The sequence below is a fragment of the Methanosarcina sp. DH1 genome (assembly GCF_020804205.1).
GTDB lineage: Archaea > Halobacteriota > Methanosarcinia > Methanosarcinales > Methanosarcinaceae > Methanosarcina > Methanosarcina vacuolata.
Window position 1 is genome coordinate 1 of sequence record NZ_WJBJ01000016.1, and the last position, 89,481, is coordinate 89,481.

At 39.8% G+C, this 89,481-nt stretch carries 78 protein-coding genes and 2 pseudogenes; 34 read left to right on the top strand and 46 right to left on the bottom strand.

Annotation, left to right across the window (positions count from 1 at the left end; translation table 11 throughout):
• Positions 1 to 344: 344 nt before the first annotated feature.
• Together FXW07_RS07430 and FXW07_RS07435 are read left to right on the top strand one after the other, a co-directional pair.
• Complete coding sequence (locus FXW07_RS07430; RefSeq protein WP_255678927.1) at positions 345 to 611, top strand: hypothetical protein; 267 nt, start codon at positions 345 to 347, stop codon at positions 609 to 611.
• A 592-nt stretch (positions 612 to 1,203) separates the two neighbouring features.
• Positions 1,204 to 1,827: a 30S ribosomal protein S3ae gene (locus FXW07_RS07435; protein ID WP_048121615.1), complete on the top strand. Its 624-nt coding sequence runs from the start codon at positions 1,204 to 1,206 to the stop codon at positions 1,825 to 1,827.
• A 114-nt stretch (positions 1,828 to 1,941) separates the two neighbouring features.
• On the opposite strand, the gene FXW07_RS07440 is transcribed toward FXW07_RS07435, so the two are convergent.
• The gene (locus tag FXW07_RS07440) at positions 1,942 to 4,548 is read right to left on the bottom strand and encodes a DNA topoisomerase (protein ID WP_229394896.1); all 2,607 of its coding nucleotides are present in this window, start codon (positions 4,546 to 4,548) and stop codon (positions 1,942 to 1,944) included.
• 720 nt (positions 4,549 to 5,268) lie between these two features.
• Here FXW07_RS07440 and thiC point away from each other — a divergent pair.
• The 6 genes from thiC (at position 5,269) to FXW07_RS07470 (ending at position 9,983) form a co-directional block, all read left to right on the top strand.
• A complete protein-coding gene (gene thiC, locus FXW07_RS07445; protein ID WP_229394897.1) occupies positions 5,269 to 6,555 on the top strand; it encodes a phosphomethylpyrimidine synthase in 1,287 nt (428 codons plus the stop codon).
• 780 nt (positions 6,556 to 7,335) lie between these two features.
• The gene (locus FXW07_RS07450) at positions 7,336 to 7,575 is read left to right on the top strand and encodes a hypothetical protein (protein ID WP_229394898.1); all 240 of its coding nucleotides are present in this window, start codon (positions 7,336 to 7,338) and stop codon (positions 7,573 to 7,575) included.
• Entirely contained in the window at positions 7,544 to 7,828 is a 285-nt protein-coding gene (locus FXW07_RS07455; RefSeq protein WP_229394899.1) for a UPF0228 family protein, read from the top strand. The genes FXW07_RS07450 and FXW07_RS07455 overlap by 32 nt, the downstream gene beginning before the upstream one ends.
• Positions 7,829 to 8,158: 330 nt before the next feature.
• The gene (locus tag FXW07_RS07460; protein WP_229394900.1) at positions 8,159 to 8,749 is read left to right on the top strand and encodes a UPF0228 family protein; all 591 of its coding nucleotides are present in this window, start codon (positions 8,159 to 8,161) and stop codon (positions 8,747 to 8,749) included.
• Between the two features lie 358 nt (positions 8,750 to 9,107).
• Positions 9,108 to 9,515, top strand: a complete 408-nt coding sequence (locus FXW07_RS07465) for a hypothetical protein (protein WP_229394901.1) — start codon at positions 9,108 to 9,110, stop codon at positions 9,513 to 9,515.
• Between the two features lie 72 nt (positions 9,516 to 9,587).
• Positions 9,588 to 9,983, top strand: a complete 396-nt coding sequence (locus FXW07_RS07470) for a hypothetical protein (protein WP_229394902.1) — start codon at positions 9,588 to 9,590, stop codon at positions 9,981 to 9,983.
• Positions 9,984 to 10,450: 467 nt separating this feature from the next.
• On the opposite strand, the gene FXW07_RS07475 is transcribed toward FXW07_RS07470, so the two are convergent.
• The 5 genes from FXW07_RS07475 to FXW07_RS07495 form a co-directional block, all read right to left on the bottom strand.
• Positions 10,451 to 12,157, bottom strand: a complete 1,707-nt coding sequence (locus tag FXW07_RS07475; protein WP_229394903.1) for an ATP-dependent DNA ligase — start codon at positions 12,155 to 12,157, stop codon at positions 10,451 to 10,453.
• A gap of 192 nt (positions 12,158 to 12,349) precedes the next feature.
• A complete protein-coding gene (locus tag FXW07_RS07480) occupies positions 12,350 to 13,345 on the bottom strand; it encodes a homoserine dehydrogenase (protein WP_229394904.1) in 996 nt (331 codons plus the stop codon).
• A gap of 26 nt (positions 13,346 to 13,371) precedes the next feature.
• Positions 13,372 to 13,875, bottom strand: a complete 504-nt coding sequence (locus FXW07_RS07485; RefSeq protein WP_048121629.1) for an amino acid-binding protein — start codon at positions 13,873 to 13,875, stop codon at positions 13,372 to 13,374.
• A gap of 113 nt (positions 13,876 to 13,988) precedes the next feature.
• Positions 13,989 to 14,150, bottom strand: coding sequence for a hypothetical protein (locus tag FXW07_RS07490; RefSeq protein ID WP_229394905.1), 162 nt, complete (start codon positions 14,148 to 14,150; stop codon positions 13,989 to 13,991).
• Positions 14,151 to 14,283: 133 nt separating this feature from the next.
• Positions 14,284 to 15,300 (bottom strand): MarR family transcriptional regulator, encoded by a 1,017-nt coding sequence (locus FXW07_RS07495; RefSeq protein ID WP_229394906.1) that lies wholly within the window; start codon positions 15,298 to 15,300, stop codon positions 14,284 to 14,286.
• A 265-nt stretch (positions 15,301 to 15,565) separates the two neighbouring features.
• Between FXW07_RS07495 and FXW07_RS07500 the strand changes: the two genes are divergently transcribed.
• The gene (locus tag FXW07_RS07500; RefSeq protein ID WP_229394907.1) at positions 15,566 to 16,585 is read left to right on the top strand and encodes a chromosome segregation ATPase; all 1,020 of its coding nucleotides are present in this window, start codon (positions 15,566 to 15,568) and stop codon (positions 16,583 to 16,585) included.
• 477 nt (positions 16,586 to 17,062) lie between these two features.
• The gene (locus FXW07_RS07505; protein ID WP_048121635.1) at positions 17,063 to 17,329 is read left to right on the top strand and encodes a hypothetical protein; all 267 of its coding nucleotides are present in this window, start codon (positions 17,063 to 17,065) and stop codon (positions 17,327 to 17,329) included.
• A 41-nt stretch (positions 17,330 to 17,370) separates the two neighbouring features.
• Here FXW07_RS07505 and FXW07_RS07510 read toward each other — a convergent pair whose 3' ends face one another.
• On the bottom strand, positions 17,371 to 17,700 hold the full coding sequence (locus FXW07_RS07510; protein WP_048121637.1) for a phasin family protein: 330 nt from the start codon (positions 17,698 to 17,700) through the stop codon (positions 17,371 to 17,373).
• Between the two features lie 608 nt (positions 17,701 to 18,308).
• On the opposite strand from FXW07_RS07510, the gene FXW07_RS07515 reads away from it, so the two are divergent.
• Positions 18,309 to 18,608 (top strand): CS domain-containing protein, encoded by a 300-nt coding sequence (locus FXW07_RS07515; RefSeq protein ID WP_048156961.1) that lies wholly within the window; start codon positions 18,309 to 18,311, stop codon positions 18,606 to 18,608.
• 159 nt (positions 18,609 to 18,767) lie between these two features.
• Entirely contained in the window at positions 18,768 to 19,316 is a 549-nt protein-coding gene (locus tag FXW07_RS07520) for a rubrerythrin family protein (protein WP_229394908.1), read from the top strand.
• Between the two features lie 336 nt (positions 19,317 to 19,652).
• Here FXW07_RS07520 and FXW07_RS07525 read toward each other — a convergent pair whose 3' ends face one another.
• From FXW07_RS07525 to FXW07_RS07550, 6 genes are all read right to left on the bottom strand, one after another.
• Positions 19,653 to 19,913, bottom strand: coding sequence for a hypothetical protein (locus FXW07_RS07525; RefSeq protein ID WP_229394909.1), 261 nt, complete (start codon positions 19,911 to 19,913; stop codon positions 19,653 to 19,655).
• A gap of 77 nt (positions 19,914 to 19,990) precedes the next feature.
• A complete protein-coding gene (locus tag FXW07_RS07530) occupies positions 19,991 to 22,858 on the bottom strand; it encodes a heavy metal translocating P-type ATPase (RefSeq protein ID WP_229394910.1) in 2,868 nt (955 codons plus the stop codon).
• A gap of 94 nt (positions 22,859 to 22,952) precedes the next feature.
• The gene (locus FXW07_RS07535) at positions 22,953 to 23,069 is read right to left on the bottom strand and encodes a hypothetical protein (RefSeq protein ID WP_346655638.1); all 117 of its coding nucleotides are present in this window, start codon (positions 23,067 to 23,069) and stop codon (positions 22,953 to 22,955) included.
• A gap of 210 nt (positions 23,070 to 23,279) precedes the next feature.
• On the bottom strand, positions 23,280 to 23,486 hold the full coding sequence (locus FXW07_RS07540; RefSeq protein WP_048156949.1) for a copper ion binding protein: 207 nt from the start codon (positions 23,484 to 23,486) through the stop codon (positions 23,280 to 23,282).
• Between the two features lie 619 nt (positions 23,487 to 24,105).
• Positions 24,106 to 24,750: a flavin reductase family protein gene (locus FXW07_RS07545; RefSeq protein WP_229394911.1), complete on the bottom strand. Its 645-nt coding sequence runs from the start codon at positions 24,748 to 24,750 to the stop codon at positions 24,106 to 24,108.
• A 40-nt stretch (positions 24,751 to 24,790) separates the two neighbouring features.
• Positions 24,791 to 25,555, bottom strand: coding sequence for a P-loop NTPase (locus tag FXW07_RS07550; protein ID WP_229394912.1), 765 nt, complete (start codon positions 25,553 to 25,555; stop codon positions 24,791 to 24,793).
• A 123-nt stretch (positions 25,556 to 25,678) separates the two neighbouring features.
• Here FXW07_RS07550 and FXW07_RS07555 point away from each other — a divergent pair, with 123 nt between their 5' ends.
• Complete coding sequence (locus FXW07_RS07555; RefSeq protein ID WP_048121655.1) at positions 25,679 to 26,035, top strand: helix-turn-helix domain-containing protein; 357 nt, start codon at positions 25,679 to 25,681, stop codon at positions 26,033 to 26,035.
• 596 nt (positions 26,036 to 26,631) lie between these two features.
• On the opposite strand, the gene FXW07_RS07560 is transcribed toward FXW07_RS07555, so the two are convergent.
• The 4 genes from FXW07_RS07560 to FXW07_RS07575 form a co-directional block, all read right to left on the bottom strand.
• On the bottom strand, positions 26,632 to 26,880 hold the full coding sequence (locus FXW07_RS07560; protein ID WP_082091139.1) for a heavy-metal-associated domain-containing protein: 249 nt from the start codon (positions 26,878 to 26,880) through the stop codon (positions 26,632 to 26,634).
• Between the two features lie 100 nt (positions 26,881 to 26,980).
• Positions 26,981 to 27,187 (bottom strand): cation transporter, encoded by a 207-nt coding sequence (locus FXW07_RS07565; protein WP_048121657.1) that lies wholly within the window; start codon positions 27,185 to 27,187, stop codon positions 26,981 to 26,983.
• A 414-nt stretch (positions 27,188 to 27,601) separates the two neighbouring features.
• Positions 27,602 to 27,844, bottom strand: a complete 243-nt coding sequence (locus tag FXW07_RS07570) for an SHOCT domain-containing protein (protein ID WP_229394913.1) — start codon at positions 27,842 to 27,844, stop codon at positions 27,602 to 27,604.
• 103 nt (positions 27,845 to 27,947) lie between these two features.
• Positions 27,948 to 28,781, bottom strand: a complete 834-nt coding sequence (locus FXW07_RS07575; protein WP_229394914.1) for a peptidase M4 — start codon at positions 28,779 to 28,781, stop codon at positions 27,948 to 27,950.
• Between the two features lie 745 nt (positions 28,782 to 29,526).
• Between FXW07_RS07575 and FXW07_RS07580 the strand changes: the two genes are divergently transcribed.
• Positions 29,527 to 30,258 carry a sulfite exporter TauE/SafE family protein gene (locus FXW07_RS07580; RefSeq protein WP_229394915.1) on the top strand — a complete coding sequence of 244 codons (732 nt, stop codon included), beginning with the start codon at positions 29,527 to 29,529 and terminating at the stop codon, positions 30,256 to 30,258.
• Positions 30,259 to 30,449: 191 nt separating this feature from the next.
• Here FXW07_RS07580 and FXW07_RS07585 read toward each other — a convergent pair whose 3' ends face one another.
• On the bottom strand, positions 30,450 to 32,105 hold the full coding sequence (locus tag FXW07_RS07585) for an AarF/ABC1/UbiB kinase family protein (RefSeq protein ID WP_229394916.1): 1,656 nt from the start codon (positions 32,103 to 32,105) through the stop codon (positions 30,450 to 30,452).
• Positions 32,106 to 32,791: 686 nt separating this feature from the next.
• Between FXW07_RS07585 and FXW07_RS07590 the strand changes: the two genes are divergently transcribed.
• The 7 genes from FXW07_RS07590 (at position 32,792) to FXW07_RS07620 (ending at position 41,308) form a co-directional block, all read left to right on the top strand.
• Positions 32,792 to 33,124, top strand: a complete 333-nt coding sequence (locus FXW07_RS07590; RefSeq protein ID WP_048156998.1) for a helix-turn-helix domain-containing protein — start codon at positions 32,792 to 32,794, stop codon at positions 33,122 to 33,124.
• Between the two features lie 196 nt (positions 33,125 to 33,320).
• On the top strand, positions 33,321 to 34,397 hold the full coding sequence (locus FXW07_RS07595; protein ID WP_229394917.1) for a hypothetical protein: 1,077 nt from the start codon (positions 33,321 to 33,323) through the stop codon (positions 34,395 to 34,397).
• A gap of 85 nt (positions 34,398 to 34,482) precedes the next feature.
• Positions 34,483 to 35,850 carry a hypothetical protein gene (locus FXW07_RS07600; protein ID WP_229394918.1) on the top strand — a complete coding sequence of 456 codons (1,368 nt, stop codon included), beginning with the start codon at positions 34,483 to 34,485 and terminating at the stop codon, positions 35,848 to 35,850.
• Between the two features lie 938 nt (positions 35,851 to 36,788).
• Entirely contained in the window at positions 36,789 to 37,124 is a 336-nt protein-coding gene (locus FXW07_RS07605; protein ID WP_229394919.1) for a hypothetical protein, read from the top strand.
• A 622-nt stretch (positions 37,125 to 37,746) separates the two neighbouring features.
• Positions 37,747 to 38,697: a winged helix DNA-binding protein gene (locus tag FXW07_RS07610; protein WP_229394920.1), complete on the top strand. Its 951-nt coding sequence runs from the start codon at positions 37,747 to 37,749 to the stop codon at positions 38,695 to 38,697.
• Between the two features lie 590 nt (positions 38,698 to 39,287).
• Complete coding sequence (locus FXW07_RS07615) at positions 39,288 to 39,449, top strand: symporter small accessory protein (RefSeq protein WP_229394921.1); 162 nt, start codon at positions 39,288 to 39,290, stop codon at positions 39,447 to 39,449.
• 197 nt (positions 39,450 to 39,646) lie between these two features.
• The gene (locus FXW07_RS07620) at positions 39,647 to 41,308 is read left to right on the top strand and encodes a sodium:solute symporter family protein (protein WP_229394922.1); all 1,662 of its coding nucleotides are present in this window, start codon (positions 39,647 to 39,649) and stop codon (positions 41,306 to 41,308) included.
• A 66-nt stretch (positions 41,309 to 41,374) separates the two neighbouring features.
• On the opposite strand, the gene larA (FXW07_RS07625) is transcribed toward FXW07_RS07620, so the two are convergent.
• Together larA (FXW07_RS07625) and larA (FXW07_RS07630) are read right to left on the bottom strand one after the other, a co-directional pair.
• Positions 41,375 to 42,634, bottom strand: coding sequence for a nickel-dependent lactate racemase (larA, locus tag FXW07_RS07625; RefSeq protein ID WP_229394923.1), 1,260 nt, complete (start codon positions 42,632 to 42,634; stop codon positions 41,375 to 41,377).
• Positions 42,635 to 42,859: 225 nt separating this feature from the next.
• Positions 42,860 to 44,122, bottom strand: coding sequence for a nickel-dependent lactate racemase (gene larA / locus FXW07_RS07630; protein WP_229394924.1), 1,263 nt, complete (start codon positions 44,120 to 44,122; stop codon positions 42,860 to 42,862).
• A 159-nt stretch (positions 44,123 to 44,281) separates the two neighbouring features.
• On the opposite strand from larA (FXW07_RS07630), the gene FXW07_RS19245 reads away from it, so the two are divergent.
• Positions 44,282 to 44,410 (top strand): hypothetical protein, encoded by a 129-nt coding sequence (locus FXW07_RS19245; protein WP_255678938.1) that lies wholly within the window; start codon positions 44,282 to 44,284, stop codon positions 44,408 to 44,410.
• Positions 44,411 to 44,440: 30 nt separating this feature from the next.
• On the opposite strand, the gene larA (FXW07_RS07635) is transcribed toward FXW07_RS19245, so the two are convergent.
• Positions 44,441 to 45,703 (bottom strand): nickel-dependent lactate racemase, encoded by a 1,263-nt coding sequence (gene larA, locus FXW07_RS07635; RefSeq protein ID WP_229394925.1) that lies wholly within the window; start codon positions 45,701 to 45,703, stop codon positions 44,441 to 44,443.
• Positions 45,704 to 46,601: 898 nt separating this feature from the next.
• Between larA (FXW07_RS07635) and cooS the strand changes: the two genes are divergently transcribed.
• Positions 46,602 to 48,506 carry an anaerobic carbon-monoxide dehydrogenase catalytic subunit gene (gene cooS / locus FXW07_RS07640; RefSeq protein ID WP_229394926.1) on the top strand — a complete coding sequence of 635 codons (1,905 nt, stop codon included), beginning with the start codon at positions 46,602 to 46,604 and terminating at the stop codon, positions 48,504 to 48,506.
• Between the two features lie 190 nt (positions 48,507 to 48,696).
• On the opposite strand, the gene FXW07_RS07645 is transcribed toward cooS, so the two are convergent.
• Entirely contained in the window at positions 48,697 to 49,389 is a 693-nt protein-coding gene (locus FXW07_RS07645; RefSeq protein WP_229394927.1) for a metal-dependent hydrolase, read from the bottom strand.
• 379 nt (positions 49,390 to 49,768) lie between these two features.
• On the opposite strand from FXW07_RS07645, the gene FXW07_RS07650 reads away from it, so the two are divergent.
• Positions 49,769 to 50,953 (top strand): DUF2117 domain-containing protein, encoded by a 1,185-nt coding sequence (locus FXW07_RS07650; RefSeq protein ID WP_229394928.1) that lies wholly within the window; start codon positions 49,769 to 49,771, stop codon positions 50,951 to 50,953.
• A gap of 8 nt (positions 50,954 to 50,961) precedes the next feature.
• On the opposite strand, the gene FXW07_RS19250 is transcribed toward FXW07_RS07650, so the two are convergent.
• The 5 genes from FXW07_RS19250 to FXW07_RS07670 form a co-directional block, all read right to left on the bottom strand.
• Positions 50,962 to 51,084 carry a hypothetical protein gene (locus tag FXW07_RS19250; protein WP_255678939.1) on the bottom strand — a complete coding sequence of 41 codons (123 nt, stop codon included), beginning with the start codon at positions 51,082 to 51,084 and terminating at the stop codon, positions 50,962 to 50,964.
• 57 nt (positions 51,085 to 51,141) lie between these two features.
• Complete coding sequence (locus FXW07_RS07655; protein WP_229394929.1) at positions 51,142 to 51,282, bottom strand: hypothetical protein; 141 nt, start codon at positions 51,280 to 51,282, stop codon at positions 51,142 to 51,144.
• The gene (locus FXW07_RS07660) at positions 51,257 to 51,898 is read right to left on the bottom strand and encodes a PIN domain-containing protein (protein ID WP_229394930.1); all 642 of its coding nucleotides are present in this window, start codon (positions 51,896 to 51,898) and stop codon (positions 51,257 to 51,259) included. Before FXW07_RS07660 ends, FXW07_RS07655 begins: the two co-directional genes overlap by 26 nt.
• On the bottom strand, positions 51,891 to 52,262 hold the full coding sequence (locus FXW07_RS07665; RefSeq protein WP_229394931.1) for an STAS-like domain-containing protein: 372 nt from the start codon (positions 52,260 to 52,262) through the stop codon (positions 51,891 to 51,893). The genes FXW07_RS07660 and FXW07_RS07665 overlap by 8 nt, the downstream gene beginning before the upstream one ends.
• A gap of 101 nt (positions 52,263 to 52,363) precedes the next feature.
• Entirely contained in the window at positions 52,364 to 52,819 is a 456-nt protein-coding gene (locus FXW07_RS07670) for a DNA polymerase ligase N-terminal domain-containing protein (protein WP_229394932.1), read from the bottom strand.
• A 770-nt stretch (positions 52,820 to 53,589) separates the two neighbouring features.
• On the opposite strand from FXW07_RS07670, the gene FXW07_RS07675 reads away from it, so the two are divergent.
• Entirely contained in the window at positions 53,590 to 55,824 is a 2,235-nt protein-coding gene (locus FXW07_RS07675) for a lectin like domain-containing protein (RefSeq protein WP_229394933.1), read from the top strand.
• A gap of 453 nt (positions 55,825 to 56,277) precedes the next feature.
• On the opposite strand, the gene FXW07_RS07680 is transcribed toward FXW07_RS07675, so the two are convergent.
• Both FXW07_RS07680 and FXW07_RS07685 read right to left on the bottom strand, forming a co-directional pair.
• A complete protein-coding gene (locus FXW07_RS07680) occupies positions 56,278 to 57,891 on the bottom strand; it encodes a glycine zipper domain-containing protein (protein ID WP_229394934.1) in 1,614 nt (537 codons plus the stop codon).
• A 499-nt stretch (positions 57,892 to 58,390) separates the two neighbouring features.
• The gene (locus tag FXW07_RS07685) at positions 58,391 to 59,233 is read right to left on the bottom strand and encodes a S8 family serine peptidase (RefSeq protein WP_229394935.1); all 843 of its coding nucleotides are present in this window, start codon (positions 59,231 to 59,233) and stop codon (positions 58,391 to 58,393) included.
• A gap of 1,533 nt (positions 59,234 to 60,766) precedes the next feature.
• Between FXW07_RS07685 and FXW07_RS07690 the strand changes: the two genes are divergently transcribed.
• Positions 60,767 to 61,270 carry a hypothetical protein gene (locus FXW07_RS07690; protein ID WP_229394936.1) on the top strand — a complete coding sequence of 168 codons (504 nt, stop codon included), beginning with the start codon at positions 60,767 to 60,769 and terminating at the stop codon, positions 61,268 to 61,270.
• Positions 61,271 to 62,073: 803 nt separating this feature from the next.
• On the opposite strand, the gene FXW07_RS07695 is transcribed toward FXW07_RS07690, so the two are convergent.
• A complete protein-coding gene (locus FXW07_RS07695; protein WP_229394937.1) occupies positions 62,074 to 62,988 on the bottom strand; it encodes a phosphatidylglycerol lysyltransferase domain-containing protein in 915 nt (304 codons plus the stop codon).
• A gap of 288 nt (positions 62,989 to 63,276) precedes the next feature.
• On the opposite strand from FXW07_RS07695, the gene FXW07_RS07700 reads away from it, so the two are divergent.
• A complete protein-coding gene (locus tag FXW07_RS07700) occupies positions 63,277 to 63,813 on the top strand; it encodes a GNAT family N-acetyltransferase (RefSeq protein ID WP_229394938.1) in 537 nt (178 codons plus the stop codon).
• Between the two features lie 165 nt (positions 63,814 to 63,978).
• Here the strand turns inward: FXW07_RS07700 and FXW07_RS07705 are convergent, their stop codons facing one another.
• The 5 genes and pseudogenes from FXW07_RS07705 to FXW07_RS07725 all read right to left on the bottom strand — a co-directional run bounded on the left by FXW07_RS07705 (position 63,979) and on the right by FXW07_RS07725 (position 69,351).
• The gene (locus FXW07_RS07705; RefSeq protein WP_229394939.1) at positions 63,979 to 64,389 is read right to left on the bottom strand and encodes a DUF3303 family protein; all 411 of its coding nucleotides are present in this window, start codon (positions 64,387 to 64,389) and stop codon (positions 63,979 to 63,981) included.
• Positions 64,390 to 64,734: 345 nt separating this feature from the next.
• A pseudogene (locus tag FXW07_RS07710) lies at positions 64,735 to 64,917 on the bottom strand (DUF1232 domain-containing protein); the annotation flags it as partial.
• A 779-nt stretch (positions 64,918 to 65,696) separates the two neighbouring features.
• Complete coding sequence (locus tag FXW07_RS07715) at positions 65,697 to 66,866, bottom strand: ABC transporter permease (RefSeq protein ID WP_229394940.1); 1,170 nt, start codon at positions 66,864 to 66,866, stop codon at positions 65,697 to 65,699.
• A 141-nt stretch (positions 66,867 to 67,007) separates the two neighbouring features.
• On the bottom strand, positions 67,008 to 68,177 hold the full coding sequence (locus FXW07_RS07720) for an ABC transporter permease (protein WP_229394941.1): 1,170 nt from the start codon (positions 68,175 to 68,177) through the stop codon (positions 67,008 to 67,010).
• Between the two features lie 25 nt (positions 68,178 to 68,202).
• The gene (locus tag FXW07_RS07725; protein WP_229394942.1) at positions 68,203 to 69,351 is read right to left on the bottom strand and encodes a hypothetical protein; all 1,149 of its coding nucleotides are present in this window, start codon (positions 69,349 to 69,351) and stop codon (positions 68,203 to 68,205) included.
• A 285-nt stretch (positions 69,352 to 69,636) separates the two neighbouring features.
• Here FXW07_RS07725 and FXW07_RS07730 point away from each other — a divergent pair, with 285 nt between their 5' ends.
• Positions 69,637 to 70,275, top strand: a complete 639-nt coding sequence (locus FXW07_RS07730) for a TetR/AcrR family transcriptional regulator (RefSeq protein ID WP_229394943.1) — start codon at positions 69,637 to 69,639, stop codon at positions 70,273 to 70,275.
• A gap of 253 nt (positions 70,276 to 70,528) precedes the next feature.
• Entirely contained in the window at positions 70,529 to 71,107 is a 579-nt protein-coding gene (locus tag FXW07_RS07735; RefSeq protein WP_229394944.1) for a TetR/AcrR family transcriptional regulator, read from the top strand.
• A gap of 735 nt (positions 71,108 to 71,842) precedes the next feature.
• On the opposite strand, the gene FXW07_RS07740 is transcribed toward FXW07_RS07735, so the two are convergent.
• From FXW07_RS07740 to FXW07_RS07760, 5 genes are all read right to left on the bottom strand, one after another.
• Positions 71,843 to 72,817, bottom strand: coding sequence for an NAD(P)-dependent alcohol dehydrogenase (locus FXW07_RS07740; RefSeq protein ID WP_229394945.1), 975 nt, complete (start codon positions 72,815 to 72,817; stop codon positions 71,843 to 71,845).
• Positions 72,818 to 73,190: 373 nt separating this feature from the next.
• The gene (locus FXW07_RS07745; RefSeq protein WP_229394946.1) at positions 73,191 to 73,874 is read right to left on the bottom strand and encodes an ABC transporter ATP-binding protein; all 684 of its coding nucleotides are present in this window, start codon (positions 73,872 to 73,874) and stop codon (positions 73,191 to 73,193) included.
• Positions 73,875 to 74,139: 265 nt separating this feature from the next.
• Positions 74,140 to 75,309: an ABC transporter permease gene (locus FXW07_RS07750; RefSeq protein WP_229394947.1), complete on the bottom strand. Its 1,170-nt coding sequence runs from the start codon at positions 75,307 to 75,309 to the stop codon at positions 74,140 to 74,142.
• A gap of 219 nt (positions 75,310 to 75,528) precedes the next feature.
• Entirely contained in the window at positions 75,529 to 76,698 is a 1,170-nt protein-coding gene (locus FXW07_RS07755) for an ABC transporter permease (RefSeq protein ID WP_229394948.1), read from the bottom strand.
• 5 nt (positions 76,699 to 76,703) lie between these two features.
• Complete coding sequence (locus tag FXW07_RS07760; RefSeq protein ID WP_229394949.1) at positions 76,704 to 77,873, bottom strand: hypothetical protein; 1,170 nt, start codon at positions 77,871 to 77,873, stop codon at positions 76,704 to 76,706.
• A gap of 520 nt (positions 77,874 to 78,393) precedes the next feature.
• Here FXW07_RS07760 and FXW07_RS07765 point away from each other — a divergent pair.
• Positions 78,394 to 79,488: a hypothetical protein gene (locus FXW07_RS07765; protein WP_229394950.1), complete on the top strand. Its 1,095-nt coding sequence runs from the start codon at positions 78,394 to 78,396 to the stop codon at positions 79,486 to 79,488.
• Positions 79,489 to 80,006: 518 nt separating this feature from the next.
• Here the strand turns inward: FXW07_RS07765 and FXW07_RS07770 are convergent.
• From FXW07_RS07770 to FXW07_RS07785, 4 genes are all read right to left on the bottom strand, one after another.
• Positions 80,007 to 80,690 carry a DUF5591 domain-containing protein gene (locus FXW07_RS07770; RefSeq protein WP_229394951.1) on the bottom strand — a complete coding sequence of 228 codons (684 nt, stop codon included), beginning with the start codon at positions 80,688 to 80,690 and terminating at the stop codon, positions 80,007 to 80,009.
• Between the two features lie 355 nt (positions 80,691 to 81,045).
• Positions 81,046 to 82,227 carry an aminotransferase class I/II-fold pyridoxal phosphate-dependent enzyme gene (locus FXW07_RS07775; protein ID WP_229394952.1) on the bottom strand — a complete coding sequence of 394 codons (1,182 nt, stop codon included), beginning with the start codon at positions 82,225 to 82,227 and terminating at the stop codon, positions 81,046 to 81,048.
• 80 nt (positions 82,228 to 82,307) lie between these two features.
• Positions 82,308 to 82,799, bottom strand: coding sequence for an Lrp/AsnC family transcriptional regulator (locus FXW07_RS07780; RefSeq protein WP_048157085.1), 492 nt, complete (start codon positions 82,797 to 82,799; stop codon positions 82,308 to 82,310).
• Positions 82,800 to 82,869: 70 nt separating this feature from the next.
• Positions 82,870 to 83,247 carry a 30S ribosomal protein S8e gene (locus FXW07_RS07785; RefSeq protein ID WP_048157087.1) on the bottom strand — a complete coding sequence of 126 codons (378 nt, stop codon included), beginning with the start codon at positions 83,245 to 83,247 and terminating at the stop codon, positions 82,870 to 82,872.
• Between the two features lie 616 nt (positions 83,248 to 83,863).
• Between FXW07_RS07785 and FXW07_RS07790 the strand changes: the two genes are divergently transcribed.
• Positions 83,864 to 84,190 (top strand): hypothetical protein, encoded by a 327-nt coding sequence (locus FXW07_RS07790; RefSeq protein ID WP_048121738.1) that lies wholly within the window; start codon positions 83,864 to 83,866, stop codon positions 84,188 to 84,190.
• Positions 84,191 to 84,407: 217 nt separating this feature from the next.
• Here the strand turns inward: FXW07_RS07790 and FXW07_RS07795 are convergent, their stop codons facing one another.
• On the bottom strand, positions 84,408 to 84,818 hold the full coding sequence (locus FXW07_RS07795) for a PaaI family thioesterase (protein ID WP_229394953.1): 411 nt from the start codon (positions 84,816 to 84,818) through the stop codon (positions 84,408 to 84,410).
• A 216-nt stretch (positions 84,819 to 85,034) separates the two neighbouring features.
• On the opposite strand from FXW07_RS07795, the gene FXW07_RS19515 reads away from it, so the two are divergent.
• The 3 genes from FXW07_RS19515 to FXW07_RS07810 all read left to right on the top strand — a co-directional run bounded on the left by FXW07_RS19515 (position 85,035) and on the right by FXW07_RS07810 (position 88,288).
• Complete coding sequence (locus FXW07_RS19515; protein WP_229394954.1) at positions 85,035 to 85,736, top strand: isoprenylcysteine carboxylmethyltransferase family protein; 702 nt, start codon at positions 85,035 to 85,037, stop codon at positions 85,734 to 85,736.
• A 344-nt stretch (positions 85,737 to 86,080) separates the two neighbouring features.
• Positions 86,081 to 87,139, top strand: coding sequence for a hypothetical protein (locus FXW07_RS07805; RefSeq protein WP_229394955.1), 1,059 nt, complete (start codon positions 86,081 to 86,083; stop codon positions 87,137 to 87,139).
• A gap of 390 nt (positions 87,140 to 87,529) precedes the next feature.
• Complete coding sequence (locus FXW07_RS07810; RefSeq protein ID WP_229394956.1) at positions 87,530 to 88,288, top strand: ion transporter; 759 nt, start codon at positions 87,530 to 87,532, stop codon at positions 88,286 to 88,288.
• A gap of 518 nt (positions 88,289 to 88,806) precedes the next feature.
• Here the strand turns inward: FXW07_RS07810 and FXW07_RS07815 are convergent.
• Positions 88,807 to 89,481 (bottom strand): annotated as a pseudogene (locus tag FXW07_RS07815) (ISNCY family transposase); the annotation flags it as partial.

Consider the following 89,481-nt stretch of genomic DNA (forward strand, 5'->3'; position numbering starts at 1 on the left):
TTGATATGTACAGCAGTTAACTTAAGGAAAATATGGATTTACTCAAATAAAAACGAGATCATTAGAGAGGTAAATGGAATAAATGGAACTTTTCACTTTAAGACTTGAGTAATAAGGAATAGAAAAAAAATCTAATAAGGAAGTTCCAATTTACAGCAGACGATATTATTTCATTACTGACAGTAATTGTCGGACAGCCTCCAAGCTAGCGGGATATTCGACTGAAATAAACACTCCATGAAACTCACTGTCCTTGTTGATAACAACACCCTTATTGACAGGTATTTCTTTGCCGAGCCCGGTTTGTCTTTTCTGCTGGAGGATTCAGACATCTGGGTTCTTTTTTGATACCGGTGTTCGGATATCTTCCTTATAAATGCCCGGAAATGGGGCTTTCACTTCTGGATCTTGATTACCTGGTCCTCTCCCATCCCAAAGGCTTCAATGTGAAACTTCAGTCCGGAGAAGAACTCTTGTCTGGCTGTTCCGGAGTCGGGCTTGAAAGATGGGCTGCGGTCTTCCTTGCGCAGAAAGGGCTTGACCCTGCAAATTGGCCTGAGGAGTTCAGAAAGAGAGTAGGCAAAATGCCAAAAGGCATCCGTTTCCTTTAAATTTTTCTTCAAACTTTTTTCCCTAAATGTTTCTTCAAACTTTTCTTCAAACTTTTTTCCCTAAATGTTTCTTCAAACTTTTTTCCTAAACTTTCTTCAAACTTTTCTTTACACTTTTTCTTCAAACTTTTTTATTTTCTCTTTTTAGCAGATAGGCAGAAAGTGTTTCTAACCGATTTGTTTATATACTGATATGATATGTATAGTGAGCCATTAACTAGTTAGATGCCGCTAATTTCTGAGATCTTCTGGCGATTTTCCGGATCATATTTTTTGATTATCAGGAGCCTGTAGTTGCCGGAATATAGGGGACGGGTCCAGGTTCGGAAGCCTATTGAAGCTCGGAAGTTTCATCTTGAAAGGGAAACGCTAGTGCAAAAAGCACCACAAACTGCGCCTGGCAGCGCAAAGTCTGTGCAAAAGCGCTGAAGGTCATTCATGCTCATTGATTAAGGAAAAAGCTCACCCGAGCATCCGGAATAAGAAACTGAAAGGCTTGAGGGCCGCAGGATAAACCAGCAGCATAGAAAATTCAACTAAGTACTAGAAATAATACAAAATCATAAAAGGAATATTACTTCGGAGGAATCACTTGGCAAGAAAGAAAGTACAGAGAAAGCTTGACGGATGGAAGTCCAAGGAATGGTACAATATTGAAGCTCCTGCTTACTTAAACAGAGCTATTGTCGGTAACACTATGGCAGGAGATCCTTCTCTTCTTGTAGGACGCAATATTGAAACCACTGTTGGGGAACTTACCAACGATATGACCAAGAATAACACTAAGGTCATCCTCAGGATCAACAATGTCGTAGGAGACGTTGCAACTACTGACCTCATGGGCCACGAACTTACAACCGACTATATTCGCTCAATCGTGAAGAGGCAGACCTCCAGGATTGACGCAAATATCGATGTTAAAACCAAAGACGGCTATGTCATCCGTGTAAAGCCTACCTGCTTCACCATCAAAAGGGCACGTTCAAGCCAGATCAAAGCCATCAGAGAAATGATGGTCGAAATCGTCAAAAAGCGTGCATCAGAAGCCGATTTCGAGACCTTTATGCAGGAAGCAATCCTTGGCAGGCTCTCAGCAGCCATTTACAGGCAGGCCAAGTTTATCTACCCGCTCCGCAGGGTCGAAATCCGCAAAACCCAGGTTGAAGCAGCACCTGCACCTGCTACATCCGCTGCACCCGAACCTGCAGCAGCGTAATTTCGTTCTGGTTCAATATCAAGAAGCAGGGGAAAATCCGAAAGGATTTTCTTATCTATTTTCTTATCTATTTTCTTAGTTTCTTTAGTATACGAGTTTCTCGCTCTTACTGTTTTACTTACTCTTTTTCAGGCCCGCAGCCGATACTTTTGAAGTTTTTTCTGTTATTGGGCTTGATGGCAAGCTTGTTGACAGGCTTGCTGCTGAACTTGTCTCTAAACTCGCTGACGGTTTTGCTGCTGAACTTGTCTCTGAACTTGCTACCGGTTTTGCTGCTGAACTTGCTGCAGGACGGCGTACAGAAGCCTTTTCCCTGATCCTTGTTTCGGCTCCTTTGCCTGGTTTTTTCCAGTATTTTCTGCCTTCCGGACAGCGCCGGTTTACACAGAAATCTTCCTCAGGGCTGTCGTCTTCTTCTTTCAACCTGAACAGCTTCCAGCCGCAAGTTTCACAGGTCCTGTCGAGAAGAGTCAATTTTCCGGTTTTCGGGACTGAATGAGTGTATCCGCAGCGTTTCGTGCAGCCCAGGAATCGGGTGTCTTTAAAGGTGATCAGAAACATATTTCCGTCACATTCAGGGCAGGGACCGACCGTTTCTGGGGGATAGCATTCTTTTTCAAGGTCGCAGGTAAAGCAGGGGCCTATGCCCACAGCCCAGTTATACTTATTTCCTACTTTCAGGACAGCTACTCCTTCCTTTTTACATTCCTTGCTCCTGAGTACGGTCAAAGCCCCGGCTTTTGGCAGAGGATAAGAATTTCTGCAATCGGGATAACCTGTGCAGCCCACAAAGCGGCCTGAGTCAGTCTGCACAATCCTGAGTACGTGTCCGCAAACTTTACAGGTTCCGATGTAGTTTTTCTTGTCTTCAAGTGCAGCTTCATCCTTAATCGTGCCTGCTATGCTTGAAGTCAGCTCCTTTTTGTTTGCCTCAAGCTGGGCGTACATCTCCTTGATCAGGGCTGTGCCTTCGTCAAGGGCAGTTTCAAACTCTTTTTTTCCGTCTTCTACTTCCTGAATAAGAGCCTCGATCTTTGCCCTTATTTCCGGCTTTACTAGAATAGGAACAGTCAGAGAGAGACCATCCATAAGGGTAAAGCCTGTATCCAGAATAGAGATGGTTTTTCCTTTTGTCTCAAGATACCCTCGCTTCTTGTTTGTTTCAATATGGGTGGGAGCTGTGGCCTTTGTCCCGATTCCGTTTTTGTCCATAAGGGTCAGAAGTTCGGCTTCGGTCAGTTTCTTTGGCGGGCTGGTTTTGGACTTTGTATTGCTGAGCTTTTTTATGCCCACTTTCTGGCCTTCTTCTACAAACGGGAGAAGTTTATCCTTTTTATTTTCGAAAGGATAGGCTTCGAGCCAGCCTGAATCCTTGAGCACGGTTCCTGATGAATCAAAAGGTTCCTCATGTATGAGCAAATGGAGATGCGTTTTTTCGAAAACGGCTGCAGGCATAAGGTTTGCCAGGAAATGCCTTGCTATAAGGTCATAGACTTCAGGTGCCTGAGGGATATTTACTGCAGAGCTAACCTCTCCTCTTGAAGCCGCTCTTATCGGGTGAATAGGAGGGTGGTCGTGTGCATCTTTTTCCCCGTTTTTCGGGACAATTGGGGCTATAAGGATAGACTCTGCAAAAGGTCTGTATTCCTTCTGGCGTGCAAAATCAAAGACAAGGGACTTGAAATCAAAGTCGTCTTCGTATTTGTTTGTCTCGGTCCTGGGGTAGCTGGTAAAACCTGCAAGGTAAAGCTGTTCTGCAACCTCAAGGGCAATTTCCGGGCTTATCCCGAGGAACTTGGAAGCCCTTTTGAGGAATTCTGTAGTATTTAAGGGATTCGGAGGGCTGGTTTTTGTTTCTTTTACTGTCTTTTTTGCAACTAACCCTTCCTTTGCCCCTTTCAGCCGTTTGAAGATTTCAACAGCTTTTTCTTTGTCATGAATATTTCCTGCCCTGTGAGTGCCTTCGAAGTCTCCTCCTTCTTTTCCCCCTTCTTTTCCCCCTTCTTTTTCTCTTTCTTTTCCACTTTCTGCCGAGAAAATCGCTGTTATCTTCCAGAAGTCCTTTGCCTGAAAAGCCCGGATTATCTTTTCCCTTTCGTATACAAACCCGCAGGTAGGTGTCTGGCAGGGGCCGATAGAAAGTATGTCCTTTGTTCTTGCTCTTTCCCTGACCGAAAGCGTGACAAAGCGGGTGAAAGCTGCCCCCATTTTAAGGTCCAGAATCTGTCTGGCTTCTGCAGCCATTGCCATGTTGTAGTCCGGGTCTATCAGGCTTTCAAAAGCTTTTTTTACCTCCTTTGGGGAGAGAGACGAAAAACGTGCCCTTTCAACCGGTACATTTGTCACTTCTTCTGCAAGTGTTTTGGCTTCAAATCCTATGTTTTCTCCTTCCCTGTCATAGTCGCAGGCAAGGACGATCTTGTTTGCTCTTTTTGCCAGATTTTTTACTGCAGCAGCGTACTCAGCTCGCGTTACAAGTTTTTGCGGGTCGACTCCAAGAAGCACACCCGGGTTGACTTCATTCCATTTGTTATACTGCTCCGGAAAGTCATAATTCATAATATGCCCGGAAAGTCCCATTACCAGCCACTCTTCACCTTTCCACTTGAATTCATATACTGGCAGCCCTTCAACTGTTATCCTCTCAACTTCCCCCTCGCCCAGGATGCTGGCAATCTGGGATGCTGCCTTATTCTTTTCTGCAAATGCGACAACTGTCATATAAAATACCCTGATTCCGTTCTTGAGATTATATTGGGATCTAAAATAGTATTAATAAGAAATGTGTGTACGGAAACGCATAATGAAGCTAATTGAAACACATAATGAAGTGAATTAGGAAATGCACCTGAAAGATTTCTCTTCTTTTTTCTCGTTTATTTTATGTGCATCGGCTTAATCTTACTGGTCAGATTCAATTATTTTACTGGTCAGATTCAATTATTTTACTGGTCAGATTCAATTATTTTACTGGTCAGATTCAATTATTTTACTGGTCGGACTCAATAATTTTACTGGTCAGATTCAATTCTTTTACTGGTCGAATTCAATTATTTTACTTATTATATTCAATTATTTTACTGGTCAGATTCAATTATACCGGTAAGCTGTAAAAGCCTTTACTTTAAAAACAGTTTCCGTGGTTTTCTTTCTGCGCATGCTCTGAATAATATACACACATTATTTATATATTTGACTGCTTATACATATTATATGACTTGCCAGACATGAAAAGATATATATGAGTTGTCTGTTCTAGTCTGCAAGATATAAGTACCGGATTTATCTTTATCCTAATTATTCTGGTCAACCTTATAATATGCTTATGAAATGTCGGTTAGTTGCAGTCAATGATATTGCTGTTATTTGACATGTTTTCATCGAGATCTGTTAATTAATATAATATTATAATTTTTCATTAACCCGCAGTCTGGAGTAACAATGACACTGATGGAAGATGCGAAGAAGGGAATCATCACACCCTCTATAGAAGCCGTGGCAAAAGCTGAAGGAATTGACCCTGAGACTGTCCGCTCCTGCGTGGCAAAAGGGCTAATCACTATCCCTGTAAATAACAGGCGAGAGACCCTTCCTATAGGTATTGGCAAGTATATGAGCACAAAGATCAATGCCAATATCGGGACATCGAGAGACTATATAGACATTGATGCCGAAATCGAAAAAGCAAAGGCCGCAGAAACTTTCGGCGCTCATGCCGTAATGGACCTTTCTACAGGCGGAAATCTGGACGAAATTCGCACTCGAATCCTGAAATCTGTTAACATTCCAGTCGGGACGGTCCCAATCTACCAGGCTGCAGCTTCCAGGAAAGTTGTTGTGGAAATGACTTCGGATGATATGTTCAACGCCGTCCGGAAACATGCCGAACAGGGAGTTGACTTTGTGACCGTGCACGCCGGGGTTAACTTAAACTCACTTGAACGGCTGCGCCAGAGCGACAGGATCATGAATGTCGTGAGCCGCGGAGGCTCTTTTACCCTTGCCTGGATGCTGCATAACGGAGAAGACAACCCCTTCTATGCCGAATTTGATTATCTCCTTGAAATCGCAAAAGAATATGATATGACCCTGAGCCTTGGAGACGGCATGCGTCCAGGCTGTATTGCCGATGCCTCCGACCGCCCGAAGTTTATGGAGTTTATCACGCTCGGTGAACTCGTAAAGCGGGCAAGAGCTGTCGATGTCCAGACTTTTGTGGAAGGCCCTGGACATGTGCCTTTGAACGAAATCGAACTCAGCGTTAGGGGTATGAAGGAACTCTGTAATGGTGCTCCTCTCTATCTTCTGGGCCCGCTCGTGACTGATATTGCTCCCGGCTTTGACCACATTACAGGTGCAATAGGAGGCGCAGTTGCAGGGATGTACGGTACGGATTTCCTCTGCATGGTAACTCCCTCGGAACACCTTGCTCTTCCAGCCCTTGAAGATATAAAAGAAGGCCTTCTCGTAACAAAGGTTGCAGCCCACACTATTGACCTTATAAAAGAAGGCCCGAGAGAACGCGCCTGGGAAAAAGATCTGGCAATGGCATATGCCCGCAGGGACCTTGACTGGGAAAAACAGTTCGAACTGGCAATCGATGGCAACAGGGCCCGCAAAATCCGGGATGCCAGAAAAACTGAAAGCGATACCTGCTCGATGTGTGGGAATCTCTGTGCCTTGAAAATTGTAAAAGAGGCTTTTGAGAAAAAGAAAATGGAAGAATGAATTTTTTCCATTTTCCAATTCTTTTCTCATTTAACTCTTTTTTTGTATCTTCTTCAAATTAAGTGGAGATCTCTCACTTTCAATTTTCACTCAACGAACTTTTTTTCTAATGAGTTGATTTACTGATTAGTTTAGCGATGGTTTGAAAAACCAAAATTAGGACAATCTTACTACAGGGTAATGACGAAATCGATAGTCAAAAAGGGTAAGGTGAAAAGTACTTTCATTTCTTTGTGCCTGTGATTAGAAGATGATTCGAAGAATTTCATGTGCGTTTTGGTAGAAAACAACTGATCAAACTTTATGGATAAATGAAGAACTTTAGAATTTTAAAGATATCCTATTTCTTTTATCAGCGGAGTGGGAATTCCCTCTATATAATGCGTAGACCCGAATATTTGAATTTGTTGACTGTTCCTACTATTCCAAAAGAGTCAACTATTCCTGCGAGTTATACATAATACATCAAATAACTGTTAATATTAAGTAATACTATGCTAAAAGGAAATCATAAATTAAACATATAGTTTGATAGTTTAATAGTTTAATAATCTGGTTAAAACCTTTACAATTTATATAATTTGTTTTACTAGTAATTAATGGAGTTCAAATTTACTCTACAGGACCCATTTTAACTATATATGCCCGGGAGGTATAGGTGGCAAATTTTTCATGATGAAAAAATCTATTTATAAAATATTGTTTATTGTCGTTATTATTGTTTCTCTGATTATCGTAGTACCCTCAGTACTGTTTACGCCTGCACACGTCAAGTCGAATATGTCAATGGATAATAAAACACCTGTTAAAGAACAACAGATAGCTGGCTTATTTATTGAATTTGAAAATGGAACTACTGAGCAGGAAGTTAAAACTATTCTTGAAAATTCCAATATACCTGTAAACTATAGTATAGATTACAATACTGACATTAGCGCAGGAAGGAACTATGCAAAAGTAGAAAAAGACAAAAAAATGGCTGTAGTAGATGAATTTAAGAAAGGAGAAAAAAATTCCTGAACCCGGGTTTCCTCCTGATATCAAAAAAGGGGATTATTACATAATTGTATCCTCAATAGGTTTTGAAGACGAAAATTTTCTTAATGTGATGAAAAAAAATAATCTTCAGGTGAAAATGACAACTATGTGTTATGTTTCTTTTGGAAATGAACCAAAAAATTGGATTCCAGAGAGTGACGCAATCAGGATAAGAAATGAGCTTGAAGCAAATGAAAAAGTCTTTATTGTAAATTTTGACGGTGTTGCATATTAAGAGAAGTAATGATTTGACTTTTAGAAAAACTAAAGCGCTGGACTAAGGATGACCTCTTTCTTTCCTGTAGTAACGCTGTAGATTAGAATAGACAATTAATAACTATAAAGCTGTTACTGAAATTAATAACTATAGACCTTTCATGAGTGGGACTCCTACACATGCTAGAGTTTGTCGAGGATACAAACAAGTTGACTCAGCACAATATTTGCGTATCTGCGATCCGTCTCCTACGTCGTTAGGTATGGCTTACTGGGAAGCACTTGGTTCTGAAAGTGATCGTATATATATGGGGAGTTAAAAACTCTCATCTTTTTTGGGATGAAGTATATGAGCAAAATAAATAATAAAATTGCTGCTTTTATCTTTTTTCTGACTTTAGCAGTATTATTTGGATTGGCTATAAAAACTTCATTTGACATGGTAAAAGAAACTCAAACCCCTAAAATATCTGGTTTTCTGATCCAGTTTGAAAATGGAACAACTGAGCAAGAAGTTGAAACCATTCTCGGAAATTACAATATGACATTGAACTATAGCATAGATTGCAATGCAGATAATGGAGGTTACAAATACTACATAAAGGTGAACAAAGATGAAGTGCAGGAGATAGAAGAGAATGGATTAAGGAAAGACGAAAATTGGACTGATTCTGGTTTTCTAGTCATTACGAAAGGAGATTATATTATATATCCAGTAACAGAGCAAGCCATCCATGATAAAAATTTTCTTGCACTAATGGAAACAAATAATCTTCAGGTGAAAACGTTCGTTTGGTGTTTAGTTAGTTATAGAGGTAATTCTAGGGATGATATTCTGGGAACAAATTGTATTACTCAGAAAGATGCAGTTAGAATTAAAAATGAACTCGGAATGAGTGAAAAAGTTTGGATCGTGATGCCTGAATATATAGAATGGTGATAGTAAGGGGAAAATTACTGGATTCCATAAGCATAGTCTTTCCCAAAATTTCTATATTTTGCCCTTGGGTTACCAGACCTCACCCAAATTCCCTCCAAAATTCCCTGGAAAATGAATTATGTTTATGCTCAACAGAGTACGAGCTCATCCCAAAACTTGAAATTCGCTTCTTGAGCCTCGAATTTTGAATAAGCAATCAAGTTTCTGATCATGAAAACAACTTTGAAAATTCCCAAGGATTAAGAATAAAGTGACTTTTGGGATAGGCTCTACAAATATCTGGTATACTTCCTGTCGGAACACTGTAAATTATGGGATAGATAATTAATAATTTTAAGCAAAGAAATTAGGTGGAAACATGGAAGAAGTCAATAAAAAACTTCGCCATTTAGGAATAGCCCTTCTGATTTTAGCAGGATTTTTAATAATCTTACCATATCTTTTCATGGGTCCCCCTACATCTTTTTTTTATGTAGAGAATGGAGATGAAACTAATCACACAGTACTTATTAAAATAGTTGATTCAAATAGCAAACCAATATTTGAAGAGAATTATAAACTGTCTCCTCACGAAAAAACAGAAGAATCTAAAAGTTTATGGTTATTACTCAAGATGTCTTTTCCATTAAGTAAAAATAATTATACGATAAAGGCAACTTTGGAAAATAATATAAGCACGGAGGAAAGCGTATCGTTGAATCCCTGGACTAGCTTGTATATCTCAGTAATAGACGAGTCTGTTTTTATTGACAGTCTTCAAGTTTAACCGAAATACAAAAGTATTGGCTTTGTAGAAATCCTTAATTTGAGCCCAAAACAAGTTTAGAATATTTTATTTATGTTGCACATTGACAGTTTAATTGTTATTTCATTGTCGCTTGAAGAGGGTTGTATGAAATCAACGACAATAGCTCTAATGATTATTTCTTTTGGAATCCTTGCACTATTGCTGGTTTTCTTTTTAGTGATTTATCAGCCTGGTGCAGGTATGTATGTTCGCGCAGATAAACTTCAGAACCCGCCAGAGAAATATGTGGAATTCAGTTTAGTAGATATCGAAAAATATCCCTATGTCGAAGAAGCAGTAAAAAATCCAGGAAAAGAAATTAAGCTCCCTTTCGATAACGACAACGGAAATATGACAGAGTTTGCTAATATTATGTATAATAACCAGACTGAATATATAAAAATTAATAATGAGTATTATGATATGCATTATGAATCCGCTGACTAATCAGTAAATACAGAATATAAGATTTTGATGTTTTTCTTAAATTAATGGGGGCTATAACTTTATAGCTGTCTTTCCGCAGATGTCTTATCAATTTCCACAATTTTTTCTGATATCGTTTTTTCTGAAAAACTCCCTGATTACTTAAACATGAATTTTTGAAGTTTTCCGAAATTTTTGGCCTTTTGCCTTCATTGAAAACTTCCAGCAGCCATTTCCTTAAGCTTCAGTTTGGATAATAACTGCAAATTTTCTAATAATTCTCCAAAAACGATAGCAGAAAAAATGTTCTTTTTTTGAAGACATCTGCGGAAGGTCAGATGTCTTATATTAGCAGTGCATATTTCCCGGGTATATTATTAGATAAAATTTTAATTCTTAAATCATTGCAATAGAAAAATATTAAAAGATCCTATGATTGCCGCAAAAAGAAAAACGGCAGCCATATTATCTATTACAGCCACCACCTTTTACAGCCTTTTCAACTGCTGGCTATATACCTTTCCAATTCTCTGTATCGTATCGGCTTCTTCGGGGTCTTTATCATCCCGGATGCGGATAAAGCGAGGGAAACGCAGCGCAAAACCGGAATCATAATTGGGGCTTTTCTGGATTTCCTCAAAAGCGATTTCCAGGACTACTTTTGGCCGGATTGCAAATACCCCACCTGCCTCTCCGCCTTCCATAAGCCCGGAAAGTATCTCTGTGAGCTCCTTTAGCTGGTCATCGGTCAGGCCTGTACCCACTTTACCGATCTGAAGATACCTCAGAGTTTCTGGGTCATAACAGGCAAGTGTGTAAGAGCCTATGAGATTTGCACGCCTTCCAAAGCCCCATTCGGCGCCTACGATTACAAGGTCAAGAGTTTCCATAAGAGGCTTTTTCTTAAGCCAGTTTTTGCCGCGCTTACCAGGAGAATAAAACGAATTCGGGTTTTTGACCATAACTCCCTCATGTCCGGCATCTAAGGCTTCCCTATAGATTTTCTCTATAAGCTCAAGGTCTCCTGTTATTACTTGTTTGTCCACGCAGATGGATTTTGAATCCTCAACCGAGCTTTCCACGCAGGACTCAAGCGCTTTTCGCCGCTCAATAAGAGGCAGGTCTATCAGCGTTTTTCCGTTTAAGTACATTATGTCAAAAAGGTTGAGCTGAATAGGGATGCCAAGGGCTTTTTCTTCCACATCGTACTTGCGCCGGAAGCGTTTAAGGATCTCCTGAAATGCCCTGGGTTTACCATTCTCGTCCACTGCGACGGCTTCTCCGTCAAGGATGGCAGATTCGGCTTTTACATGCTTGCGCACGATATCCACAAGATCAGGGAGAGAATTTGTAACATTTTCAAGCTTTCGTGAGAAAAGCGCAACTGAATTTCCATCCTTATGGACCTGGATTCTTGCCCCATCGAATTTCCATTCGATCGCAGCCTCCTTCATTTCTTTGATATCGTCAATTATATCAGGGCTGATCTGCGAGAGCATCATCTTAATCGGGCGGTTGATTTCAATTCCCAGGTGTTCAAGGGCTTCCACCCCGCCTTCCTTGGCAGTTGCAGCAACTATCCCCAGGTCATTCGTAACCATAAAGGCGTGCTCAACAACACCCGCAGGCACGGAAAAAGCTTTTGCAATTGCGTCTCTTACAACGCCTTCTCCGACACCTATGCGGAGTTCCTCAAGCGCAAGCCTGGAAATATACTTTGCTTCCCTTGGGGTCGAGGAATTGAAGAGAAACTGAAGGTTCTTTATCTTAATGTCCTGTGAGCCTTTTCCTGAGGCTTCGGAGGCAATTTTAAAACGGTTATAAACTTCGGTTATTGAGAGTTCGGGCTGTTCTTCGAAGAAAGAGGAAAAAGTAACCTGATTTTTCCTTTTCTCCTTGAGGATAAGAAGGGCTGTGTCCCCTATATCCCCGGTAGTCCGAATAAGAGATTCTATACTTTTTACTGGCATTCCGGACGCTTTGGATAAGGAAACATACAGCAGGCTCGTGCCAATTCCTAATTGTTCTCCACTCCAGGCAGGAAAAACCTCACTCATTATAAAATGAGTTGCAATGGGCAACTCTTCAACATCAACCATTTTAAGAAGGTCAGCAACCCTACTTGTAGTATCAATTGTACTCGAGATTTTTTCAATCGCCTGGCAGGTTTCTGCAAATTCCCTGAAACTTGTCATGATCAACGCAGCTTTTTAATTTTATTTTTTCCGAATTCGGGACAAAACCTGAATTCTTAACCTGAATTCTTAACCTGAATTTTTAGCCTGATTCTTAACCTGAATTTTTAGCCTGAATTTTTAGCCTGAATTCTTAGCCTGAATTCTTAGCCTGAATTCTTAGCCTGAATTCTTAGCCTGAATTCTAACCTATCAATTTCCATAAATTGCGATCAGATCGCTGAGAATCGCACTTGCAGTTTCAATTGGGCCTGCGCCCTTACCAGTAACCGTAATTTCTCCTGCAAGTTCAGTTTCTACCGACGCCACATTCAGCGTCCCTCCGACTGCAAGGGGATGGTTGATAGGTACGAGTCTGGGGGCTACATGAATTCTTTCCCTGCTGACTTCCCCTATAAGCTTGATCACATGCCCTCTTTCATAAGCCATCTCAAGGGCTTCAGGTGTAACTTTCGTGATTCCCGTAACCTCAACGTCGCTATATATAGCATCAAGTCCGAAAATTGCATTGGCAAGAATGACAAGTTTGCAGGCCGTGTCAATTCCTTCCACATCGTATGTAGGGTCGGTTTCAGCAATACCGAGCTGCATGGATTCGGCAAGAATGTCATTGTAGCTTGCCCTTTCCTCCAGCATTCTTGTCAGGATATAATTACAGGTCCCATTTAGAATTCCTTTGATACTTTTAACCTTATTGCCTGCAAGTACCTCGTTTGACAGGTTGATAATAGGCATTGACCCACCAACGGTAGCTTCGAACCTGAAATGAGAGCCTGCTGCCTTTGCGGCTTCCATGAGTGCTCTGTACTTAAGGGTAAGAGGCCCTTTATTGGAAGTAATAACATCTTTTCCGGTCTTGAAGGCCGCAAACATATTCTGCAAACCTGCCCCGCCAGTTAGTATATTCGTCGGGGTAGTCTCGATTACAAGATCATGAGCTACGGATTGGATAACCTCGACTCCAGAGATATTCTCAAGAGCTACCGTCCCGTCTGTCCTCTTCCTGGAAATGCAGTCGGCAAGATCTACCCCCTCAGGATTAACAGTTGCGCCCTTAGAGTCCACAACAGCAACTACTTTCACTTCCAGCCCGATACTTTCCAGATACTCTTTTTTCATAAGGAGTACTTCAGCCACGCCCTGTCCGATTGCACCAAACCCGAGAATGGAACAGCACACTGTTTTCATGTTTTCAAATCTCCTAAAACTATTTTTCAGGCCTGGATATCAATTGGAAGAACCATAAGCAGGTCTTTTTTTGCCGAGACTTCTTTGAGAATGGCGAGTGCCTTATGCAAGTCCTCTTTACCGACAGCATCGATTCTCATGAGGGCTGAAGAAAGCATATTGATACCGGGCATAGAAAGGGAAAGGTCTGCAACCTCAGCAAACCCTGTCCTGTCAATTTCATCAATCGTATCCTGGATCCCTGTATGGACCACGTGCCCTATGAGCACTACATTTATGCTTTCCCTGAAACGGTGTTCACCGACTCTTACAACTCGAATTCCATTTTCTTCAAGTTTAGCCTTTATTGTCTCAATGCTTTCAGGCCTGGTTTCAAGTACAAGCTGTACAGGTACTGTTTTTCGTGGGGTTCTCTTCTGATGGTGATGTACTACTGTTATCAGGTTAGCCTTACATTCCGAAAGGGGCTGGAGGGCTAAAAGCATCTGCCCGGGTACATCTTTTAATTCAATGTCCATGGAAACTCGCATGTTGTCCCTCGTGCATTTTTTAATAATCCCTTGTGCGATTTAAATAATCATGATTTAAATAATAATTTTACCAGTATACAATGTTCATTCACGCATTATTAAACAGCTTACTGTCAGGGTTGAGGTGGTATATCAGGATATCCGGCTTTAATCAAGCCATCTAGCCTCTTGAATTTGAATTTCATAACCTGAGTTTCAAATCCATTCCCGCGGAGCAGGGCCTTATTACTCAGGTTTGCGATCAGGACATTTATATTGGTAAGCAAGTTTAGCATAAGAGATCAAAAAGGGTGCTCAAATATACCGCATACTCTATTGTTAACCTTTTCTGTTGCTTAGTCAATGAATTCAGTTATATAGTTTACTGTTTTATGAGCCTACAAAAAAACTTTAGGGTACAGCATCTGCTTATTCCTTCTTGCTGTCATGTTTGGTCTGCTTGGAGATATGCACATCCGGGATACGGATTATATTTCCTCTTCCTCTTTTGAATTTCTCAATTAGCCCGCGTTCCTCAAGGTCAGAGAGCATAAGACTGACTTTTGACTCCGAATAGGGGGATTTTCTTCGTAGTTCTCTCTGGGTGATTCGGTTTCCACTAGCTCGGACCATCTCCAGAAGTTCCTTGAGATCCTCAGGAAGATTGAGCTTTGAATGTTCCTTAGTTTCAGAACTCGATTTATTAGGCTCCCTCTCATGGAAAGGAAAACTCGAGGTATTCCGAACCTCTTCTATAGGCCTGTTCTGCTGTATAGGTCTGTCAGTACTGGATGTTCTATCAAACTTTTCAGCAAACTGTTCAGAGCTCAGTTCCGAAATTTCACTTATGTTTTCTGCTGAATCGGCCGTATTTTCGGCTGAGTTGGTTGCGGCCTCTTCAGAAAATATTGCATCCGTTATTGGGTTTTCAGACTCCAACAAATATGGCTCTCGGTAACCTTCAGAAAAAGAAGGCTTTGCCGATTTTTGATGTTTCTTCCCTAAAAGGTAGGCTGCCAGCAGCAGGGCTAGCATCAGGACTATAAAAACCAGGAAAGCAGGAGCTAAAAAGGCATAGCTAGAGTTTGCCTGAGATACAGGCTCTTCCTCTTCATAATCCAGATAAGGGGCTTCAAAGTTATCCTGATCCAGAAGCTCTTCATGAGAAGGCGGGAAAAGGAGGAGATCATGTACATATTCTCCTTCACCTGATACCTCAACCCTTTCCTGAGCCGTATAAATGACCTTATTTCCTTCAAGATAGCTGGCATTTATTGTATAGGTTCCGGGGGTGAGGTTGAAAGAATACTCTGAATCCGTTGCAATAACGTTCTGTTCCGGGGTAGAATTGATCTCTACAACTGAGTTATTAAGAGGCTTGAAAGTATCCCACTCATAGACTGTCCCGTGAATTGTGGCCGCGATTGCATTTCCCTGAAAGACCATAATGAGAAAGAAAATAAGTGAGAAACTGCATAGCTTTCTAAAATTCACGAGATGTTAAATGGGTTTTTAGCATAAATCTTTTACTTTTCTTTGTAAAGAGCTTGTAAAAATAACGCACGCCTATTAAAGCTTTGTAAAGGAGTCGAGAAATGTATCAAGCTTGAAATCCCATATCTACGTTTTAATAAGATAAATTCCGAAAAGAATAATTATATTTACTTGATCCTTACTAACGTTGTAATAACTCATAAAGGGAGGAAGTCAGATGAAAAAATCAAGAATTGTTCAAGATCTGGCTTGTTTTACGATTCTATTAACCTTGCTCAGTTTACTGTCAGGAGGCTCCCTCGCTGCCAGAAACTCTTCTGATCATGTAAACAGCAATCAGAACCAGTATATGCGTGAAGATATTCTCGTTTCATATAATGAGACTGACAGCGTAAGTGAGAACAACAGTTCTGAATCCAATGTGAAACAAGAGCAAAAGAATCTCAGCACAAAAAACCAGAATAAAGTCTCCGAATACAAACAGGAAAGAAAACAATTAGAGGAAGAACTCCAGCTTCAGAAACAGGAGTATAATGAAGCAAAAGAAAATTTTCTCAAAATAAGAAACCGCATTCAGGCAAAAGAACTTGACCCTAACTCCGAAGAGGCTCGAAATGCCACAAAGTCCTACCTTAACTCGAGTATTAACTATATGATAGCTCACCTTGCAAATGTAGAGAGCAATATGGAATATTCAAACGGGAACAGAACTGACGAAAACGTTATTGCCATAAATGAAAAGATAAAATTGCTTGAAGTTGAAAAGGCAAAAGTTGCAAACGTGTCAAGCCAGAAAGAGCTTCTGGTTGTGGTCAGATCCGTGCGTGGGATATGGAATGATGCCGAGAAAATCAGCCTTTCAAGCGCAGGGCAGACTGTAAGTGAGAAACTCGGAGAATTTCTTGAAAAATCCGAAAACCTCTCGGAAAGACTTAATGTAAAAGTTGGGGACATGAAAGAGACCGGCATTGATACATCTGAACTTGAGATCAAGCTTGCCAGTTACACTTCTTACATAAAATCCGCGCAGGAGAAGAAAGTAATGGCAGATTCCCTATACAGTGGTGAGAATGTAACCCGGCAAGATATGCAAACTGCGAATAATTACCTTCGTCAGTCACTCACTGATATTAGTAAAGCTAACAAGTTACTCAGAGTAATTTTCGGCGAGCTCAAAAATTACGAAACCGAAGAGGATAACGGAACTAAGGTTAGAAACCTAACAACACCTGGATAAAAAGAGGATAACGGAACTAAGGTTGGAAACCTAACAATACCTGGGTAAAAAGAGGATAACGGAACTGAAGCCAGAACCAGATAATTGTTAGACAAAACAGCCTTAAAATTATCATAAGTACCGAAAATATCGTAGATATAGTAAATATTTAAATATAATATCATTAGTATTATAAACGTAACACCGTTAATTTTAAATTTAACCTAATTAATAGTAACGTCTATAATTTTAAAATTAATGTGAGTAATAACCAAGTATAATATATTTAGTTATAAAAGTAATACATTTGGTTCTAAATAGGAGATTCCTAGTTATAAATGTGATACTTTTATTACTAAACGTAATACTATTATTAGTTAAGAAATTAAGTGTATTCCCCCAAAAGAATTACGGTTTCTAATAAAGGGAAAAAATCTAGCTCAGGGGATGAGACTGGAAAATTTATTGAAAAAAATTACATAATTAAGGAGGTAGAAAATGGTTAAATTCGTTCACCTGCTTGTACTGTCAGCTTTAATTATCTGGCTTGCAGCATCCGGTTGCGTCGGGAACAATACGTCTGAAATAGAAAAGTCAGGAGTAAACTCAAACGCCGTTGGGGCAGGGAATGGTGTACCAGCTACAGATATGGAAATGGAACTTACACAGGCAGAAATCCAGGAGGTTGATTCTGATATGGCAGATCTCGAAGACTTGCTTAAATCGGCAAGCCCTGAAGAAGAGATCGAAATTGAAGAGTTATGAAATAGAAAGGAAAAGAAGTGAAAAGTTGTTAAAAATTGTTTTCACTTAAAAAACATCTTTTCTTTGTTTTTGATTATTTGAATTTCGTCTTCCAGCGTTTCTATCCTGGACTCAAGTTCATGCAGATCTTTTTTAGTAAAGATATTATCGGTTTTTGATATAGATTCCTGAATCTTCTCAGAGATTTTCTTCTCAAGATCAAGCTTCTGTTTTTTTCTTTCTTCCAGCATATCCTGGACAGCTTTTTTGCCTTCTTCCTTACTGATGTCCCCTTTGTCAACAAGTTCCGTTACAAGGTCGTTTATCTTATCTTCGGTTATTGCCCAGAGGCCGGCTCCTATAAGCCCGAGTTTTCTGACGGATTCCCTCATGTATTAACACTCACTTTTGAATTCTCAATCTGGAAAAAGTTCACATGAAATAATTCTACATGAAAATAGTTAAATAATATGATCTCACGGATATATTAAAAATTCCCTATCATAGGGAAGTAGGTAATGTCTGGCTTTGTTTGAGACGTCTTGTGCGATCTACTTTCTATTACAATTTTCTATTTTGACCCACCTATATAACGGTTTTAGGTTTTGATCTACATCATATGAAAGTTTTCTGTTCTTATATTATTTGTCTGTGTTTCATATAAATGTTTTCTGAGTATAGTTATAGGATTCTTACTTTACGTGACATGGGCTTGAGTTCCCTTCAAATTAACATTTTTAGGATCACAGGATTACCATTAAGGAAACTATGTATCAAGATTCTTTCTTAATTTAGTTATAGTTGTATCCGGTCAAAACCCAGAGATAAAGAGTATCTAAACACCCTTTGTTTGTATTAATTTGTATTCAAATCCGGCCAAAATTTAGTAAGCCGGAGTGATAAAGCGCCGCTGAATTTGCGTGTTTAACGTTAACAAATTAATTAACCGAATGAAAATATATAAATATGTTAATTGATAATGTCATTTGGGGGTAGTTCTATGGCAGAAACTTTAAAAGTCTCACCATCTATATGCGCATATCCTGACGACAAATACGAAAACCTTGAAATTGAAGTAGTACTTCCTGGGGTGGATAAAAAAGATATTTCTTTTAAGATTACCGAAGACGGTTTTTACGTAAGAGCCAACAAGGAAGGGGTTGAATATACTGACAGTTACGCAGTCTGCTGCCCGATAGTCCCGGAAAAAGCAGTGGCCAAATACTCAAATGGCGTACTTAAAGTTACAGTACCTTATCAGCAGCCATTTGAAAATGCGGTAGATGTAAAAATTGAGTAAGGCAATTTTGACTCACGCAGTTAAGCCGAAAAATCAATCAAATTAAACCTCAAACAGTTTAAACCAGGATATTTTTGACATATATTTTCATAATTGATTTTTCAACTGCGTGAGCCCAAAAAGTATAATGTTCAGTTTCATAAAAAAAGAGGTTTTTAAATGAAAAAAATGACAGAACAGCATCTTATCAACGCATTCGGAGGAGAAAGCCAGGCACATATGAGATATTTACATTTCGGAAACCAGGCCGAAAAAGAAAAATTCTATAATGTATCCCGCTTATTTCGTGCAATTGCCCATGCAGAATATGTACATGCAGGAGACCATTACCGCGAGTTAAGACATCTCGATGGAGGATTTGTTGCAAATAGTATGGCAGCTTTTGGCCCTGGCGATTCCTTAAAGAATCTTAAGCTGGCCATTGATGGTGAAACATACGAGATTGAAGAAATGTATCCTGTATACATTGAAGTTGCAAAATTCCAGGGAGAAAAAAGAGCACAAAGAAGCTTTGAATGGTCATATGCCAGTGAAAAAATGCATAAACAACTTTTTGAAAGGGCATTAGACTCGGTTAACTCAGGAAAAGACATTGAACTCGGTCCTATCCAGGTTTGTGAAGTGTGCGGATATACCTTTGAAGGAGAAGCACTTGACAGATGTCCTATTTGTGGCGCCCCAATAAACAAATTTACTACGTTTAAATGAATAATTATTCTGACCCTCGCTAACTACAAACAGGCAAATTTCTATTTCTTTAAGTCCAGACTATTTTCTAAAAAGCTAAATCTGGGCTAATTTTTTTACTGGAAAGCCTTCTTTTTAGAATAGATTTTTCGTTTATTTTCCTTACTGAAAGGCGTGTATTATGGAAATGTAAGAGAAGAAACTTGATTACAGATATTAAAAAAAGAAATCGCTAAGAAATTTGTGAGAGTAATCATTTTCACAAGCAGTTTCTCAAGCAATTTCTCAAGCAGTTTCTCAAGCAGTTTCACGAGAAGTTTCACGAGCGTTCTTCAAGCCCTCAATACCAGAAAAAAATCAGTCTGGAATTTTATTGTTTTTCTCCTTGCTTTCAACCCTGTCTGCAATTCTGGGCCAGAGAGACAGTGAAATTATCATGGAAATCACAAAAACAAAAATTGAGCCTGCAGCCATATCGACCCTGGTGTAGGCAATTTCTCCTCTAGACGCGTTGGTTAAAAAAGATCCTGAAAGAAAAAGGATAACAAGCACTATCGAAGTGGTAAGGCTTAACAGAAACATTACTCTTGGCCTGCTATCTATGGAACCAGCTTTCATCACATAACCTCCAGTCTTTCTATTATTTTGTAATCTATCCAGATTTATATTGTTAAGTTTTAAGTTATCTGCCCCTTTTATTTGAGTTTGCTTCTTTTCATTAGCAGGGAATTCGTAGTCACTGAGACCGAGCTGAGTGCCATAAAAGCGGCGGCAAGTTCAGGTGTAATGAGGATGCTGTGGAAGAAGGGATAAAGAATCCCGGCTGCAATAGGAATACCTATCGTGTTATATCCAAAAGCCCACAGCAGGTTCTGCTTGATCTTGTTTATTGTAAGCCGGCTCAGCTTAATAGCTACGACCACATCTCTTGGATCATTTTTGATAAGCACAATTTTTGCGGATTCCATTGCTACATCCGTACCTGCTCCCATTGCAATTCCAACATCAGACTGAATCAATGCAGGAGCATCGTTAATGCCGTCACCCACCATTCCGACAAGCTTGCCCTCTTCCTGAAGCTTCTTAATTTCATTTGCTTTGTCTTCAGGAAGTACCTCTGCCAGCACTCTGGGAATACCTACTTCTTTTGCTATTGCATTGGCTGTAACAACATTGTCGCCTGTGATCATAACTACTTCTAGACCCATTTTATTAAGAGTTTCAATAGCCTCTCTTGAGTTTTCCTTCAGGGTATCAGCAACTGCAACAAGGCCAATAATTTCTTCCCCGAACGCTACGAGCATTGCAGTTTTTCCGCTCTCTTCAAAAACTCGCATTTCAGCTTCTAATTCTTTAAAGGAAAAACCTTCTTCTTCCATAAGTTTGCGCGTGCCAAGCAAAATTCTTTTTTCTTCAAAGTAGGCTTCTACTCCTTTTCCAGGAATGGAATGGAAGTTTTCTGCTTTTCCTGGACTGATTCCCTGTTCTTCAGCCCCGTTTACAATAGCTTCCCCAAGAGGATGCTCGGACCCTCTCTCAGCCGTTGCTGCAATAAAAAGTACGTCCGTTTCCTTGTGACCGGGAACGGCAACCAGATCTGTCAGCTTCGGAGTGCCTGCCGTAAGCGTGCCTGTTTTGTCAAAAACGATAGTATCAAGTTTATGTGCTCTTTCGAGAGCCTCTCCACCTTTTATAAGGACCCCGTTTTCCGCACCTCTACCGGTACCTACCATGATAGCGGCAGGCGTTGCAAGTCCGACTGCACATGGACACGATATTACAAGGACGGTAATGGCTATAAGCAGGGAAAATAGGAATGGGCTGATCCCACCTAGAGTTGCGGATTCCCCTACTCCATAGCGCCAGTAACCTATGAAAAACCAGAAGAAAAAGGCCAGAAGCGCAATAATATGCACGATTACTATGAAGTTCCCGGCAACAACATCTGCAACCCTCTGGATTGGAGCTTTTGTAGTCTGCGCAGTCTCAACAAGCCTGATTATCTGGGCGAGGGCAGTATCAGCCCCAACTTTTGTAGCCCGAAAATTGAAAGACCCTGTCTTGTTAAGAGTAGCTCCTATAACGGTATCATTCGGGACTTTCTCTACCGGGATGCTTTCTCCTGTGAGCATGGACTCATCTACTGCAGAACTCCCCTCAACTACTATGCCGTCAACAGGAATTTTTTCTCCGGGCCGGACAACAACAATATCTCCAACTGCTACTTCTTCAACAGGAACTTCCTTTTCAATGCCGTTTACAAGGATTCTAGAGGTTTTTGCCCTGAGGCCCATCAGTTTCCTAATTGCTGCAGAGGTCTGGCCTCTTGCCCTTGCCTCAAGATACCTGCCAAGGACAATGAAAATGATTAGGAAAGCCACAGTGTCATAGTAAAGACTATTATATCCGGGGCCAAGATCAAGAAATGTTGCTGCTACGCTGATAAGGTAAGCTGACCCTGTCCCTGCTGCAATCAGCAGGTTCATGTCAGTTACCCCATATTTGAATCCCTTTATAGTCCCGACAAAAAATTGTCTGCCAGGGAAAAGGAGTACAAGAGTGGATAGTATAAAAAGAACGATATGATTGGAAAGGAAATCAGGCACAAAGGACAGGAAAGGAAACATCATGCTCATGTTTCCCAGCCCTATTGGAATTCCAAGAACAAGAGCAATTATCAGGTTATTTCTCTGCCTCCTGATTTCAGCATCTCTGGACATCTGCTCTCTGTCTTCATACTCAACAGCCTCGGTTTTTACAAATGCTCCATAGCCAATTCCCTGAACTGCGGCAATTATTTCTCTGACAGAGACGCGGGAGGAATCAAACTCTACAACTGCCTTTTCAAGCGGGAAATTCACAGACGCTGAAATTACGCCTTCAGTCCTGTTAAGGACTTTCTCGATATTTGCAGCACAGGAGGCACAGCTCATGCCCTCAAGATTCAGAGTCACTGTGTCTTTTTCTACCTTATATCCAATAGATTCGATGGTTTCACCGATTTCTTTTGGAGAGATAAGTGAGGGATCAAAACTAACATTTGCCCTTCCAAGTTCAAGGTTAACAACTACTGAGTATACTCCTGCTTTTTTCTTCAGTACTCTCTCAATATTTAAGGCACAGGCCGAACAGGTCATGCCGGAAACTCCAAGCGTGATTTCTTTTTGACCGGTTTTCAGGCTTGAGATCCCTGGTTCCTCTTCTGGCAGTTCACAAGTTTCAGTGAGGGGACAGGTTTGAGGAACCTCTTCAGGTCCCTCTGGTCCCTCTAAAACAGGCTCCGCAGTTTTTGACGTCTCCCCTTCGACCTCCGTTATTTCGGGAACTTCTACTCCAGCCTCTTTCTTAGCTTCGTTTTCACTTTCTGTTGGGTATCCTGCCTTCTGAATAGCTGCCTTGATGTCATCCAGGCTTACTTTTTCAGGATCAAAGCTAACCGTTGCACTTTCGGATTCAAGGTTTACGTCAGCGGATTCTACCCCCTCAAGAGAAGAAATTGCATCCGCCACTCTTTTTTGGCAGTGACCACAGGTCATGTCATAAACTTTTATAGTAACTTCCATTGGATCTGCCGCCTATCCAGATTTTTCAGGACTGCCCGGCGTTAAAAGATTCTTCCGAGCTCTTCTACAGTTTTATATCCAGTTTTAAGCAAAATCATCTGATGAAACACGTATCAGTTATCCGGCTGCCATAGGCTACATTCATGGTTCTTTCAGGAGTATTGGTATTTACTCTGGAAATCCCATTGATAGAGGTAACCTGTCTTGAGATCTTATTCTTGCAATGCCTGCATGAAAGTTTGGTCTACTATAAACGCAGTCTTCCCTATACGTTTACCCCCAAAGCACAATTACATTTTTCAAACAGGTGCTTTACCCATATGTAAAAGCTTGTACTTTTTAGTATAACTTTTTAGTATAACTTTTTAGTATAATAATCTTGAGACATAATCTTGAGACTGGTAAGAGATATTTAGCCACATTAGATAGGTTCATATCCGGCTTCTCTGACCGCATCTTTAACCTTTTCAATGTTTGCCTTTCCTTCTTCGTAATCAACAGTTACCTGTTTGGTCTGAAGGTTTACATCCACCTTCTGTACTCCTTCCACAGCTTCGACTGCTTTTTTAACTCTCATCTGACAGTGCATACAGGACATGCCTTCAACTTTTATGGTTTCTTGAGTCATATTTTCTATCTCCAACTATAAACCTAAAACTTTTTTAATATAAATAGAACTTATGCAGTTGAACTAAAAAATCAACAGCATCAAACCGTTAACTGTTTTTGCAAGTTTCTCACGCTGAATCATTATTCACGAGTTTCTCACGCTAAATCATTATTTACGAGTTTCTCACGTTAAATCATTATTTACGAGTTTCTCACGTTAAATCATTATGGTTTTAAAACCAGTATCTTGAAAATTCAGTTCTTGGTCACATGTTAACTCTGAATCGCTATCTGTTGATGAAAAGCTATCAAAGATTTGCTCAATAATTAAATTTCCATGAAACTGGATTCCTGAATTCTTGGGCTTAAACTAAACACATAGTTAGCTATCAATAGAGATCAATGTACCTGAGAACGTTGTTTTTTCAGTTGAACTGTGCAGTACTGACTGAAAAAACAGTAATGACCGAGAAAAATAATATTGTAGTCACAAGGCTAAATAATGCAACTACCCAAATGAGGTAGAATGAAGTTTTTTTGTTGCAACAATTACAGGCGTGACTATAGATTCTCAGCAGTTTAAAACACGAGCTTTTTGAACTTATTTAGTTCTAGTTCGTTAAAATTTTCCATACTCATTACTTGCATTCTTGACCCTCCTCTTTTTTATATATCCTTTTGAGAGGGTCTTTACCGTTTTTAAACATAGCTCCATAAGGCTCAAATTTACCGATATCATTGACAGTACAGAAATGCATGCCCTCGTCTGACCCTGTCATCATTAATGGTTTAGCTTTTTCGACGTCCCAGGAACCATTTTCTTTGTTGTAGACGCTATCTTCCACCTCAAGATACACTACTTTACCAAGAATCAATGCGTAAGGAAAGCCATTACATACTTCAGTAATTATATGATTTAGTTTACATTCCATCCAGGCGTAGCATCCTTCAATCCCCGGCGCCCTGATCTTTTTTGAAGGTTTCTCCTTTAGACCGGCTAATTCAAATTCATCAACATCAGGAGGAACATGTGAAGCCGTTGGTATCACTTTATCTGCCATATCAGTACCAGGCATATTAATAACGAATTCCCCTGTGCTTTTTAAATTGTCTAACGTATCTCTCCTTATTGCTGAAGCTACACAAACTAAATCTAATGGACGTAAAACAGGCATAAAGCAAGAATATGGTGCTATATTTCTAATTCCATTTTCACTGATTGTTGATATGAATGCCACTGGCAAGGGTACTATCGATTCTCTTTTGAAGTTTTCTAATATCATATTACCACTGCGCTATCTACAATTGTCTTCTTTCTCGACCTCAAGACTGGATTCCTGAGATTAGAAAATCAGCAACTGACTCAATTTCTGGAAGTTCTACTTTTAATTCTTCTCCTTCAAACCCTGCCAGGAAGATCTCCGTGTTTGACGGGACTGAAGTTAGAATACGGTTTTTGTCCACGGTTTCCATCATTAACTGAGTCCCTATTTTGTCTGCGCGGTTTAGAATAAAATATAGAGGTTTCCCGGCTTTCTCGGCAAGTTCACTTATTTTTTCAGAAAGCCTTATGGATTCATAAGATGGATCAAGTACCATTAACACAAGGTCACAACCTTCTTCAACTCCCCTTCCAAAATGCTCTATACCAGCTTCAGTATCCACAAACACAACATCTTCAGGAGTCGTTTCCGTGTTTTTTAGAAAATTCCTTGCAAGAGCCCCCATTGGGCAGGCACATCCCTCTCCAAAGTCATGGATTTTGCCTATAGTTATCATTTTGATGTTTCCTTTTTCTACAGTATAAGCTTCGGGAATGTCGGAAATTTGCCATGTGTTTTCAAAAATACTGGCAGTGTCTCCATTCTGATATGCCTGCATTAACTTTTCTCCAAGGGTCTTTTTCCCTCCAAGATAATTCATGAAATCTTCGGGCATTTCAAGACCTAGCTGTTTATGAAGCCCGAAGTTTGACTCGTCACTATCCACCACAAGCACATTGTAACCTTTTCTATCCATAGATTTTGCAAGCAGAGCAGTGATAGTACTCTTGCCGCTTCCACCTTTTCCACATACAAGGACTTTCATCTTTTCACCTCTGTTTAAGAATGTTTAGTATTAAAAATAACTGAAATAATAACATAAAATATTAATAAATAGGATACTTTTCTATAGTATTAAAACTATAAAGTTAATAGTGATAAAGTGACTATGAAAAAGAATAGTAACGGAATTTGTTTGTGTCCCATAGAAGGGATTATCACCATAATATCCAAAAAATGGGCCATTCAGGCGATCAGTGCCCTTGGGCATCACAATAGATTACGATTCAATGATCTCATGAACACTCTTGAAGGTATCAGCCCAAAGTCACTTACCGACCTGTTAAAAGAACTCCAAAAAGAAGGCCTTATCCAGAGAGAAGCATTTCCCGAGATACCTCCGAGAGTTGAATACTTTTTGACAGACGATGGAAAAGAGCTTTGTGAAGTAATAATCCCTTTAATACAATGGGCAGAGAAACGGGACAACCTGCATAAGGAAATCTTTAATTCAAAGACTTTTTAATATCTTCCGGGATAGCCGAAATTTGACATTGATTTCAATGACATTTGACCTACATCGTTCAATAAACCTGAAAAACAAACATGATATTCTTTGAATAACATGCACAACCAATGAAAATGCTTGCAGATGGCAGCATTTTCATGCTAAATAATCAAATGTCTCGTAATTCCATCTGCAAAAACACAGTTTTTCCTTTTTTCCTCAAAATGACTGTGTATATGAAAGAGAAAACGTAGCTGCTTGGTCATATGGATGATGGCTTTCAGAACTGTATTTTTTAAGTTTAAAATCCCTTCAAAATTCAATTTTTTTAATATACTTTTAAAAATCCAGTTCGAACTTAATCAGTTTTCATTTCATCAAGAGAAAAAATAGAACATGCTATTCAATTCTAAATAGCATTCGCTATTCTTTTTTGACAATGAACGCAGGCCATACTGTAGGCTCTAATAGTGCCTTCCATCAGATCTGCCACTATTCAGATGTTGGATCCGCCATTATCCAGATGTTGGATCCGCCATTATCCAGATGTTGGATCTGCCACTATCCAGATGTTGAATCTGCCACTATCCAGATTTTTCAAGATTGCCCTGCGCTTAAAAAATTCTTCCGGGTTCTTCTACGATTTTATAGCCAGCTTTAAGCAAAGTCATCTGTATAACGTACGCGTCAGTTATCCGGCTATCATAGGCTACATTTACTGTTCTATCAGGAATGTTGATGTTTACTCTGGAAACCCCATTGATAGATGTAACGAGTCTTGCGACCATATCCTTGCAGTACCTGCATACCAGATCATCTACTATGAATGTTGTCTCTCCGATGTGTTCACCCCCGCAGCACAACTATATTTTTCAAACAGGCGCTTCACCCATATGTAAAATTTGTATCTTTTACTATATATTCTTTGAAACCAGTACCAGATATTATTTGCGTGAGACTACATTAAACAGGCTCATATCCGGTTTCACGAATTGCAGCCTTGACCTTTTCGAGGTTTTCCTCCCCTTCTTTGAAATCAACAGTTACCTGTTTGGTCTGAAGGTTTACGTCCGCCCTCTGTACCCCTTCTACAGCTTCAACTGCCTTTTTAACCCTCAACTGGCAGTGCATACAGGACATGCCTTCAACTTTTATGGTTTCTTGAGTCATGGTTTCAATCTCCGTATAACGTTACCTGGTAACATAATAAATTAATCTAATGATTTCCTGGAATATTTTATAATTGAATAATAGTATGTCCTATTTACCACAAATTCTTTGCGCAAATTCAGGATAATGGGACTGAGATTATCACTACATTAAATAATGAAAGAAACAAAACTCGGAAAATTTTGGAGAATTGAAAATCATATTATCCACTGGAAAGGTTGCGTCAAGCCATATTAAGAATGGTTATCAATATGATACTGATGATGTTTTCGCTCAAGCATTTTTTAAAAGGCTTGATGCTCACCACATCCTTTTTTGACATAATCCCTATGAATATCTTTGAATATCTTTGAATATTTTTAATAAAAATAAAAATAAGTTGAAAGTTGTTCCTGCTAAGCAGGTTGAAGGCTTTCACACCAAGCGTTTTTTCATTTCTTCAAATTCTTCTTCAGTAATTTCACCTTTAGCATATCTTTCCTTTGCAATATCCAGCGCAGACTTCTCTTCACCTCCTCTGGTTTTATTTTGCTCAACAAACCACCTAATTAGCAAATAAGCTAGCACAATTATGAGAATCCAGAAAAGGATCCCGAAAAAAATACCTCCATACCCCATGCCGTAACCGTAATGATCCATGAATCCATTTATTGTCACCGCCTCCCAATATAGCAGTTAATCCATCGTTTCACCATTTCTATATCTACTATTGGACACAAACACTTACACTTGAATCTGTCAATTAGACTATAACTATAATTCAGCCTGTAATGTTTTCCTCGCCCAGATAAGGTCCGTGCCAGGTATGTACCCAGATCTGACCATTGTAGGCATTTACGCTCAACATCCCTTCAATATCTTGTCTCCCAAAATCAAAAGTGTAATAACCGGGCATTTCGTGTGATTCCAGTACCTGTGCTCCCGGCAGGTAGCCTGTTAAGAAATCTCCTGCCAGCTTTTTAGTCTCATTTAGATCATACTCAGGCGCTCCGGTCGTTGTTCTGCCAGCTCCAAAGCGTGTGTTCCACATCATATTTGGTCCTGGTTCAGGATAGGCTGACCCTGAATAACGATCCACCAGTACTTCAGCTATATCCTGACTGCTGTTTGTGTCCTTTAAAACAGCATAATAGTTGCCGCTGAATATCATGACATCCTCAACCTGAATATTCGAGCCATACTGGCTGGAGAAGTTCGCCAGGCTTTTCAAAGCCTCATCCTGAGTTACGGGTTTTGACTCAGGATAATATATTGCCATCATATTGCCCATCATATTGCCCATCATCCCCGGTCCATAGCCATAGTTATAGCCTGGATTATTCATCATCCCCGGTCCATAGCTATAGTTATAGCCTGGATTGTTCATCATCCCCGGTCCATAGCTATAGTTATAGCCTGGATTGTTCATCATTCCCGGTCCATAGCTATAGTTATAGCCTGGATTGTTCATCATTCCCGGCCCCATCTGCCCTGGCTGATAATCTCCCTGGCTGTAGGTTGAACTGTATGTCATTGGCCTGAAAGCTAGAAAAACAAGAAGCACTATTAATGCCAGTACTAACAGACCAATTATGATATTTTTGCTGTCTGCCATGATCGCCTCGAATTAAATACTGCATCGGATTAAGTTCTGATAGTTAAATCAGCAGCTAACCGGACTTTTTATGTAACTACCAAATATTTTTATCAAATTATGGCAAGTAACTCTGATTTAACTATATTTAGCATGAAAACGTGCCATCTGCAAGCACTTTCATTTGTTGTGCATGTTGTTCAAAGAATATCATGTTCATTTTAGACGAAAAAATACAGTCAAACTCCTGCAATTAAATTAAAACAGGATGCTTTGAACAATTGAATGAGCTTGTTCAATTTTTGGTGTATTCTTATGTAAACTTCGGCCAGGTTTCTGTTTTATTTTGAGACCCTAAACCTCAGCTTTTAACCACAACGGTTAATGTCCCACCTTGCAGACAAAAAATGAACGACCACCATAATACCCCAATAATTAATGATATGTTAATTTATTTATAATTATCACCTAATGCTTTAAGATAGATTGTCACCCTCGCCCTGGAGAGTGACCTGTCTTTTGGGGTACAGCATTTCCAGAAGAACCCAGACCAGAGCAAGGGCAGCGAGGCCTCAAGATGACAACTGCAAGAAAAAATTGAGTCTAATTAAGTTTAACTAAATCTAATTAAGTCTAACTAAGTCTGATTAAGTCTAATTAAATTTAACTAAATCTAACTAAGTCTGATTAAGTCTAACTAAGTAGAATTAAGTCTAATTAAGTCTAATTAAGTCTAATTGAATCCGGTTGAATACGGTAGGAGAGCATGTTTGTTTATGAAGAAGTTGTCTATATAGCCCTGCTTACACTGCTGGCAAGCCTTATAGGAACTATGGCCGGATTTGGAATCTCCACAATCATGGTACCTGTCCTGCTGATTATCCTGCCTCTGCCTCAGACTTTACTCCTGGTAGGCATAGTTCACTGGTTTAATGATATTTGGAAGATGCTCTTATTTCGAAATGGAATAAGATGGAAACTTCTTCTTGCCTTCGGGCTTCCAGGGATCTTTACCAGTTTCCTGGGATCATCCATATCCTTGAGAATCTCAAGGGAAATTCTTTCAAGAGCTTTAGGGGTGTTCCTTATAGCCTACGTTATCTTCATTATTTTCAACCGAACTTTCAAACTGAGCCAGAAGTTATCAGTAGCAATATCCAGTGGAACCCTTACCGGATTTTTTGCAGGTATATTTGGTATAGGCGGGGAGATAAATGCCGTAGCCTTGAGCGCTTTCAACCTGGAAAAAGCTGTTTACGTTGCAACTGCTGGCGCTATAGCTTTTATGATCGACTCTACAAGGATAGCAACGTACATCCAGGGAGGTACGAGACTTGACCCTGTCCTTGTATCAGGCTTTTTGATCTTCATACCCGTATCTTTAATTGGGGCAATGATCGGGAAAATCGAAATTGAAAAAATACCCCAGGAAAAATTCAGGAATTTTGTGGCAGTTTTCATATTTCTATTTGGTTTGAAGCTGGTGTTATTTCCTTAACTTAACGACAGCCTTTCTTCTAGTGGATGCAGGTCAGGTATAAGAGAAAAAGAGTCTTCTTCAGCAGTTTTCAGTCGTTAGCAACCAAATTCTTCCTTTGCCCGATTACTATACCATTGTCATTCTAAGTAATTAAGTAATTAACCATTAAGACCTGAGTTTACTGAAAAATTTTTGATTTTTATTTACCTTTATTTACCCCGGATCACAAGAAGAAGTACTATCAGAACCGATCCCCCAAACCCAGCCAGTCCGACCCAGGAAAAAGTACCTCCATTTAACAGGATGTAAGTTGAAGCAATAAGCAGGACAGCCAGGTAGAGTTCTTTTGAAAATGTAGTTTTCCCTGTTTCTTTCTGTTTTATGGAAAGAAACTTATCCCCCATTCCTTCCATTTTATCGGCGACTTCTCGAATCGCAGCCCTCAATTCAGCCTTTTCGTCCACTGGCTCGGTGGAAAATTCGATATGAAGAGCAGTCCCTTTTGAAGCATTAAGCTTTTTATAAGCATCCATCAACACAGGAATAGCAATGGTTTTAATGTTGTATCTCGGGTCCAGCTCCAGGCAGACCCCTTCTATGAGCAGGATCGCCCTCTGCAGGGTTGAAAATTCACCGGGCAGCCGAATATCGTATTTCAAGCCGAGTTTTGCATAATTGTCACTCTGCCTGCCTTCAAGCCCGTAGTTCTGGTTTGCAATCAGGCTATCCATATCTTTCCTGAGCCTGCGGATATCCACATCCCGCGCATCCGCACCCCCAATTTTCAGGAAAAACTGAGTCGCTCCTTCCACATCCTTGTTATTGATGGCGTAATAAAACTCCAGCATATTTTTTTTGAGTTCGTCATCGATACTGCCTACAGCCCCGAAATCGATAAAGGCGATGGTATCGTTTTCCTGGACCAGCATATTGCCCCCGTGAGGGTCAGCATGATAAAAACCATCGATATAAACCTGTTTAAGATAACTTTTGGTAATGGTGCGCGTATATTCCGATTTTTTGCTCTGGGGCACAGGCATATTGATTATATCCTTAATCTGGATTCCCTGGATGAATTCCATTGTAAGGACATTAGCTGAACAGTAGTCGGGATAGATTCTGGGCACAGACACGCTTTTCACGTTCTTGAAATTGTCCTCAAAACGCCGCATGTTGACGGCTTCGGTTCTCAGGTCAACCTCGCGGGTAAGCATTTCCCGGATCTCAAGCAAGAAAGCATCGATATCAAAATTACTCCCCAGGCCGAGAACCTTTCTCATAACAGGCCTGAAATCGTCCAGGATAGAAAGGTCAATGTTTATAGTGTCAATCAGGTTCGGGCGAAGAATCTTTACGGCAACAGGTTTTCCTTCCATAACTCCTTTATAAACCTGGGCAATCGATCCGCAGGCAATGGGGTCCGTATCAAAACTGTCAAAAATATTAATAAAAGCCTTTGCTCTCCTTTCCCTGGAAGCCTTAAGCTCGGCTTCCGTTTTTTTTCGTTTTCGCTCTTCAGGTGGCTCGAATTCGCAAACGCAGGCAAGGTCAAGAGATTCAGCCATTTTTTCAAAAGGTACCGGTTTAACTTTGTCCTGAAGGTTTGCCATTTCTATAACATAAGTCTGCGGAACAAGATCAGGCCGCTTGCTCATGGTTTGTCCCATTTTGATAAAAGTAGGTCCAAGCTCTTCGAAAGCTTCCCTGAGTTTTACAGCTGTCTGCCTGTTTTCGAGATCAAAAGTACAGGTGCACTCAGGATTTGAAATATAATTTTTGCGCAGATCCCGATAGAGTTCCGGAATAAGGTTGTATTTTAAAAGAACCCTCATAACCTCAAGGTAGCGCTTTGTTTTCCCCAGCATCCGTAAATAACAAAGATCTGTTAATTTATATAGTTATTTTCTGCAGTTTTGGATTTAAGTTGAAATTTGTGAACTCTAAAATTATAATCATCTTAAATATAGTGATGTTGCACTAAATGTGTATGTGACTATATATTTTCGGATCATATGTAAACCTGATAACTACACACAATAAGGGAACATCATTTTAAAATCACCATCAATAAAACTGATTATAAATAAACTGTCGACCTGCCGAAAGCAGATATTGTAAGAAAAAACCCAATTTTGGCCTTTAAAGGAAAATAAGCGTTTAAAATAAACTATTTAAGGGTTATAAAGGATTAAATCCCAAAATAATCTCATTTAAAGTGTAAATTGTAAATTTAATCCATTAATACTCCTAAAAAAGTAAGTATTCTTTTATTTTTAAATCCAGATATAGCATCTTTGTCAGGAACATATCGATAAATAACATCCACCCAGAGACCCAGAGATACGCTATCACAATGCAATTTTGTGACGTAATCAAAAAACGATCAAAGCATTTCTAAAAGCATCGAAGAAGATTACGAGGAAACCATGTGTAATCCATGTGTAATAGACCTGCAATACCAATTCGATAGTTCCTGACTAATCTATTTAATGAGTTAATTAAAAGGATTTCGAAAATACTTAAATACGAGAAAAATGTAGCAGGGATAAAAATGCCTGATAACCCGGAGGAAAAATTGCTGATTTTGCAGCTTTCCGAAGATTCCAGAAAAATTGCCAGACTTCTTTCAAGTGAAACTTCAATCAGAATACTTAAATTGCTTAATAAGAAATCAATGTCGGCAGGAAACCTTGCCGATGAGCTTGGAGTGCGCCTGAATACTCTCAAATACAATCTGGATTCCCTTCTGGAAGCCGGAATGATTAGAGTAAGGCACGTAAAATGGAGCCAGAAAGGAAGGGAAATAAAAATTTATGAGGCATCGAAAAAAGTAATTGTTTTTCTGCCCGCAAAAGAGAATGTGGAAACTCCTATTTTCATATAAAGTCCGAGTAAGACAACATATAAAATAGTAAGGAGTAATAACCCCCAAAATTGTTCTGAAGTTAATTCCCGACTTCAGTGTTTCGGAACGATTCTATTCTGAGAAAGACTTTTAAAAATAACCAAATATTAATATACGAACTCGATTAAAAGATACAGTCCAGCAATGAGTTCTATCCCGTAGGACGTGGCCCAGTATGAAAATCAAATTTTTGTCCTTGCTCCTTATAATAGCAGCCATTATCTTGATCTCAGGCTGTGTTGATGAGGGGGCTCAGGGCTTTAATGGTAAAGCTCAAGAAGATCTAGCTAGGACTATTTTTTTCCCCTATGTAGGGCTCCTGGACCATGGGGAATCTGAAATACCAGGCTCATACCCCCATGAGTTACCTCCAGATAATTTTAATTCAGATCCTGATATCCATACGCTAAAAGATGCAACATCCCTTCTTGACAGAAACATCGAAAAAGCAGAAACGATTTCATTAAAACTTGAAACCGGAATTGAGCGCTACAAAGCAGAAGGAGAAGATGTTAGCAGACTTGAGACCCTGCTTGAAGAGTATAACCGTCTTATAAATGAAGCAAAGCAGTATCGAGCCCTTGCGAATGCAACCTCATACGGAGAAAATAACAGCTCAATCGCGAATTCAAGTCAATATAATGGTTCATCCGAAAATATAGAAGTAGATTATTTGGTTCAGTCTCAGAAGAGTATGATGCAAGCTAATAATGTCCTGAGAAATATTTTCGAGGAACTTAACTCCTTAATGGGAAGCGAAGAACTCAACAATACATCCCGGCTTATTTCGGCAGGAGAAGGAAAAGCTATTCTTATGGGCAATTTTACCCTGAGTATGCACCTGGAAAACGGAGAAATGGTAATAATGGGCCTTTCTAAGGATTCCGAGATAGATATAAATGGGGATTATACCTTTGAGGAAAATACCGACACGCATGATACGGTGCGCCTTTACCATATAAATTCTGCCGATGTGAAGATCTCCGGTTCCCGTAAGACAGTAATGTTAAACAATGAAAACATTACCCTCACTGCAGATGGCGAGGGTTATGTAGCTTTCCAGGGAGACGGCACCTATAGTGTTGAAGAGGCAGGCAGTGTAATAAAAGAAGATGAATGGGCAAAACCTTTCTTTGAAGAGGGAATGAATCCCCAAAAGCATGGGCCTGACGAAAAATACAATAATACCGGATATGGGCCTGATATGAATGACAATGGTATAGTAATCGGGCACAGGAAGAATATGAAGTAATATCACACTAACAGAGCTTCTCCGGAAATCGAATGCAGGAGAGATATTCTGGAGACGCGGTGAAGGTTCCAGGAGACTATTAAAAATGCCTGGAAAAATTGAAAATCAATATACAACTCTGGGTTTATCGAAAATGAATCTAAGGCTCTATATTATTTGTATCGCTACCGTACTTGCTTTAGCAGGACCTGCTTTAGCAGATAGTACGGCCAATGTTCACGGGACGGCATACAGATGGGATACCTTCGAGCCTCTAGATAATGCAGTGGTCGAGGTAAATTCTACTCCCTCACAGTCCATGGTAGCGAAATACGGTGTGTATTCTTTTGATCTGATGCCCGGAGATTATAATATTACAGCCGATTACTATGAGAACAGCAGTGTTAAATATTCAACAAGTGAGATTATTACAGTTAAAGACCAAGGAAAATATTTACTCGATCTCCTGCTCTTCCCAGTTTATTCGGAAGAACTCATGGGCGACTCAAAACTAAATGGATATTCCGAAGACCAGAACTGGACTGCAAAAAGCTCTTCTAATACAACAAATTCGCTAACAGACACATCCACAAGTCCGACGACAAGTAAAAGTAATTCTAGCAGCATGGATCTGGCTGACCAAAACATAACTGGCAATATAAATGCAAATTACCTGTTGATAGCAGCTCTTTTACTTTTCATCCTGCTTTCAGCAGGCTACCAGGTATCCAGAAAGGATAAAAAACCAGAGAAAAATCAGCCTTTAAAAAGTGCACATAAAATATCAGGTATAGGAGCAGATGAAAAGGGACATACTACGGGAGGTTTTATCAAACCAGTTAAGGTTCCCGAAATCTCAGTAGAAGTCCCTCACGAAAGCTTAGAGCCCGAGCTAAAACGAGAGTATCAAGCACAGGAATCTCAGGTAAAACCCCTCGAAGCTGCACCTTCAACAGGACCACTAGTAAATCCTGTAGACGAGCCTGTGACAGAGGCTGTAAAGGAATCTCTACAAGAGCCTGTAAAAGAATCAATAAAAGAACCTGTGAATGAACAGATAAAGCCGGTAGTAACAGCATTATCACCTGGAATCCCGGAAGAAAAAGGTCAGGAAGACTGTGAAGAAATTAAAGTGGACTCTCAGGAGAACGAAATAAAACTGGTTGAATCTGAGCCTCAAAAAGAGAAACAGGAAACTGTCTCTGAAGAAGCTGCTGATAAACCCACAGAGAATCCCGAAACTGAAACTACTGCTTTCAAGAAGAAGCTCCCGCTTCCCGCAGACCTTCAGGAAGTCATGGATATAATTCGAGGCCAGGGAGGCAGGATTACACAGAAGGACTTACGCAGCAAACTGAAGTACTCCGAAGGAAAAGTTAGCCTCATGCTTGCAGACCTGGAAAGAAGAGAATTGATTGAGAAGTTCAAGCGAGGGCGTGGAAATGTTGTTATCCTGAGAGATGAGGAACGCTGAAAGTCAGTATTTTTTCCAATTCTCTAAGTATTTTGTCCAATTCTCTGAGTATTTTGTCCAATTCTCTGATATCACAGGAGATTCTAGAGGAAAAAACATATTGAGGCCATTCCAAAACCAACTTTATTCTCAAAACTATAAAATTTTCAGAATTGTTTTCATTATCCGAAGATCAAATAATAATCACAAATTAAGGGATCTGTAATGTAGCAATTCTGTCAATGTCCATGTCTTCTTAGTAATCTCGGATTCCTGTGCAGGCGTATTTTTTTCGACTGTTTTCCTTGAGATTCTATTTTTATCCTGTCTGAAAGTCAAATTTTGTCTTTCGATTTTTATTATAGTTTTTTTGAACTGGAAGCCACAGTTAACCAGTATAAGCTGTGAAAAACCTGTATTTTAATTGAATCTCATAAAAAAGGATTTTTACTGCCCTGATATAAATTCTAATGATTATACCAAGTTTAATATTAAGTTAAAGCTTTAAAAATAATTATTTTATTAATATAACAGTTTTCAAGCCAGGTATATTATAAGTATACTTATATTTAATCCGGCCAATATTAGAATTATCCGTTAATATGTACCGGTAAAACAGTTAGGCAATTTCTTCCAGAGCTGAGAGATCAAGTAGAATGAGAGATCAGGTAGAAATTGCATACGTATGAAGATCTCAAGTTAGCTTAGCAATTCAAGTTAGCTTAACAATTAAGTTCAGGTTGGGGAGTTTAAAAAAGAGTTCAGGTTGGTGAATTTAAGTATCGAGTTCAGGGGGGAGTATAGGGAGCTTAAAAATTGAATTAAGGTTGGTGAATTTAAGTATCGAGTTCAGGGGGGAGTATAGGGAGTTTAAAAATTGAATTAAGGTTGGGGGTTTAAGGATTCTTTTCACACACATATAAATTATTTTTTAAATTAAACAGGTCAGGAGTTAATTTATGGTAAATACAAAATTTGATAGATTAAAAAAGATTTGTGCCATTTTTCTGGTACTTTGCTTTGTATTATCAGTAACGGCTGCAGCAGCAAGCGCAGCTGACAATAGTAAGAATAAAGATGGATACAGAGACGGCTATAAAAAAGGCTATGGAGATGGCAGAAAACAGGGTCAAAAAGATTGCGATAAATACGGCAGCAAAGATGCCCTTTCAAAAATTCCTCCTCCGCCAAATGATAAAAGAGGGAACAAAAAATACAAAGACAGTTATAGTAGAGGATATCAAAAAGGATACATCGAAGGTTACAATGGATATAGGTATACGTGCCTGAAATAAAATACATGCCTGAAATAAAGGATAAAAACCTTAAAATCCAGAATAAATAAAGGTTGTTTCTGACTTAGATGATACAAAATTATCAGAGTAGAGGATTTTGTGTAAGAACTCCTGTTTTCGTGACCCTGTCCGGTAACACTGCCAGTCTTCCTGTTTAACGATACAGTTTGTGATCTTTCTGGCGATTTTGTTTGGAAATTTTTAAAAATTTATCCGTCTTAATAAAAAAGCAAGGCTTCGCAAAGACGGATTAGAGCACTGTATCGTTTTTTTGTATTATTTAAAATTGTAATAAATAATAACCGATATATTTATTTATCATCTATACTTACTTAATTGTAATTTATAGCCGTAATAGTCTATAAACGTGGGGAGGGTGCTCAGTGAGCCAGCTTCAAAATTCTGTATTTGACTTTCAGAAGCAATTTTGAAACATGCTCATTATAGCAAAATTAATTTTAGGCTTGGGGGCAAGCCATTGAAATTATCCGAAAAAGCGGATATATATTCTATATTCGGAAAAATTTAGAGAAATTTTATGCTCACAACTTTTAGCAGCTGATTCCCATAGCCTCGACTTACAACACCGGATTAACCGGTAACACTGAATTAACTGGTAGAGATGACCTTGAGGTTCTACATTCTGTGTATTGCTGCTCTACTCACTTTAGGGATATCTCCTACTTCAGGAGTGCCTTTCTTAGCAGATAGCAACATCACTGCAACAATCCACGGGGCAACATATGCATGGGACACTCTTGAACCCCTAAATGATACTGTAATTAGTATCAATTCCAATCCTCCTCAATCAGTACTGGCAAAAAACGGCATGTACTCCTTTGAACTCGGGCCCGGAGATTACGTTATTACAGCCAGGTATTACCGTAACAACACTGTAGTCTATTCAAAAGAAACAACTTTGAAGATTGAAGAGGAAGGAAACTATGTCTTCGACCTCCTGCTTTATCCGGTCTCCGAAAATCCGATAAAGGAAAAAGCCGAAGACAAAATAAGTAATATCAATAATGTAAATAGTGTCAATCCCACCGAAAAAACCAGAACCGACCTTTTTACTGTAAGCTTCCTGCCAGTAGCCTTTCTGGTTCTTTTTCTGCTTGGCGGAAGTTATAAACTATCCAGAAAGCAAAAAACGATGAAAATAAACAGGTTTCAGGAAGGGAAGCTCAATGCTTCCGGGATTCTGGCAAATGCTCTCGCTAGAATCCCTGGTTCTGGAGTAAAGCTGGAGTTCGAAGACGCCCCGGAGGCCTCATCAAAAGAGCCGGTAATAGACCCTGAAGAAACAGAAATAGAAATTACAGATAATTCCAAAATCGAGCCTGCTGATTTAAGAAAAGCTCCTCTTACTAAGGATCTCCGGGATGTCCTTGATGTGATTAGGGGCCACAGGGGCAGAATTACGCAAAAGGATCTGCGCAGCAGGTTGGAGTATTCCGAAGTAAAAGTCAGCCTCATGCTTTCAGACCTCGAAAAGAGAGGACTGATTAAGAAGTTCAAGCATGGGCGTGAGAATATTGTGATTTTAACAGACGATGAGCGAAAGGGAAGCTAAGAAGTTGCCACATAATAAACTACGCACAGATTTTGATTGGGCGCTTTGATTATCATGATTTACGTCACAAATTGTTGTATCCTTAAAGGATTTCACTGTTCTTAAAGGAGTCCACTGTTTGAATTTTTTATTGTCGAGAGATATCGTGTACAAATGACTCACTATTTTACTTCAACTTTGAATCTTGTTCATTTTACATGATCATTCGATAGTATTAAAATGGAAGTGGAATTAACTCAAGTTTATTTTTTGAGTCGACTGCTGTTGTATCGTATATTAACTTTCAAATAGTCTTGAATCTGCGAAATCATTTCAGGACACAACAGAAAAAGAAAAATAAGACAATAAGGCTGGCTTTTAATAATCTCAGTATAAAAGTCCCTCCAGATTTTGGAATTAAGTTCACGATCCAGTTAGATCTGTGGAAGAAATGCATAAAATTGTTTATCTGGTTTGCAGAATTCACTTCGTTACTTTCTGCTGGAGTTTTACCTTACTCAATATATTTAAATAACAATAAGCTTAATGTACAATGCTAACAAGTATCACGTTAACTATTATCAGGATATTTTCCAGGAAGGTTGTTGTAGATGGTACTAGGAATAGATGATCCGCAAATTTGGCTTGCATATCTTGCTTGTATATTTAGTGCACTCGGATGCATGGTTTATGGAGCATTGAACTGGAGAGAGGAGAAAGAAGAACAGGCAGTAAAAAGCAGTACTCAGAAACAGGTGACTCAAGATCAGTAAACTAGTGTCTAAGCAATTTAGTTATGAATAACTATAATTAAAAAAGTGACTACGTATGAGATGGTGTATACGTATTAACGTATCATAATTAAATTGCCATGGCACTGGTGAGTTACTCTAAAGAGCTTACTTCAATCAAACCTTTTTGGTAATGCCTGAGAAAAAACAGTAGTCGAAACTATTCTGGAGTAATTTTTATGGCAGTCAGTACTTCAACTCTAATCCTCCTTGTTGTTATCTACTTTACGTGCACCTTCTACGTTGCCCGGCTGGGGTATAAAAAAAATTCCCAGACTGATGGGTATATGCTTGCAGGCCGACGCGTACCCCCGGCAATTATGGCCCTCTCCTATGGAGCTGCGTTTATCAGCACTTCTGCAATTATAGGGTTCGGAGGAGTAGCCGCTTCCTTAGGAATGGGACTTCTGTGGCTTGTCTTCATGAATATCTTTTTCGGAATTTTCATTGCCTTCGTGGTTTTTGGCCCAGGGACCCGTCGCATGGGGCTAAACCTTGGAGCCATTACTTACCCTGAATTTATAGGAAAACGCTTTCAGTCCAGATTTATTCAAGCATTTTCCGGCCTTCTTGTAGCGGTTTTCATGCCTCTTTATGCTGCAAGCGTGATCATAGGAGCAGGCCGATTTCTTGAAACAACGCTTGGGATAAACTATAACGTCGCTCTTTTGATCTTTATCGTCATCATTGCTTTTTATGTAATTAAAGGTGGTCTCCTTTCAGTAATGTACGTGGATGCAATGCAGGCCACTATCATGCTGGTAGGAATGACCTTTTTGCTGATATATACCTACAGTAAACTGGGAGGGGTCGTAGAAGCCCACCAGGCTCTTACCAATATGGCAAACCTTGTTCCTCAGGCGCTTGCTGACCAGGGGCATCGGGGCTGGACTGCAATGCCAGCTTTCAATTCCCCAATCTGGTGGACAATGGTTTCCACAATTGTTATGGGAGTAGGGATAGGAGCACTTGCACAGCCACAGCTTGCAGTCAGGTTCATGACTGTAAAGGACGACCGTTCCCTGAAAAGAGCAGTTGCCGTTGGGGGTCCCTTCCTTCTTATGATGGCAGGAGTCGCATATGTTGTAGGAGCTCTTTCTAACGTATACTTCTACAAGACCACAGGAAAGATTGCCCTTCAGGTTGTCCAGGGTGGAAACACTGACCTTATAATTCCCGCATATCTGAACCACGCAATGCCCTCGCTGTTTGTGGCAATCTTCATGCTAAGCCTGCTTTCGGCAGCAATGTCTACTGCAGCTGCCCAGTTCCACACCATGGGTACGGCCATAGGGTACGACTTTTATCAGAACGGCCTTATGAAAGGCAAGTCCAGTTCGAGCACAGTCCATGTGACAAAAATAGGAATTGTCTTTACCATCATAGTAGCAGTTATTCTGGCTTACATTCTTCCTGTAAGTATTATCGCAAGAGCTACTGCCATGTTTATGGGACTGTGCACATCCGCTTTCCTGCCCCTCTACATTGGAGCCCTGTTCTGGAAACGTACAACAAAAGCCGGAGCAACTGCAAGTCTTGTTATAGGGTCGATAAGCAGTCTTTTCTGGCTGGTCTTTGTCCATGCAAAAGAAGCAGTGCCTCTGGGGATCTGCCAGGCAATCTTTGGAAAAGAAACTTTACTTACAGGCACCTGGTCCCTTGTAGACCCGATTATGATCGCAACTCCACTGTCCTTCCTTGTCCTGATTGTAGTAAGCCTTATGACACCCCGGTTCTCTCCAGAGTTCCTCAAGAAGGCTTTCAGGCTCAGGTATGAAGATGAAGAAGAAGAAGCATCGGAAGCAACATCACACAGTGCAGCAGATTCGGCAGGCGTTTAAGCCTGCACCCACACTTTTCTGTTTTAATTCGGCTTCCTTAATATTCCCTTTATTTTTATGAAGTTATCAATTTTCTTTTCTAACAGGCAGGGTCTGCCCTCCATGAGGCATAAGGTGAATTTTTGCGTCAGGATTTTCCAAGAGCACTGCAGACAAGGCATCCTCTACACTTGCCATCGGAGTAAAGAATGCGTTTCTTGTTTGCTCTTTCGAAAGCTTTGAGACCAGGTAAAGCTTAAATCTCTTTGAAATCCTTGCAATGATTGCTGTTTTATGCCCCCCGAACTCAAAACATTTTTTGAAACGTTCGATTGCTTCATCCGGGTTTTGGCACTCCCTGTTCCAGCATTCATAGACCTGGTTTCCTATCCCCTCAGCGCATTCGGCTACAAGGATGATGGAACCTCCTGCTTTCACAGCCTGAGTTGCATTATCAAGCGCCTTATTTGCCTGGAAGAGATTGATATCTTTAGGGAAGCCTCCGCAAGAAACAATTACCGCATCTGCTGGTTCTACAGGCACCTTATACATAGAATCCACAACTTCCACACCTTTTCTGTGTGCCTCGATAAAGTCCCCGGCAACAGCAGTAACTATCTCTTTTTTGCTGTCAAGAACCACATTAAGGATAAAATCAAGGCCGAAAATTTTTGCAGCTTCTTCCATGTCCTGCCTTACAGGACCGTCAACCCTTCCGGAAACAGCTTTTTCATCAATCATCATTTTATGGTTTGTGAGAACTGTTTCTTTCGAGCTTACACCAGGCAGTACGGACTTTGCCCCTCCGCTGTATCCTGCATAGTAATGGAACTCAATGCTTCCGGTCCCTATAACAACATCAGCACCCATAATGCCTTCAAATATCTCAATCGGGGTTCCACGGGAAGTTATGCCAATGCGTCTGCATCTGCCGGTATCATGCTGAATGCAACGAATTTTTTTGTAGACTTCTTCTCCAACCAGCTTTCTTGATTCCTCTTCGGTCTGGTTTCGGTGAAGCCCGAGGGCAAAGACAATAGTAATATTTTCGTCCTTTGCTCCTCCAAGGTAAAGCTCTTCAAGTAGAGGAGGAAGAAGCTTCGCAGTTGGAGTTGGCCGTGTAACATCGCTTACGATAATTGCAATTCTCGAATCCGGGTTTACAATCTCAGAAAGCCGTCTGCTTTTTATGGGATTTTCAAGAGCTTTTTTAATTAAAGAAGTTGGATCTTCCTTTTTTTCAGGTTCTGAAGGCAGAATAATACTGGATATGTTTCTTTCCGGGATATCCAGCTCAAGTGCCATGCTTCCAAAAGCTAATGATACTGTTTTTGTGTTTCCAATCATATTTGGCACTTCACTTGACCTTTTTTCGATATCTGTTTTTATAATTGTCTTCTTTTACAGCTATCATTTCATATATGTCTTTTACAGCTATCATTTCATATCTGTCTTTACAGCTATCATTTCATATCTGTCTTTTATAGCCATCTTCTCATATCTGTCTTTTATAGCTGTCTTTTATAGCTGTCTTTTATAGCTGTCTTTTATAGCTGTTTTATAGCTGTCTTCTTATTTCATTACAGGCAGAGTCCATCCGCCATTGGGCATAATATGGATTTTAGCATCAGAATTTTCGGAAAGAATATTTTCAAGCGCTTCTTCTACGCTTTTTACAGGAATAAAGAAAGTATTTCTGCTTTCCGTGTCCGGAAGTTTAGAGACAAGATAAAGTTTGAAGGTTTTTGCAGCCCTCCCAACAGTGGCAGCTTTGTGTCCCCCAAACTCAAAACATTTTCTGAATTTCTTTATTGCCTCATCGGGAGTTTTGTATTCTGTACTCCAGCGCTCATATACCTTATCCCCGATCCCTTCAGTACATTCAGCCACAAGCACTATTGAGCCTCCTTTTTTTACGGCAAAAACTGCATTTTCAAGGGACTTTGTCGCCTGGAAAAGGTTAATGTCTTTTGGAAAGCCTCCGCACGAGACAATTGCTGCATCCGCAGGCTCTACAGGCACCTTGTACATGGAATCAACAACTTCTACGCCTTTCCTGTGAGCTTCGATGAAATCTCCAGCAACGGCAGCAACGATCTCTTTTTTGCTGTTAAGCACGACATTCAGAATAAAGTTAAGGCCCGCAACCCTTGCAGCTTCTTCTATATTTTGTCTTGCAGGACTGTCGGTTCTGCCTGAGAGAGGGTCACCTTCAAAGAGTTTGCTATAAAAACTATGATAAGAAAGAATAGATTTTTCCGAACTGACTCCCGGAAGAACAGATTTCCCTCCTCCACTGTATCCAGCATAATAGTGAAATTCCAGGGTTCCTGTGCTTATGATAACGTCGGAGTCTGCTACTTCTTCAAAGACCTCTACAGGCGTTCCGAAACTTGTCTCTCCGAGATGCCTGCACCTTTTCCTGTCGTGCTGGATGCAGCGAATTTTTTCGTAAACCTGCTCTCCAACCAGTTTTCGTGATTCCTCTTCAGTCTGGTTTCGATGGAGTCCGAGGGCAAAAACAATAGTAATATTTTCATCCTTTGCCCCTCCAAGATAAAGCTCTTCAAGCAGAGGAGGAAGAAGCTTTGCAGTAGGAGTTGGCCGAGTAACATCACTAACTATGATTGCAACCTCCGAATCAGGGTTTACAATCTCAGAAAGCCGTCGGCTTTTTATGGGATTTTCAAGCGCTTTTTTAACAAGGGAAGATCCTTCTGCCTTTATTTCAAACTCCGAAGGCAAAATAACACTGGCAAGATTTCTTTCAGGAATTTCAAACTCAATTCCCGTACTTCCAAAAGCAAGTGATATTTTTTTTATGTTTGCAGTCATGTTTATGCCGATGTTTTATCTTGATATTATTTTTCTTTTTATTATTTTACAACAATAAGGTTAAACAAGTATAAAAAGAACTAGAAGACAGTTTTAAATGAAAAGGTAGTTTCAAATGAAAAGGTAGTTTCAAATGGAAAGGTAGTTTCAAATGAAAAGATGATTTCAAGTGAAAAGGTAGTTTCAAATGAAAAGGTAGTTTCAAATGGAAAGGTAGTTTTAAATGAAAAGGTAGTTTTAAATGAAAAGGTAGTTTCAAATGGAAAGGTAGTTTTAAAGGCAGTTTAAACCTTCATCTTTTTATCCATAGCACCTTTTTCATCGCCTTACAGGCAAAGTCCACCCACCATTTGGCATAACATGGATTTTAGCATCAGGATTTTCGGAAAGGACCTTTTCAAGTGCTTCATCTATACTTTTTGTTGGAATAAAAAAAGCGTTTCTACTTTCCGTCTCTGGAAGTTTTGATACCAGATAAAGTTTGAATTCTTTTGCAGTCCTCCCGACAATAGCAGCTTTATGCCCGCCGAACTCAAACCGATTCTTAAAACGTTTTACTGCATCTTCAGGAGCCCTGCATTCCCTGTTCCAGCACTCATAAACTTTGTTTCCTATTCCCTCAGAACATTCTGCTACAAGAATAATTGAACCACCTTTTTTTACGGCAGAGGTAGCGTTTTCAAGAGATTTTGTTGCCTGGTAAAGATTGATGTCCTTTGGAAATCCGCCGCAGGAAACAACTACAGCATCTGCAGGCTCTACAGGTACTTTATACATGGCATCGACATACTCTGCACCTTTCCTGTGGGCTTCGATGAAATCGCCTGCGACGGCATCAACTATCTCTTTTTTGCTGTCAAGTACAACATTCAGGATAAAGTCAAGGCCTGCAATCCTTGCAGCTTCCTCTATATTCTTTCTTGCCGGGCTATCAGCTCTACCTGAAAGAGGATCTCCTTCAAAGAGTTTGCTATAAAAACTATGGAATGAGAGAATGGATTTTTCGGAACTTACCCCTGGAAGGATGGACTTTCCTCCTCCTCCGTATCCTGCATAATAGTGAAATTCAAGGGTTCCTGTACTTATGATAACGTCGGAGTTTACTACTTCTTCGAAAACCTCTACAGGCGTTCCGAAACTTGTCTCTCCGAGATGCCTGCACCTTTTCCTGTCATGCTGGATACACCTTATTTTTTCAAAGATATCTTCTCCTACAAGCTGGCGGCACTCTTCTTCAGTTTGTAAACGATGAAGTCCGAGGGCAAAAACAATAGTGATATTCTCGTTTTTTGCTCCTCCAAGATAAAGCTCTTCAAGTAAAGGAGGAAGAATTTTTGCAGTAGGAGTTGGCCGTGTAACATCGCTAACTATGATTGCAACCTTTGAGTCAGGGTTTACAATCTCAGAAAGCCGTTGACTTTTTATAGGATTTACAAGCGCTTTTTTAATAAGGGAAGTCCCTTCTTCCTTTATTTCTAATTCTGAAGGCAGGATGATTCTGGATAGGTTTTTCTCAGGAATATCAACCTCCAAAATCCCGCTTCCAAACGCAAGTGGAATCGTTTTTACATTCATAGTCATGGTCATTCCGATGTCATAGTATTAATTATATAAAATCGTATAGGTAAACAATAGAGAATCAAGTTTTAAAAAAATCCGAACTGCCGGTTAATATTACTGTTATATTATAATTAGTTTAATTTAGTGTAATTAGTTTTTCATATTATATTTGGTTTCCGCTTCTTTTTTCCAGAAGCTTCAACGAAATTTTCGTTAACATTTGCAGTGTTTCATTTCCTGCTATTAATTTACACGCGGTTTTAAAACTTGGCAGATGCTGCTTTTACTCATCGATCCCATTCTAAAACCGATCAGATTTGCATATAATTAAGAATTTTAAAATCGGTTTCCTAATAGGAAGATCAATTGACCATTAAAAATTAGAAATTCAAGGACATAGTTCTGAGTTTTACGTAGTTCTAAGTTTTACGTAGTTCTAAGTTTTACGTAGTTCTGAGTTTTGGGATGAACTCACAATATCTGCTTTGTAATACACATTCCAATTTTTGATTGTATTATTTCAAAATCACAAAAGTATAATTATTGTTGTAATTTATTAGCAAAATAGACAATATAAAGTTAATATTGCTTTATTTTTAGGGTTTTCTGAATTTTAGGTATAATATAATGTCAATTGTAAAGTATACTTTTTTACATTTCAAAGCATTGAGTCCTAAAAAGTAAATATTTCCTGCACTGAATAATCACTGAGTATAATTAAAATAATACGAACTAAAGTAATACAAACTAAAGTAATATAAATCAAAGTAATACAAAATAAAGTAATACGAACTAAAGTAATATACATACCATCGATAATATATTTAAAAAACATTTAGATGTATAAGTACCAGAAATAGCTTTTTTGGTGCTTAAGAAGAGGCCGGAGAAGGGAAATCATAATGGGGAAATGATTACAATGGAAAAAGAAAGAATTTCTTATCACGAATCTGTTCTGGATATGTACGAGCGGATAAAAAAAGATGGGATGACAAATGTCTGGGACCGCTACGAAGCCCAGGGTATGGGAGGAAATCCGGACAAAAGATGTGCTTTCTGTATGGGAGGAGTACGCTGCGACCTGTGTTCCAACGGCCCATGCCGTTCGGATGCTGCGAAAGACAAAAGAGGAGTATGCGGAATCACTGCCGATGGCATGGCGATGCGGATGATGCTTCTCAGAAATGTGATGGGAGCTTCTACTTACCATTATCATACGGACCAGACTATCAGGACTTTGAAGGAAACTGCCAGAGGCAACACTCCTTATACGATAAGAGAACCTGAAAAATTAAGGACGTTTGCAAGCCGGCTGGGGCTCAAAACCGAAGGGTCTGACTCAGAAGTTGCTCTTCGCCTCTGTGAGTTTGTAGAAAAGGAGTTTAACAAACCTGCCTACGAACCGAGCCAGATTGTTGAGTTCCTCGCCCCTCCCGAAAGAAAAGAAAAGTGGAGAGCGCTGGACATATTTCCAGGCGGAATCTACGGGGAGATGATGCTTTCCACAAGCTCCTGCCTGACAAATGTGGATGGGTATTATGCGAGCCTGGCACTAAAAGCCATGCGTCTGGGAATTGCAATGGGATACCAGAGCCAGATTATAAACGAATATTGCCAGGACATCCTTTTTGGAATTCCCAGTCCCCATACTATGAGGGTAGACCTTGGTGTACTTGATCCCGAGTATGTGAATGTGCTCCCTAATGGACACGAACCATTTATCGGCTTTGCCATGGTCCAGCTTGCCCGAAAACCGGAATGGCAGGAGAAAGCAAAAACTACAGGGGCAAAGGGCCTGAGGGTTATTGCCAGCATTGAAACAGGGCAGGAAATGATCCAGAGATGGGAGGAAGATAATGCTTTCTACGGATTTACCGGCAACTGGATTTCCCAGGAAGCGGTATTTGCAAGCGGAAGTGTGGATCTCTTTGCAGCAGATATGAACTGTTCTCTTCCTGTTGCTCCCCTTTATGCCGAGAAATACAATTTTAAACTCATGCCTGTGAGTGAGCTTGTGGCCTTCGAAGGCATAGGGGAACGCTTGAATTATAATCCCACCGAAGCCGAAAAGCAGGCAGCACAACTCCTGGATATGGCGATTGAAAATTTCAAAAAACGAAAAAGCTCGATAGAATCCGTTTCAAAGCTCCCTATAAAAGAAGCCGTGGTAGGCTTTTCAAATGAGAGCATCCTTGCAGCGCTTGGAGGCAGCTTTGATCCTCTCCTTGATGCTATAAAAAACGGAGCAATTAAAGGAATTGTGGGGATGGTGTCCTGTACTACCTTAAGGGACTACGGTCAGGATGTACACAGCGTTGCTGTAGTAAAAGAGCTGATCAAAAGAAATATCCTTGTTCTGTCCCTTGGTTGCGGAAACGGGGCCATGCAGGTGGCAGGTCTCTGTACCCCTGAAGCCAGAGAATTTGCAGGAGATAGTTTAAAATCCGTATGCAAAGCCCTGGGCATCCCACCAGTACTCAGCTTTGGAACCTGTACTGACACGGGCAGGCTTGCCGACCTCCTCGGAGCCATCTCCGGAGCTCTCGGAGGAGTTCCAGTTCCTGACCTTCCGGTTGCGGCTGCAGCCCCTGAGTATATGGAACAAAAAGCCACAATAGATGCGATCTTTGCTCTGGCCCTCGGGCTCTATACTTATGTGAATCCGGTCCCAACAGTCACAGGCGCCCCGAATCTGGTCAAACTGCTTACCGAAGACTGCCGGGAAGTTACAGGCGGGGTCATGAATGTGGAAAAAGATGCAATAAAAGCTGTTGATGGGATAGAACAACATATCATGGAAAAGAGAAAAAAGCTTGGGATCTAAGCATGGAATATAAGCTTGGAGTTTGAAAACCAGAGAATAACAGATTTCTAAGAAGAATAGGTCTAATAAGAAGAATAAATCTAATAAGAAGAGAGCCGAAAAATACGGATTTATCTGCCCTCTTTTACATTTTATTATTAAATAGGATAGACCAGAAACTGAGAAATCTAAGACCAAATCAAAGATTAAATTAAAGCTTTATTGATTCTCCTGGTTTCATGATAATGACTTTTGTATCGACTTTTGCCTCAACTGCTCTTTTAAACTCTTCAGGGTCCTGTTTTATTACGTCAAATGTGCTATAGTGCATAGGAATTACAATTTTGGGCTGAATTAATTCTACGGCTTTTGTAGCTTCTTTTATCCCCATTGTAAATTTGTCGCCTATGGGCAGAAGGGCCAGTTCAGGTTCATAGAGTTCACCTATGAGTTTCATGTCCCCGAAAACCCCAGTGTCTCCGGCGTGGTAGATGGAATGTCCGTTGATTTGTATAATGAAACCTGCCGGGGAGCCACCATCGAAACTAAAACCCGAGGCATCGATTGAAGAGGAATGGAGCGCTTCGGTCATGGTCAGCTTTATGCCTTCTACATTTACTGTACCGCCCTTGCCCATACCCTCTGCAAAAACTCCTTTTGATTTGATATAGTTTGCAACCTCGTGAACGGAGATTATCCGGCATCCAACCCGTTTTCCGATTTCGATTGTATCTCCAAGGTGATCGCGGTGTCCGTGAGTCACAGCTATTATGTCGGGGTTCAGTTCTTCAGGGCTGCACGGAGACAGTGGGTTCCCTGAAATAAACGGATCTATCAACAATTTCTTATCAGCTTCGAACAAAAAAGCCGAATGCCCGAGCCAGGTAATCATTACGCCAGCCATCTTTTTGCCTCAAAAGTATTACTTTTATTAAAATAATTAAATGTTGTCAAGAAATTAAGTTGTCAGTAATTTAGCTATCAGTGAATAATTTAGCTATCAGTAAGTAATTTAGAATTTAGCTATCAGTAAGTAACTTAGAATTTAGCTATCAGTGAGTAATTTAGCTATCAGTATTTTCGCAATCAATAATTTAATTTTCGATAATTCTTGACTGGCCATGAAATATTAACAATAGAGAATGAAAGATAAAGCAAAGATAAAGCAAAGATAAAGCAAAGATAAAGCAAAGATAAAGCAAAGATAAAGCAAAGATAAAGCAAAAATAGAGAATTGTACTTAGGATCATGTTAATATGCTTCTTCTGTCAAACGGAGGAAAAATGAAAATCGGTCTGGTAATTCATGGTCCCGAAGTGATTGATTCGGGAGAGGCTAAAAGAGTTTTTGAAAAATTTTCCTGTGTGGGCAAAGTCGAAGCGAGGCTTGGCGGAACAATGGGAAAAGTAGCTGTCCTTGATGCCGGACTTGAAAACATTATAGACATAAGTCAGCACCAGAAGCCAAGTGTCTGCATTGAATCGCTTTTCGAAACATCAGACCTTGTATGCCTCCTGAACCGGGGAAAAACCATTGAAACCGGGAAGGCATTTGGAGAAATGGTCGCTGCCCGGCTTCGAGAGCCGGAGATAAAACCTCTTATCCAGATCGAAAGCCCGGAAAGTACCGATGGAATTCTGATACCTCTTAATAAAAAAGCCGGAGAATACGGAGAATATCTTGAGAAGCTTTCTGAAATCCTGGGGCTTCCTGTGGAAAGTCCTTTGCCCCTTCAGAGTTCGAGAGTTCAAAATTATGTTTTTGTAGAAAAGTGCCCGGCAACAGGCAAAATCCAGGTTATACGCAAGCTTTCAGGCGTTTTTCCCGGAGAAAATATTCTGGTAAACGGAACCGTGATTGGAAAAGCCTTTTCTTCCAGAGTAAGCATAATCTCCGAAAACGGATTTATTGTCGCAATCGAAGGGGGAGAAATAAAAGAGCATGGGCTCGAAAAACTTCATAATTATGAAAAAAGAGACCCTGTTGACCTTGCAAAAGCCTGGGTAAAAAGCGGCGGCCTGAGAAGAAGCAATTTCTCTCCCCTGCAAGCCCGGAAACCAAACGTGTGCGGCAGAGCGTCGGGTTTATCTTCCAGACCAGCCGCAGGAAGAGTCGTACTTATAGACCATGCTGCAGAAGATACTTTTGAGCTGGTTGACGATGCCGAACTTGTAGTTACCGTGGGAGATGACACCACAACAATAGCAGGTGACATTCTCTCCAGGCTTGGAATTCCCATTCTCGGGATTACGGATGGAGATTGTGACAGGCTTGCTTGCCAAACGGCCATTTTTCCAGGTTCTATTGTGCTCAGGCTGGCAGCGGGAAACGATGACATTTTGGGTAAAAAACTGAAGCAGGAACTTCTAGGGGGAGAAAACTCTGCGGTTTTGGGAGATATATACGCTTTTAAAGAAGATGTGATTAAACTTGCCGAGCCCTTGATTGAAGCTGTTTTTGAATATTGAGAAGTCCGTCATCGCAGAAAGTTTTCGGAAGCTTCTAAAAACAAATATACGGATAACTCCAGAGCGTTCTCAAAAGTCTCTATAGCTTCCTCAAGCCTGCCGGCGGCATCAAGAGTTTCACCCTTTGTCATCAGTGGTCAGTGAATAAGAGCCGGCGCTTTTGCTTATTCCACAAGTTTTTTGGCTTTTTAGACTTTTTCAAAAGCTTGTGAGTAATTTTCATTCTCAATAAGGTTAGGGATAGACTCCAGAATTCGCATAGCAGAATCTATCGCCTGTCTGGACATAGAAACTAAAAGCTGACTATTCTCTTCCTTCTCTCCCCACATCCACCAGCCTCTCATTTGAGGTCAGAATCTCGACTCCGAGTTCGCTGAAATCTTTGTCATGGGTTACGAAAACCATATTTTTTGCTCGGCAGATCTGGGCAAAGAGAAGGTCGTTAAAATCGTATTTTCCCTGTTCGAACATGTCCATGACTTCAGGAAGGTCTATAGCTTCCATTTCGGGATCGCACGCGAGGGTACTTTTGAGAATCTTTCTTACATTGTAAGCTATGTCCTGAGCGATTACCCTGAAGGGCAGAGAATTTCGAAATTCCTTGAACCTCGTAAATTCGGTCTGCTGCTTGAACTCGATTCTGGCGAAGGTGTTTATGAATTCTGAAATTATCATGCAATTTATATAGATCGTGCCGTCGGAATTCATTATTTCTTTCAAAGCCTTTGAATAGGCGTCCGACCGCTGGTCAGGCCAGCCGATTGGGCCATAGATATACAACCAGATGTTGGTGTCAAAGAAATATTTTTTGCCTTCTGGAAAACTATATTTCTCTATGGAATGTACCTTTACAGGAGCAGGTTTTGCGGGTCTTGGCCCTCCGGCGCGAAGCCTTGGGCGGCGCCTCACCGGAAAAACAGTTGCTTGGTGAACGCTCTTACGCATCTTCTCCTCCAAGTACATCTTTCAGCGCCTTTCTGCAGGCATACGCATGTTCAAAATAAGTTTTCGCCCGCTCGATTACTCTCTTAAGGATGATCTCATCTTCTTCGGAGATATCCATGAATAAGAGGTTGCTCTCAATCTGCTCTGCAGGAAAACAGCCATAAAGCTGCCCTATTGCCGAATTCAAAAAGGTAGGCGTAAGCTCATTCACGTATGCAAAAGAGAGGTCGATTTTCTTATTTTCACAGAGCGCAGCCTTAATAATCTCATAAACTTTCTGTCCGTCACAGGCGGCAACGCAGCAGTTTTCCCCGGCAGTTTCAAAAACATTGATCTTTACTCTTTCTTCCGTAAGTATCCCCATATGCTTATACTCACAATGGTTTAAAAAGATCAGGGTCTGACCCATGTTTCACTCTTGAGACACAGGCTTCGTGTTCAGAAATATTAAGTTAAAGTCTGCTTTTAGCTGGCCTTTTTAAAGAAGAGCCAGCCTTTTTCGCCTTTTCCGTACTTTGTCCGTATTAAAACATAAATCCCTTTCAATTCTTCTCCTTCAAGTGCCACTACAATTTCCTTTTCCTCACGTTTCAAAAGCTCAAAAGTCCCCTTATCCCACATCTCAACCTTGCCGGCTCCGTACTCCCCTTTCGGGATTTCTCCCTCAAAATCGGCATATGCCAGCGGATGGTCTTCAGTCTCGATAGCAAGCCGTCTGATGCCTGCCTCCTTCGGGGGCTCCTTTGGCACAGCCCAGCTTTTCAAAACTCCATCCATTTCCAGGCGGAAATCATAATGAAGCTTACGCGCATCATGGCGCTGAACCACAAAAATCGGTTTGTCGGAGATTTGTTTAAAATCACTGGTCGGCGGTTCAGGAGTCTTTTGAAAGTGTCTTTTCTTTTCATATTCTTCAAGCATGGAGGATCAATAGAAAATATGGTTTCAAACGGATTTCAAGCTTATTTTCTGCTCCTGGCCAGAGCATAGTCCGAATACATTTTCAAAAACTCTTTATCAGTTTGCAGGATCACGGTTTCAAATATCGCTACATGGATTTTTCTTCTCTGGCAATGTCAAGCAATGTCAAGCAGAACTTTACGAATTTCTTCGCTTTTTGCCAGATTTGCCATTTGCTCATAAATGTTGATACCATCCAGCTCTGCAATCATGGTAACTCTAAGGATCTCTTTGTCAAGGTATTCTGATCTGGTTTTTTCAAGGATTACAAATGCTTCCGAAAGCAGGTTTCTGCCCTTCCTTAAAGTGCCCCTATAAAGTGTCTATATAAAGTGTGGACGGAAAAAAATAATGTTTCTTTCTACCGGAAATTACAGCCTCAATAAAGTAGTTTGTAAAAATTAAATGAATGAAATTAAAATGAGAGAAGTGAAACTAGATGAGAAACTAAACATAACATTGTAATTATTTATACGGATTAATATGTTTTTATCAAGGAGAATATGAAATTAATTTGTTAGATTGCAATCGATATTTAGCTTTTGTGAAGAAAAAAATAGTTCATAAAATATAATAAAAAATTATACTCAGTTAGAAAAGAACTTATAGACTAATCTCATAAATAGTTTCATATATCAGTTACAAAATAATGATAAAGATATATATTCCGGCAAGCTCCAAAAAAGCTGATACAGGCTCGCCAGGAAACGATCTCACCGAGGCTAAAGATCTTGAAAAGAATAAAACATTCCCTGCTTAAAAAAATAAAATCTTTTCTGCTTGTGTTTATGGTTTTGATTTTGTGCCTGCCAGGCAGCCTGGGGTTTGCCGCCGGAAATACCGAAGAACCTGAAACGCTGCAAAACTTCACACCTTCTGCTGATTCAGTGGTTGAACCCGTAATCAAAACAGCCCCCATGAACCCCGAGTTTCTGGAAGACCAGCAGACTGACTCAATTGAAGCTTTTTCTTTTGTGGGCAGTTACGAACAGCTTTCAAATAAGGGGTATAAACCCTCACCTGTAGACCTGTCAGAAATTGCAAGTTCTGAAGGAAGACTTTTACTGGGAGCTTCAGGTTCAGACCTTCCGGCTGTTTACGACCTACGCAAGGAGGGAAAAGTAACATCAGTAAAGAACCAGGGAAAAGATGGAAGCTGCTGGGCTTTTTCAAGTATTGCTTCCCTTGAATCTTACCTCCTGGGAACAGAAGGAAAAAGCTATGACTTTTCCGAAAACAACATGAAAAACCTTGTCTCAAAGAACTATTCGCAGGGATTTGATCTTACTACTGATGACGGTGGCAATGCATTCATATCAACAGCATACCTTTCTCGCTGGAGCGGGCCTGTAAATGAATCTGAGGATCCTTATGATGATTCATCTTCTTATTCACCCACAGGGCTTTCTGTACAGAAACATGTGCAAGAAGCACTTTTCCTGCCCGACAGGACAGAATCCCTGGATAACGAGGTTATCAAGAATGCAATTCTGGAGTACGGAGCTGTGTACACCACAATATACTGGAACTCCGGATATTATCAGCAAAGAAACTATGCTTATCGATACCCAGGAAGCCTGTCTGTCAATCATGCTGTAGCCATTGTGGGCTGGAATGATTCTTTTGACAGGAATTCCTTTACGCAGATCCCTCCAGGAAACGGGGCTTTTATAGTGAAAAATAGCTGGGGCGACACCTGGGGAGAGGAAGGGTACTTTTATATTTCCTACTATGACACAAAACTCGGATACAACGAAAACGCCGTGTTCACATCTGAAAGTCAGAACAATTATGACAACGTCTACCAGTATGACCCTCTTGGATGGACAGTATCAAAAGAATATGAAGGAAGCCTTGTTGCCTGGGGCGGCAATGTTTTCTCCTCTGGAAGGGACGAAACCCTCAAGGCCATAGGATTCTATACTACGGACCTTAATACAGCTTACGAGATATACATATATAAAAATCCTGTTTCCGGGCCTGTGAATTCTGGACAGGGGTACCTTGTACAGGAAAGCGGCAGATACTCTTTCCCAGGATACCATACACATGTGCTGAATTCGGCAGTTCCAGTACATGCCGGAGAGAGATTTTCAATAGTTATAAGATTCGCTAATCCTTCAGCTTCAGGTCCTCTTGCAGCCGAACAACCTGTAGCCCGTTACAGCAGCAAAGCCCAGGCCAATGCCGGAGAAAGTTATGTGAGCCCTAATGGAGTCACATGGGAAGACATATCAAGCAATTCGGAAGCAAACCTCTGCATTAAAGCTTTCACAACCAGTGCGCTCCTTGAAGCTGACTTTTCTTCAAACGTCACAACAGGAATGTATCCTCTTACAGTCCAGTTCACAGACCTTTCCAGTAATGCCCTTTACTGGAAGTGGGATCTAAACGGAGATGGGAAAATCGACTCAACAGCCCAGAACCCGATATATACCTACGGGTCTTATGGAAATTATGCTGTTTCTCTGACTATCGGTAACAGTAACGGATCTGACACCGAAACTAAAACCGGTTATATAAAAGTGGTCCCCCTTTCAATTAACTCAGCCAACCCCGTGGAGAATGTAACAACCTACAAAGGAGAGAAACAGGAATTCAGTATCAGTACAAACTATGCCTGCGATATAAGCTGGTACCTTAATGGAGAAAGTAAAGGTTCCGAATCCAGCGTCAAGGATAGCTCATACACGGAGACCATCCGCTCTCCAGGCTTTTATAATGTCACAGCAATTGCCAGAACAGGAGACGAAAAAATTGCACGGAGCTGGAACTGGACAGTCCTCGCATGGAATCCCTGGGATAGCTCGGATTCCCAGGAAGGGGAAAATATAAGCACCGAAGAGCTGCAGGAAGCTATCCATATCTATCGCAGTGGCATGCAGATCCCTGAAACCGGAGCAGAACTCACGGACGAGAGGCTTAAAGAACTGATACAGCTCTGGCGGGAAGGCTCAGGAAATTGATGGTTACCGCGATAATAAATGGCAAATATAGAGTGACATGCAGGAAAGTTAATTTTCCCGTACCTTCAAGGATCAACTGTTATTTAACTGATGAAATTTAGACTGAACTTTCAAAGATGTGGGTTGAATGGGCCTCTTGCTAGTAAAAATGTATCGTGCCTAACATTTATAATTGGAAAACTGGTCTTACTAATTATGAAAAAAGATAGTCCATATGTTTGAATGTGATTTACTCTATTATTTTTGGCCTATTGTTAGAGAAAAGGAACCAGCAATCTCTGGATTTATCAGCGATATTAGCAGGGAGTTCAGAGATAAATATAGGACGTACGCACTTGAGGAACAAAATCAATTACGACAAAGACTGTGGATTAAAGTCACGTTTTAGACAGTTGCAGGTCTGATGCTGTTGATTTTTCAGTCCAACTGCGTAAGTCCTAAAATATTTACACTTTATAATGGAATTGGAGTCCAATTGCTCCAGTATCCAGACGATGTCCAGACGCGACCATCAGAACCGATAGCAAAAATATCTATGCCGTCTTTACCCTTCGCCACTGCTGATACCTGGGTGCCTGGTGCAACTTGGAAATTTTCGTCTCCTATGTAACTCCATCCTTTCCATTCCTGTCCTCGCCACCAAGCAGTCCAAACACGGTTATCCTCTCCTACAACAAATATATCAAGGCTGTTTGAGTCACGTGACAAAGCCGCTACCTGTGAGCCGGGTCTGGCTTTACCCTGCTGGATCTGCCACCATCCGTGCCACCAATCGCTAAAACTCGTGTTATAAGCTGCCGAGTAAATCCCCCCATCTGCACCTACTACAAATATATCTAACCAACCGGGAGCTCTACTGACTGCACTGACCGGTGCACCTACTGGAACCTGAAGATCATAGATCTGCCACCAGCCTGCCCATTCCCAATTCGTTTGTGATCCCCATGCTGCTGTCCAAACATGCCCATCTAAACCAGCAACAAAAACGTCCAGATGATCTGGGCCCATTGCTGCAGCCGACACTAATGAGCCAGGGAGACCTTTGCCGCCAGCAACTGGCCACCATCCTCTCCAAACTCCCATTTGATCGATGTTTTCATCCCATGCAGCAGTATAGATATTACCATCGTTTCCCACATGAAACGCATCCAAAAGATTTGGTGCCCTGGAAACTGCTCCTATTTGAGTCCCAATAACACTTTGGCCACCAGCAACAGACCACCAACCTTGCCATGAAGTACCATACCACCCTGCGTGATAAATTTGACCGTCAAACCCCACATTTAATACATCTAATTTATTAGGGCCTCTAGTTACAGCTGTTATTGGTGAATCTCCTGAAGTATTCCCGTTGCAAATTTGCCACCAGCCATGCCAGGCTTCACCTGTTTTATGAGCTGCTGTCTTAACAACACTTGCGTTATCAACCATGAAAATATCAACAATGTCGGGCTGTCGTGAAGCAGCCGTGATAATGTTAGACGTTCCCCAGGATAACTCCCAGTTGAAATTCATCCAATACTTTCCACCGGCGCCTTTCCACCAGGCACTAATTACAGGGCTAACAGGACTCCCGCTGTAAAAACTATTATAAAATCCGATTGTTGTCCCAATAGTTACTGGTTTGAATATGTGACCTGTTGCCCAATTTTTGTACCACTCCCAAACTTGATCAAGAACATAACCAACCAAATATCCCACAGCAGCCCCGATGAGCCCACCAATCAATGTTCCAATACCAGGAATAGCTGTACCGATAGCTGCACCTATTGAGGCACCATAGATTGCCGTTATCGCCTGTATAGCATAATCTTTCACTTTTTGCCATATCTGCTGAACATATTCCCAAAGACCTCCGACATCTTTCTTCGATGGCACAAGTGTAGCAAAGAATTCTCTTGGCCATCCTTTTCCGTTTAAACTTAAATTTGCCAGCTCGGTGGAAAAAGGTCGGTTGGTCCCACTATCATATTTTCCGAGGTTAAAAACTCCAAAAGTAGCTGTATCGCCTAAGGGACCAATGGTCAAGCCTGCTAGATGCATTTCGTCGCTTCCTAAGGAAGTCAAGCCAGTCTCCTCTTCACAGTATACATTGGTCAAAAGTAACTTCAGAGATGATGGACTTTGATGAGGTACAAATCCTCGATCACGGATAATACGACCAGGGTTTTGAGCTTTTAAGGCATGGTTTAGCTCTGATATCGAAATTTTCTTAATAAAGTTAGGATTGATAGCCATGACCTGTGATTCTATGGATCTTGCCGCTTTAAAATCAACTTTAGTCAAAACAGTATTAGAATGTATGGCATCATAGGGTTTTGTTTGTATATCTGCCATAACTTTCTTTATTGTTGCTTTTTGTTCTGCGTCCGGGAGACTCTTAAAATATTTCAAGAACAAATTCTCGAACGCTTTTTGATCTCCCGGAAGCTTATAACTTCTGGGATCTGCTTGATTTGCAATTGCTTTTTTTATACCTAATTTCATCAAATCTGCTATGCTGTCTCCTATTTCGCGCAGTTTCGGGTCCTTTAATTCAGTCACCTGAAAAACTTCATTACTTACTCTAGCCATGTTCCTTTTCTCCCTTCAATTTAGATTGTAATGATGCATAGTTGTGTCCAATTAACTCATTTAATATAGCCTCATGAGAGCAATTTTCATGATAGTTTCTGTCGGTAAGTGCAAGAGCTGCTGCACCAGCTGCTATAACACAGGCAACAGATGATCCATTAGTACTCCGAACAGCATCTGCGTTAACAGGCGCAAATATTTTCCATCCGGGTGCCAATAGATCAAGTCTTGGCCACCTGCTGCAATCAGGAAGAATTTTGCCAGAATAGTCCGCTGCTCCTACTGCGATAGTTTTTGGATGGCAGGCTGGAAAACTTAAGGGCATTGGATGCCAATTGCCAGCCGCTGCAATGAATATTATACCATGTTCATACCCTTTTTCGATTAAGAGTTCTATTTTACTATGTCTTTTATTACACCCAAGAGGTATGGCTATGATATCAACATTCTTGGAAACGAGCCATCTTAATGCTCTTTCTATTGCACTAGGTTTGGCCACTCCATCAAGTCCAATGACATTCGCAATGAGGAGATGCGCTTCTGGTGTAATGCCTCGAATATATTGTTTTCCTTGCCCGATTAGAATGCTTGCCGAATGCGTTCCATGCTCTGTTATTGGGTTTATTTTTGGCACATGTTCAGCAAAATTACGTATTGAAAAGTTGGCTATATCCAGATCGGGAATTTGAGTGTTAACGCTTGATTCAATAAGACCAATATTTATTCCCTCACCTGTTGGATAATTTTCCAGTGAATACTGGAGGAGGGGTGCAGGTTGCTCTTTATTTGGAATTAAAGAGGCAAAGTAACGGATATATGAACAGGCATCTATCATGTGATCCCAATGTTGAATTTATAATGGATTATGATAATTGCGGATTAGATTACAAGATAACTTTAAATGTATCTTACTAGGATTACATACTCAAGTAAAAAAATAAAGAGTACATAAAAAAATGTAAAACCAATTACAGCATCCACTAAATATAAATTCAATCCAATCAATTTATGTTTTAATAGACTGATTTTTTTTGGTTAAACTATAGGATAGTACTTAAAACCTAGATTTATGAACTTTCTAACAGGTATATGGGAAGTCTACGACAAAACTATCGTACTTGGAAGTCGGTTCCTGGATAATAAGTACAAAAAATAAAAAAGTACAAATAATATCTTTTCATTTTTTTAAAATCGGTATGTTGTCATTATATATAATACTTATTCATGCGTCTTCTGTTAAGTGAGAAATCGTGACAAACTGTGTCCATTTCCACAACGTTTGCTAAATATTTTATTAAGTTGTGGACTGGAATAGGGCGTCGATTTCATGTAAACAGGCCAAAATTGAAAGCTGGTTTCTAATGCAAAATCAATAGCGTTCAGGCAAGAAAATTCCTTAACCGATGGTCAATGAATAATATTCTGAAATAGAGGGCTTTCCAGTAAAAAAAATTAGCCCAGATTTAGCTTTTTAGAAAATAGCCTGGACTTAAGAGATAGAAGTTTGTATGTTTGTAGTTAGCGAGGGGTTCAGAATAATGACTCTTCGTCATTCCCTGTGGATAAGACGATTTTCAATTCGAGACCGCATTGGTTTTTATGAAGACATTATGAGGATATCCACACAAAACAACGAAGAGCCTCCTTTTATTTTGTCATATTGCACAAAATGCCTTATTCAGCAATATTGAACTATAAAACTTATTTTGTAGAAAAAGTATCTTAAAGCAATTTATAATCTATTTCATGGATTTTTATGAAATGAATATTCTTAAAGAAGTTTTTGATCGTGCAATAACGCAAAAAGCTCTATTTATAGATCCAAAACATAATTAATAGTTATATATTTATGAAAATTGAAAAGATAAAACTTATTAAATGTCATTTTAATATATATATGTGATATTAATTAAGCTCTTATTATTTAATGTTATATTCAGTGGAATTCCATGGTGAAATTTTAAGTCATTAAATATAATTTTTTGATTAAATAACCAATTTTAGTCCATTATTTTGCATTTAAAGCATTTTCAGCAAATTTAATAAAACCTCTCTGTCATGTTTTTGAACCACAATATCGATATTGTAAGCCGGTTTTTAATTATTTTGGTATTTGTATATAAGGTTAAAAATACTTATTTTTGTCATAAAATTAGCTAACTTAGCTAAATATATTCTAAAATCTTGAGCAGAGATTCTTGAAAGGGCGTCCGAGATAGAGCTAATCAAAGACGAACCCTTGAAAGTTATGGATAATATGTTCGATGATATTGAGCAACAAATATTGGGAGAATATCCCGATCTAGAGCTAATCAAAGGCAAACAAGTGATAGTTACCGATAACATGAAGAGAGTTGCATGGTCTATCATGCCGCGTTGGCTGTTTGACGAAGTGATTCATGAGCTGTTCTCAAAGAATATCTCGGATTTCTTTTGGCCAAACCAGAATGAAATGTTCTTTGTGCCTAACATGCAGGAAGGTAATAATATTCGCAAATATACATCAGTTGGTCTGGCAAGGAAAATCGGAGCCGATCGCATAGCACAGTGTTTTACACTCACGTGCTGGGGTCCCGCATTTGACTTTCAGGCCATAGGAAGGATGATAGATGATATTACTGCTCTAAAACCTAAGACTGAAGAATTGGACGATAGATATGGGCGAAGCCTGCTACGAACCGTTGTCGGCGATCGATATGTAATTACCCATGCTGTAACGATAGAGCCCGCGTTTCCAACAGAGTACATCCGGCAGCTTGGCAGGCTCGGATATGAAGTTCATTATATAGATTCTGAACAGGAACAGCTTGAAGCTTTGAAAACACTTGCAGAGGCTAAAAATGAGGAGGTGTTTAAAGACACCCTCTATTAATTTTATATATTTATTCACAACCCTACGATTTTTAAAAACAACTTATTTCAGTTGAATACCCCGCTAGCTTGCTGGGGAGTGAGCCAGCGCAACTTTAACTCTATATATCTCCTTGATTTGCTTGAAACAGAAAACACAAACTTGAAAAATACAATTATTGGTCACAAATATTTAGCAAAGCCTGGTATAAGATTTCTTTTTGAAGAATACTCTCAAACAAAAAAAAGCAAGGAAAAAATTAATTGTATTGGTTCGCAGGACCTGGAGTTTTTCCAAGAACAGCTGAACAGTTAGTTTTAATTTACCTATACGGAGCCTGTGCAAAATTTTATAATTATTTAAAACAATTTTAAAAGCATGTAAACAATAAGTTCCAGTGTCATAACTTAATTTTGAACCCCTGTAATCGATGTTATATTTGTTATTATTTTTATATGTGTTTTATATTTAATTTATAAAAAATTTGGAAAATACCATGTCTCCTACATTACTATTCAAGAGTTTCACTGAATTAGGAATCCCTGAAATATACACAACGATTTTTATTATTATCTTGATATATTTATTTTTTAAAAATTTAGATAATAAAAGGTAAATCGGCACAAACGTAGGAATGCATCTTTTAAAGAATCTTGAATTATAATTACATAAAATTCACGTAGATTAAGCTTTAATAGACTGATCCTTTTTAAGTTCAAGAAGTAAATGGATTCCGTTATTGAATTGACGGACAACCTGTTTATCTTAAGGGTAGTTCACATGCCGGCATGTATTAGAGTGCAGACATTTATTAGAGTGCATATTCACGTGACAAATGGAAAACCTGTTCGTCGTTTGAGCGAATAAACCTCTACCATGTGGTGCGGATGATATCTCAGCTTAGCCTCTCGAAGTCCACTGACGCCAAGATCGCTTTCCCTATTGATGTATTCCACCTCACTGGCAAGAACCGCTGCAGTTTCGGCATTGATTACCTTGTATATTCCATCATACTCCGGAAGCCCTTTCTCAAAATGAATTATCGCCGTATTACTATCGAGGCGCTCAAAAAGAGAGACGGCACTTACCTGTAAACCGACCCTTATCAAAAGGCCTCGCAAGCGTAAATCGGTCAAGTGCTCGATCGCATAAAAGACAGCCTCTATCTCGTGGGCAAGAATGAAATTATCTTCGCAGTTTTTGCTCTCACACCACCTCACCAGGAACTCCATTATCTCTTTTTGGTTTTCTGGGGTTATCGGCTCGACCGAGTACTGGTAATTCTTCCGAAATTTGTTAATCTGGTTGCGGATCTTAAGATATTTCTTTCCAAGAAGCTCAGCAAGGTCGTGGGCCCTGTACACATACTCAAAATGGTTCAGATCCGGAATAAAAAGAAGGTCAGGATCGATTTTCTTCATCAATTTTGCAGTCTCGGGTTCAATGAGCATAAGGGGCTTATTATTGTCACCCATGTCCAGCGCCAGCCGTATTACTTCCCGCATGAGTTCAGGATCATGGGGACCTACAGGCGGGTGTAAGCGTGTCACCCCTGCGGCAGTGCATACAAGAATTACGTTCCCTCTCACGTATGCATACCTGTAATGCATGAAATGGTTCCAGCAGATTATGCTCGTGAAAGTGTTGTCGCTGTGGTTTTGCGGGTAGAGTGCGTAATGGTTCTCGAAAAAAGCCCGATCTGCAAGCGTGACCGGTTTGAAATCTTTTTTATCAAGCATTTTAAACAAGACTTTTTGGCTTCATACTTATTGCTTCATACTTATTTTTGTTGGATATCTAAGGCTAGCAAAAATTACATACATTAAGAGTTAATTCAAATAAACTTAGTCTATATACAGTTTCATAAATTCAGTTTTATAAACTCAGTTTCATAAAGTCAGTTTCATAAATTCTGTTTCATAAATTCTGTTTCATAAATTCTGTTTCATAAATTCTGTTTCATAAATTCTGTTTCATTAAACCTATGAAATTATCTATATCTATCGATTCAATAAAGGAATCAAAAAATGTCAGTGCGCAAAAAACTTACAAAAGAGGACATAAATCCCGCAGAGGAGGGAGTAAAACCCGGGTTGAAAATCCGCGCCGCAGAAATAGAAGATGTTACCCTGATTCTTAAGTTCGTCAAAGGCATTGCCAGGTTTGAAAACCTTTCCCACCTGGTCACAGCGACAGAAGAATCCCTGGCAGAAGCTATGTTTGGAAAAAGACCCTATGCTGAAGTTTTCTTTGCAGAACTGGACGGGGCTCCAGCCGGATTTACTGTCTTTTTCCACAACTTTTCTACTTTTTTAGGAAAGCCGGGGCTCTATATAGAGGATATATTTGTAAGACCCGAGTTCAGGAGAAAAGGGATTGGAAAAGCAATGTTTCTCCACTGTGTAAAGCTTGCAAAAGAAAGAAATTGCGGAAGAATGGAATGGGCAGTCCTTGACTGGAACCCTGCAAGGGAATTCTATGAATATCTTGGAGGAAGCCCTGCCGCTGGGTGGCAGATCTACCGTATGGACGAGGAAAAATTTGAAAGCGCGCTTGAAAAATAAATTTGAGGTAAAAATTCTCAACAGGACTAAAATCTGCTTTCAGATCACGGTTTTTTCATTGGGACCAGGGCTTTACGTTGTAGCCAGGTCTTTAGGTTGAACTAAGTTTTTAGGTTGAACTAAGTTTTGGAGTTGGATCTAGATCTTCATGACCGATCTAAGTTTTTATGTTATATCTTCCTGTTGAACAAAAGAATGGTGTTCAAGGCGTTCAATTCTCTTTTCAAGGTTATCTATTTGCTGAAAAAGTTTTTTTGAGACTTTTCCTCCCTCGTCCTGCTCAACGCCTGGACTATTTCCTCCGGTTTTCTCGGCAAGTTTTTGGGCAAGCTGCATAAACTTATCCAGTTTCATAACCGGAAACGTTTCGAATTTGCACAGCCCTATGAAAGGAAATACGGAAGCAGCGTATGTTTTTTCATCTTCAGTTTCATAAATTATAAACGTGCGATAGCCAGTAAGGTCAGTCCACTCGTCGATTACTTTTATGCCCTTCGGGTATTCATAATTTGCATAGAATTCCGCAACTTTCAGGGAGTCTTTAGGCTCCCAGGTTATTATATCCATGAGTAACATTTCCTCATACCCCTAATATCAAAACGTGGTTTGAATCCCATTTAATAGAAATCCTGTTCTACTAAACTCGAATCGACTTCAAAAATACATCTGGTAAAGTTAAGTATTGTTTCTCTTCAGATGGGCATATACTTTTAGGAATAAATGTTCAGCAAAACAGATCCGAAAAAGGCTTTTTATTTGTTAGCTAAAGCTCAAGCTGTCTCGAGTTAAAATATAAAGAAATTTTACAATTTTGTACCTGAATTGGACCTTAATAGAGCCTGAACAGAATTTTAATAAATGAAGATCTAAAAAATACCGTGTTTTCTGGATAATGATTCACTTTCTTAAAATCTGAACATAATTTTCGATATACACATCTTTAGGTACTGATCTAATTGCAATGTACAAAAGCACAGGGACAACTATCATATCATCAAGATAACCAATTACAGGTATGAAATCCGGTATTAAATCTATTGGTGATAAAGCATAGCCTATGGCAATCCATAATAGTATTTTTGCAGTTTTGGGAGTTCGAGGATCTACATATATAAGTTTACATAGTTCTATGTACTTTTTTGCATTATTCTTTATTTCTTTTAGTTTCAACATAACTAACATAAATACAGAACTGATTGTTTATAAATAATTATCTGTATTATTTAATATGTATATTCAGTAGTCTGTAAAAACAATACTCTGATCAGTGAATATTGAATAAAAGCGAACAAGTCTAACCTTACGAGTATTTTAAAAGAGGACTCTACAACTTCGAAGCAGGTGCATTCCAGGGAAGACTCTTATTTTGGGATTCAGGAATGTAAGGAATCTTCTTTTAGGAATGTAAGGAATGTAAGGAATCTTCGTCTAAGTCAGTCACTATAGTAATATTATTAGATTTGTCTAAACTGACCTTATAGATAAGAAAGTACAACTTTCGGAGACGAAATTCAGATAAATAGTTAGTTTAAAAATAAATGAGAGCGTTGTAAAAGCAACGACCATTTTCCATACAAGATTAATAATTTTGAGGAAAGTGTCTCCAAAAATTGGAGAAGTTTTTGGAAAGAAAAAAATTTTGCACTGAAATTTTTTTGGTTGCTAACCATAGCTACTTTTACGACTCTATTACTCGATTTTAGTTTAAATGCGCAAGTTATCAAATTTTATTGAGTAACTACTATGTGACTACTAGGTGACTACTATGTAAATATTAGGAGACTGCTAGGGGACTGCTAGGCGAACAATCTTAAATTCATAAACAAATTATACGCTAAAATCAAGCCGCAACAGCTTTTTTACACCAGGAAAAAGTGATTGTATCAAGCACTTTCTATGGCTGTTACAGGGTCAAGCTTTGCAGCTTTCCTTGCAGGGTAAATACCTGAGATTATGTTGATTATGAAAGCGAAGAAAGCAGCATATACGAAGTTGAGAGGTTCGACTTCAAGAGGAAGCGTCTGGAGCCCGAAATACATCTCCTGGGGGACTGCGATTTTATAACTCTGTAGAGTAATGGTTGCAATATAACCCAGAATAGTACCCAAAACCAGCCCAATAGCTCCAAGAATTACAGACTGGAAAAGAAAGACAATCATTATACTTTTTTGAGAGGCTCCCATAGCTTTTAAGATGCCTATTTCTCTGGTTCGCTGGGCAACAATGGTGATAAGTGTGTTTGCAATCCCGAACCCTGCAATCCCGTAAATAAGGAAGTAGAAAACGTTTACGAAAACCTTCTGAGTGTTTAGAAGATTAAGGATTTCTGCATTTGCTTCTATCCAGCTTACTGCGTTAAGCTCGGTTTCCCTTTCAATTGAGCCCGCTATAACGTCAGCCTGATACGGGTCTGCGACCCTGATCCCTATTGTACTTACAACTCCGGGTTCATTGAAAAAATCCTGCACCGAGTCCAGTCTTGCATAGGCTGTTACTTCATCTGCCTCAGTTCCTGTATGTATCAGACCTATAACCTTGAAAGAAGTTGTTTTTGAGCCCGGAAACACTGCATCTACCCGGTCCCCAGGCTGAACTCCAAGATTTTCCGCAAGCTTATCCCCAAGTATTATTCCGTGCCTTGTATGGGTAAGCGATAGAAAGCTCCCTTCTACTATGTCCCTGCTTACTCGCATAACCTTATCTTCAGCCTCAGGTTCAACCCCCTGAAGTGAAATACCTTCTGCATTATCCTTATATTCCAGAGCTGCCTGACCCAGATATTTCGGAGAAACCGCTATAACTCCTTCTTTCTCAAAAATCAGGGCCGAATTGTATTTGTAAAGATGAATGAACCCGTCTTTTTCATCCTGAGGATTGATAACAATATGGGGATTGTTCTCAGTGCTGGACTTTATAAGCTCTCCTTGAAAGCCTGAAAGCATTGCCATCATCACCGTAATTACGGCTACGGCAAGGGCAACTGCAAGTATGGCAAAAAAAGTTTGCCTTCTTCTGGAAAAAACTTGCCTTAATGCGATTTTCAATTCATACATATGAATTAGCTCCTGGAGATGATACATCTTAGGGTTCTTGGTCAGCAGGGAATCTCATAATTTCCAGAATATCCAATCTGTTGAAATAATTTATAACATAATTTAATCTGAACAAGACAGGGAATAATCTTAAATCTGTATTTACTTTGAACTGATAGCCTTCACCGGATCGAGTTTAGCTGCCTGTTGGGCAGGGTAAATCCCGGCAATAAGGTTCAGCAGAAAAACTGCAATAATAATGACCAGAATATCTCCGGTTCGGACTATGATGGGAATAGTTGCCATGCCGCCGTAAAGTTCTGAGGAAGCAGACGGCATTTCGTACTGGCCTAATCCCAGAGATATTGCAACTCCTGTAAGAGTCCCGATAAGTGCACCTAGCAGACCCAGAATGCCGCTTTGAAGTACAAAAATTGTCCTGATACTGGAAACTGTAGCTCCCATAGCTCTAAGCATGCCAATCTGGTTTGTAGCGCCGATAACTGAAAGATTCAGAGCGCTAACCACCCCAAAAGAAGCAATAACTACAATCAGACCAAGGACCACATTGTTGGAAGTGCTCTCAATGGCAATCGTCCTGAGGATTTCAGGATTGGTTTCGGTCCAGCCTTTTGCCTTATAACCGGTCTTTTCTATCTTAGCAGCAATTTCCCTGTCCCTGTTAAAATCTTCAAGTCTGACAGAAAGACCGTTAATCACATCCGGAACATCGTAGAAATTCTGGGCGGTATCCAGAGATGTATAAGTAAGGGACTCATCCAGAGGCGAGCCAGTATTGAAGATCCCAACTACTCTCAGGGACAGAGGGTTTGCATTGGGAAAAGATACATCAACCGAGTCTCCGGGATTAACCTCAAGCTTATCTGCCAGTTTCGAGCCGATTACCACTGTATTTCTGGAATATTCAAGCTCCCTGAAATCCCCTTTAACCATATCAGCTTCAATAGCGCTGATATTGTTTTCCTGTAGAGGGAGAACGCCTTTCAGCTCGGCATTAAAGGAATTTGTCTTGAACCTGAAGGAAGCTTTTCCCGTAAGAAAAGGAGAAACTGCCGAAACGCCCTGGATTTTGTCGATATCGTCAATAAGGTTTCTGTAAAGGTAAATATAGTCTTCACCTTCTTGCGGAGATACCGAGACATGAGGAAGCTTATTTACCGTAGTACTATAGAGTTCGCCAGTGAAACCAACCATAAGAGCCTGGGAAACGGTTAGTACCATCACAGCAAGAGCTATAGCTACAACTGAAAGAATTGTCTGGAATTTTCTTGCCCGAATCTGCCTGAGCGCGATAAAGAGTTCATAACGCATGGGACTCACAGCCTTTAATCTGGTTTCAAATTTTATTCCTGAAAAAGATAAAAACCGTTGCAAGCCCTGAAACTAATGCTGCTGCAGAAAAACCTGGGAGTCCATTATCATCTGAAGTCTCGTTTTCTGAAGTAGTATTATTTACCAGACTAACACTGGAACTCTGGGATAGATCGGATTCGATGACTGTTTCCCTGTGCTCAGTAACGTCACCGTCGTTTCCCAGAAGCTCGATCTCAAGCCTGTAGATCCCTTCAGGAAGCCTATGGCTCCAGGCCACTTCAACTGTTTCGTCATCGTTATTCAGCAACACTGGAACCTTTTGCTGGACAGATTCAACAAGACTGGAGTTCCCTTTTTCAGAATTTGCTTTCAGTTTGTATACAGAAAAAACCAGTTTTCCTTCAAAAGGCACCTGAGAACGCCCATAAACAGTTGCACTTGCTCCGGTTTCATCTTTGTAGATATCGGTAATCTCTGCATCATCTCTGGCAGTAAATCGCTCGGCTGAGCTTATAACCTCCTTATCAGGAGAATAAACCTGAATCTTTACTCTTCCAGCATACTCTTTATTGTTTTCAAGAAGTGTACCCCAGGGAGCGGAAAAAATATCCGGAACGCTGGTAAGTGATAATTTGTCAGCTTTTGTTGCATAAACGACATCAAAACCATCTACAAGCATATATTCGATATCAAAAAGTGAGGCTTCTTTTGGAGAGAGTGCAACACTAATTCCCTGGGAGTTAGCAACCAGGTCATTGACCTGAAGCCTTGACGCAGAATTGGTGCCGTAAGCAAAATTATATTCAGACTCTGAAAGAGCCTTGTTTCCTTCAAGAAGCCTGGCCTTTATTTTATAAGCTCCGCGTTCGGAACTTCCTGCATTCCAGAAACCAACCTTTATTACCTGTTTATTTGCAGGAATGCTATCTATTGAAAATACCTGTCTGTCAAGTGTTTTCTCATTTGTTCCCATGGGTCTGACAAGAAGCACCTCAAGATTCAAGTTGTCTTCTGGCTTGTCCGAGTAGAGGGTTACATCAAAGGACTCAAGATCGCTATAAAGGTCGGCTATGTGGGTTGTACTCGTTTCTTCAGTGTGAGAATTCTCGGATGCAGAGGCCGGAAAAACGGATATAAGGTAAAAAGTAAGTAAGAAAAGTGCAGCTTTCATTGTCTTTTACCCCGGTTCTGTGATAACAATTATTAAAATATATTTTTATAAAAATCGTTTAACTGCGTTTCAACTAGAGACATTGAATTATTTCTGGACTTTGTATAAAATTCTATTAATCTTTTATGCATACAACTTATTAATAAAGATTTTTGAACATTGTTCACTTATAGCATTACTGCATACAACTTATTAATACCAATTTTTGAACGTCGTTCACTTATGAATTAATGCATACAATTTATTTATAGAAGTTTTGAATATTGTTCACTTAGGAGATATCCGATGCAGGACAAAAAAACTGTTCAAGAAGATCGAAATAGCACAAAACGGGATAAAAAAGCAAAAATCATCTCCATCCAGGATGCCATGTGCATGCTGATTGAAACAAAAGGTTATGAAAACGTGACTATCCGGGACATAACTGAGGCTGCCGGTGTGAGTATAGGACTGATCTATAAGTATTTCCCGGAAGGCAAGTCTGACATCCTTAAGGAGATCAGTTATAGATACATGGATAAGTTATTAAGGATAAAACAGCCAGAAACTATTGATTTTAATGATTTCCCGGGTTACATGAGGGATGTTATAAAAAATATGCAGCAATTCTACAAAGATAACAGTCCTTTGATAAAAGCGTTGACCATGGCCACACTGAGCGATAGTGAAATCGTGGACGAAATCAAAAAGATGGATGTCAAAGACTACAAAGCCGCTTCCGAATTTTTTTGCAGTTTCAGTGGCGTTGAGATAAGTGATAAAGATCCTCTGGAAGTTTTTGTGTACTGGGGGATCACGGTAAAAAGCATTCTCCTCTTCAGTATGATCTACCTCTACAGCACACCTCTCATAAACGAGGAAAACCTGACTGATCTGATGGTTGACCTATCTTTGAAGATCTGGGGTTATCAAAAGGAAGCGTGAGTTTATTCCAGGTACACATCAACCAGAGTCGACAGTGGAAATGTGTGACAGTGGAAATGCGTGACAGTGAAAATGTTTGACAGTACAAGTGTGTGACAGTCTAGATGAGCGACAGTGCAAACATCACAAAAAGTATCAGACAACTTCATGGATCAGTTTTTTGTTAACATCCTACATTTTTGATGATAAATATCTTTTTATGATATAAAATAACATATGTTATATAACAAAGAATATTCTGAGAAAGATCTGTATGCCACCCAAAACAAAATTTGACAGAGAAGCTATTGTAGAGGCCGGTTTTGCCATCGCAAAAGAAGAAGGCTTTGCCGGCATCACCGCTCGCAGCGTAGCAAAACGTCTTCATAGCTCTGTTGCGCCGATCTATATCAATTTCGAAACAATTGAGGATTTGATTAAAGCTGTGATCGAGCGTGTTTTTGCCCTTTCGGATGAATTGCTGAAAAAACAAGAAGGTTCGGACCTTTTCGAAAATATAGGGAAAGCCAGTTTGGTGTTTGCGCGAGAGTACCCAGTCTTGTTTCGTGAACTGGTAATGCAGAAAAATCCATACGTGGCCTCGTACGAAACCTTTCAGGATACTATGGTTGAAGCACTGGCTGAAGACGAAAACCTGCGTGGTTTGACATATGATGAACGCAAGCGCCTGCTTTTAAAAATGAGGATATTTCAAACGGGGATCTCAGTCATGACCGCAACAGGTAATCTGCCGTCCTGGCTTGATAACCAGGCTGCTGAGGCGCTGCTTCTGGAAATGGGTGAGGATCTCCTGCGTATTCAACAAATAAAACAAAAGGAGAAGGGAGAATGAAAAAATAATTATTATAGGGTGGGGGAATCGCCGGATTGAGTGCAGGCATCTTATCCCTGAAAAATGGTTTTGAAAGTATTTTTCTTTCAACATCTAAACTACGTGATCTTCCTCTGAAAGTAATGAATGCGATACAACTCGCTAGAAATTAAATAAGGATAATGAGATTAGAAACTGGAAAGTCCGTAATTTTAGTGGAGATTGTTGAAAATCTTCAAAAAACAGGGTTCCAGAGTAAGAGAAATAGAAGTTGAAGAATAAGAAACTGAATAAAAATAGTTTTAAGATTCGGATGGGATGGATAAAACGGAAACATAAGCCCCACTTTCCGCAGTAAATTTTCGCATATTCACATTTTTTCCTGTTATCGATTTTCAATAAAACGTAGATTTATCGGACTTTTATGCAGGAAGTAAAGCAGCTATATGGTGTATCAAAGAGACCAAAAAACGATATCAGTCAATTTTCACCAAGTTACATTAAAAGTCCAAATTAATTTGATTTGTTTCAAAAACGTTATCAGGAAAAATATTGATTTTTTAAAAAATACTGCGGAATGTGGGATAAGCAGAAAAACGAAGTTAATATGACAATGTACTATTAATTAAAGGCGCTAAATTACCTGAAACAAAATCCTGAAGTCGATTCATTATAGACAAAAGACCAAAAATAGCCCTCTAAGACTTTACTAGATAAAGCCATTATTTATCAGTAGCATTTTGTTATGCTTTAATGTCATTGGTCTAAAGTTATTATTACATTTCCCTTTTTATGTCCTTTTTCAACATAGATGTGCGCCTCGGCAATGTATTCCAGAGGGTAGCGCTTATCTATGACCAATTTTATCTTTCCGGCCTCAGCAAGCTCTTTGAGGAAGATAAGGTCTCTAGCTTTTTTGCTTGATGGCCTCAAACCTGTGGCCGCAAATATTGCCTTTTTCCGACTAAACTTCGATGTCCATAACATCTGAAGCATAACTCCCGGTGAAGGAAAAGTGGTAAGATAGATTCCATTTTGATTTAGCGAATTTTTACAACGTGAAAATGAGCTCTTTGCTACAACGTCAAAAATGATATCATAAGTTTGACCGGTTTTAGTAAAATCCTCTCTGGTGTAGTCGATTACCTTCTCGGCACCAAGAGATTTGACCAGTTCCACATTTTGAGTACTGCATACCCCGGTTACTTCCGCCCCATAGTACTTAGCAAGCTGTACCGCAAAAGTACCTATCGCCCCGGAAGCGCCATTGATAAGGATTTTTTGTCCTTTCTGAATGTTTGCCTTGTCTCTAAGGAAAGGCAATGCTGTTAATCCTGCATAACAAACAGCTGCGGCTTCCCCATAGCTCAAATTGGCCGGTTTTAATGCCAGTACCTCTCCTTCGGGCAGACATTTGTACTCGGCATGAGCGCCAAAAGTTACACCGCATGATCCAAAAACCTGGTCGCCCTTTTTGAATAATTTAACGTCTTTGCCTACTGCCTCAATTTCTCCGGCTATCTCATCTCCTGGTACAAATTTGGGTTTTTGAAGACCGGAGAAAAATCTCGAAATAAATGGCTCACCTTTTCGAAAGGCGCAGTCCGCAGGTGTTACCAATGCCGCATATACTCGTATCAGTACTTCATTGTCCCTGGGAGTAGGTTTTTCTATCTCTTTGAGTTGAAGAACATCCGGTGATCCGTATTTCGTGCATACGATTGCTTTCATGAGTATATACTCCTTTTTTAATATGACAATGTAATTTACATGCTTCCGTTATTTATTCCTTAACTTATCTAATACCTCAGAGCCCGGGGAATCACCAGTCAGGTAAATAATAATCTGAAAGATTATCAGGATTACAGCAAGAATGACATAACAAGTTGTCGTATTCTCAATAATCTATACTGGCAAAAACCGCAGCTAAAACTACTATAGTTACCATCCAACCCTCTAAGCTGCTGGGACGATACCCCCATCCAAGAATTCTCTTGGTAAACCATGCTTTTTTAGTAATTCTTGTCATATTTCACATATTCGTTTGCGATTTACTTCTTTAAGTTTTTTTGTGTTCAGTTGCTATTTTATAACATTTTTCTCCTTACTGAACTGTAATTTTTCCATCTACAAGCCTGATAATTTTATCAGCTTTTGAAGCCAGGCTTTCGCTATGAGTAACTACAATAAATGTCTGATTATACTCCCTGTTTAGCTGTCTGAGCAGGTCATAGATCATGTCGCCCGTTTTTGTATCAAGGTTGCCTGTAGGTTCATCCCCGAGCACGATTGCAGGGAAACAGCTCAATGCTCTTGCTATTGCAACCCTCTGGTTCTGCCCTCCTGAAAGTTCATTAGGTTTGTGATCCATTCTCTCTTCAAGCCCGACTTCTTTCAGAAGTTTTTCGGCAATTTCCTTTGCTTCTTTCCTCTTTTTCCCAGAAATCAAAAGTGGCATCATTACGTTTTCCAGGGCTGTGAAATCCGGGAGCAGGTGATGATACTGGAAAACAAAACCAAGTGTCCTGTTCCTTATCTCAGAACGTTCTTTATCCGACATTTTTGTTACATCGTTTCTGTCTATCAGGAGGGTACCCGAACTAGGGGTGTCCAGCAGGCCTATCAGGTGCATGAGTGTACTTTTGCCTGAACCCGATGGTCCGACAATTGCAACGAATTCTCCTCTCTCAATTTTCAGGTTCATATTATCAAGGGCATTAAACTCCACTCCGTTTTTATAGGTCTTTGTCAGGTCTTTAAGCTCGATAATTGGGCTTTCTTCTGTCATACTTATTCATCTCCTCACTTAAATTATAATGATTTAGGCAGTAAGTGTTTAATCTGCTGTGTCTGCTATTTTCCAGTTCAACTGAGTGAGTTTTACAAAATTTAAGTCAATATACAAAATTTCGGGATAAAACACAACGAAATTACAGGCTAAAGTCAAATATTACAGTTTATTTCACTCTTATTACAGTTTATTTCACTCTTATTACAGTTTACCACCACTATTACAGTTTATTTCACCCATGTGAAATGCGGGTAATGTATATTCAGGCACTTTCAATGGCTTTTACAGGGTCAAGTTTTGCAGCCTTCCGCGCAGGATAGATTCCTGAGAAAATGTTGACAATAAAAGCAAAGAGAGCCGCATACACGAAATTGAGCGGTTCAATTTCAATCGGAAGGGTCTGAAGCCCGAAATACGTCTCCGGAGGGACTTCTATTTCATAGTTCTGGAGTGCAATTATCGAAATATAACCGAGAATGGTGCCGAACACCATGCCTATTGCTCCAAGGATCGTGGATTGGAAAAGAAAGATGACCATAATGCTCTTTCTCGAAGTCCCCATGGCTTTCAGGATACCTATTTCCCTGGTTCTCTGAGTAACGACGGTGATCAAGGTGTTTGCAATTCCAAAGCCTGCAATTACGTAAATTAGAAAATAGAAAATACTTACAGAGACCTTCTGGATATCTAAGAAGCTCAGGATTTCAGAGTTTGCTTCGCTCCAGCTTACAGCATCAAGTCCGGTTTCTCCCTCAATCGAAGATGCAATGGCGTCTGCCTGGTAAGGGTCTGCTACTCTGATTCCTATGTTGCTTACAACTCCCGGCTCTTTGAAAAAATCCTGAGCCGAATCGAGCCTTGCATAGGCTGTTACCTCGTCTGCTGAAGTTCCGGTATGAACAAGACCTATGACTTTGAAAGAGGTTGTTTGCGAGCCCGGTAAAACAGCATCAACCCGGTCCCCCACATTGACCTCCAGTTTTTTTGCAAGTTGGTCCCCGAGCAGAATCCCATATCTTGTATGAACAAGGGTCTTGATATCACCTTCAACAAGATCCTCACTTACCTTCATAACACTCTCTTCAGCCATTGGGTCAACTCCCTGAAGAGAAACACCTTCGGCATTGTCCCTGTATTTAAGCGCCACCTGGCCAATATATTTTGGGGACGCAGCTATAACCCCCTCCTTTTCGGAGATCAGGGCCGAGTTGTATTTGTAGAGGTGAATAAACTCCTCTTTTTCCTCCTGAGGATTGATAACAATATGTGGGTTGTCCTCAATACTGGACTTTATAAGCTCTCCTTGAAAGCCAGAAAGCAATGCCATCATTACTGTGATTACGGCAACTGCAAGAGCAACGGCAAGTATAGAAAAAAGGGCCTGCTTTTTTCTGGATAATACCTGCCTCAAAGCGATTTTCAATTCATACATCTGAATAAACTCCTGGATATGGATATGTATCAGAGTTTTTGGACAATGGATCTTTTATGACTCTATAAATATTAAATTAGATTAGATTTTTAGCCAGCTGGATACTTACATTTTTACTTTTACAATTAATTATGAAACTGACTGTGAAATTGTAACTGACTGTGAAATTGTAACTGACTGTGAAATTGTAACTGACTGTGAAATTGTATTACACTGCACTCACTTTGAAGTTATAGCCTTTATAGGGTCCACCTTCGCCGCATGCCGCGCAGGATAAACTCCTGTAATCAGGTTAAGCATAAAAACGGCAAAAATGATGAACAAAGTATCCAGAAGGTGCACGGCAACGGGGATAAAGGAAACACTTCCGTAAACATCGGATGGATCCGGCTGGATCTCATACTGTCCTATTGCCAGGGCTATAAGGACTCCTGCAAAGGTACCGAATAGAGCACCCAGAAGACCGAGAATCCCGCTCTGGAGGATGAAAATCCTCTGGATGCCTGAAACCGGTACACCCATAGCGCGAAGCATACCTATCTGACTCGTTGCACTGATAACCGAAAGATTCAGTGTACTGACCACGCCAAAGGAGGCTATGACAATAACAAGCCCGTATATGATATTGTCTGTAGTGCTTTCGATAGCAATGGTTCGGAGGATTGCAGAGTATGTCTCTGTCCAGCCCTCTGCATTATAACCAAGTTTTTTGATCTCGTTTGCGACTTCCCTATCCCTGTTAAAATCACTGAGACGGACAGAAACCCCATTAACCACGTTCGAGACATCATAAAATTGCTGGGCAGTATCCAGGGAAATATATGCCAGGGACTCGTCAAGAGAAGATCCGGTATGAAAGATCCCCGCAACTCTGAGAGAGAGAGGATTTGCATTCGGAAAAGACACATCTACGAAGTCCCCCAGATTAACCTCAAGTTTTTCTGCCAGCTTTGAACCTATAACCACCGTATTTCTTGAATACTCCAGTTCCTGGAAACTGCCCTCAACCATATCGTCTTCGATAGAGCTAATTTCATTTTCCTGTGAAGGGATCACACCTCTAAGCTCAGAATTAAGGGAATTGTCCTTGAATTTCAAAGAAGCCTGCCCTGTAAGGAAAGGAGAAACTGCAGTAACTCCTTCAATTGAGCCAACATTTTCTATCAGAGTATCGTAGAGATAGATGTAATCCTCGCCTTCTTCTGGAGAGACCAGGACCTGAGGAATTTTGTCCACCGACGTGTTATAAAACTCCTCTGTAACACCCACCATAATAGAATGAGAAACTGTAAGTATCATTACAGCGAGAGCTATTGCTCCTACCGAAAGCAGGGTCTGGAATTTTCTTGCCCTGATCTGTCTGAGAGCAATTATAAGTTCATAACTCATGGGATTCACGGCCTTTTAGATTTTTTATTATGGTTTTTAAAAAAGGCAAAAACCATAGCAATCCCCGCAGTTCCTGCAATAACAGAAGAGCCGGTAATACCGTTACCATCATCTTCTTCTGAGGTTTCATTTCCTGTGTCAGGGACTGTCTCACTCTCATTCACAGGAGATAGATCAGACTCAATAATGGTTTCCCTGCGTTCTATAACATCTCCGTCGTTACCGATAAGTTCAATCTCAAGCCTGTAAACTCCTTCTGTGAGCCTTTCTTTCCAGGCGACCTCAACGGTCTCATCGTCATCGGTCAAAAGAACCGGGACTCTCTCACGGACGGATTCAACAAACATCGAACTGTCGCGTCCTGAAGTTTCCTTTGCTTCATATACGGAAAAAACCAGACTTCCTTCAAAAGGCACCTGGGAACGCCCTAAAACAGTTGCACTTGCTCCGGTCTCGTCTTCGTAGATGTCAGTAATCTCGGCATCGTCTCTGACAGTGAAACGCTCTGTTGAAACTATAAATCCCTGGTCTGGGGAGTAAACATGGACCTTTACTCTTCCGGCATATTCATTATTATTCTCAAGAAGAGTACCCCAGGATGCAGAAAAGGCTTCAGGAACACTTGTCAAGGATACTTTTTCGGTTTTTGTTTCATAGATTACGTCGTGCCCGTTTACAAGCATATATTCGATATCAAAAAGTGAAGCCTGATTTGGAGAGAGCACAACAGAGATTCCTTCGGAGTTAGGGACAAGATCATCTACCTGAAGTCTGGAAGCTGAGTTGCTGCCGTAAACAAATTCATACTTAGATTCTGAGAGTACCTGTCCCTGTTCCATAAGCCTTGCTCTCAGAGTATAAGCTCCACGTTTGGGATTCCTTACATCCCAGAAGCCAACTTTCGTAACTCTTGTATTCGCAGGAAAGCTACCAGTTAAAAATTTCTGTGTAGCAATGACTTCTTCACTCCCTCTTCCCGGCCTGATAAGGGATGTCTCAAGGGTCAGGTTCTTTTCCGGCTGGGTTGAGTAGATTGTTACATCAAAGGACTCGAGATCGCTGTAGAGTTCGGCTATGTGGGCTGGACCTGTTCCCTCGATCTGTGTGTTATTTGCTGCAGAGACCTGGAAGGCCGATAAGAGAAGCAAAGCAAGTACGATAAGTATTGATTTCATAATTTTACCCCGATTCGATAACAAAACATTGTTTTAATCTGAAAGACTTTTTACTATTTTTTGAGCTACACAGAAGTTCACTAAGATTCCATGAATACAGCTTATTATCTTCAGTTAATGATTCAATCATACATCCTGAATGGTTTCATGCTAAGTAACGTATGGATATTTTGCATTGCCAGTTCACGAAACAAGACCGGACACTCCCGTGCAAACACTGAACTGTTTTCCCTATATGTTCGAAAAGGTCCAATACGTCTTGTTTTTTCATCATTTTTTTTAGATGACGTATCGAATCCTGTAATATAACATACGTTATCTAACAATTGTTATTTATCGTATATATAAATTTGCTTATAATTAATGAACAATATTCACTTAGGATATTTCATATACCTACTAAAAAATGTGTTCAGAACAAAAAGACAAGCGTCAAACGGACAATAAGGCGAAATTCATGACTTCTCAGTTCTGAAAACACATGGAAACTGTTATAAATCCCCAAAAAGATAGCAGTCATATGGATCATGATGAAGACCGCAAAATTGGTGAAGATGAATTATCCCTTTCCGAGTTTCTCGTGCCGGATACTCCGGAGATAAAGGAACTAAAAAGCATTTACACGAATGAATACGAGTACAGCGAATATCTGAGTGAAATCGAGTTTTCAATTGCCGAATACTACCACAACGAAAACCGGAAAGTAACGGACAAAGATTTCATAAAGGCATTGAAGAATATCAAGCTAAACCGCAACAAGCCAATTAGTTTTTTTGAAAGACCTCTTGAAAAGAAAATTGCAGATAGCCTGGTTGAACCTCTTGAGGAAAGCCCACTTACTGACCATGAATTTACCCTTGTCCTTGACTACGTTTTGTGGGTCATTGACAACAGGTCCTGGCTAAAGGACAAACAGGCCTATATAAAGTGGATTACGTATGTGCTTGGCTTTTTTTCTGAGGATGAAGAGAAAAAATACGAAAGTCAATTCAAAAAATTTGCAAGTAAAATGGGCGTATCCGGAGCTCAGGTTGATATGCTCCTCATGAAAAGAGAAATGACCGATGATTTCTTTGATGAGGAAGATCTTTTTGAAGATGAAAGCTTATTGGAAGTACTGGGGCCAGACGAAATTTTTGAAAATGACAGGATGGCAGAAGATCTTGAAACCGGTTTCTTTTTAATGGACGACAATGAGAAATTTGATTTCTTACTGGAAAATGGCCCGGATTATGTTAACCTTGTTCAATCCTATGTCCTGGAACTTATGGAAAAGGATGATTTTGAAAAAATACAGGACTTTTACCAAAAATTCAATGAAAAATATGAAAACTTTTTCCCTCTGCATTTTATTATGGGGACCGTCTACATTGAAAATGATCCGACCCTTGCAAAGTTCTATTTTGAGGAAACTTTGAAAGCTGTTGAAAATTACGGCGACCTTCCAAAAAGTTATAAATATGAAATAAAACAGAACCTTGACTCTCTTATAAAATACATTGAAGAACCCGCTGAGAAACCAGAGGAAAAAGCCCTTTCAAGCAAAAAAGGTAAAAGGAAAGGGGTATCAAGAAAAAAAGCTTCAAATGAGGAAGATGAAATCAAATGGCTCTAATGTCTTTATTTTGAATCCTGTCCTGTATGTCACGCTCCACGCAGGAAAGCGGCATTTCCGAAGAAGACGTCTTCGAAATCTAATTTTTTCTACTAAAACCTTGGTAAATGTTTAGTTATCCTTGTTAATCGATGCAGGAATCTTAACATCCTTTTCTTTCCCCCATTTCTTATTTTAATTCTCTTCTCTTGGCTTTCTTTTATTAAGAAGGACGCCCAGCAGGCTGGCTTCGAATGCAACATCGATGCTTTCTGGCAAGAAAACTCCATAACCGATGACCGATGTGAAGAAAAGGAATACACCTCCTATAAACAATATGATGAAAATAAAATCGCCATTACTACGTTCAACAAAGTATGAAAAAGCTGGAAAAAGCTGAAAAAAGCTGAAAAAATATTGCTCGTATTAAATGTAGATATGGCACCTGAAGATGTTTTTCTCAGATACAAAAAGATACAGTCAAAAAACATTATGACACATATAAATTGAAAGAGAAAGAGAAAAATAGAAATTTCATTTTAAAGGAGGTACCAATCAGCGTCATCAACTGATAGATCTTCTTTAAGTCCTACTTTTCTCTTTGGGAGCTTAAGAGCATCTGTAATTGCGTCTGAAAAATCCTGAAGATATTCTCTAGTTGAGAGGCTGTTATAGATAAAAGGCTTATCTGGCTGGAGCATAGTCTGGATAGTTGATTCTCTTGGCACGATGTCAACTTCTATGTCAACCATTTCTACGGCTTTTTCCATTGCAGTCCGAAAGTCTCCGATACAGTAAGCTATTCTGTGTTTGTAATTCTCCCTTGTCTTTTCAAGATAAGCGGCAAGTCTTTCGCTTTCCATTTTTATAAAATCTCTTTTGATTTTCGTCACGTTACATTTGCCCATCATAAATGTGTAATGCATGAAAGGGTACTGCGTATCAAGTTCCCTGGGGGTAATTCCACAGGTTCCGAAGGTTACTATATGCACATCCTCAGGTTTTGCAATCCCAAAGATTATTCGATCGAATTTTTTGTGAGAGGGACTTTCGTGATAGGGTTTCCTTTTGGCACAGGGAACAAAAATACATAGTTCCCTATACGGAGCTTCATATTCGTTCAGGACCCATTCGTTAGCCCTTATCATATCCGGGTGATAAATTACCCTATCAGTGTCAAGAGGTTCTTTAGAACGCTCATCTTCAGGAATAATGGGTTTCATAAACGTCAAGCTAATTGAGCCTGGAAATTATATATATAGTTAACTAACTTTGGCAGTTTCAGGGTTTTATGAGCTTTGGAAATGTCTCAAAAATTGAATTGGATGTGAGTATAGTAATCAGAAGTAATGAATAATAAACAGAAGTTGTCATCGATACTTGAAAATGAGCAAAGGTTGTAAAAAATACACAAATATTATTAAAAATAAGTAAATGTGAGCAAATGCGCAAAAAAACACAAAGTTCTATCGAACTTTAAGCAATAAAGCAGATAATGAAGAACAGGTTAATAAAGAGACCCGAGTAAAAAAGATTTGATGAAAATTTTGAAAAGTGACTGTAGATCACTTTCTGAGTTTATTGCTTTAACCCGTCAACAAAGTCTTCCATTCTATCTAACGCTTTTCTAATGTCATTTATGGATGCGGCATAGGAGCAGCGCAGGAAGCCTTCACCAGCCTCACCAAAAACGTCTCCTGGAATTGTCACAACTTTCTTTTCGTCCAGAAGGCGCTCTGCGAATGTTGAGGAAGAGAGCCCGGTGTTTCCTACATAAGGGAAGGCGTAAAATGCCCCTTTAGGGTTGCAGCATTCAAGCCCTATCCTGTTAAATCCTCTGACAATAAAATGCCTGCGTCGGTCATATTCTCGGATCATCCGCCCCATTTCATCTTTACCGTGACGGAGTGCTTCAATTGCTCCAATTTGAGCCGTTATAGGAGCACAGAGCATGGAGTACTGATGGATCATCATCATTGAATGGATAATCTCTGGAGAACCCATTGCAAAACCAAGCCTTAGCCCTGTCATTGCATAAGCCTTGGAAAACCCATTAAGCATCACAGTCCGCTCTTTCATGCCATCAAGGGAAGATAACGGAACATGCTTGCCTTCATAGGTAAGGCACTCGTAAACTTCGTCCGAGATAACAAACAGATCATTCTCCACAACAAGGTCGGCAATATCCTCGAGGCCTTCCTGTGTCATGATCGCTCCTGTAGGGTTGCTAGGGAAGTTGAGAATTATTGCTTTTGTCTTGTCCGTGATTGCAGGTTTGAGGGCTTCTGCAGTCAGGCTAAACTCATCATCCCTGTGGGTGGAAACGATAACCGGCTTACCTCCTGCAAGAACAACAGAAGGTACATATGCCACATAGGAGGGCTGGACGATAATAACTTCATCGCCAGGGTTGACCACTGTCCTTACTGCTATATCCAGAGCTTCACTCACACCTGTGGTGATGAGTATCTCGGATGAAGGGTCATAATCCAGACCATAACGCCTGTAATAAGTTCTGGCAAGTTCGTCCCTGAGCTCAGGAAGCCCGTAGTTTGAGGTATATGAAGTTTGCCCTTTTTCCAGAGAATGAATACACATCTCACGGATATGCCACGGAGTAATGAAGTCAGGCTCTCCTACACCAAGGGAGATTACATCCTCAAGTCCGGAAACCAGATCAAAAAAACGGCGTATTCCCGACGGAGGAATTTCTTTCACAACGTCGGCAACAAACTTAGAAGAATCACATGAAGGTCTCAAGCAAAACACCCTTTAAAAAGTATATATGTATTATGAAACATAAAATCGGATAGGGATATCAGGTTCTGAACCGGCTCGTATCAGGATGATACTGGTAGCCTTTGAATCGTTTCAGGTTCATGAAGAATGACCCCATCTTCTTTATACGTTTTCAGTACGAAGTGGGTTGAAGTGCTCTGTACCTGATCAAGGGTTGCAATTTTCTCTGCTACGAAAAAGGCCACGTCCTTCATCGATTTTCCCCGGACAGTAAGGGATATGTCGTAGTTTCCAGATAGAAGCCTGACTGACCTGACTTCCGGAAACTTGTAGATTCTTTCTGCAATTGCCTGATAGCCCTGATTGCGCTCGAGAGTAACCTTCAGCTCAATAACGGCATAAACGTAGTTCTCCCCGACCAGATCCCAATCAACTATGGTTTTGTAGTGCCGGATAACTCCCGTGTCTTCAAGTTTTGCAATTGCCTGGGAAACCTCCTCTGCAGACATATCTGTAAGGGATGCTATTTCCTCTGGACTCGCTCGTGCATCATTCTCAAGAATTTCCAGTATATGTCGAATCTTTTCATTCATGTTGGTCACCGGCACAAAATTATGGGAATTTGACAAATAATCCTTGTCTCGGGGATAAATCATATTTTATTTATTCAATTAATACAGCATTTACAACTCCGTCTTGCCCTGGTCTGCTTGTAACTTTAGCAGTTCCAAGAGGAGTCCTTATTACTGAACCTTTTGTCAGAATGTTACGCCTGATATAGTGTTTGTTTGCAACGTTATCGATAACTGTCTCAATGGGAGCAGAAGTGGTTTTTCCGTCTTTGGGATTGGTTATGTTTGCAATATCGCACTGAAGAAGTCTTACCTTCCTGTTGCCTCCCATAGTGTGAACGTTTTTCCTCTTTATTTCACTTATACGAGTTTCTGCAGACTCACGGCCCATTTCAAACTTGCGCTTTCCGCGGGCAGCAATAACTTTCCCACCAGTCACTTTTCTTCTGGAGCTACCTTGCCATCTCATATTAAAACCTCATTGTGTATTGAAATTGTGATCAATGCTTATCTTTAATGATTATTTATGTATTTTGCTATTGTAATTCTGTACTTTCCGATTGTAAATATACTGTAATCCTGATTATCCTGGTCTGGTGATCGTGTCAGGTATAAGTATAATTATCGCTTATGCTCTGATTATATATTAATTTATTAGCAGGAGTACCTAACTAGCATATTTGCTATGGACTAATCAATACAAATAGAATCGTATAAGAACTTTGCGATCAGCTAGCCAGAATCAAACTCAATTTTACACCCTGCCTGTATCCTTAAAAGGATATTAGATTTAGAGAGTTGTAAATAAAAATATGATAGTAAGTTCACAAGTGCAGGCGAAGAAAAAAGGCATATGCTAAAAATTATATAAAAATAAGGTGAATGAATCTGGTAAATAAATCTAAAGTGAATGAATCTGGTAAATAAATCTAAAGTGAATGAATCCAAGGTGAATGAATCCAAGGTGAATGAATCCAAGGTGAATGAATCTGTTTGCAGGTTAAAGTTAAAATATTAATGTTCTATTTAAATTTTAATGCTGAAAAAGGACCCGACGTTCCAGGAAATAACGAGGAGAGATACCAATGGTTACAGAGATTTCATTGAATACAATATGCGGACATACGACAAAGATAATTGCCACTAAAGAGGGAAAGAGCACTCACATACATATTAAGTCTACATGTAAAAAACTTCGAAAATGGGGCACGCATTTTGATATGGAAATGAAAGACCTTATGGGAGGTCCCGAAAATATTCTTAGCCAGAAATCGGCTAAAGCGCCCCTTACACCTACCTGTCTTGTCCCGGCAGCAGTAATGAACGCTTGCTGGCTCGAAAATGGCATGATTTCAAAGAATCTCGCCCGAGAAATGGGAAAAATGGAGATTATTTTTGATAAATTGGAGTGAATTTTCCGCACTCCAAAACCCCTGAATTTCCTTTGGTCAGTCTTGGATCGCATTTTAGTACCCTGCTGATTTGTTGAGATTGGGACTTACGCGGTTGAACTGAGAAATCAATAGCATCAAACCTTCAACTGTCTAAACCACTAAACAAGTCACACCACCTAAAGTGCTTGATTCTGTACTTCAAGTGCGTAAGTCCTGGAGATTAACTCTTCTGGATTTAAATGCGGGAAAGCTCATCAAGTGAAATCTTTTTCCTGTAGCCCATACCATGGAATATTGCTACAAGATCTCCTTTATCATCAGTTATATTTACGGTATATGTTGAAATTTTGGGGTTTATTGAGGTTTCTTTTGCTTCCGCTATGAGAGTCTTGCCTGTTGCGGCTTTTACAAAAGAAATATTTGCATTGATAGCAACAGCAACATTGCCGTAAGCATTTGACGCTGCAGCAAAAGTGAGATCTGCAAGGGTAAATATTGCACCTCCCTGAACGGTTTTCAAGGCATTAAGGTGCTTTTCCTCTATATTCATGCGAGCTTTCGCATATCCTGGAGAGGCTTCTAAAATTTCGATTCCTGAAATTGCAGCAAAATTGTCATTCTTAAGAAAGTCTTTAATATTTTTCATGTAATAACTCCAGTTATTGTCAGTAAAGTCGTGCTCTATTCTGCTTATTTTTAATTAAAGTTATTCTTCTGAATGTAAACTTACTTCTGAATCTGCCATTTTTAGAAGTTCATTTTTAAAAGTTCATTTTTAGAAGTTATTATTCCTGCCGAGCCCCTAATGCAACTATCAAAATCTTTTTGAACACCAAAACTAATTTCTCCTGGGATTGAAGTGGTGGAAAAAAATACATTATTCTGGAAGGCAGTTGTCAAAAGGGCTGTACAGGTTATTGCAGGCCTATTCTTGTTTATGGTAGCGTTTTTTCTTTCTGCCGGTATGATTGATCTGCCCAGAGCATGGTTTTTCTTTAGCCTTTATTTCATCTCGGTGCTCTTTAACATGGTTATTTTCCTTAAACTCAATCCTGAGATCATAAGAGCACGGAGTGAAATGAGATGGAGAGAAATGAAGTGGTGGGATAAGCTGTTTGCAGTGCTTTATATCATATTTCTTTTCATAATGTTTATTGTGTGCGGGCTTGATGTGGGAAGGTTTCAGCTTTCAAGCCTTGGAATGGAGTTTCTAGCTGTCGGCGTGGTAATTTTCATAGTGGGCTGGGTTTTTGTAACGTGGGCAATGGTCGAAAACAGATTTTTTGAAACTACAGTCCGCATCCAAAAGGAAAGAAAACATAGGGCTGTTATCACAGGGCCTTATGCTATCGTCCGACATCCGGGCTATGCCGGCATGATACTGTATTATGGCTGTGCTCCGTTAGTCATTGGCTCTCTTTACGGTTTAATTCCTGCACTGTTACTTGCTGTTGCTTTTGTTTTCCGCACATACTTCGAAGACAGGATGCTCTACGAAGAGCTTCCAGAATATAGAGAATACACAAAGAAGGTAAGGTATCGGCTTGTGCCGTTTATCTGGTGAGGAATTAAAAGAATCACTTTTATTCTCGACTTTATTCTCGACTTTATTCTCAACTAGAATAGTTTCATAACTATTTTCATGATCATATGCCTGATAATTATTCAGAACATAAGATTCAGAAATGCAGTTTTGATTTTTTAGATAAGCACTGGGGATATGTGAGAGAGAATTACTTTTAAAACGCCATCTGACCCTTAAAACCAGACTAATCTGTATAGTTGATAGAGATTAATTATTTATAAGCGGTCCGTTTATTATTTACTAAATTTATATTAAATTGTATTTTATTTAATTTGAATATATATAATCGACCTGCTGGTCGAGCTCGTATACGGGGGTTAAGAATGAAAATGAAATTAATCGTTTCTCTGCTAGCGTTATGCATGACATTGTCTATTGTGTCTGTGCAAGCGCAGACTGACAAGGACATGACCGGAAACATGGAGGATATGAGTGCTATCCTTGCCGGAAATATCGATGAAACCATTACCTGCAACATGACCGGAAACGCAGCTATGGTAGGTATGGATAATATAAGCGGACAAATGGGGAACATGACCAAAATGGGGAATATGACCAGACCCATGACATTTAATATAGTCGGAAAAGTAGTCATAGTCAAAGACGTTGGAAATATGACCGAAAAAGCGCTTATAATCGGCAAAATGGAGAATATGCCCGGAAAAGTGGTTATTTTCGGAAAAATGGACAAAATGGGTGTAATGGACGCAAGAATGGAGAACATGTCCGGAATATCAGAAACTCTGCAGAACATGACCATAGTCAAGGTCGGAACCATGACTGGGACTGTGACATGCAATATGACCACAGATATGGAAAACATGACCGGAATGGCCACAAGAATGGAGAACATGACCGGAAGAATGGAAAACATGAATGTGCTCGCGGCTGGAGATATGACTGGAACCATAACATGTGATCTAACTGGAAAAATGATTATAATCAGAAACATGGGCAGTATGGAAGAAGTGGCCGGAAAAATATTTAGCATTCCCGGAATGGCCGAAAAAATGGATAACATAACCGGAAAAATGGAAAACATAACCAGACCCATGACGTGTAACATGACCGGAGGCATGATTATATGTAAAGATATGGATAACATGACCTCAATGGTCGAAAAAATGGATACTATGCCAGGAATGACCGAAAAAATGGATTATCTGAGAGGAATGGACGCAAGCACAGTTGTACTCGAGGATATGGACATGACTGGAATGGCCGGAGAAATGGGAAACATGACCAGAATGCACGGAAAAATGGGTGTAACCGGAAAAAAGATTATGATCCGAAATATGGATGACATGACTCAAATAATAACCAGAACCGTTACATGCAACATTACTGGAAACACAACTACGATTAAGAACATGGGGGCATGACCAAAAAATTGGGTATGAAGTAGCTATTGAGCAGTAAAATGTTCGTGTAATGAAGCATGAATAAGGAAAGGATTACCTGTCAGCTTGATTAGAAAATCCTACTCAGGAAGTAGAGGCTGCAAATATATATTACTTGCAGTTCTTTACTCATTTTTTCTAGTTTTTTATCGTGCATTATCTACTCGACATGCTTGCCTGATTTCCAAAATCATCCTTCCGATCTATTTTGCTCTTACTGAATATTCGGGCGTCAAACAAACTTCCGGGCTAAAATAGATTTATCAATAAGTCTGTGAATGCCCTAAGAATACTTATTATAATTATAGTTCTTTTTTACAATGGAAGTACACTAATCTGCATGTGATCGTATACATTGATGAGAATAAAAACATGGATAAAGAGCAATTAAAAGAAGAACGAATGGAATTACTTTCCCAGATTGATTCTCTTTTTGATTTTCCTCTCACGTCGCTGTCAATTTTATGGCTGATTCTTATTATTATCGACTTAGTGTCTGGTCTTTCATCTACATTGCAGACATTAAGTTTTTTTATCTGGGGAATATTTATAATTGATTTTTTTATTGAACTGGTAGTTTCCCCGAAAAAGAAGGATTATTTAAAGAAAAACTGGCTTGTCGCTCTTTCCCTGTTTTTGCCTGTATTGAGAATTCTTAAGCTATTTAGCGGACTCAAGCTGGTCATGTTTGCAAGCCATGTCAGATCTCTTCATCTGGCCAGTGTTCTCTCTTCTTTTTATCGGAGTTTAAGAACAGCCCGGCAGATAATAGAGCAGCGAGGTTTGGGATATATCCTGCTGCTTACGACTTTGATAACTCTACTTGGAGCCGCGGGGATGTATGATTTTGAGCGGCAAGGTTTTACTTCTTATCGGGATGCTCTCTGGTGGACAGCAACGATTATGATTACAGCAGGAAGCAATTACTGGCCAAAAACCATTGAAGGAAAGATACTGGCCTTTCTATTATCCGCTTATGCTTTTTACATTTTCGTCTATGTAACTGCGGCCCTTGCAAGCCTTCTTGTTGGAAGTGAAAAGTTGTTCTCAAAAGAAATTGAAGAACTGCGCAGCAAAGTACAGCGCCTTTCCAGTAAAATTAACAGGTTTTCAGAAAGGGAAAAAAAGTAGATTTGCAAAAGTTCTCAATCTTTTTTGCTACTGGTTCTTATCTATTTTCCGAATTCCTGAGCTATTATTTATCAGGCAAAAACCTATAAAATTTGCAGATTATTGCATAGCCTAAAATTCGTTTTTTAATTCAATTCCTTAAATTGACAGGGCAATTTCAAATTGCTGAGCCAGCATAAACGCTCTTTGAACTAAGTATATATTAGGTTTTGAAATAAGTCTTTTAACAAAAAAGATTGCAACTCAAAAGAATAAGCTATACAAAATAAAATTGTATAAAACAAGCTGTAAATAGACTCAGTTTCATAATTTAGTGATTTCTCATTTTTTCCGTCCTTAAAACTTCACTTTTCTCTGCTAACTGCTCAAATAAACTGTAATAATCCTTGAGAAATGATTTCTTTGGCAGGAATGCCAAAGAATTATTTTACTCCGTTAATTGTTTCACTGAATTTTTTGACTAAAATCGATACGCTCCGCTACTTAATCCTTAACTCAGCTCTCAAAAATATCTTTTACTAAAGCTTAAATGGAGTAAATAATCTGAACAATTCCAGAAATGACTTTTGTGGTTTCTTGAGCAAATTTAATCTTCTCATTTGAGCAAGTTTGATCTGATTCTCAATTCCTTTATCAGTCCTGAACTGCTTCTTGTTATCCGTTTTTAGACTTTTTGAATAATAACTTTCAATAGGATTATTTGTCGCCGGCGCTCCTGGAAGATAATGGAACAAAGTAAGATTTAGCCAGTGTTTATTGATCATCCACAATCGTTTTTGAACCAATTCATCATATGTTCTTATATTTTCCATTAATTTATTGAAGTTATATTTTGCTTTTTCAAGACTATTAARTGGAAGATTTTCCTTTTTYCGTCTTCTTTCAAGCTTTAATTCATTTCTATACTTGTAAAATTTCTTTTTTGCKTTTTTACTCCATTCCTGATGTTTTTCTTCTTTATTAACTAGATTAGGTTCTTCAGATAGAAGTTCTTCCAGAAATTTAATTTCATTCTCTCGATTGTAAAATATATTCAATAACCTGTACTTCAATAATTCCTGTTCAATKGTTGTATTTTTTGGGAAATCACTAACAATAAGCTTGTTTAAGTGCATTAAACAATATTGATGGACTAACTTATCCCCAAAAATTTCCTTTAATATATCAGGGCTRTCTCTTATCAAAGTCCGTAA

Bases quoted from the DNA above. Each gene is read 5' to 3' on its own strand.
- FXW07_RS07780 (WP_048157085.1), bottom strand. From the start codon at position 82,799: ATGAATGAAAAGATTCGACATATACTGGAAATTCTTGAGAATGATGCA.
- FXW07_RS07455 (WP_229394899.1), top strand. From the start codon at position 7,544: ATGAATTTAAGAAAGGAGAAAAAAATTCCTGAACCCGGGTTTCCTCCT.
- FXW07_RS07610 (WP_229394920.1), top strand. From the start codon at position 37,747: ATGACCTTGAGGTTCTACATTCTGTGTATTGCTGCTCTACTCACTTTA.
- FXW07_RS07460 (WP_229394900.1), top strand. From the start codon at position 8,159: ATGAGCAAAATAAATAATAAAATTGCTGCTTTTATCTTTTTTCTGACT.
- FXW07_RS07740 (WP_229394945.1), bottom strand. From the start codon at position 72,817: ATGAAAGCAATCGTATGCACGAAATACGGATCACCGGATGTTCTTCAA.
- FXW07_RS19245 (WP_255678938.1), top strand. From the start codon at position 44,282: ATGATTTCAAGTGAAAAGGTAGTTTCAAATGAAAAGGTAGTTTCAAAT.
- FXW07_RS07645 (WP_229394927.1), bottom strand. From the start codon at position 49,389: ATGGCTGGCGTAATGATTACCTGGCTCGGGCATTCGGCTTTTTTGTTC.
- larA (WP_229394923.1), bottom strand. From the start codon at position 42,634: ATGATTGGAAACACAAAAACAGTATCATTAGCTTTTGGAAGCATGGCA.
- FXW07_RS07510 (WP_048121637.1), bottom strand. From the start codon at position 17,700: ATGAGGGAATCCGTCAGAAAACTCGGGCTTATAGGAGCCGGCCTCTGG.
- FXW07_RS07505 (WP_048121635.1), top strand. From the start codon at position 17,063: ATGGTTAAATTCGTTCACCTGCTTGTACTGTCAGCTTTAATTATCTGG.
- FXW07_RS07440 (WP_229394896.1), bottom strand. From the start codon at position 4,548: ATGACAGTTGTCGCATTTGCAGAAAAGAATAAGGCAGCATCCCAGATT.
- FXW07_RS07480 (WP_229394904.1), bottom strand. From the start codon at position 13,345: ATGAAAACAGTGTGCTGTTCCATTCTCGGGTTTGGTGCAATCGGACAG.
- FXW07_RS07530 (WP_229394910.1), bottom strand. From the start codon at position 22,858: ATGGAAGTTACTATAAAAGTTTATGACATGACCTGTGGTCACTGCCAA.
- FXW07_RS07665 (WP_229394931.1), bottom strand. From the start codon at position 52,262: ATGGGGATACTTACGGAAGAAAGAGTAAAGATCAATGTTTTTGAAACT.
- FXW07_RS07540 (WP_048156949.1), bottom strand. From the start codon at position 23,486: ATGACTCAAGAAACCATAAAAGTTGAAGGCATGTCCTGTATGCACTGT.
- larA (WP_229394924.1), bottom strand. From the start codon at position 44,122: ATGACTGCAAACATAAAAAAAATATCACTTGCTTTTGGAAGTACGGGA.
- FXW07_RS07655 (WP_229394929.1), bottom strand. From the start codon at position 51,282: ATGTGGGGAGAGAAGGAAGAGAATAGTCAGCTTTTAGTTTCTATGTCC.
- FXW07_RS07695 (WP_229394937.1), bottom strand. From the start codon at position 62,988: ATGCTTGATAAAAAAGATTTCAAACCGGTCACGCTTGCAGATCGGGCT.
- FXW07_RS07565 (WP_048121657.1), bottom strand. From the start codon at position 27,187: ATGACTCAAGAAACCATAAAAGTTGAAGGCATGTCCTGTATGCACTGC.
- FXW07_RS07620 (WP_229394922.1), top strand. From the start codon at position 39,647: ATGGCAGTCAGTACTTCAACTCTAATCCTCCTTGTTGTTATCTACTTT.
- FXW07_RS07545 (WP_229394911.1), bottom strand. From the start codon at position 24,750: ATGATATTAGAAAACTTCAAAAGAGAATCGATAGTACCCTTGCCAGTG.
- FXW07_RS07715 (WP_229394940.1), bottom strand. From the start codon at position 66,866: ATGTATGAATTGAAAATCGCATTAAGGCAAGTTTTTTCCAGAAGAAGG.
- FXW07_RS07590 (WP_048156998.1), top strand. From the start codon at position 32,792: ATGCCTGATAACCCGGAGGAAAAATTGCTGATTTTGCAGCTTTCCGAA.
- FXW07_RS07595 (WP_229394917.1), top strand. From the start codon at position 33,321: ATGAAAATCAAATTTTTGTCCTTGCTCCTTATAATAGCAGCCATTATC.
- FXW07_RS07770 (WP_229394951.1), bottom strand. From the start codon at position 80,690: ATGAAACCCATTATTCCTGAAGATGAGCGTTCTAAAGAACCTCTTGAC.
- FXW07_RS07765 (WP_229394950.1), top strand. From the start codon at position 78,394: ATGGATCATGATGAAGACCGCAAAATTGGTGAAGATGAATTATCCCTT.
- FXW07_RS07520 (WP_229394908.1), top strand. From the start codon at position 18,768: ATGAAAAAAATGACAGAACAGCATCTTATCAACGCATTCGGAGGAGAA.
- FXW07_RS07490 (WP_229394905.1), bottom strand. From the start codon at position 14,150: ATGCTAAACTTGCTTACCAATATAAATGTCCTGATCGCAAACCTGAGT.
- FXW07_RS07650 (WP_229394928.1), top strand. From the start codon at position 49,769: ATGAAAATCGGTCTGGTAATTCATGGTCCCGAAGTGATTGATTCGGGA.
- FXW07_RS07810 (WP_229394956.1), top strand. From the start codon at position 87,530: ATGGATAAAGAGCAATTAAAAGAAGAACGAATGGAATTACTTTCCCAG.
- FXW07_RS07795 (WP_229394953.1), bottom strand. From the start codon at position 84,818: ATGAAAAATATTAAAGACTTTCTTAAGAATGACAATTTTGCTGCAATT.
- FXW07_RS07525 (WP_229394909.1), bottom strand. From the start codon at position 19,913: ATGAAAGCTGGTTCCATAGATAGCAGGCCAAGAGTAATGTTTCTGTTA.
- FXW07_RS07585 (WP_229394916.1), bottom strand. From the start codon at position 32,105: ATGCTGGGGAAAACAAAGCGCTACCTTGAGGTTATGAGGGTTCTTTTA.
- FXW07_RS07755 (WP_229394948.1), bottom strand. From the start codon at position 76,698: ATGAGTTATGAACTTATAATTGCTCTCAGACAGATCAGGGCAAGAAAA.
- FXW07_RS07700 (WP_229394938.1), top strand. From the start codon at position 63,277: ATGTCAGTGCGCAAAAAACTTACAAAAGAGGACATAAATCCCGCAGAG.
- FXW07_RS07785 (WP_048157087.1), bottom strand. From the start codon at position 83,247: ATGAGATGGCAAGGTAGCTCCAGAAGAAAAGTGACTGGTGGGAAAGTT.
- larA (WP_229394925.1), bottom strand. From the start codon at position 45,703: ATGACTATGAATGTAAAAACGATTCCACTTGCGTTTGGAAGCGGGATT.
- FXW07_RS07605 (WP_229394919.1), top strand. From the start codon at position 36,789: ATGGTAAATACAAAATTTGATAGATTAAAAAAGATTTGTGCCATTTTT.
- FXW07_RS07515 (WP_048156961.1), top strand. From the start codon at position 18,309: ATGGCAGAAACTTTAAAAGTCTCACCATCTATATGCGCATATCCTGAC.
- FXW07_RS07615 (WP_229394921.1), top strand. From the start codon at position 39,288: ATGGTACTAGGAATAGATGATCCGCAAATTTGGCTTGCATATCTTGCT.
- cooS (WP_229394926.1), top strand. From the start codon at position 46,602: ATGGAAAAAGAAAGAATTTCTTATCACGAATCTGTTCTGGATATGTAC.
- FXW07_RS07550 (WP_229394912.1), bottom strand. From the start codon at position 25,555: ATGAAAGTCCTTGTATGTGGAAAAGGTGGAAGCGGCAAGAGTACTATC.
- FXW07_RS19250 (WP_255678939.1), bottom strand. From the start codon at position 51,084: ATGACAAAGGGTGAAACTCTTGATGCCGCCGGCAGGCTTGAGGAAGCT.
- FXW07_RS07495 (WP_229394906.1), bottom strand. From the start codon at position 15,300: ATGGTCTTTCAGGGAAATGCAATCGCGGCCACAATTCACGGGACAGTC.
- FXW07_RS07690 (WP_229394936.1), top strand. From the start codon at position 60,767: ATGCCGCGTTGGCTGTTTGACGAAGTGATTCATGAGCTGTTCTCAAAG.
- FXW07_RS07725 (WP_229394942.1), bottom strand. From the start codon at position 69,351: ATGAAAGCTGCACTTTTCTTACTTACTTTTTACCTTATATCCGTTTTT.
- FXW07_RS07485 (WP_048121629.1), bottom strand. From the start codon at position 13,875: ATGCGAGTTTCCATGGACATTGAATTAAAAGATGTACCCGGGCAGATG.
- FXW07_RS07730 (WP_229394943.1), top strand. From the start codon at position 69,637: ATGCAGGACAAAAAAACTGTTCAAGAAGATCGAAATAGCACAAAACGG.
- FXW07_RS07600 (WP_229394918.1), top strand. From the start codon at position 34,483: ATGCCTGGAAAAATTGAAAATCAATATACAACTCTGGGTTTATCGAAA.
- FXW07_RS07750 (WP_229394947.1), bottom strand. From the start codon at position 75,309: ATGTATGAATTGAAAATCGCTTTGAGGCAGGTATTATCCAGAAAAAAG.
- FXW07_RS07450 (WP_229394898.1), top strand. From the start codon at position 7,336: ATGTCAATGGATAATAAAACACCTGTTAAAGAACAACAGATAGCTGGC.
- FXW07_RS07705 (WP_229394939.1), bottom strand. From the start codon at position 64,389: ATGTTACTCATGGATATAATAACCTGGGAGCCTAAAGACTCCCTGAAA.
- FXW07_RS07660 (WP_229394930.1), bottom strand. From the start codon at position 51,898: ATGCGTAAGAGCGTTCACCAAGCAACTGTTTTTCCGGTGAGGCGCCGC.
- FXW07_RS07745 (WP_229394946.1), bottom strand. From the start codon at position 73,874: ATGACAGAAGAAAGCCCAATTATCGAGCTTAAAGACCTGACAAAGACC.
- FXW07_RS07805 (WP_229394955.1), top strand. From the start codon at position 86,081: ATGAAAATGAAATTAATCGTTTCTCTGCTAGCGTTATGCATGACATTG.
- FXW07_RS07670 (WP_229394932.1), bottom strand. From the start codon at position 52,819: ATGCTTGAAGAATATGAAAAGAAAAGACACTTTCAAAAGACTCCTGAA.
- FXW07_RS07580 (WP_229394915.1), top strand. From the start codon at position 29,527: ATGTTTGTTTATGAAGAAGTTGTCTATATAGCCCTGCTTACACTGCTG.
- FXW07_RS07500 (WP_229394907.1), top strand. From the start codon at position 15,566: ATGAAAAAATCAAGAATTGTTCAAGATCTGGCTTGTTTTACGATTCTA.
- FXW07_RS07790 (WP_048121738.1), top strand. From the start codon at position 83,864: ATGGTTACAGAGATTTCATTGAATACAATATGCGGACATACGACAAAG.
- thiC (WP_229394897.1), top strand. From the start codon at position 5,269: ATGACACTGATGGAAGATGCGAAGAAGGGAATCATCACACCCTCTATA.
- FXW07_RS07720 (WP_229394941.1), bottom strand. From the start codon at position 68,177: ATGCGTTATGAACTCTTTATCGCGCTCAGGCAGATTCGGGCAAGAAAA.
- FXW07_RS07760 (WP_229394949.1), bottom strand. From the start codon at position 77,873: ATGAAATCAATACTTATCGTACTTGCTTTGCTTCTCTTATCGGCCTTC.
- FXW07_RS07470 (WP_229394902.1), top strand. From the start codon at position 9,588: ATGTTGCACATTGACAGTTTAATTGTTATTTCATTGTCGCTTGAAGAG.
- FXW07_RS07685 (WP_229394935.1), bottom strand. From the start codon at position 59,233: ATGATAGATGCCTGTTCATATATCCGTTACTTTGCCTCTTTAATTCCA.
- FXW07_RS07555 (WP_048121655.1), top strand. From the start codon at position 25,679: ATGAAAAAGAATAGTAACGGAATTTGTTTGTGTCCCATAGAAGGGATT.
- FXW07_RS07475 (WP_229394903.1), bottom strand. From the start codon at position 12,157: ATGACAAGTTTCAGGGAATTTGCAGAAACCTGCCAGGCGATTGAAAAA.
- FXW07_RS07735 (WP_229394944.1), top strand. From the start codon at position 70,529: ATGCCACCCAAAACAAAATTTGACAGAGAAGCTATTGTAGAGGCCGGT.
- FXW07_RS07465 (WP_229394901.1), top strand. From the start codon at position 9,108: ATGGAAGAAGTCAATAAAAAACTTCGCCATTTAGGAATAGCCCTTCTG.
- FXW07_RS07575 (WP_229394914.1), bottom strand. From the start codon at position 28,781: ATGGCAGACAGCAAAAATATCATAATTGGTCTGTTAGTACTGGCATTA.